The 98,428-nt window shown below is 70.8% G+C and carries 80 protein-coding genes, 1 pseudogene and 1 CRISPR repeat array (1 of these 82 cut by a window edge); of the genes and pseudogenes, 34 read left to right on the top strand and 47 right to left on the bottom strand.

What is annotated here, in order from left to right; genetic code table 11:
* Positions 1-442: 442 nt before the first annotated feature.
* Positions 443-868, bottom strand: coding sequence for an aspartate 1-decarboxylase (gene panD, locus ACWCSV_RS12190; RefSeq protein ID WP_451141165.1), 426 nt, complete (start codon positions 866-868; stop codon positions 443-445).
* Positions 869-1,536: 668 nt separating this feature from the next.
* Here panD and ACWCSV_RS12185 point away from each other — a divergent pair.
* Positions 1,537-2,064 (top strand): NUDIX hydrolase, encoded by a 528-nt coding sequence (locus tag ACWCSV_RS12185; RefSeq protein ID WP_451141163.1) that lies wholly within the window; start codon positions 1,537-1,539, stop codon positions 2,062-2,064.
* A gap of 474 nt (positions 2,065-2,538) precedes the next feature.
* Here ACWCSV_RS12185 and ACWCSV_RS12180 read toward each other — a convergent pair whose 3' ends face one another.
* From ACWCSV_RS12180 to ACWCSV_RS12165, 4 genes and pseudogenes are all read right to left on the bottom strand, one after another.
* Complete coding sequence (locus ACWCSV_RS12180; protein WP_451141183.1) at positions 2,539-2,859, bottom strand: RHS repeat domain-containing protein; 321 nt, start codon at positions 2,857-2,859, stop codon at positions 2,539-2,541.
* 307 nt (positions 2,860-3,166) lie between these two features.
* A pseudogene (locus ACWCSV_RS12175) lies at positions 3,167-3,301 on the bottom strand (DUF6531 domain-containing protein); the annotation flags it as partial.
* 1 nt (position 3,302) lies between these two features.
* Complete coding sequence (locus ACWCSV_RS12170) at positions 3,303-3,845, bottom strand: hypothetical protein (RefSeq protein ID WP_451141161.1); 543 nt, start codon at positions 3,843-3,845, stop codon at positions 3,303-3,305.
* Between the two features lie 322 nt (positions 3,846-4,167).
* Positions 4,168-5,637, bottom strand: a complete 1,470-nt coding sequence (locus ACWCSV_RS12165) for a non-reducing end alpha-L-arabinofuranosidase family hydrolase (protein WP_451141159.1) — start codon at positions 5,635-5,637, stop codon at positions 4,168-4,170.
* Positions 5,638-6,248: 611 nt separating this feature from the next.
* Here ACWCSV_RS12165 and ACWCSV_RS12160 point away from each other — a divergent pair.
* From ACWCSV_RS12160 to ACWCSV_RS12150, 3 genes are all read left to right on the top strand, one after another.
* Positions 6,249-7,706: an endo-1,4-beta-xylanase gene (locus ACWCSV_RS12160; RefSeq protein WP_451141157.1), complete on the top strand. Its 1,458-nt coding sequence runs from the start codon at positions 6,249-6,251 to the stop codon at positions 7,704-7,706.
* A gap of 228 nt (positions 7,707-7,934) precedes the next feature.
* Complete coding sequence (locus ACWCSV_RS12155) at positions 7,935-8,942, top strand: LacI family DNA-binding transcriptional regulator (protein ID WP_451141155.1); 1,008 nt, start codon at positions 7,935-7,937, stop codon at positions 8,940-8,942.
* 175 nt (positions 8,943-9,117) lie between these two features.
* A complete protein-coding gene (locus ACWCSV_RS12150; protein WP_451141153.1) occupies positions 9,118-9,258 on the top strand; it encodes a GH39 family glycosyl hydrolase in 141 nt (46 codons plus the stop codon).
* Positions 9,259-9,443: 185 nt separating this feature from the next.
* Here the strand turns inward: ACWCSV_RS12150 and ACWCSV_RS12145 are convergent, their stop codons facing one another.
* Positions 9,444-9,869: a hypothetical protein gene (locus ACWCSV_RS12145; RefSeq protein WP_451141151.1), complete on the bottom strand. Its 426-nt coding sequence runs from the start codon at positions 9,867-9,869 to the stop codon at positions 9,444-9,446.
* A 184-nt stretch (positions 9,870-10,053) separates the two neighbouring features.
* On the opposite strand from ACWCSV_RS12145, the gene ACWCSV_RS12140 reads away from it, so the two are divergent.
* Together ACWCSV_RS12140 and ACWCSV_RS12135 are read left to right on the top strand one after the other, a co-directional pair.
* Positions 10,054-10,632, top strand: coding sequence for a SigE family RNA polymerase sigma factor (locus ACWCSV_RS12140; protein ID WP_451141149.1), 579 nt, complete (start codon positions 10,054-10,056; stop codon positions 10,630-10,632).
* Complete coding sequence (locus tag ACWCSV_RS12135) at positions 10,629-11,363, top strand: hypothetical protein (protein ID WP_451141147.1); 735 nt, start codon at positions 10,629-10,631, stop codon at positions 11,361-11,363. The genes ACWCSV_RS12140 and ACWCSV_RS12135 overlap by 4 nt, the downstream gene beginning before the upstream one ends.
* Positions 11,364-11,449: 86 nt before the next feature.
* On the opposite strand, the gene ACWCSV_RS12130 is transcribed toward ACWCSV_RS12135, so the two are convergent.
* The 3 genes from ACWCSV_RS12130 to ACWCSV_RS12120 all read right to left on the bottom strand — a co-directional run bounded on the left by ACWCSV_RS12130 (position 11,450) and on the right by ACWCSV_RS12120 (position 13,952).
* Positions 11,450-12,169: a class I SAM-dependent methyltransferase gene (locus ACWCSV_RS12130; RefSeq protein ID WP_451141145.1), complete on the bottom strand. Its 720-nt coding sequence runs from the start codon at positions 12,167-12,169 to the stop codon at positions 11,450-11,452.
* 451 nt (positions 12,170-12,620) lie between these two features.
* The gene (locus ACWCSV_RS12125) at positions 12,621-13,550 is read right to left on the bottom strand and encodes a M56 family metallopeptidase (RefSeq protein ID WP_451141143.1); all 930 of its coding nucleotides are present in this window, start codon (positions 13,548-13,550) and stop codon (positions 12,621-12,623) included.
* A 15-nt stretch (positions 13,551-13,565) separates the two neighbouring features.
* Positions 13,566-13,952, bottom strand: coding sequence for a BlaI/MecI/CopY family transcriptional regulator (locus ACWCSV_RS12120; protein WP_451141141.1), 387 nt, complete (start codon positions 13,950-13,952; stop codon positions 13,566-13,568).
* Between the two features lie 121 nt (positions 13,953-14,073).
* Here ACWCSV_RS12120 and ACWCSV_RS12115 point away from each other — a divergent pair, with 121 nt between their 5' ends.
* The 3 genes from ACWCSV_RS12115 (at position 14,074) to ACWCSV_RS12105 (ending at position 16,387) form a co-directional block, all read left to right on the top strand.
* Complete coding sequence (locus ACWCSV_RS12115; RefSeq protein ID WP_451141139.1) at positions 14,074-14,784, top strand: phosphatase PAP2 family protein; 711 nt, start codon at positions 14,074-14,076, stop codon at positions 14,782-14,784.
* Positions 14,781-15,617, top strand: coding sequence for an undecaprenyl-diphosphate phosphatase (locus tag ACWCSV_RS12110; protein WP_451141137.1), 837 nt, complete (start codon positions 14,781-14,783; stop codon positions 15,615-15,617). The genes ACWCSV_RS12115 and ACWCSV_RS12110 overlap by 4 nt, the downstream gene beginning before the upstream one ends.
* Before the next feature lie 134 nt (positions 15,618-15,751).
* Positions 15,752-16,387 (top strand): DedA family protein, encoded by a 636-nt coding sequence (locus ACWCSV_RS12105; protein ID WP_451141135.1) that lies wholly within the window; start codon positions 15,752-15,754, stop codon positions 16,385-16,387.
* 31 nt (positions 16,388-16,418) lie between these two features.
* On the opposite strand, the gene ACWCSV_RS12100 is transcribed toward ACWCSV_RS12105, so the two are convergent.
* Complete coding sequence (locus tag ACWCSV_RS12100) at positions 16,419-17,354, bottom strand: M48 family metalloprotease (protein WP_451141133.1); 936 nt, start codon at positions 17,352-17,354, stop codon at positions 16,419-16,421.
* 412 nt (positions 17,355-17,766) lie between these two features.
* Between ACWCSV_RS12100 and ACWCSV_RS12095 the strand changes: the two genes are divergently transcribed.
* Positions 17,767-18,135, top strand: coding sequence for a BlaI/MecI/CopY family transcriptional regulator (locus ACWCSV_RS12095; RefSeq protein ID WP_451141131.1), 369 nt, complete (start codon positions 17,767-17,769; stop codon positions 18,133-18,135).
* Positions 18,136-18,231: 96 nt separating this feature from the next.
* Here ACWCSV_RS12095 and efeU read toward each other — a convergent pair whose 3' ends face one another.
* From efeU to ACWCSV_RS12075, 4 genes are all read right to left on the bottom strand, one after another.
* Entirely contained in the window at positions 18,232-19,092 is an 861-nt protein-coding gene (gene efeU / locus ACWCSV_RS12090; RefSeq protein ID WP_451141129.1) for an iron uptake transporter permease EfeU, read from the bottom strand.
* Positions 19,093-19,151: 59 nt separating this feature from the next.
* Positions 19,152-20,390 (bottom strand): iron uptake transporter deferrochelatase/peroxidase subunit, encoded by a 1,239-nt coding sequence (gene efeB, locus ACWCSV_RS12085; RefSeq protein WP_451141127.1) that lies wholly within the window; start codon positions 20,388-20,390, stop codon positions 19,152-19,154.
* Between the two features lie 96 nt (positions 20,391-20,486).
* Positions 20,487-21,629, bottom strand: coding sequence for an iron uptake system protein EfeO (gene efeO / locus ACWCSV_RS12080; RefSeq protein WP_451141125.1), 1,143 nt, complete (start codon positions 21,627-21,629; stop codon positions 20,487-20,489).
* Positions 21,630-22,282: 653 nt separating this feature from the next.
* A complete protein-coding gene (locus tag ACWCSV_RS12075) occupies positions 22,283-23,074 on the bottom strand; it encodes a TetR/AcrR family transcriptional regulator (protein ID WP_451141123.1) in 792 nt (263 codons plus the stop codon).
* A 616-nt stretch (positions 23,075-23,690) separates the two neighbouring features.
* Here ACWCSV_RS12075 and ACWCSV_RS12070 point away from each other — a divergent pair.
* The gene (locus ACWCSV_RS12070; RefSeq protein WP_451141121.1) at positions 23,691-25,403 is read left to right on the top strand and encodes an MFS transporter; all 1,713 of its coding nucleotides are present in this window, start codon (positions 23,691-23,693) and stop codon (positions 25,401-25,403) included.
* Positions 25,404-25,536: 133 nt separating this feature from the next.
* A CRISPR array of direct repeats spans positions 25,537-27,521; the repeat unit is 29 nt; unit sequence CGGTTCACCTCCGCTCGCGCGGAGAGGAC.
* A 335-nt stretch (positions 27,522-27,856) separates the two neighbouring features.
* Here ACWCSV_RS12070 and ACWCSV_RS12065 read toward each other — a convergent pair.
* The 8 genes from ACWCSV_RS12065 to ACWCSV_RS12030 all read right to left on the bottom strand — a co-directional run bounded on the left by ACWCSV_RS12065 (position 27,857) and on the right by ACWCSV_RS12030 (position 37,455).
* Positions 27,857-29,245, bottom strand: coding sequence for a phosphomannomutase/phosphoglucomutase (locus tag ACWCSV_RS12065; protein WP_451141119.1), 1,389 nt, complete (start codon positions 29,243-29,245; stop codon positions 27,857-27,859).
* The gene (locus ACWCSV_RS12060) at positions 29,229-30,851 is read right to left on the bottom strand and encodes a glycoside hydrolase family 13 protein (protein ID WP_451141117.1); all 1,623 of its coding nucleotides are present in this window, start codon (positions 30,849-30,851) and stop codon (positions 29,229-29,231) included. Before ACWCSV_RS12060 ends, ACWCSV_RS12065 begins: the two co-directional genes overlap by 17 nt.
* Complete coding sequence (locus ACWCSV_RS12055; protein ID WP_451141115.1) at positions 30,848-32,092, bottom strand: Gfo/Idh/MocA family protein; 1,245 nt, start codon at positions 32,090-32,092, stop codon at positions 30,848-30,850. Before ACWCSV_RS12055 ends, ACWCSV_RS12060 begins: the two co-directional genes overlap by 4 nt.
* The gene (locus ACWCSV_RS12050) at positions 32,089-33,165 is read right to left on the bottom strand and encodes a glycoside hydrolase family 130 protein (RefSeq protein ID WP_451141113.1); all 1,077 of its coding nucleotides are present in this window, start codon (positions 33,163-33,165) and stop codon (positions 32,089-32,091) included. The genes ACWCSV_RS12055 and ACWCSV_RS12050 overlap by 4 nt, the downstream gene beginning before the upstream one ends.
* 7 nt (positions 33,166-33,172) lie before the next feature.
* Entirely contained in the window at positions 33,173-34,093 is a 921-nt protein-coding gene (locus ACWCSV_RS12045; RefSeq protein ID WP_451141111.1) for a carbohydrate ABC transporter permease, read from the bottom strand.
* A 1-nt stretch (position 34,094) separates the two neighbouring features.
* Positions 34,095-35,057 (bottom strand): carbohydrate ABC transporter permease, encoded by a 963-nt coding sequence (locus tag ACWCSV_RS12040; protein WP_451141109.1) that lies wholly within the window; start codon positions 35,055-35,057, stop codon positions 34,095-34,097.
* Complete coding sequence (locus tag ACWCSV_RS12035) at positions 35,054-36,352, bottom strand: extracellular solute-binding protein (RefSeq protein WP_451141107.1); 1,299 nt, start codon at positions 36,350-36,352, stop codon at positions 35,054-35,056. The genes ACWCSV_RS12040 and ACWCSV_RS12035 overlap by 4 nt, the downstream gene beginning before the upstream one ends.
* Positions 36,353-36,435: 83 nt before the next feature.
* Positions 36,436-37,455: a LacI family DNA-binding transcriptional regulator gene (locus ACWCSV_RS12030; RefSeq protein WP_451141105.1), complete on the bottom strand. Its 1,020-nt coding sequence runs from the start codon at positions 37,453-37,455 to the stop codon at positions 36,436-36,438.
* A 612-nt stretch (positions 37,456-38,067) separates the two neighbouring features.
* Here ACWCSV_RS12030 and ACWCSV_RS12025 point away from each other — a divergent pair.
* Together ACWCSV_RS12025 and ACWCSV_RS12020 are read left to right on the top strand one after the other, a co-directional pair.
* The gene (locus ACWCSV_RS12025) at positions 38,068-39,093 is read left to right on the top strand and encodes an acetylxylan esterase (protein ID WP_451141103.1); all 1,026 of its coding nucleotides are present in this window, start codon (positions 38,068-38,070) and stop codon (positions 39,091-39,093) included.
* Positions 39,094-39,304: 211 nt separating this feature from the next.
* Positions 39,305-40,093 carry an IclR family transcriptional regulator gene (locus ACWCSV_RS12020; protein WP_451141101.1) on the top strand — a complete coding sequence of 263 codons (789 nt, stop codon included), beginning with the start codon at positions 39,305-39,307 and terminating at the stop codon, positions 40,091-40,093.
* Positions 40,094-40,162: 69 nt separating this feature from the next.
* On the opposite strand, the gene ACWCSV_RS12015 is transcribed toward ACWCSV_RS12020, so the two are convergent.
* Positions 40,163-42,451, bottom strand: coding sequence for an FAD-dependent oxidoreductase (locus ACWCSV_RS12015; protein WP_451141099.1), 2,289 nt, complete (start codon positions 42,449-42,451; stop codon positions 40,163-40,165).
* Positions 42,452-42,794: 343 nt separating this feature from the next.
* On the opposite strand from ACWCSV_RS12015, the gene ACWCSV_RS12010 reads away from it, so the two are divergent.
* The 4 genes from ACWCSV_RS12010 (at position 42,795) to ACWCSV_RS11995 (ending at position 47,484) form a co-directional block, all read left to right on the top strand.
* Positions 42,795-43,721 (top strand): carbohydrate ABC transporter permease, encoded by a 927-nt coding sequence (locus ACWCSV_RS12010; protein WP_451141097.1) that lies wholly within the window; start codon positions 42,795-42,797, stop codon positions 43,719-43,721.
* Positions 43,721-44,641 (top strand): carbohydrate ABC transporter permease, encoded by a 921-nt coding sequence (locus tag ACWCSV_RS12005; protein WP_451141095.1) that lies wholly within the window; start codon positions 43,721-43,723, stop codon positions 44,639-44,641. Before ACWCSV_RS12010 ends, ACWCSV_RS12005 begins: the two co-directional genes overlap by 1 nt.
* A 64-nt stretch (positions 44,642-44,705) precedes the next feature.
* On the top strand, positions 44,706-46,007 hold the full coding sequence (locus ACWCSV_RS12000; protein ID WP_451141093.1) for an ABC transporter substrate-binding protein: 1,302 nt from the start codon (positions 44,706-44,708) through the stop codon (positions 46,005-46,007).
* 172 nt (positions 46,008-46,179) lie between these two features.
* On the top strand, positions 46,180-47,484 hold the full coding sequence (locus tag ACWCSV_RS11995) for a BNR-4 repeat-containing protein (RefSeq protein ID WP_451141091.1): 1,305 nt from the start codon (positions 46,180-46,182) through the stop codon (positions 47,482-47,484).
* A 68-nt stretch (positions 47,485-47,552) separates the two neighbouring features.
* On the opposite strand, the gene ACWCSV_RS11990 is transcribed toward ACWCSV_RS11995, so the two are convergent.
* A complete protein-coding gene (locus ACWCSV_RS11990; RefSeq protein ID WP_451141089.1) occupies positions 47,553-48,362 on the bottom strand; it encodes an RraA family protein in 810 nt (269 codons plus the stop codon).
* 111 nt (positions 48,363-48,473) lie between these two features.
* Between ACWCSV_RS11990 and ACWCSV_RS11985 the strand changes: the two genes are divergently transcribed.
* The 5 genes from ACWCSV_RS11985 to ACWCSV_RS11965 all read left to right on the top strand — a co-directional run bounded on the left by ACWCSV_RS11985 (position 48,474) and on the right by ACWCSV_RS11965 (position 55,118).
* Complete coding sequence (locus ACWCSV_RS11985) at positions 48,474-49,733, top strand: alpha-L-fucosidase (RefSeq protein WP_451141087.1); 1,260 nt, start codon at positions 48,474-48,476, stop codon at positions 49,731-49,733.
* Between the two features lie 245 nt (positions 49,734-49,978).
* Positions 49,979-51,226: an ABC transporter substrate-binding protein gene (locus ACWCSV_RS11980; protein ID WP_451141085.1), complete on the top strand. Its 1,248-nt coding sequence runs from the start codon at positions 49,979-49,981 to the stop codon at positions 51,224-51,226.
* Positions 51,205-52,158: a carbohydrate ABC transporter permease gene (locus ACWCSV_RS11975; RefSeq protein ID WP_451141083.1), complete on the top strand. Its 954-nt coding sequence runs from the start codon at positions 51,205-51,207 to the stop codon at positions 52,156-52,158. The genes ACWCSV_RS11980 and ACWCSV_RS11975 overlap by 22 nt, the downstream gene beginning before the upstream one ends.
* 6 nt (positions 52,159-52,164) lie before the next feature.
* The gene (locus ACWCSV_RS11970) at positions 52,165-53,079 is read left to right on the top strand and encodes a carbohydrate ABC transporter permease (RefSeq protein ID WP_451141081.1); all 915 of its coding nucleotides are present in this window, start codon (positions 52,165-52,167) and stop codon (positions 53,077-53,079) included.
* 41 nt (positions 53,080-53,120) lie between these two features.
* Entirely contained in the window at positions 53,121-55,118 is a 1,998-nt protein-coding gene (locus ACWCSV_RS11965; RefSeq protein ID WP_451141079.1) for a right-handed parallel beta-helix repeat-containing protein, read from the top strand.
* Positions 55,119-55,198: 80 nt separating this feature from the next.
* Here the strand turns inward: ACWCSV_RS11965 and ACWCSV_RS11960 are convergent, their stop codons facing one another.
* From ACWCSV_RS11960 to ACWCSV_RS11950, 3 genes are all read right to left on the bottom strand, one after another.
* Positions 55,199-55,930: a GntR family transcriptional regulator gene (locus ACWCSV_RS11960; RefSeq protein ID WP_451141077.1), complete on the bottom strand. Its 732-nt coding sequence runs from the start codon at positions 55,928-55,930 to the stop codon at positions 55,199-55,201.
* Positions 55,931-56,034: 104 nt separating this feature from the next.
* Positions 56,035-57,021: an acetylxylan esterase gene (locus ACWCSV_RS11955; RefSeq protein ID WP_451141075.1), complete on the bottom strand. Its 987-nt coding sequence runs from the start codon at positions 57,019-57,021 to the stop codon at positions 56,035-56,037.
* A gap of 101 nt (positions 57,022-57,122) precedes the next feature.
* Complete coding sequence (locus ACWCSV_RS11950) at positions 57,123-57,953, bottom strand: amidohydrolase family protein (protein WP_451141073.1); 831 nt, start codon at positions 57,951-57,953, stop codon at positions 57,123-57,125.
* Between the two features lie 161 nt (positions 57,954-58,114).
* Between ACWCSV_RS11950 and ACWCSV_RS11945 the strand changes: the two genes are divergently transcribed.
* The 3 genes from ACWCSV_RS11945 to ACWCSV_RS11935 all read left to right on the top strand — a co-directional run bounded on the left by ACWCSV_RS11945 (position 58,115) and on the right by ACWCSV_RS11935 (position 61,661).
* A complete protein-coding gene (locus ACWCSV_RS11945) occupies positions 58,115-60,013 on the top strand; it encodes a hypothetical protein (protein ID WP_451141071.1) in 1,899 nt (632 codons plus the stop codon).
* Positions 60,010-60,948 (top strand): aldo/keto reductase, encoded by a 939-nt coding sequence (locus ACWCSV_RS11940; RefSeq protein ID WP_451141069.1) that lies wholly within the window; start codon positions 60,010-60,012, stop codon positions 60,946-60,948. Before ACWCSV_RS11945 ends, ACWCSV_RS11940 begins: the two co-directional genes overlap by 4 nt.
* 302 nt (positions 60,949-61,250) lie before the next feature.
* Positions 61,251-61,661 (top strand): ATP-binding protein, encoded by a 411-nt coding sequence (locus ACWCSV_RS11935; RefSeq protein ID WP_451141067.1) that lies wholly within the window; start codon positions 61,251-61,253, stop codon positions 61,659-61,661.
* 121 nt (positions 61,662-61,782) lie between these two features.
* Here the strand turns inward: ACWCSV_RS11935 and ACWCSV_RS11930 are convergent, their stop codons facing one another.
* The gene (locus tag ACWCSV_RS11930; RefSeq protein ID WP_451141065.1) at positions 61,783-62,070 is read right to left on the bottom strand and encodes a hypothetical protein; all 288 of its coding nucleotides are present in this window, start codon (positions 62,068-62,070) and stop codon (positions 61,783-61,785) included.
* A 590-nt stretch (positions 62,071-62,660) separates the two neighbouring features.
* Here ACWCSV_RS11930 and ACWCSV_RS11925 point away from each other — a divergent pair.
* The gene (locus tag ACWCSV_RS11925; RefSeq protein WP_451141063.1) at positions 62,661-63,614 is read left to right on the top strand and encodes a helix-turn-helix domain-containing protein; all 954 of its coding nucleotides are present in this window, start codon (positions 62,661-62,663) and stop codon (positions 63,612-63,614) included.
* A gap of 49 nt (positions 63,615-63,663) precedes the next feature.
* Here ACWCSV_RS11925 and ACWCSV_RS11920 read toward each other — a convergent pair whose 3' ends face one another.
* The 12 genes from ACWCSV_RS11920 to ACWCSV_RS11865 form a co-directional block, all read right to left on the bottom strand.
* A complete protein-coding gene (locus ACWCSV_RS11920) occupies positions 63,664-64,074 on the bottom strand; it encodes a hypothetical protein (protein ID WP_451141061.1) in 411 nt (136 codons plus the stop codon).
* 45 nt (positions 64,075-64,119) lie between these two features.
* The gene (locus tag ACWCSV_RS11915; RefSeq protein WP_451141059.1) at positions 64,120-64,641 is read right to left on the bottom strand and encodes a protease inhibitor I42 family protein; all 522 of its coding nucleotides are present in this window, start codon (positions 64,639-64,641) and stop codon (positions 64,120-64,122) included.
* Positions 64,613-66,196 (bottom strand): peptidoglycan-binding protein, encoded by a 1,584-nt coding sequence (locus ACWCSV_RS11910; RefSeq protein ID WP_451141057.1) that lies wholly within the window; start codon positions 66,194-66,196, stop codon positions 64,613-64,615. Before ACWCSV_RS11910 ends, ACWCSV_RS11915 begins: the two co-directional genes overlap by 29 nt.
* Positions 66,197-66,206: 10 nt before the next feature.
* The gene (locus ACWCSV_RS11905; protein WP_451141055.1) at positions 66,207-66,596 is read right to left on the bottom strand and encodes a hypothetical protein; all 390 of its coding nucleotides are present in this window, start codon (positions 66,594-66,596) and stop codon (positions 66,207-66,209) included.
* Between the two features lie 122 nt (positions 66,597-66,718).
* Complete coding sequence (locus ACWCSV_RS11900; protein WP_451141053.1) at positions 66,719-67,699, bottom strand: endo alpha-1,4 polygalactosaminidase; 981 nt, start codon at positions 67,697-67,699, stop codon at positions 66,719-66,721.
* Positions 67,696-68,358 carry a spherulation-specific family 4 protein gene (locus ACWCSV_RS11895; RefSeq protein ID WP_451141051.1) on the bottom strand — a complete coding sequence of 221 codons (663 nt, stop codon included), beginning with the start codon at positions 68,356-68,358 and terminating at the stop codon, positions 67,696-67,698. Before ACWCSV_RS11895 ends, ACWCSV_RS11900 begins: the two co-directional genes overlap by 4 nt.
* Positions 68,355-69,287, bottom strand: a complete 933-nt coding sequence (locus tag ACWCSV_RS11890) for an NAD-dependent epimerase/dehydratase family protein (protein WP_451141049.1) — start codon at positions 69,285-69,287, stop codon at positions 68,355-68,357. Before ACWCSV_RS11890 ends, ACWCSV_RS11895 begins: the two co-directional genes overlap by 4 nt.
* Before the next feature lie 8 nt (positions 69,288-69,295).
* A complete protein-coding gene (locus tag ACWCSV_RS11885) occupies positions 69,296-70,009 on the bottom strand; it encodes a nucleotidyltransferase family protein (protein WP_451141047.1) in 714 nt (237 codons plus the stop codon).
* Between the two features lie 44 nt (positions 70,010-70,053).
* A complete protein-coding gene (locus ACWCSV_RS11880) occupies positions 70,054-71,055 on the bottom strand; it encodes a GDP-mannose 4,6-dehydratase (RefSeq protein ID WP_450769140.1) in 1,002 nt (333 codons plus the stop codon).
* A gap of 175 nt (positions 71,056-71,230) precedes the next feature.
* Entirely contained in the window at positions 71,231-72,688 is a 1,458-nt protein-coding gene (locus tag ACWCSV_RS11875) for a hypothetical protein (RefSeq protein ID WP_451141045.1), read from the bottom strand.
* Positions 72,685-74,289, bottom strand: a complete 1,605-nt coding sequence (gene pelF / locus ACWCSV_RS11870) for a GT4 family glycosyltransferase PelF (protein WP_451141043.1) — start codon at positions 74,287-74,289, stop codon at positions 72,685-72,687. Before pelF ends, ACWCSV_RS11875 begins: the two co-directional genes overlap by 4 nt.
* A gap of 76 nt (positions 74,290-74,365) precedes the next feature.
* A complete protein-coding gene (locus ACWCSV_RS11865) occupies positions 74,366-76,477 on the bottom strand; it encodes a hypothetical protein (protein ID WP_451141041.1) in 2,112 nt (703 codons plus the stop codon).
* A gap of 850 nt (positions 76,478-77,327) precedes the next feature.
* Between ACWCSV_RS11865 and ACWCSV_RS11860 the strand changes: the two genes are divergently transcribed.
* Positions 77,328-80,609, top strand: a complete 3,282-nt coding sequence (locus tag ACWCSV_RS11860) for a GH92 family glycosyl hydrolase (protein WP_451141181.1) — start codon at positions 77,328-77,330, stop codon at positions 80,607-80,609.
* 164 nt (positions 80,610-80,773) lie between these two features.
* On the opposite strand, the gene ACWCSV_RS11855 is transcribed toward ACWCSV_RS11860, so the two are convergent.
* Positions 80,774-81,277: a DUF2690 domain-containing protein gene (locus tag ACWCSV_RS11855; protein ID WP_451141039.1), complete on the bottom strand. Its 504-nt coding sequence runs from the start codon at positions 81,275-81,277 to the stop codon at positions 80,774-80,776.
* 668 nt (positions 81,278-81,945) lie between these two features.
* Between ACWCSV_RS11855 and ACWCSV_RS11850 the strand changes: the two genes are divergently transcribed.
* The 4 genes from ACWCSV_RS11850 to ACWCSV_RS11835 all read left to right on the top strand — a co-directional run bounded on the left by ACWCSV_RS11850 (position 81,946) and on the right by ACWCSV_RS11835 (position 88,024).
* Positions 81,946-83,808 (top strand): ABC transporter ATP-binding protein, encoded by a 1,863-nt coding sequence (locus tag ACWCSV_RS11850; RefSeq protein WP_451141179.1) that lies wholly within the window; start codon positions 81,946-81,948, stop codon positions 83,806-83,808.
* A gap of 250 nt (positions 83,809-84,058) precedes the next feature.
* On the top strand, positions 84,059-84,841 hold the full coding sequence (locus tag ACWCSV_RS11845; protein ID WP_451141037.1) for a class I SAM-dependent methyltransferase: 783 nt from the start codon (positions 84,059-84,061) through the stop codon (positions 84,839-84,841).
* A 487-nt stretch (positions 84,842-85,328) separates the two neighbouring features.
* Positions 85,329-87,191 (top strand): ABC transporter ATP-binding protein, encoded by a 1,863-nt coding sequence (locus ACWCSV_RS11840; protein ID WP_451141035.1) that lies wholly within the window; start codon positions 85,329-85,331, stop codon positions 87,189-87,191.
* Between the two features lie 194 nt (positions 87,192-87,385).
* Entirely contained in the window at positions 87,386-88,024 is a 639-nt protein-coding gene (locus ACWCSV_RS11835) for a DUF998 domain-containing protein (protein WP_451141033.1), read from the top strand.
* Between the two features lie 200 nt (positions 88,025-88,224).
* Here ACWCSV_RS11835 and ACWCSV_RS11830 read toward each other — a convergent pair whose 3' ends face one another.
* From ACWCSV_RS11830 to ACWCSV_RS11805, 6 genes are all read right to left on the bottom strand, one after another.
* The gene (locus ACWCSV_RS11830; RefSeq protein ID WP_451141031.1) at positions 88,225-89,253 is read right to left on the bottom strand and encodes a LacI family DNA-binding transcriptional regulator; all 1,029 of its coding nucleotides are present in this window, start codon (positions 89,251-89,253) and stop codon (positions 88,225-88,227) included.
* Positions 89,254-89,324: 71 nt separating this feature from the next.
* A complete protein-coding gene (locus tag ACWCSV_RS11825) occupies positions 89,325-89,645 on the bottom strand; it encodes an L-rhamnose mutarotase (RefSeq protein WP_451141029.1) in 321 nt (106 codons plus the stop codon).
* Between the two features lie 88 nt (positions 89,646-89,733).
* Positions 89,734-90,822 carry a rhamnose ABC transporter substrate-binding protein gene (gene rhaS, locus ACWCSV_RS11820; RefSeq protein WP_451141027.1) on the bottom strand — a complete coding sequence of 363 codons (1,089 nt, stop codon included), beginning with the start codon at positions 90,820-90,822 and terminating at the stop codon, positions 89,734-89,736.
* Between the two features lie 127 nt (positions 90,823-90,949).
* A complete protein-coding gene (locus ACWCSV_RS11815) occupies positions 90,950-91,987 on the bottom strand; it encodes an ABC transporter permease (protein ID WP_451141025.1) in 1,038 nt (345 codons plus the stop codon).
* Positions 91,980-93,029, bottom strand: coding sequence for an ABC transporter permease (locus tag ACWCSV_RS11810; RefSeq protein WP_451141177.1), 1,050 nt, complete (start codon positions 93,027-93,029; stop codon positions 91,980-91,982). The genes ACWCSV_RS11815 and ACWCSV_RS11810 overlap by 8 nt, the downstream gene beginning before the upstream one ends.
* Before the next feature lie 2 nt (positions 93,030-93,031).
* Positions 93,032-94,561 (bottom strand): sugar ABC transporter ATP-binding protein, encoded by a 1,530-nt coding sequence (locus ACWCSV_RS11805; protein ID WP_451141023.1) that lies wholly within the window; start codon positions 94,559-94,561, stop codon positions 93,032-93,034.
* A 353-nt stretch (positions 94,562-94,914) separates the two neighbouring features.
* Here ACWCSV_RS11805 and rhaI point away from each other — a divergent pair, with 353 nt between their 5' ends.
* The 3 genes from rhaI to ACWCSV_RS11790 form a co-directional block, all read left to right on the top strand.
* The gene (rhaI, locus tag ACWCSV_RS11800; RefSeq protein ID WP_451141021.1) at positions 94,915-96,081 is read left to right on the top strand and encodes an L-rhamnose isomerase; all 1,167 of its coding nucleotides are present in this window, start codon (positions 94,915-94,917) and stop codon (positions 96,079-96,081) included.
* A gap of 74 nt (positions 96,082-96,155) precedes the next feature.
* Positions 96,156-98,201, top strand: coding sequence for a bifunctional aldolase/short-chain dehydrogenase (locus tag ACWCSV_RS11795; protein WP_451141019.1), 2,046 nt, complete (start codon positions 96,156-96,158; stop codon positions 98,199-98,201).
* Positions 98,202-98,398: 197 nt separating this feature from the next.
* On the top strand, positions 98,399-98,428 hold the 5' end (the start) of the coding sequence (locus tag ACWCSV_RS11790) for a rhamnulokinase (protein WP_451141017.1). The gene runs 1,467 nt beyond the window's last position; only the first 30 of its 1,497 coding nucleotides appear in the window; its start codon is at positions 98,399-98,401; its stop codon lies beyond the right edge, outside the window.

Raw genomic sequence — 98,428 nt, 5'->3', positions numbered from 1 at the left:
GGTTATACATGGGGTGCCAGAGCCTCACGCGCGAACGCGAGGGAGCACCGCCCCGGGCCCGCTGCCCGGGATCAGCCCGCGGGCTGCGGGGACGGCTCGGGGTCCGGTACTGGTTCGGGGCCCGGCGCCGGAGGCTGCGGAATCGGGTCCGGAGCCGGGCCGGGCGGTACGGGCCCGGGGCCCGGCGGCACCGGCGGCGGAGTGGGCACCGGCGTCGGCGGCCCGGGCACCGGCGGCGGGCTCGGCACGGGCGTCGGACGGACGGGATCGGGGTACGGCTGGGTCATCGCGGCCCTCCCATGGTGCGAACGGTACGAGTGGGGCTCATCCCCACCGTCTCCCGCTGCGGCTGCCCGCGCCTGCGGGGACCACACCTCCCACGCCCGGACCGCACCCGGTCGGCCCGGGGCCCGCCCGTACTGCCGCCGAACCCGCGTCGGCGTCAGCGGGCCGACGGGACCGCGTGCGGGCTGCGCTCGGTGGGGGTGCCAGGTACCGGCGCGGAGGCGTCGTTCCCCAGCGCGACGATCCGGTTCTCCGCGTCAACGTGCACCACACTGGGGACGAGCGTGCGCGCCTCCGCGTCGTCGACCTGCGCGTAGCTGATCAGGATGACCAGGTCTCCGGGGTGCACGAGGTGCGCGGCGGCACCGTTGATCCCGATCACGCCGGAACCCCGCTCGCCCTCTATGACGTACGTCTCCAGGCGGGCACCGTTGGTGATGTCGACGATATGCACCAGCTCGCCGGGGAGCAGGTCGGCGGCTTCCATCAGCCCCGCGTCGATCGTGACCGATCCCACGTAGTGCAGGTCGGCCTGGGTCACCGTGGCACGGTGGATCTTGGATTTGAACATGGTGCGGATCATCGGCGAACTCCTGAACTTAGGCTCCCTGCCTGCGTTTTTGCAGGTCAAGTGCTGTCCGCCTACCCTACAACGATTCGCATGTCCGGGCAGCATTCCCCAGGGTTTTCAGGACTCATGCCGACCACTTGCCGACCTGGCCGACACCCCGTCAGGGACGGCAGGCCTTCGTCCGCGCCCCGAGACCTCCCCGCGTGCCTTCGCAGCGCCTTCCCCTGGGCGTACGCAGTCGCTGCCGCCCCGAGGGCCTGGCGGCGACCCCACACCCCCCATGTGGTCGCGGGGGCTCGAAGGCGACGATTTCCGCGAATATGAGCTTCATTCATGCGGTCACTCTCTGTAGCGACACCGGGCGGGTGCAGAATCTTCCGGACCGGGTTCCATCGGCTTTGAGCGCGTCGACCTGGCAGAGGTCGACGCGGTTCCATGTGAGGACCGCCATGGTGCTGGGGACAGATACTTCTTGCGGGGGAACCCTGACAAGCACGATCGGCTCGCTCGGTCGGCGCGGGCTCGGTGGAATTGAAGAGGTGGATTCCGCCCAGGACCGCCCAGGCCCCTCGTTGGGGCTCGTACGAAGCATGGTTCACGGACTGCGTTCCCCTCGGGTTGGTTGGGCAGGATGAGGATGTCTGCGGTGCATGCGGCTGGGCACGCCTAAGGTGTGGCGGATGAGTCATCGTGAACCTGGTCAGCTGATCTTGAATGCAGCGGTCGAGGACGCCCGTTCGGCTGCACTGGAGTTCGACGGAGCCAGGACCTGGCTGGATGAAGCACGGCGGCTTCCGATGGAGCCGCTGGCGGCGGAGGTGTGGGTCACCGACCCCGCGCTGCGGTACATCGTTCTGGTCAAGCACCGTGTGCGCGGCTGGGTGCCACCGGGCGGCAAGGTCGAACCGCACGAGACACCCCGACGGGCTGCGGAACGCGAGCTGTTAGAGGAAACCGGACTGGGTGTACAGGTGCACGCTGAGCCTGCCGCTGTCGCGGTTCGCTCCTACCGGGCCGACTGGTCCCCGACATTGGGGCTGTCGTACGCCGCGACCGTTGAGGGCGACGTCCGACTCACGGGGGAGCCTGGCCAGCCTGCGGCGTGGGTCGACCTGGACGCCGACTGGGACAGCGTTTTTCCCGAGGACCGTGAGCGGATCCGTGCCCACGTCCGACTCCTGGCCGACCGGCGGGCCGGCACCTCTTGAGCGGGCCACCGAGCCGCCGTTCACAGGATCGCGTCAATCCGGTTCAGGTCCACGGCAGAGAGAACGATCAGCTCCAGTGAGTGCGGGAAGCGACACCACACCGATTCCAGCCCGAGGTTGAGCTCGACGTCCTCACGGCTCAAATGCGCTTCGGTGTACGCGGCAGTGCCCCGAGCACGCTGTTGCGGCTCGTCGGGGCGGGCCCACCTGGGCTCGCGGGTCTCCCGGGACAAGGAAGATCTGAACCGGTGACCCGGGCTTCGCAGATCCACCAATGGTGTCCGACTGGGCCGGTGGTTGTGCGGGCGGCAGCGGTTGGCCGCCACTGGTCCAGTGGGAGGTGGAGGCTCGTCACGGTGAGGCTGACCTCCGCTCGCGCGGAGAGCACCGTCCTCCTTGACGACCCGTGCCACCGTCGGTTCACCTCCGCTCGAGCGGAGGTGAACCGGCGGCGCGGGCCTTGCGGTAGCCGTACTAGGTGTCTTCTCCGCTCGAACGAAGGTGAGCCGAAAGCATCCCGTCCGGGCCCGTTGTCGTGGTCACACGGCCCGCGAGGTCGTACCCGTAGTGGAAGCTCGACCCGTTCCGGTCGGTCCAGGAGGTGATCCGCCCATCCGGGTCGCCACCGAAACGCAGGTGCAGGCCGGAGGAGTTGGTGACGGCGTCCCGGCTTCCGGCCGGCTCGTAGCCGCAGTCCAGGACGCTGACGTTCCCGCCTGCGGTGCGGAGGGCGAGTTCCGCCACACGGCCGTCCACGACATGGCACAGCACCTTGTAGCCACCGTGGTGGATCACCTGTGCCGGAGCACCGCTCGTGGTACGTCGGAAGGCGACCCATGGCCGTTCCGGTCCTCCACTTCCCTGAGCCAGAAGGCGGAGGACTGGTTGTACGGACTGCCGGTGAAGGTGCGCACCATCCCGTCGTGGCATCCACGACCAGGTAGGACGTCTCGCTGTTGTCCGTTCCACCGTGAGTCAGGGGCAATCGCGGCCCGGACACGGGCAGAACCCCCTCCGCGTCGCCAGGGGCCGGGAGATCGGGGTAGACGAGCACCGAGCCGTCCTCCCGTGCCCAGACCGCCATGCCTCCCCTGGGCTCCAGTTCGATGCGTTCGTCGAGCGTGGACGCCCAACTGCGCCCGAACCAGCGCCCGTAGCGGTATTCGGACAGATGGGTGCGGCGCAGCGGCAACGGCAGAACACCGGGAAGTACGAGATCGGACCGGGTGAGCGTCATTTCACCTGTCGCGATGTCGACCGGGTCGTTCTTGCACGTCTTCTTCTTCAGCGGGATGGAATGGCGTTGAGCGTCGTCCTTGGCGCTGTGGAGGGAGTCCGGCTGGATCCGGGTGCCGGAAGTTCCCGGCGCTCGTCGGAGACCGCCTGCCGTCCTGCGTGCGGCTTCGGTCGCCGTCGCCCCTTCCCGCCCCGGCGTCGATTTCCTTCACCCGGTCGTGAACGTCCTGGTCGGTGTCCTCGTGGATCTTGGAACTCCGGGAGAGGGCGTAGGGAACCCTCTTGCCGACGTGGTCGCCCATCTCGTCGAGCGCCTTGCCGAGCTTCTCCGTCACGCTCTCGACGGTGGGGTCCAGGACGGCGGTGAGAGAGTCCTTCCCCTTCGCCCGGCCATGGTGGTTCTTGGCCTTGACGAGCTTGCTGCCCGTGTTGTCGCGCATCCTCACCTGGACCCCGGCCAGCTGCGTCCGGACGGTTTCGTACGCCTCGTGGTCGATCCCCGAACCGTCGCGCGCCCCCGGGCCACTGCCGGAAACACCGTTCACCAGGAGAGCCCTTCACGGAGGACAGGGGGGACGGGGCGGGGCACTTCGCCTCCGAACGTGGGGAGAGCACGTAGCGGAGCGCCGCCTTCGCCCACCGGGGGGGGTCCCCTCCGCATGAGCGGACGCGGGACAGACGCTGCCGGCCCGGCCATGGACGGCCCGGCTACGGACGAGGCACCCGCACATCACGCTGGTGTGGGCCGACGACGGCCGCACCGGACGCATGGTCGACCTCGCCCGTGGCATCTTCGCCGTCGTGCCGGCCTCGTGCGGCACGGGGCACGGCCGGCCCGGTACGTGACCGGACCGGCCGTGGCACCCGTCAGTGCTGCAGCGTCAGCAGTCCCGGACGGTAGGGCAGGAGGCCGTAGTCACCCCCGGAGCTGGGACTGCGGCCCTGGTAGAGCAACTGCAGGTTGCAGGGATCGACGGTCATGGTCTGATCGGCGTTGGTGCGGATCAGTTCGCCGTGGCTGATGTCGTTGGTCCAGGTGGCGCCGCTGTTGGCCTTTCCGGCGAACGGATTGCTCTCGGTCGCGGCCTGGGGTGTCCACGACCCGTTCAGACTGGTGGCCGTGAACGAGCGGAAGTAGCGGCCCTGCGAGCCGATCGCCTCGACGATCATGAGGTACCGGTTCTGCCCCTGCAGCTTGTACACCTGCGGGGCTTCGAACAGGTTGTTCGTCGTGTCGCTCATGACCACGGTGGAGGACGTCCCGAAGCTGCCCGGGAAGTTCCCGATCGGCATGCCGGCCCGGTAGATCTTGCCGTTGTCACCGGCGAAGAACAGGTACATGTTCGTCCCGTCACCGATGAGCGTCTGGTCGATGGGTCCGGTTCCGGAGTCGCTGATGCTTCCGGAGAAGAGCACCTGCGGGGCGGACCAGCCGTTCGCGTTGGTGGGGTCGCTCGACGTCCGGTAGGAGAAGGCGGTCGCGCCCCACTGGTAGGTGAGCACCCATATGTTCTTCGGTGCGAAGTAGAAGAGCGTGGGCGCGACGGTCGCCGACGACATCGTGTTCTGGCCGGCCGATGCCATGTCCGACCAGTTGGTGAACAGGCCGAAGTTCATCGAACCCCAGCTCGTCCCGGTGTCGTGCGTCGTGGCGTAGACGAGTTGCTTGCCGTTGTACGGGACGACCGTGAAGTCCTTGAGCGAAGCCCAGCCCTGCTTGGGCTGCGCCAGCGCGCCCGTCGATGCCCAGCGGTAGGAAGACGGAAGGTCGCAGGTGCCGGTGCTTTCGCCGCCGCCGACCTTGACCAGCTTCCACTGCTGGTTGGTGCCGCCCCAGTCGTCGTACTGGACGACGTTCGCACTGTCGGCAGTGGAGGCGCCCTGCACTTCGAGAGCCTTGTTGGTGAGCCGTGAGATCAGCCTCACGTAGCCGTCCGGACTGTCGGCCAGCTTCCACTGCTGGTTGGTGGCGTTCAGGTCGGCCCACTGGACGATCGAGCCGCCGTTGGCGGTGGACCAGTTGTAGACGTCCAGCACTTTGCCCGAGTGGACGGACTTGATGCGGTAGTAGCCGTCCCCGGAGTCGGTGAACTGCCACTGCTGCTGCTTCTGGTCGTTCCGGGTCCACTGGGTGATGCGGGCGCCGTCCTCGGTCGCGAGGTTGTAGACGTCCAGAGCCTTGCCGCTGTTGCGGTTGACCAGAACGTACGAGGCGCCGGAATCGACGGTCGCCGCGGCGGCGGGCTGGGCCCCGAGGAAGCCGGCGACGAGCAACAAGGGTGCGAGGAGGGCGAGCAGGCGTTCCGGACGGGCCGGGAACGCGTGACGGAACCACATCAAAGGACCTCCTGGGAGGGGCGGGGTGAGGTGACCCGGCGGGCCGCGGTGCGGGGGTGCGGGAAGGCCGAAGCTTTTTCGAAAGATTGCGCAAAAGCTTCGCCCTCATGACGCCACAAGCTAGGAATGTGAGCGCTCGCAGTCAAGGTGTGCGACAGATCTGCCTGTAATGGAACTCGCCCCCGGGGGGCTCGACATGGCGTCGCTCCATGCGGATCAAGCAGGGTGGCGGGTCCGAGTCGACCATGGGTGGCCATGGCGAACATTCATGGGCAGGCTCACCCTCGTTGCGAAATGTTTCGAAGTGTTAGCGCGAACAATTCGCGTGCGAGGTATTGACGATCCACCGTCAAACCCTCAATCATCCCTGTCTGAGACGCCTGAAGCGGTCCGGGACGTCCCACCGTCGGTCTCGGGCGCTCCGTGCCGCCGGCAGATCCCCGCACAGCCGCACCACAGATCTCCGCTCAGCCGCACCACAGATCCGCGCACAGCCGCACGAGGATCCGCGCACGCGCCGGCCTGCCCGTCCGCCGACCGGATGAGGGCGGACGACGCGGCCCCGCCCCGCTTCGGCCCTTCCGCCGATTCCCCACTCTGGAGGCACAGCCATGGGCTCCTACGCCCTTCCGAGATCCGCACTCGGCCGGCCGCTCCGCGCTCTGCTGCCGGCGCTGCTCGTCGGCGTCCTGGGTGCGTCCGCCGCACTGGTCGCACCGTCGGACGCACACGCCGCCGAGACCACGCTCGGCGCCGCGGCGGCGCAGAGCGGCCGCTACTTCGGTACCGCCATCTCCTCGGGCAAGCTCGGGGACTCGGCGTACACCTCGATCGCGTCGCGTGAGTTCAACATGGTGACGGCCGAGAACGAGATGAAGATCGATGCCACCGAGCCGCAGCGGGGTCAGTTCAACTTCACCAACGCCGACCGCGTCTACAACTGGGCGGTGCAGAACGGCAAGCAGGTACGCGGTCACACCCTCGCCTGGTACTCCCAGCAGCCCAGCTGGATGCAGAGCCTGAGCGGCAGTTCGCTGCGCCAGGCGATGACCGACCACATCAACGGCGTGGTGGCCCACTACAAGGGCAAGATCGCCCAGTGGGACGTCGTGAACGAGGCTTTCGCCGACGGCAACTCCGGCGGCCGCCGCGACTCCAATCTGCAGCGCACCGGCGACGACTGGATCGAGGTCGCCTTCCGGACCGCACGCGCCGCCGACCCGTCCGCCAAGCTCTGCTACAACGACTACAACATCGAGAACTGGAACTGGGCCAAGACCCAGGGCGTGTACAACATGGTCCGGGACTTCAAGTCGCGCGGCGTGCCGATCGACTGCGTGGGCTTCCAGTCGCACTTCAACAGTGGCAGCCCCTACGACAGCAACTTCCGCACCACCCTGCAGAACTTCGCCGCTCTCGGCGTCGATGTGGCCATCACCGAACTCGACATCCAGGGCGCCTCGGCCACGACCTACGCCAATGTGGTCAACGACTGCCTGGCCGTCTCGCGTTGCCTCGGCATCACCGTATGGGGCGTGCGGGACTCCGACTCCTGGCGATCGGGAGACACGCCGCTGCTGTTCAACAACGACGGCAGCAAGAAGTCCGCCTACAGTGCCGTCCTCAACGCACTCAGCAGTGGCTCGTCCGGCGGTGGCGACGACGGTGGCGGCAATGGCGGCGGCCGGAGCGGACAGCTCAAGGGTGCCGGTTCGGGCCGTTGCGTGGACGTGCCCAACTCCGCCACGGCGGACGGCACCGCGGTCCAGCTGTACGACTGCCACAGCGCCGCCAATCAGCAGTGGGAGCTCACCTCCGCCGGTGAACTGCGGGTCTACGGCAACAAGTGCCTGGATGCCGCGGGCAGCGGAAACGGCGCCAGGATCCAGATCTACAGCTGCTGGGGTGCCGACAACCAGAAGTGGCGCCTCAGCTCCGACGGGTCCGTGGTCGGCGTCCAGTCCGGGCTCTGCCTCGACGCCGTGGGCGCCGGCACCGCCAACGGCACCCAGCTCCAGCTCTACACCTGTTCGAGCGGCACCAACCAGCGCTGGACCCTGTCGTCCTGACACGGTCTGCCGCCGCCCTCCTCTCCTGAGGAGAACATCGCCGACCGGCCCGGAGGGTCGCCGCCGTGACGGCGGCGACCCTCGTGGCGTGCACCGCCGCCCCACCCGCGGAGCTGCCCCCGGAGGGTGGCACGCGCTTCCCCGGCGTCCGGCAGGCCCTCTCGGCGGTTGGGCTAACCTTTCCCCATGCCGCCTCGACCAGCCGGATCGCGTCCCACACTGTCCCTGGTGGCCAAGACCGCCGGTACGAGCATCCCCACCGTGTCCAAGGTGCTGCGAGGCGGAACGGACATCTCGGCGGAGACCCGCGCGAAGGTCATGGAAGCCGTGCGGGCCGTCGGCTACACCCGCCCCGCCGGGGCCAGGAGCGAGAACGTACGGGACGAGAGCGGCCTCTCGCAGGCGCTCGACCTCGTGGTCACCCATTTCGAGGGATCGTGGGCGAACCTGCTGATAGCCGGGGTGGGGCGTGAAGCGGCGGCGGCGGGAATCGATGTTGTCCTGACCCTCGCGGAGCCGCACGGCGACTGGGTGTCACGGCTCCTGAGAAGGCGCACCATCGGCGTGATCGGAACCTTGATCGATCCCGCGTCGCGGCAGTTCGGCGCACTCTTCGCCGCGGGCGTCCCCGTGGTGCTCATCGACCCGATGACCACGCCCCCCTCGGGGGTGGCGAGCATAGGGGTGGCGAACTGGGAGGGCGGCCGCATGGCCTGCGACCACCTCCTGTCCCTCGGCCATACGCGAATGGGGGTGGTCGCAGGTCATGCGCGCCACCTCTTCAGCAGGGCACGCGTCGACGGTTTCCGCGCGGCGGCCGACACCACGACCGTCGGCAACGCCACGGTGTCGGTGACCCACGGCGGATGGAACCGTGCCAAGGCGGCGTCCGCAACCCACGCGCTGCTCGACGACGACCCGGAGATCACGGCCGTCTTCGCCTGCGCGGATTCCATGGCACTCGGCGTCTACGACGCAGTGGCGGCCCGGGGCCTGCGGATACCCGAAGACATCAGCGTCATCGGGTTCGACGACCTGCCCGAGGCGCAGTACGTCACCCCCGGCCTGACGACCGTGAGACAGCCCAGCACCGAGCTGGGCGCCGCGGCCGTCAAACGTCTGATCGAGCTCTCCCGGGGCGAGAACGCCGGTGTCCGGTCACCCGCCCGTATGGAGCTGGCCACGGAGTTGGTCCTCCGTGCCTCCACCGGACTTTCCTCCGCGTCCTCCCACTGACATGTGCCGGCGGGTCTCCGCCCGCGTCATCGCGGATCGTCGTCCGCCGGCAGCCCGGTTCTCCGGCGCGTGGCGCCGGTGTGTCGGCACGGGCCGCCTCGGCCTCGCGCTTCGGGGCGACTACCTGGAGTCGCTCGACCTCGTTCAGCGGGGTATCGCGGAACCGCCCGGGCACATGACCGGGTCCCACTCCTCGTACCGGCCGGACAACCCGGTCCACGACACCGCCTTCCACGCGGCGTATCCGGCGCCGGTGCTGGTGAACGGAGCTGATCTCGCGGACTCCTTCTCGTACTGGACCTTCAGTGACGTGTAGGAGGAGGTGCGTATCCATCCTCATCGCGTCGTTCCACGGTGGCTTGGGCCTGCTGACGCACCGGCGGATCGACGTCCGACGCCGCTTCGTGAGGCAGGAAGCCGACAACTCCTGGGCGGCCTGGTGTGAGATGAGGCGGCTGCATGCCGAACGAGGGAGGTGGCTCGGGGACTCGGCCCTGCCGGTCAGGAGAAGGTGACGACTCCGATTCCGAGGACGAGCCAGGTGACGAAGAAGGCGAGTGCCGGAGTCAGGACGAGCAGCACGCGGAAGCGCCCGGAGCGTGCGGATTCCAGGTGGTCCTCCAGCTCGACGACGCCGGGGGCCGCAGGGTCGTACACGACGGTGACGCTGTCGCGCGGTGCGACGCTCGTGAAGTTCGTGGCGCAGGAGTCCGCCTCGCGCGTGATTCCGTCGGACGGTGCGTAGGAGAACCGCACCGACACCTCGTCGCCGTGCCAGGAGAGCCCCTCACACACACCCACGGTGCGGATACCCGAGGCGATGAGCCGACGGGCGGTCCGGTGGCCGCGGAGGAAGTGGACGGCGAGGGCTCCGAACAGTGCGGAGAGGGCCGCCGGCAGGACCACGCAGAACAGGGCAACACCCATCGTGTGGTTCTCGCTTTCCGTCATGCCCGTTCGGCCGCGCTGAGGTGGAAGGCGAACTGCTGGTGGTCGCGGATCGCGAGCATGCCGGACAGGTCCGCCGCCTGTCCCACCTTCCGCGAGAACGCGAAAACCTCAGGCAACGGTTTCCGGTGCCCGCGGACTCTATGGTGCGAGGAGGTGAGCCATGAGAGACACAGTAGGAGCAGTCGCGGACATCGGTGAGCGTTCCGACGATTTCCAGGCGTTCGTCGTGGGGCGGTGGCCCCGGCTGATGCGGACCGCGTATCTCCTGACAGGAGAGCAGTACGCGGCGGAAGACCTCGTACAGGGCTGCCTGGAGCGGACCTTCGTCGCGTGGCGCAAGGTGGCGCAGGCCCGTGACCCGGACGCCTACGTGCGGCGCATCATGATCAACACACACGCGCGCAGGTACCGCAGAGGACTCAAGGAGTACCTGTCACGAGGTGATGCCCCCGGGCTCGGGCACGATCTGCCGGAGCGCGGCGACGACATGGCACAGGCCGTCGAGCGGTCTGACCTGGTCGCCGCGCTGGCCCGACTGCCGCTGCGGCAGAGAGAAGCCGTCGTGCTGCGTTACTGGGAAGACCTGAGCGAAACACAGACGGCCGCTGCGATGGGGTGCTCGGTGGGCACCGTGAAGAGCAACGCGGCCAAAGGGATCACCCGGCTCCGGTCGGCCATCGGGCCGACCCGCACCGGCACGGACACGACACATCTGGTGCACGAAGGGCGGATGTCATGACGGATACGGGCACCGATATCTCCAAGCTGCTCGCCGACGCCGCGCGAGGCGTACGGATCGAGCACGCGCCCGTCGACGCGATCGTCGTGGGCGGCAGGCGGCGCAGGAGCAGGCGCCGGGCCGCCGGAGCGGCCGCCGGAGCGCTGGCCGTGGTGTGCGCGGCCGGAATCCTGACGTCGGCCTCCCTGCGCGAGGACTCCGGGGTGGCGTCGGTCGCCGCCGTACCGGACTCGGTGCCCCGGCCCACCACGGAGGTCATCGCGAGTGGGCAGCTCGACGGGACGCCCTGGACCCTCAGCGTCGACATATGGAAGCGCGCCGACGACGCCGACGAGGCGAGCCGCGCGTGGAACGCGATGAAGGAGGCCGAATATCCGGACCCACTGCGTGCGGGCGGTGCGGGAGGGCCTCAACTCGTGCACACGGGATGGTTCTTCGCCAACCTGAAGGTCGGGGAGCGGCGCTCGTTCGTGGATGACGGAGCGCTGATCGGAGCCGGGGACCGCACGGTCGAGACCAGCTGGGGCAAGCTCGCCCCGACCGGTTCCGGTTGGTTTGTCTTCGGGCGGACCGCTCCCGGAGTCCGCGCCGTCATCTGCGTCTGGGACGACGGGCGCAAGGCCTCGCCCCAGCTGTGGACGGTCGCCGGAACCGACAGACGGTTCTTCGCGATCGAGGCCCCGGCCCCGGAACCGACTGCCGGACAGCCCCGGTGCACGGCGGTGGACTGACCGGTCCGTACGCGCGTGGCCCGGCACAGGGCCTGTCCGAGGGGCCAGGATTCTCCCGTCAGGGGATCCGCCGTACGGCATCCGGCTCAGGGGCGTCCGGCGACGAACCAGCGGGCGGGTAGCTGGACCGGGGAGCCGTCGGGGCGGGTCTCGCTCATGGCGAGGGCGGTAGCGCCTTCGCCGAGTACGGTGAGCCCCGCCGCCCGCAGAAGGGCCGCGACCTCGCCCTCGGCGACTTCGCCGGGGCGCAGGTCGTGTTCCTTGACTCGGCGCAGTTTGAGTGAAGGGCCGCCGGGCTGAGCCGCGACGGCGGCGATGACCGCCTTGGCCCGACCTGTCGGCTCCAGGACCAGGGCCCGGCCGCGCGCACCGACCAGTTGGGCGACGGCGGCGGCCACTGCCGGGCGGTCCTCGGGGTCGCTCTGGTGCAGGACGGCGCGCATGTAGACGTTGGTGTCGCCGAGGCGCTCGTGCAGCGCGCCGGTCTGCGACGGGTCGGCGAGGTTGAGCTGCTCGTACGTCGCGGCTCCGCCCGGATCGGTACGGCGGGCGTGGGCGACGGCCGCTGCGGAGAGGTCGACGCCGACGGCGCGGGTGAAGCGGGTGGCGAGGAAGCGGGTCTGTGTGCCGTTGCCGCACCCGAGGTCGGCGACCGGCAGGGCGGGGTCGGCGTACGGGGCGAGGTGATCGAGGTCGCGCCGCGCCGTCAGGGCCGGATCCGCGTCCCAGAAGGGTTCGCCCTGCTCTCCGGAACTCTGCTCCCAGAAGCCTTCCCACGCGGTGCGGTAACGGTCGGATACGGTCATGGAGTCTCCACGCGGTGTGCGGGCGGATCTGTGTGCCGGGGTCCGGGATTGCCCGATGGCGGTCCGGCGGACGCCTCACTCGGCCTCCGAGCCGTCCGGGAGGAGTGTCCCACCCCGGGCGCCGGTACCGGGGGACGACCACGGCCGGCAGCCCGGCATGCCCGGCCGCGAAGAAGTGGGCATCCAGTTCCCCAGGTGTCCCAAGGGCCGGCGCTCATCGCGGCCGATCCGCCTGGCACACCGTAAGGTACCGGCCGATCGGCCTGACACACCGTAAGGTGGCGGCCGATCCGCCTGACACACCGCCAGTTACCGGCGGGAGGGCCTCGCCCGCCTCCGGAACCCGCTGCGTCGCCCCTCCATGGCGGCCGAGCGGCCCCATGGGCCCACGCGGCACTCAACCGGAGCATCCGCGGGCGCCGTCCGACGGACTGGCGGCGCGTCCGCAGCCTCAGCGGATCTCCGCGAACTCAAGGAACGTGTGGAGGTCGTGGGTCGCGTCCAGGAGACCCAGGCCGCTCACGACGACGAGGGCCACCGCGGCCACCAGGAGGTGTACCGGGCTGCGTGGGGCGGGGTTCAGCAGGGCGGCGACCCGGCGCGGTACCAGGCCGGGGGCCTGGTGGTGTCCGAGGACGCCCAGTGCCGCCGCGGGCAGCCTGCGGGCGCGGCTGCGTTTCGTCGCCACCGCGGCCCGGGCGACGGTCTCGGCGACCGCGCGGCGGTCGCCGGTCTCCCGGGCTGCGCTCTCGTCCGCCCATCGTTCGACGGTGAACGCGACGGACGCGGCCAGGGGCCGCAACAGCGGGTTGGCGGCGGCCGAGATCTGGGCGAGGGCGACGAACGCGTAGTGGTGGTGTTCGAGGTGTGCCCGCTCGTGGGACAGGACGATGTCGTGGCCGGCCGGGTCGAGGGCGGCGAGCATGCCGTGGGAGATCACGATGCGGCCCGGGAAGCCAGGCATGGTGTACGCCTCGGCGTGCCGGCCGTCGGTGACGACGACGGGGTCCCGGCCGGGCAGGCAGGCCGCGTCCCGGGTGGCGGACCAGAGGGCCCGTACGCGCCGGACGGTGAAACGGAGGGTGGCCACCGCCGCGCCGGCGAGCAGCACGGCTCCCAACGCCGCCGCCGGCCAGGCCGCCGGGTCCTGGTGGGCGATCACCTGCGGTGAGTACCCCTTGAGCGTGGAGACGAGCGGGAGTCGCACCAGCCCGGCGAAGGCGAGCAGTCCGAGAGCGGCGGTGCTGGACGCGGCGAGCAGCAGCCCGGCCACGGTCAGCAGCCAGGTCGCCAGGCGGGGTTCCAGGCGCCGGGCCAACGGGCCCGCGCACACCCAGGCGAGTACGGGCAGCAGCAGCGGTACGTAGACGGCCAGGTGCATCGGTGCGCCGCCCCGCTACTCGTCGCCCGCGAGCAGACGGCGAAGCAGGTCTTCGTCGTCGTCGGACAGCTCGTCCACGAAGTGGGAGAGCACGGAGGCGCGGTCGGTGCCCGCCTCCAGGACCTTGTGCATGTGCCGGGCGGTCAGCCCCGACTCGTCGGTGACCGGCGCGTAGGCGTAGCTGCGTCCTCGCCGCGAGCGCTCCAGGACGCCCCGGCCGTGCAGCCGGGCGAGCGTGGTGGCGACCGTGGTGTGGGCGAGCGCGGTAGTCAGTCCGGTCACCACGTCACCGGGTGTCAGGGGGGACTCGGCGGAGTGCAGCAGCGCGAGGATCTCGGCCTCCAGCGCACCGTTCGCGCGGCGTCCGCCGCCCGCCCCGACCACCTCTTGCTGATCGCCCAACGCCGTCTTCCCGCCTCGATGGTCTACAGTCTCACTAACTTCTATTCGTGAATAGAAGTTAGACCCCGTCCGGCCTTCGCCGCTCGTTCTCCCCGAGCCAGGCCCGTCCCCAGGATGCCTCATGCCCCCTCCGTCTGCCCACCGCCTCCCCTTCCGGGGCCGGCGGCGGCGGCGGTCGGCGGCGATCGCCGCCGCGGTCTGCGCGGTCCTCCTGGCGGCTCTGGTCGTCGCGGTCGCCGTGCACCCCGCGCCCTTCGCCGTGGACGCCACCGTCCACGACTGGGCGCTGGAACACCGGCCTGCGTGGGTGCGACGGACGGCCCGCATGGTCACCGTGACCGGCAGCGGCGTACCGGCCTACGCGCTGGCGGCCCTGGCCGGAGCCTTCGCGCACCGCACCTCGGTGTGGCGCGGGGCCGCGGCGGGGCTGCTCGCCCTGACCTCGGCGCAGCTTCCGCGCATCGCTCTGGCCACGGCCGTGGCGAGGCCCCGGCCACCGGCCGGGGACTGGGCGGCCTCGGCGAGCGGCTGGTCCCTGCCCTCCGGGCACACCACGACATCCCTGGTGGTCGGGGTGCTGCTCGTTCTCGCCGTGGACCGCCGGGTGCGCGGCCGGGGACGCTCCGTCCTGCTCGCGGTTCCGCCGGTCTGGGCGGTCGCGGTGGGTCTCAGCCGTGTCTGGCTGGGCGTGCACTGGCCGACCGACGTCGTGGCGGGATGGCTGTTCGCGGCCTGCTGGACGGCATCGGCGGCACTCCTCGTACTCCTGCGACGGCACCGGGCAGCGGCCCCGGCCGTCCCCCTTCCCTCGGACGAAAGGTGGCTCACGTGAGCGCCATCGGCATCGGACAAGCTGCGATCCTCGGCGTGGTGGAAGGGGTGACCGAATTCCTGCCGGTCTCCTCGACCGGCCATCTGAAGATCACCGAGGGGCTGATGGGCATCCCCGTCGACGACGCCTCCGTCGTCGCCTTCACCGCCGTCATCCAGGTCGGGGCCATCGCCGCAGTCCTTCTCTACTTCTTCAAGGACATCGTCCGGATCGTCGGTGCCTGGGGACGCGGGCTGCGCCACCGTGACCAGCGTCATGACCACGACTACAAGTTCGCCTGGTGGGTGATCTACGCCACCATCCCGGTCGTCGTCGTCGGCCTTGCGGCGAAGCCGCTGATCGACGGCCCGCTCGCCTCGCTCTGGGTGGTGGCCGGTTCGCTGATCGCGGGCAGCGCACTGATGTGGGCGGCCGACCAGATGGGCCGGCACAAGCGCGGTGAGAGCGACGCCACGCTCAAGGACGCCATGCTCGTCGGCTCCTCACAGATCCTCGCGCTGCTCTTCCCCGGCTTCTCCCGCTCCGGCGCCACCATGTCCACCGGGCTCATCCTCGACCTGGACCGTGTGGCCGCCACCCGGCTCTCCTTCTTCCTCGGGATTCCCGCCCTCACCGGAGCCGGTCTGTACGAGCTGAAGGACGCCGTCGGCACGGGCACCGCCGTCGCGCCCCTCGTCGTGGGGACGGCGGTCTCCTTCGTCGTCGCCTACGCGTCCATCGCCTGGCTGCTGAAGTTCGTCGCCCGGCACAGCTTCAACGCCTTCGTCGTCTACCGGGTCGTCGTCGGCCTGCTCCTCTTCGCCCTGCTGGGCACGGGGGCCCTGAACGCCTGATCCGTCGGCCGGTCCGACGCCCGGTCCGACGCCTGCTGCGAACGCCCGATCCGTTTCGACACGTCCCCGCCCTTCAGCACCACTCAGCACCCCTCAGCACCCCTCAGCACCCCTCAGCACCCAGGAAAGTGACCATGGCACTGGCCCTCGGCCCGCACTGGATCGACCCCGACTACCTGATCTCGACCTTCGGACTCATCGGCATTCTCGCCGTCGTCTTCGCCGAATCCGGCCTGCTGATCGGCTTCTTCCTGCCGGGAGACTCCCTGCTGTTCACCACCGGGCTCCTGGTGGCCGGGAACGAGTACCTCACCCAGCCGCTCTGGCTCGTCTGCCTGCTCGTCGCGGTCGCCGCGGTCCTGGGCGACCAGGCCGGCTATCTCATCGGCCGCAAGGCCGGACCGGCGCTCTTCCGCCGCCCCGACTCACGGTTGTTCAAGCAGGAGAACGTCGAGAAGGCGAGCGCGTTCTTCCAGAAGTACGGGCCGCGCTCGATCGTGCTGGCGCGCTTCGTGCCCGTCGTACGCACCTTCACACCGGTCGTCGCCGGGGTCAGCTCCATGGACTACCGCACGTTCCTCACGTTCAACGCCGTCGGCGGCACGATCTGGGGAGTCGGCGTCACGGTGCTCGGCTACTTCCTCGGACAGGTCTCCTTCGTCGAGGCGCACATCGAACTCATCCTGATCGCCATCGTCCTGGTCTCGGTCCTGCCGATCGCCTTCGAGTACCTGCGCGCGCGGCGGACAGGACGGCCCGACGGCCGGTAGCACGCCTGGCGGGCCGTCGCTCGCGTCGGCGTCAGCGAGCGACCGTGCCCCGGGCCTCGCCCACCTCGTGGCTCATGTGGGCGATTCCCGTGATCGCGACACCCGTGGACAGTGTTACGGCCACGGCGACGACGAGCGCGAGCGACCTGGGCCTGAGCTCGGAGCGCGACGGCGGCGCGAGAAGAGCGGCGACCCGTCGCGGTACCGGACCTGACGTCACTCCGGGAGCCAGGTAAGGGCGTTGGGAGCCTCGGCCGTTCTGGCCGGCCAGAGCGGCACGGGCCACGGCACGGGCAGCCAGCTTGCGGTCCCCGACGGCCCGCGCCGCCGCCTCGTCGGCCGCACGCTCGGCGGAGAGCCGGATCGCCTTGCGCACGGCGCGCAGGGCGGGGTGGCAGTGGGCGGCGATCTCCGCGACGGCGAGGAAATAGTGGTGCCGCCCCGCGTTGTGGGCGCGTTCATGCGCGAAGAGGACCTCCCGCTCCGGGGCTTGCAGGGAGCGCAGCATCGAGGTCGTCACCACGATGCGGTTCGGGCGGCCGGGCAGCGCGTAGGCGTCGGGGTGGGGTGAGTGGACGACACAGAGGTCACCGGCCATCGGCAGGGAAGCGGCCTGCCGATGGGCCGCCCGAAGGGAGCGCCCGTGCCGGACGGCGGCCCGCCCGAGGGCGAGGGCGCCGACCGCGAGCGTCCCGGACGACACCACGGCCGCGCCGACGACCATGGGCAGCGAGGGCGTACAGAGCGGGTGGACGAGGTGTCCCATCCTGGCGAACACGGGTATGAGCAGCAGGCCGGTCAGGCTCAGGGCGCCGAGGGAGACCACACTCGCCACTGCGAGCGCCAGGGCACCAGCCGTGAGGATCCACAGTGCGGTGCCCGGGCGGGCCCACGCCATCACCCGGTTCGCGGCCGGCCCCAGCAGGAACGGCAGCAGGAGCGGCACAACGAACAGTGGAGTCAGCACCTGTCGTCCTTCGGTAGGGCAGGACCTCACGCGTGTGTCACGCGTGTGCCCGGATTGCTCGGGTGTCGTAGACCGTCCGGACAGAAACTGACCCGCCCGCTCCACCGGGGGGTGTCCGTACGGCCCTGCGATCGTCGCACCTCAAGTTACCTGCCTCGCCAAGTCGCCCACCCCGCGCAGTCGCCCCACCGAAAGCCGCATGCCCCGAGGTCGCTTCCCCGGGCGTTGCCCACTCTGCGCGCCGGCCGGGGCAGGGGCGGCGCCGGGACGGCCATGGGAGAAGATGGGAACATCGACGACTGCCGACCGATGCGGCCTGCAGGCCCGGCGGACGGCAGTTCGACGACGCGCCCTGAGGGGCGGCCGCGCCGGTCGCGGACCCAGCAGACCCTTTCGGGGAGAGGACAGTGCCATGGCGGACACCGAGGGCGAACGCCGGCCGGCGGGCGAGCTCGAAAGCAGCGTGCTCGCCGCGCTCTGGGCTTCGGAGAAGCCGCAGACCGCCGCCGAAGTCAGGACGGCCATGCCGCAACCGCTCGCGCGGACCACGGTGGCCACCCTGCTGGGCCGGCTCCACGACAAGGGCGTCATCGGGCGCACCTCGGCGGGCCGGGGGTACGCCTACTTCCCGCTGGAGGACTCGCACGGGCTGACGGCACGGCGTATGCACCGGGAACTCGACCAGGACGGCGACCGCAGCACGGTGCTCGCCCGGTTCGTCGACGGCCTCAGCGCGCAGGACGAGGCCGAGCTCAGACGCCTGCTGGACGAGGACGCCTGAGCCGTCCGCCCCAGGAAACGCGCCGGACGGCCTCCCCGTGCGGTGCACCTCGATGCCCGCCGCGGGGAAGCCGCCCGGCGTCGTGTTCCGTACGGTTCAGACCTGCGCGGCACGTTCCCGGCCGGCGTTCTCTTCCTTTTTCCTGCCGGGGCGCGGCGTGCGCGCGGGGGCGAAGAAGACCGCCAGGGTCGGGACGAGGTACAGGACCCAGACGACGACCTGCACGACGGTCGGGTCGGGCTGGAAGTTGAAAATGCCCTTGAGGAGCGATCCGTACCAGCTGTCCACCGGGACGGCGGTGTGGATGTCGAAGGCGAGGCTGTTCAGCCCGCCGATGAAGTCGGCCTCCTGGAGGTCGTGCACGCCGTAGGCGAGGACTCCGGCGGCAACGACGACGAGCATCCCGCCGGTCCAGGTGAAGAACTTGGCGAGGTTGATCCGCACCGCGCCGCGGTAGAACAGATAGCCGATGACGACGGCGGTGGCAAGCCCCAGGAGCACCCCGATCAGGGGGCGGTGGGTGCCGTCGCTGGACGCCTGGACGGAGGCCCAGACGAACAGCGCGGTCTCCAGCCCTTCCCTGCCGACCGCGAGGAAGGCGGTCACCACCAGGGTGAAGGTGCCCATCTGGAGGGCCGCGTCGAGCTTGCCGTGCAGTTCGGCCTTGAGGTGACGGGCGGTGCGCCGCATCCAGAACACCATCCAGGTCACCAGGCCCACCGCGACGATGGAGAGGGAACCGCCCAGGGCTTCCTGCGCCTGGAAGGTCATCTCCTGCGACCCGTAGGTGAGCGCGCAGCCGAAGCCGAACGCGATCAGCACGGCGACGAGGATGCCGGCCCACACGGGCCGCAGAGCGTCCCGCCGGCCCGTCTTCACCAGGTAGGCGATGAGTATGCAGACGATCAGACTGGCTTCCAGGCCCTCTCGCAGCCCGATCAGATAGTTGCCGAACATGCCGTCGTCACCTTCTTGTTCTCCGTGGTGTTCATGGGGGGGGTACGCGGACCGGGCGGTCAGGTGTCGAACAGCGAGCGGCCCCACCAGTCGTGGGTGTCGCGGACGCCGGGCGGGATCGCGAACAGGGCCGAACCGACGTGCTGGATGTACTCGTTGAGCGCGTCGTGGCGGGACAGCTCCCGCTGGAGGGGTACGAACCCCTTGCGCGGGTCCCGCTGGTAGGCGAGGAAGAAGAGGCCGGCGTCGAGCCTGCCGAGGCCGTCCGTACCGTCGGTGAAGGAGTAGCCCCGGCGCAGGATGCGGATGCCGCCGTTGCTGTCGGGGTGGGCGAGGCGGACGTGCGCGGTGGGCTTCATGCCCTTGAGGAACGGGGTCGCCCGCTCGGTGGCCTTGCCCGCGGGGGCGCCCACCTTCTTGTCGCGGCCGAAGACGTCCTCCTGCTCGCCGAGCGGGGTACGGTCCCAGGTCTCGATGTTCATCCGGATGCGCCGGGCCACGAGATAGGAGCCGCCCGCCATCCAGGGGGCGCCGTCCTTCCCGCTCGCCCAGACGTGCTCGTCCAGCGCCCCGGTGTCCGTACCGGGGATGTTGTTCGTGCCGTCCTTGAACCCGAAGAGGTTCCGCGGAGTCTGCGCGTCCGGCGTGGTCGACGAGGTCTTCCCGAAACCGAGTTGGGACCAGCGGATCGCGACCTTGCCGAAGCCGATCCTGGCCAGGTTGCGGATCGCGTGCACGGCCACCTGCGGATCGTCGGCGCACGCCTGCACGCACAGGTCGCCGCCGCTGCGCGCGGGGTCCAGCTGGTCCCCGACGAACTTGGGCAGGTCCGCCAGCGCGTCGGGCCGCTGACGGCCCAGATCGAACTTGGCGAACAGGGAAGCGCCGAACCCGATGGTGAGGGTGAGCTGGGACGGTTCCAGCCCGAGCGCCTCGCCGGTGTCGTCCGGGGGCGCCTCCGGTATGCCGCCGTACGCGCCCTCGCCGACGGTCCGGCCCTGCGTCATCCGGGCCGCCGCCAGCGTCCAGTCCTTGAGGAGCTGGACGAAGGCGGCGCGGTCCTCGGTGGTCACGTCGAACGCGGCGAAGTGGAGCCTGCCTTGGACCGGCGTCGCGATCCCGGCCTGATGCGCCCCGTGGAACGGCACGGCGTCGCTCCCGGCGTCGTCCGCCGGCCGGGAAGCGGCCAGCGCCGCCGCACCGCCCGCCGCGGCGGCGCCGACGACCAGGCCGGCGCCGCCCCAGCCGAGCAGCGCCCGCCGGGAGTGAGAGACGGACGTGCTCTCGTCCTCGGTCATGCCCAACCCTTTCGCGGGACCCGGGGGCCCGTGTCGCTTCGGTTCACGCTCCGTGGGCGACCGGCGCCCGGAGTGAGGTGGTGCGGGTGACGGCCCTTACTCGACGACGGCCGCGGCGAGCTTGGAAACGGGCTCGGCCAGGGCGTTCACGGCGTCCGAGAGCTTCTTGCGGTCGGCGGTGGAGACCTTGTCGTACGAGACGAACTCGTACGACGAGGAGTCCGGGCGGTACTGGTCGAGGAGCTTGTCCACACTCGCGAACTGGGTGTCCAGCTCGGCCGTGAGGGCCTGGTCGTTCTTGGCCGCGGTGGACTTGAGGAGGTCGTACGCCTTCTCGGCGCCTTCGATGTTGCCCTTGAAGTCGACGAGGTCCGTGTGCGAGTAGCGGTCCTCCTCGCCGGTCACCTTGCCGGTGGCGACCTCGGTGAGCAGGTCGTTGGCGCCGTTGGCCATCGAGGCGGGCGTGATCTCGGCGTTGCCGACGCGGTTGCGCCAGTCGGTGAGATCGCTCAGGAGCTGGGCGGCCAGCTTCTTGTCCTCGTCGGTGATCTTCTTGTCCTCCCAGAGGGACTTCTCCAGCTTGTGCCAGCCGGTCCACTTCTGCCCCTCCTCCAGCCCGTCGGCACGGGTGTCGACCAGCGGGTCGATGTCCCCGAACGACTCGGCCACCGGCTCGGTGCGCTCCCAGCCGAGGCGGGACGGCGCGTACGCCTTCTTCGCCGCTTCCAGGTCGCCGGCCTGCACGGCGTCGGTGAAGACCTTCACCTTCGGGAGGGTCTCGTCGGCCTGCTCCTGGGCGTAGGCACGGTAGGCGGCGACGGCCTTGTCCGCCTCGGGGTCGCGCTTCGCCGTGGAGGCGCCGGTGACCTTGAGCGGCTGCCGGAAGCCCTTGCCGGTCATGCCGGGGACACAGGCCACTTCGTAGGAGCCGGCCTTGAGTTCACCGGTGACCTTGTGGGAGGTGCTGGGCCCGATGTTCTCCCGCTCCGCCGCGATCCGCCCGTCGGGGTAGAGGATCTCCACCTCGGTGACCTTGGAGCCGGTGCTCTTGATGTCCAGCACCACCTTGCCCGCCGCCACGGATGTCGAGGAGGTCTCGCAAGCGCTGTCGCTCGCGGTCACCTTGACGGTCTGCCCGCCGTCGGCCTTGGCGTCACTCTTCTCCGTGCAGCCGGTGAGGGCGGCCAGGCCGACCACGGCGGCGGTCACGGTCATGGCGGAAAGGCGGGCGGTACGCATGTCGGGTCTCCTGGGTTCGGGGAAGGGTCGTTCGGTGCCCGCGTCCCGGATCCGATCGGTGATCCCGTGAGGTGAGGCTGACCTAACTTAGCCCCCGGAGCCGACCCCGATCGGCCCAATCTGCTGTGACATGCGCCTCATTGGAGCTCTCGACTCGTCAACGAACGCGCGATTTACCACGCTTCGCCCCAGGCGGAGTCAAGGAAGGGCAAAGCATCATGTGATATAAGGCCCGCGGAATTCCAACAGGGCATGCCTCGTACCGGAGTCGGCACCCCTCGAACCGTCACGGGCGGGCCCTCCCGGCTCGCACCGACCGGCCCCGGGGCAGCAATCGACACCGTTGGTCTACTGCACTGTAGACGATACGTGGGTGGGGCGTGTGGCGGGGCCACCGAGTCGGCGGAGCCTCGGGAGCGGAAGGGCGACGGGCTCCGCGCGGACACGGCGGGCAGCCCGGCCGCTTCCCGGTGAACGGGTGGGCCGGATCCGGTCGGGCCACTCCCCCGCACTCCTGCGTGCACGACCGCCCACGCCCGTCGCGCACGCCCCGCCCCCGACCCCGAGACGCATACGACCCCGGGCGGCCCGAAACGCCTGTGGCCCTGGGGCGGCCCGGCCCCGGCGTGCGGGCAGCACCACCACCCGCGGCACTACCCGTGAGAGCCCTGACGCCGTTTCGGGTCCGGCAGGTAGCTCGCGAGGCCCCTCAGGATGATCTCCAGGCCGACGTCGAACCTCTCCTCTGAGGAGTCCGTCACCAGCAGCCCGGACAGGGCCCGCAGATGAGGGAAGTCAGCCGCCGGCAGGGAAGCGAGGTAGGTCTGCATCTCCCCCGCCATCTCGCGCCGGTCGGACGGTTCCGGGGAGGGGTCGTCACCTTCGTGGCCCGCGCCCCGGTCCCGCCACATTCCTTCCTCAAGGACGAAGCCGTCGATGTAGGTGGAGATGATGTCGCCCGCCCTGGCCGCGATGCGGTCGGGCAGGCCCGCGACGCGGAAGACGGCCACCACGGCTTCGACGTGCGGCAGCAGTTCGGCGGTGAAGGGGGCGTGGGCCATCGAAATCCTGGCCATGTCCCGGTGGGCCAGGAGGCGTTGCCGTGCGGAGCGGGCGTAGTCGCGTACCTGCTCCCGCCACCGGGCGGGATCGGGCCGGGGAATCGAGAAACCATCGAAGAGGCGGGTGTACATCAGCTCCAGGAGGTCGTCCTTGGAGCTGACGTGGGCATAGAGGGCCGAGGCCGAGACCCCCAGTTCGGCCGCGACCTGGCGCATCGACAGGCCGTCGAGTCCCGCACGGTCGAGCACGGTGAAAGCGGCGTCGACGACCCGGTCGCGCGAAAGCGGCAGGCGCGCGGGGGTTCCTTGGGCGCGCGCGGGACGCGCGCGCGCCCAGGGAGAGGGCGGAGGAGGCGCGGGGGTACCGGTGGCCGGGTCGGTCATGGACACAGCCTAGGCATCGGGAGCGACGGAACGGGGGTACCCGCGGGTGGGACCCGCCCGGTCGCCCGACGCACGACGGTCGGGCCGGACGGTACGACGCCCTCGCCGAGGCCGCGCCGGGTCCACGTGCCGGAGAGGGCGGAACGCCGACGCGCCGACGGGACCACCGGGCTCGCCCGGCCGTGAGCGGGTGACATCGGGCCTTGTCGCGCGCGGCCATGACCGGATGCCGTCGAGCCCCTCGCGCCCTGTCACACAGCGCGATGACCGGGTGCCGCGCCGTCGGGCGCCGCGCCGTCGGGCGCCCTGCCGCGCAGCCAGGACCGGCTGTCATGCCGTCGAGCCCCGTGACCCAGCACTGCCCGGGTGGCGTCGGGGTCCTGTCACGCTGCCGCCGGGCGGCACACATCCTCGCTCACACCCCCACCACCCAATCCCGCAGGACGCGATATATCTTGTCCCGGCCGGACCATTGCGCTATATCTTGATGAACGCCGTTCTCTGACTGAACACCGTTCTCCCACGAGCGGTGTTCTCCGCTGCGGCATGCCATCAGTCCGACCATCAGGCGCCCCGTCCGAACGTGAGCGGCGCTGCCCTTCCACGAGGAGATCCGATGTCCACCACCGGTGTTGCGTCATCCCCGACGCCCACCGACTCCCCGGCGCCCTACCGGTGGCGCTGGGTCGCGCTCTTCGTGATCCTCGCCGCCGAGGTGATGGATCTCCTGGACGCCGTAGTCACCAACATCGCCGGTCCCTCCATGCGGGCCGACCTGGGCGGTGGCGCATCCACGCTGCAGTGGCTCGCCGCCGCGTACACCCTCTCGATGGCCGTCGGACTGGTCACCGGTGGTCGGCTCGGAGACATACACGGCCGCCGCCGGATGTTCCTGGTGGGCGCCGCCGGCTTCACCGCGGGTTCGCTGCTGTGCGCGATAGCCACCTCGCCCGGCATGCTGATCACGGCTCGCGTCGTCCAGGGACTGTTCGGCGCCGTGATGCTGCCTCAGGGCCTCGGCATGATCAAGGAGATGTTCCCGCCGAAGGAGTCGCAGAAGGCCTTCGGCCTCTTCGGCCCGGTCATGGGGCTGTCCGCGGTGTGCGGGCCGATCCTCGCGGGCTGGCTCGTGGACGCCGACTACTTCGGCACCGGATGGCGGATGATCTTTCTGATCAACCTGCCGCTCGGCGCCGCGGCCTTCCTCGGCGCTCTGCGCTACCTGCCCAGGACCCAGGCCGGCGACAAGCCTCGCCTGGACATCCCCGGCATGCTCCTGGTCTCGCTCGCGGCCCTGCTCGTCATCTTCCCGCTGGTGCAGGGCCGCGAGTACGACTGGCCCGCCTGGACGTTCGCGATGCTGGCCGCCTCGGTCGCCGTCTTCGTCGCCTTCGCCGTGTACGAGTCGCGCCGCAGCAGGGCGGGGCTGGACCCCCTGGTCGTCCCGAGCCTTTTCCGCAAGCGCGGGTTCAGCGGAGGCATGACCCTCGGGCTGGTCTTCTTCTCGGCCATGCAGGGCTTCATGCTCGTCTTCAATCTCTACACCCAGATCGGACTGGGCTACTCGCCGCTCAAGGCGGGCCTGGTGATGGTGCCCTGGTCCGGCGGCATGATCGTCGGCTTCGGACTGGCCCAGGCCGTGGCACGGTTCGGCCGGACCGTGTTGCAGGCGGGCGCGCTGGTCATGGGACTCGGCGTGTTCGGTGTCTGGCTGACGCTCGACACGGCGGGCGGCGGCGTCGGCCCGTGGCAGCTCCTGCCCGCCCTGCTCGTGACCGGCACCGGCATGGGCCTGCTGATGGCGCCGTTCTTCGACATGGTGCTCGCCAGCGTCGAGCAGCACGAGACGGGCTCGGCGTCCGGCACGATGACCGCCGTCCAGCAGCTCGGCGGCGCCTTCGGGGTGGCCATCCTCGGCACGGCGTTCTTCGGCCTGCTGGGCGGCTCGATCGCCAGTTCCGTCGACCACCACGCGGACGGTCTGCGCGACCGGCTCAGCGCCGTCCACGTCACGCCCGCGGCCCAGGACCGTGTCGTCGCGGACCTGCGCCGCTGCGCTGCGGACCGCGCCGTCGCCAAGGACCCCGCCGCGACCCCCTCCTCCTGCACCCGCCTGGAGAAGGACGCCCGCTCCGCCGCCACCTCACCCGAAGCCGCCACCAAGGTGCCCGCCGTGCTCCAGGACACCGCGTCCTCCGCTTTCCGCAGAGGCTTCGGCTCGGCGATGAAGACCGTGCTGTGGATTGTGGACGGCATGCTCGTCCTCACCTTCCTCCTCGCCTTCCTGCTCCCCCGCCACGCCCGTCCCGAGGAGACCCCCGCCCACTGAAACGGCCGCCTGGCCGATCCGCTGCTCCCGGGCTGTGGTCGGCCAGGCACGCCGCTCCCTCGGAATCGCTCCTGGGACGGGACGGGCGCGTTGGGGCAGCGGTGGCTCGCGCGCGAGTTGTACGGGAGCGCACTGGTTCACCTCCGCTCGCGCGGAGAGGACTCCGGTGACTACGTGGCCGCCGCCTGAGCCCGCGGTTCACCTCCGCTCGCGCGGAGAGGACCGCCCCATGACCTCGAAGGACTCACATGTTCGCGGTTCACCTCCGCTCGCGCGGAGAGGACCGCCCCATGACCTCGAAGGACTCACATGTTCGCGGTTCACCTCCGCTCGCGCGGAGAGGACCGTGGCGGGGGCCGGTGGCCGGTGCGGGGAGGCGGTTCACCTCCGCTCGCGCGGAGAGGACCGTCGGAACTCTCCCGCGAGTACGACCGGGTACGGTTCACCTCCGCTCGCGCGGAGAGGACCCGGAGAACGGATCTCCGCGTGGGTTATCGGCCGGTTCACCTCCGCTCGCGCGGAGAGGACGTGTCCGTCAGCGTGAGGTCCACCATCTCGCCCGGTTCACCTCCGCTCGCGCGGAGAGGACGGCTACTACTGGCTGCTCGGAGACCTGGTTTTCGGTTCACCTCCGCTCGCGCGGAGAGGACCGTGTGGCTCAGCGACCCGAAGGCGTTCCAGGACGGTTCACCTCCGCTCGCGCGGAGAGGACTCCTCGGCGCGGACGACCATGCGGCCGTGGGACGGTTCACCTCCGCTCGCGCGGAGAGGACCGGCGCACGGCCCGGAAGTACCGGCCGGACGGCGGTTCACCTCCGCTCGCGCGGAGAGGACATCGACGTCGTCATCATCGACTCGCTGACGCACGGTTCACCTCCGCTCGCGCGGAGAGGACGGGTGGGAGGCGGAGAAGCAGCCCTACACCAGCGGTTCACCTCCGCTCGCGCGGAGAGGACGCCAGCGTCGTGGTGTTCTCGACCAGGACGTCGGTTCACCTCCGCTCGCGCGGAGAGGACGTAGTCGGTGTTGCCGAGCGCCCGCCAGGCCACGGGTTCACCTCCGCTCGCGCGGAGAGGACGTAGTCGGTGTTGCCGAGCGCCCGCCAGGCCACGGGTTCACCTCCGCTCGCGCGGAGAGGACGTGTTGAATCCGGCGGAAACCTGCATCGTGGTCGGTTCACCTCCGCTCGCGCGGAGAGGACCGCGAGACCGGGTGGCGTGCGTGGGCGTAGTGCGGTTCACCTCCGCTCGCGCGGAGAGGACCTGACGACGGCCGCGCTGGTCCAGGTCGCCGACGGTTCACCTCCGCTCGCGCAGAGAGGACTCATCGTGGGAGTCCTCCGGGGATGTGTCGGGCGGTTCACCTCCGCTCGCGCGGAGAGGACTCCTCGGCGCGGACGACCATGCGGCCGTGGGACGGTTCACCTCCGCTCGCGCGGAGAGGACGGGAGGATCGGCCACGTGCTCTTGGCGTAGTGCGGTTCACCTCCGCTCGCGCGGAGAGGACCGCCACCAGGTGCTACAGCAAAGGCCCCGGGACGGTTCACCTCCGCTCGCGCGGAGAGGACTACTCGGCGTCATGGCGCAGGCGTCGCCACAACGGTTCACCTCCGCTCGCGCGGAGAGGACCCCGGAGATTTCGCCGAACCGGTCGCGCGCCCGCTGGTTCACCTCCGCTCGCGCGGAGAGGACCGTCTGGGACTCACCCCGGAACTCGAAACCGTGGGTTCACCTCCGCTCGCGCGGAGAGGACAGATGCGCATCATCGACCAGGTGCGCGAGGTGCGGTTCACCTCCGCTCGCGCGGAGAGGACAGCTGGGGCCCCTGCGCGGTCTGGGCGGCGGCCGGTTCACCTCCGCTCGCGCGGAGAGGACTTCCACAGCCACATGCCGACCGCAGCCAGGACCGGTTCACCTCCGCTCGCGCGGAGAGGACCCCCTCGCCGATCTGATCTGCCTCGGCCGCGACGGTTCACCTCCGCTCGCGCGGAGAGGACGCACGCGTCGGCCTTGAAGGGGCTGGTTGATCCGGTTCACCTCCGCTCGCGCGGAGAGGACGAACCACTCCGGTGGAAGAAGCCCCGCAAGGTCGGTTCACCTCCGCTCGCGCGGAGAGGACCCTTCGCGACCTGCCCATACTCGAGGGCTTTGCAGTCTCTTTGCCGAGCTTCGACGCGCATGCTCTCCGTCCCATCTCCCTCACGCAGAAGTGTAGATGTCGCTCTCCACACGATGCCGGTTGGGACTTCGGGGAACGTACCGCCGTGGCTCATGGCCGGTCGCTGCCGCGAAGCAGTATCCGCGCAGGAGCCTGTCGAGGAACAGGTACGACGCTTCGTCGAGCAAGATCACATCGCAGCCACCGGCCCCCGTGGGAGCGCAGAGGTTCTCTGACAGCGCCCCGGGGGCCTCGCTCATCAGGTGGCGTGGGTGGGAAGGGAAGTTCCGCCCACCTCAGCGACGGACGAGGGCCAGCACCTCGTCGCGCAGGGTCCGCATGGTGTGCGGGTCGCGGGCCTCGGCGTTGAGGCGGAGGAGGGGTTCGGTGTTGGAGGGGCGGAGGTTGAACCACCAGTCCGGGCCGCTCACGGTGAGGCCGTCGAGTTCGTCGAGGGTGACCCCGTCGCGGTCGCGCCAGGCGGTGCGGACGGCGGCGAGGCGCTCCGACTGGTCGGAGACGGTGGAGTTGATCTCGCCGGAGGCGGCGTACCGCTCGAAGGTGCGGGTGAGGGCGGACAGCGTGCCGTCCTGTCCGCCGAGGGCGGCGAGTACGTGGAGGGCGGCGAGCATGCCGGTGTCCGCGTTCCAGAAGTCGGCGAAGTAGTAGTGCGCGGAGTGCTCGCCGCCGAAGACGGCTCCGGTGCGGGCCATTTCGGCCTTGATGAAGGAGTGGCCGACGCGGGTGCGGACGGGGGTGCCGCCGTGCTCGCGGATGACCTCGGGGACGGACCACGAGGTGATCAGGTTGTGCAGCACGGTCGCGCCGGGCCTGCGGGCGAGTTCGCGGGAGGCCACGAGCGCGGTGATGGCGGACGGCGAGACCGGCTCTCCTCGTTCGTCCACGACGAAGCAGCGGTCCGCGTCCCCGTCGAAGGCGAGCCCGAGGTCGGCGCCCTCGGCGACCACGCGGGCCTGGAGGTCGACGATGTTGGCCGGGTCGAGGGGGTTCGCCTCGTGGTTCGGGAAGGTGCCGTCGAGCTCGAAGTACATCGGTACGACGTCGAGCGGCAGGCCCGCGAGGACGGTCGGCACGGTGTGGCCGCCCATGCCGTTGCCCGCGTCCACCACCACCTTGAGCGGCCGGATCGCGGTGAGGTCCACGAGGCCGAGCAGGTGGGCGGCGTACTCGCGCAGGGTGTCGTGGTGCGTGAGGGTGCCGGGTCCGGCGGGCGAAGGCGCGGGCGCGCCGTTGTCGGTCCACCGCTCCACCAGGGCGCGGATCTCGGCGAGGCCGCTGTCCTGGCCGACCGGCGCGGCACCGGCCCGGCACATCTTGATGCCGTTGTACCGCGCCGGGTTGTGGGAGGCCGTGAACATGGCACCGGGCAGACCGAACGCCCCGGAGGCGTAGTACAGCTGGTCGGTCGAGCAGAGGCCGGTCTCGGTGACGTCGGCACCCTGGGCCGTGGCTCCGCGTGCGAAGGCGCGCGCGAGGCCCGGCGAGGTGGCGCGCATGTCGTGGCCGGTCACGAGGGCGCCCGCCCCGGTGACCTGGACGAACGCGGCACCGAAGAGCTCGGCAGTGGTTTCGTCCCACTGGTCGGGTACGACGCCGCGCACGTCGTACGCCTTGACGAGTCCGGAGAGGTCGGTGCGGGGAGCGGGTTCAGTGGGCGCGGCCATGGCCGTCTCCTTCGGGGGACTGCGGATCGGGGGTGTCGAGGAGCCACAGGGCCGTGTCGGGCGGGATCGCGTCGCCGTCGAGCGGTCCGCTGGCCAGGACCGGGTGGCCGGTCACGCCGAGGGTGGTCCAGGTCAGGGGCCGGTCCGCGAGGTTGACGACGCAGGTCAGGCCGGAGCGGCGGAAGGCGAGGTACGGGTCGGGGGGCGCCGAGTACCAGTGCGGCGGGGCCGTCGGGTCGGACGCGGGGTGGGCGCGGCGCAGGCGCAGGGCCCTGCGGTACAGGGTGAGCGTGGAATCGGGGTCGTGTTCCTGGGCGGTGACGGTGTGGGGTCCCCAGTCGTCCGGCTGCGGCAGCCATGTGCGGTCGGGGTCCGCGGTGGTGAAGCCGTACGGGGCGCGGTCGCCGGACCACGGCAGCGGGACGCGGGAGCCGTCGCGGCCCCGGTCGGTGTGGCCGGAGCGCTCCCACAGCGGGTCGAGGATGCGGTCGTCGGGGATGTGGGCCTGCGGCAGGCCGAGTTCCTCGCCCTGGTAGAGGTAGGCGGAGCCGGGCAGGGCGAGCATGAGCAGGGCGGCGGCCCTCGCGCGGCCGGCGGAGCCGAGGCGGGTGACCGGGCGGACCGCGTCGTGGCTGGAGAGCAGCCAGGTGACGGCCCCGTCGCCGGGGGCACGGAACGAGGCGTCGATGACGCGGCGCAGCTCGCCCGGTTCCCAGGCGGCTTCCAGGAAGGCGAAGTTGAAGGCCTGGTGCATCTCGTCGGGCCGGGTGTAGCGGGCGAGCCTGGCCGGGTCGAAGACGGCGGACTCGGCGACCATGACCCGCTCGTGCGGGGGTACGGCGCCGGGCGGTGCCGGGTGGGTGTCGAGGAGGGTGCGCCACTCGCGGTAGAGCGGGTGCAGTTCCTCCTGGTCGTAGTAGGGCATGAGGTGGTTGCGCAGCGGGTCCTGGTGCTGTCCGGGTCCGGCGTCGGGAAAGCCCTCGGCCTTGAACAGGGCGTGGGCGACGTCGACGCGGAAGCCGTCCACGCCCCGGTCCAGCCAGTACGTCAGGATGCCGGTGAAGGCGTGACGCACCTCGGGAGAACGCCAGTTGAGGTCGGGCTGCTCGGGTGCGTGGAGGTGGCAGTACCACTGGCCGTCCGGTACGCGCGTCCAGGCGGGGCCGCCGAAGGCCGACTGCCAGTCGTTGGGCGGGAGTTCGCCGGCCGCACCGCGGCCCGGGCGGAAGAGGTAGCGGTCGCGCGCGGCGGAGCCGGGTCCTGCCGCCAGCGCCTCCTGGAACCAGGGGTGCCGGTCGGAGGTGTGGTTGGGCACGAGGTCGACGATGAGCTTCAGGCCCAGGTGGTGGGCGCGGGCGGTGAGTCCGTCGAAGTCCTCCGGGCTGCCGAGGTCGGCGGCGACGCCGGTGTGGTCGGCGATGTCGTATCCGCCGTCGGCGAGCGGCGAGGGGTAGAACGGCGTGATCCAGACGGCGTCGGCGCCGAGCTCCGCGATGTGGTCGAGCCGGGCCGTGGCTCCGGCGAGGTCGCCGATGCCGTCGCCGTCGGAGTCGGCGAAGGCGCGCGGGTACAACTCGTAGCAGACGGTGTCCTGCCACCAGCTCATGAGGACTCCTGGAGGTGCGGTGGTGCGGTGGGGTGCGGCGCGATGCCGGGGGCGGGTACGGGCTGTTCGGTGCCGGTGTCGGCGGCGAGGGTCGCCGCCTCGGCGACGGCGACGGCGGTGAGCCCGGCGAGCGCGTCGGCTACCGGGGTGCCGCCGTCGCGTGCGACGCGGACCAGGTCGGCGACGGCGGCGCGGACGCTCTCACGGTAGGCGTGCGGTTTACGGGCTTCGCCGCCGAGGTCGAGGACGGCGCGGACGTGGTGCGGCACGGTGCGGACCTCTCCACGTCCGCTCGCGGGGGCGGAGTTCCCGGCGTCACGTTCGACGGTGACGGTGACGCGTTCGCTTCCGTGGGGGCGGAAGCCGTCCACGTGCAGCAGGGCGGCGGCCCGGTCCGGCAGTTCCTCCCAGGCCCGGACGCCCGCCTCGTCGGTCCAGGCCGAGATCTCGGCGCGGACCGGGATCCAGCCCTCGACCCTGGTCTCGGCGAATCCGTGGTCCAGGCGCATCGTCTGGCGTTCGCAGCGGTGCGCGTGGGTGAAGGAGTGCAGGTGGGAGGCGAGGACGCCGCCGGGGTGGAGAACGTCGGCGCTGACCATGTCGACGGGTCCGCCGGGCCGTCGTACGGCGGTCGCGCGCACGCTGACCGGGTCGGAGCCCAGCAGGGCGCGCGCCGCGTCGAAGAAGTGGACGCCGTGCTCGACGAAGATGCCGCCGCTGTGCTCCCGGTCCCAGAACCAGTGGCCGGGGCCGAGGTCCTGGTCGGAGGCGTCGTTCTCGAACATGAACCGGCGCGGGGCGGCGAGCAGCCCCTCGGCCATGAGCCGTTCCAGGGCGCGCAGCAGCGGGTTGTAGCGCAGGACGTGGTCGACGACCAGGGCCCGTCCGGCGCGTTCGGCCTCGCGGGCCACGGCGCGGGCGTCCCGCGCCGTGGTGGCGAGCGGTTTCTCGCAGAACACGTGCCGGCCGGCGCGCAGCGCGGCGGTGGCCATCGCGGCGTGCGCGGCCGGCGGGGTGGCGATGGCGACGGCCGCCACGTCCGCGCGCTCCAGCAGCTCCTCCAGGGAGCCGAACGCGGGGACGCCGTGCCGCTCGCCGAGCGCCCTCGCCCGTACGGGGTCGGGGTCGGCGACAGCGGTCGGGCGCAGCCCGGGCAGGCCGGCCACGGCGTCCAGGACGTACGTCCCGAAGCCGCCGCAGCCGACCAGTCCGAGGCCGAGGGGGGCCGGCGCGGAGGTCATGCGGTGCGCTCCAGGAGGGCGACGCCGATGTGGGCGTCGGCCATGCCGTAGAAGACGTACAGCTCGCCGTCGATCTCCTCGATCGCGGTCGGGAAGACGACGTTCGGGACGGTTCCGGAGCGCTCCTCCTCGGTCTCGGGCGCCATCAGCGGCTCGTCGGAGCGGGCGAGGACCTTGGCGGGGTCGGCGGGGTCGAGGATCATCGCGCCGGCCGCGTAGGAGACCTTCTGGTTCTGGGCGAAGGGGTCCTCGATGTGGCCGGAGACGCCGTGGTGGATGAGGAGCCAGCCCTCGGGCACGCGGATCGGGGCGGGGCCGCCGCCGATCTTCAGGTCCTCCCAGGGGTATGCGGAGAGGGCGACGAGCCGGTGGTCGCGCGGGCGGGTCAGGGCGCGGATGTCGGCCTCGACCTCGGCGACGGGCACGTAGGAGATCCAGATGCCGGGCCGTTCGTCGGTGATCCCGGCCGGCAGGTGCACGCCCTCGCCGGGGCGGAACCAGCCGAGGTCCCACATCGGGCGGTGCAGCATCGCGTAGGCGGGCTCGCCGTCGGGGCCGGGTACGGGCTCCGGGAAGTGGACGACGTCCTTGTTCGGGAAGAGGTTGAGGTCGGTGTCGAGGTCCGGCTGGTAGGCGAACTGGATCGGGCCGAGGCGGGTCCACTCGGTCAGGTCCTCGGACACGGCGAGGGCCGGCTTGGGGCCGAGGGGGCCGTAGGCGACGTACGACATGACGTGCTTGCCGAGCGAGGGGACCCAGGTGACGCGCGGGTCCTCGACGCCGGCGTTGTTGGTGCCGCGCTCCCAGCCCTCGTCGGGCGCGAGGACGACCCCGCGCCGCTCGACGCCGCTGGGGACGCCGTCGGTGAAGGTGACCTCGGCGAGGCCGACGCGGGAGACGTTGCCCTCGGCGACCAGGCGGGGCAGCAGGTGCAGGCGGCCGTCGGGGGTGCGTCCCGACGCCGGGTTGAGGACGCCCTCCGCTTCGTTGGCCTCGCCGGGCAGCGGGGACATGACCAGGCCCTTGCGTACGAGGCGGTAGGGGATGGTCGAGGTGGTGCTGCTGGTGCTCATGCGGGGATCAGCCCTTTACTCCGGAGTCGATGTCGGTCGAGGTGAAGTGGCGCTGGAACAGGAGGAACAGGGCCACTGCGGGGGCGGCCAGCACACAGGCGCCGGCCAGCAGGGCACCGGTCGGGTTGGCGACCGTGCCCTGGAGGTTGGACAGGAAGCTGGCGAGGGAGACCGCCAGGGGTTGCATGTCGGCGTTCTTGGTGACCAGGAACGGCCAGAGGAACTCGTTCCACGGCCCGATGAAGGTCAGCAGCATCGCCGACAGCACGGCGGGCCGCGCCATCGGCAGGGCGATCCTCCACAGGATGCGCAGTTCTCCCGCGCCGTCGAGGCGGGCGGCCTCGAAGAGGGACTGCGGCAGCTGGAGGAAGAACTGGCGGAAGAGGAAGACGGCCGTCGAGTTGATCGCGAACGGGAGGATCATCCCGAGGTAGTTGTCGCCCAGCCCGTAGTCGCGGACCACGAGGACGTAGAGCGGCAGCGTGAGGAGCTGGAACGGGACCATCTGCACGAGCAGCAGCGAGGCGAAGACCGTGCCCCGGCCGCGGAAGTGCAGCTGGGCCAGTGCGTAGCCGGCGAGCACCCCGAAGACGAGGGTGCAGAGCAGGACGCCGATCGTCATGATCCCGGAGTTGAGCAGGGAACGGCCCAGCGAGATGGCTCCGTCGACCGCCGTGTAGCTGCTGCCGGTGAGCCCGGTGGGAGCGGCGGAGGACAGGTCACCGGTGGTCGTCTTCCGCAGGGAGCCGACGACCATGTAGTAGAAGGGGAAGAGGAAGGCGACCGCACCGAGCGAGAGAACGGTGTACTTGGCGGCCGTTCCCCAGGGGCGGTGCCTGCCGGTCTGTCCGGTGTGGTGCGGCAGGTCCGAGGAGGGCCGGTCCGTCCCCGGGGTGACCCGGGCGGTGGCGGGGTGGGAGGCGCTCATGTCAGTTGCCCCTCTCGGAGAGTTTGCGCGCGACCAGCGAGATGACGAGGACGAAGGCGACCAGGACCACGCCCAGCGCGGCGGCGAAGTCGGGGTGCCCCTGTTCGATGCCCTTCTGGTACATGAGCAGGACGGGCGAGGTGGAGGCGTGGTCGGGGCCGCCGCCGCCGGTCAGCAGGTAGGGCTCGCTGAACAGGTTGGCGCCGGTGATGATCGCGTAGATCAGCACGAGGGTCGTGGCGGGCCGTACTCCGGGCACGGTCACCGCGAAGAACTGCCGCACCCGGCCCGCTCCGTCGACGGAGGACGCCTCGTACAGCTCCTTGCCGACGTTCTGGAGTGCGGCGAGGTAGAGCATCACGAAGAAGCCGAGCTGCTTCCAGGTGACGAAGAAGGCGATCATCGGCATCGCGAGGTGCGAGTTGACCAGCCACGAGGGGTCCGGCGCGTGCGAGCCGAGGATGTGGTTGACGAAGCCGTCCGAGCCGAACAGGAACTGCCATACGGCGACCAGCGCGACGCTCGCCGTGATGTACGGCAGGTAGTAGGCGGCGCGGAAGAAGGCGCGGAAGCGGATCTTCGCGTTGAGCGCGGAGGCCAGGACGAGCGACAGGATCACCGTGAGCGGCACGTTGATCACGAGGAAGACGGCGATGTTGAGGAAGGCGCGGCCCACGACCGGGTCGGTGAAGACGTCCCGGTAGTTGGAGAGCCCGACCCACGGTGAGTCGACGTGTGTTCCGGGGGCGGTGAAGTAGAAGCGGTGGACGGAGATCCACAGGGTGTAGACCATCGGGACCGCGAAGACGAGCACCAGGAAGAGGACGTACGGCGTCACGAAGAGGGCGCCGGTCCTGGAGCGCGCCCGCCGGTGGCGGACTCCGGCCGCCTTGCCGGAGGCGCCGGCCGTGGCCGTGGCTGTGGCTGTGGCTGTGGCCGTGGCTGTGGGACGGAGCTTCGTCATGACGGGTCTCCGTACTCGTCGAGCAGCTTGGATATCTTGTCCGAGGCCTTGCGCAGTCCGGTTCCGGTGGATTCGTCACCGAAGACGACGGACTTCGTCCACTCGTCGCGGAACGCCTGCCAGATGTCGACGGAGCCCGGCACGTTGGGGACCTCGACGACGTGCTGGGCCTGCCGTGCGAACGCCGTGTACACGGGCTTCTTCGCGAAGAAGTCCGGGTAGCGGGAGGTCAGGTCCTCGCGCATCGGCATCTGTCCGGTCGCGTCGAGGAACTTTCCGTCCTGCTGGGCGGAGGTGGCGAACTTCAGCAGGTCCCAGGCGGTGGCCCGGTTGCGGCAGGCGCTGAACATGGCGGCGGACTTCTCGTCGCTGAAGGAGTACGTGTCGTCGGGCGACGTCCCCGCGGCGGTCGGTACGGGGACGACGCCGAGGTCCACGTTGTCCTTGTACGCGGCCACCGCCCAGGGCCCGACGGTGGCCATGGCGGCCTTCCCGTCGTTCACGGCGTCACCGGGGTATGCCTCCTGGGGCGCCAGCTTCTCGGCGTACATCGTGCGCCAGAAGGCCGCGGCCTGACGGCCGGCCGGTGAGTCGAACTGCGGCTTGCCGTCCTCGATCAGCTGTTTGCCGCCGCTCTGCGCGGCGAAGGCGGGGTAGAAGTCGTTCCAGGACTGGAAGAACTCGCTGCTGGGCGCGGGCCAGATCGCGGCCTTGGCCGCGCCGCTGTGCACGAGGGTGCGGCTGGTCTTCAGGAACTGGCTGTAGGTGGCCAGTCGGGGGTGTTCCGGGTCCAGGCCGGCCTTCGCGAAGATCTTCTTGTTGTAGAGGATCATGATCGGGTTGCTCTTCCACGGCAGTTGGTAGAACTTGCCGTCCTGCGACTTGTACTGGTCGGTGAGTGCGCCGCCGCGCCGCTGGATGTAGGCGTCGCCGTCCGGGAAGTCGCTGAGCGGTACGAGGCCGTTCTGCTTCTCGAAGGTCGGCACCGACGCCGGCGCGGTGTTGAAGACCAGGCAGGCACTGGTGCCCGCGATGATCGAGGCGCTGATCGCCTCCTCGGACGTCTTGCCCGCCGGGATCTGCTGGGCGGTGACGTGCTGGTCCGGGTGGCTCTTGTTCCAGGCGGCGACCATGCTCTCGCCCCAGGCCACTTCCTGGGCGTTGTTGGACAGCCAGACCGTGATGGGGCCGCGCGCGTTCGCCGCGGTCACCCCGTCCGGGGCCGACCGGCCGCAGGCGGTCACTGCACTCGCGAGGGCGAGTACGAGCAGCGAGTACGCCGTTCTCCTCAGCATGCAAACTCTCCGAACTGTTCACGCCCGGCCTCGTCGCCGGACGGACATTCCTTGCCGCGCCCCACTGGGCCGTCGGCCCGCCGTCAGGCGCGGGGCGCCGGGCCCATCGAGGCGCGGGGGACGAACTCGGCGGGCGGCAGCACGACGTGCGCCACCTCCTCGCCGGCCAGCACCCGGTCCAGGGCGCGGGCCGCCGCCTCGCCCCAGCCGCGCGCGTCGGCGCGGGCGGAGGAGAGCGGCGGGTGGGTGTAGCGGGTGAGGCTGGTGTCGTCGTAGCCGACGACGGAAAGGCGGTCCGGTACCGGAACGCCCAGCTCCTGGGCCACGGAGAGCCCGGCCATGGCGGCCAGGTCGTTCCCGTAGACGATCGCGGTGGGCGGTTCGGGGAGCGACAGCAGCTCGCGGGTGGCCCTCGCTCCGCCTTCCGCCGTGAAGCCGCCGGGCCGCACGGGCCCTTCGGGCAGGCCGAGGGAGTGCAGCGTCTCCTGCCAGGCCGCCCTGCGCCGGTGCGCGTGGCGGAACTCCTGGGGTCCTTCGACGTGCGCGATGCGCCGGTGCCCCAGCTCCGCCAGGCGTCGCACGGCTTCCACGTAGGCGGGCCGGTCGTCGAGGCTCACCGAGCTCAGGCCGTCGCTCCACTCGCTCTGTCCGACCACGACGGCCGGCAGTCCGAGCCGGTGCACGAGGCCGGGGCGGGGGTCGCCGTGGCGCAGGTCGGTGAGGAGCACACCGTCCACCCGGCGGTCGGCGGCCAGCCGTTCGTACACGGACCGCTCCCGCTCGGGGGTGGTGAGGTGCACCATGAGCCCGTCGCCGCGCTCCCCGAGGACCACCTCGACACCCGCGATGAACGCGGGGAAGAACAGGTCGGCGCCGATGAGGTCGGGCTCCCGGGCGAGAACGAGCCCGAAGGCTCCGGCCTTGCCCAGCGAGAGGGCCCGTGCCGGGCGGCTCGGCGTCCAGCCGAGTTCGGCCGCGGCGGCGAGGATGCGCGCCTTGGTCTCCTCGGCGATCCCGGGCCGGTCGTTCAGGGCGAAGGAGACGGAACTGCGCGAGACACCCGCACGCCGTGCGACGTCGTCGATGGTGGGCCTGCGGGCCATGGCGCGCCTTCCGCTCTCCGCCTTGCCGACAAGCGGGCAAAGGGGGTTGAAGTGGTTCTGATCGACCATCCGGCCTCTAAACCGGTTTAGGTGATCAACTGGCCATCACTAAACCGGTTTGAATCAGAGGCGTCAATGGCCCCAGGACAGTGATCTACGCCCTAGCGGGACGACGGGTTCATGGGGTAATCGCGCGAGGCGGCACACCGAAGGACGCTCCCGCACCGACACGTGCACGGCGGGCAGGCGGGACGTCGCGTCGAGCCGCACCGATGAGCACGGAGGGAGAAGTCCGGCCGGAAAACCGGGCCACAACCTGTTGCAGGGTGCTGGTGGGCCGCCGTATGGTCGCGCGGGCGATGATCATCGCAACGGGGATCGTGCCGACGGGCATCGTGAGGTCTCCCCCAGCGCCGCCACCCCGAATTGCCGCCCCGGGCCGACTCGCCGCCGTCGTCACCAGAACGACGGCCGTGAACAACCGCCCTGACCATCCGGCGGGCAGGCCGGTCCCGTACCGAGGACCCAGCGTCCACCGGCCAGGACGCGCCGCGCCGGGAGCTGTTCCACAACGGCGTGCCGGTCACCGCACACACCGAACGAGGAGAGAACGTGCCCACCCATCCGCTCACGTCGGACGACAGTGAACTCAGCCCGCTCCACCATGACTTCCCCTTCGATCCCACTCACGGCTACGACCTGCCGCACCTCCTCGCGGTGGGGGCTCCGCAAGGACCGGACGACTTCGCCGACTTCTGGCGGGAGCGCCACGCGCGTGCGCTGAGCACCGACCCGGAGCCCCGGATCGAGGGGCCCTGGACCACGGTGGACGGCGTGCGGGTCGCCGACGTCTCGTACACGTCGGCCGACGGCGTCCGCATCGGGGGCTGGCTGACCGTCCCGGCCGACGGGCACGTGACGCAGGGCTGCGTGTCGACGCACGGTTACGGAGGCCGGGAGGCCCCGGATTCCTGGCAGGCCCCACCGGAGACCGCGACCATCTGGCCCTGCCTGCGCGGGCTCGGAACGCGGAGCCTGCTGCCGGGCGTGCCCTCGCATTCGGCCGGGCACGTACTGCAGGGCATCGGCGCCCGGGAGTCGTACCTCATCGGCGGCTGCGTGGCGGACGTCTGGTGCGGGGCCACCGCACTGCGGCAACTGGTGCCCGAGGCTGCCGGCCGGCTGACCTACCTGGGCACCAGTTTCGGCGGTGGCATCGGGGCGTTGGCGCTTCCCTGGGACGACCGTTTCCATGCCGCCGGCCTGACGGTGCCGACCTTCGGGAACCATCCGCTGCGGGTGACACTGCCGTGCACGGGCAGCGGGGAGTCGGTCCGTACACGCCTCGCGGAGGACCCCTCGGTGCTGGACGTCCTCGCGTACTTCGACGCCGCGACGGCCGCCCGCCACCTTCGCATCCCGGTCCATGTGGCCGCCGCCCTCTTCGATCCGTCGGTACCCCCACCGGGGCAGTTCGCGATACACAACGCGCTGGCCGGACCGCGCGAACTCCTCGTTCTGCGGGCGGGCCACTTCGACCACCCGGGCGAGCCGGCCGAGACGGCGGCCGTGGAGGAGGCCCAGCGGCGCTTCCTGTCGACGGCGGGCCGTGCGGAGGAGTCGCACTCCCCCGCCTGACCCACCGCCACGCCTACGGGCTCCACCGGGCTCACCGGGTCCGGCGGCCCGGACATCTCCACCCTGTGACCTGGCGGTTCCGCGGCGCCGCCACTTCCTCCCCCGCCTGCCGTCGCGGAACCGCCCCGGTCGCCGGTTCCACGTACAGCCGTCGATCATGCGCGATATGCTGATGCAGATAGTGCAAGCCGTTTGCAAAATGAGGAGGGTCATGGCTACGCGGGGGACTGATGCCGGGACGAACCAGAGCGTCGAACGAGCGGTTTCGGTGCTGCGCGCACTCGACTCCGGCCGGCCCGAACTCCGTGTGTCCGACGTCGCCGAGCTGACCGGCCTGGGCTCGTCGACCACCTCTCGCCTGCTGTCCACCCTGGAGCGCCTCGACATGGTCGAACGTGATCCGGTCAGCAACCTCTACCGGCTCAGCCTCGGCCTCCTCCCCCTCGCCGCCACCGCCACCAACCGCCACCCCGTGCACCGGGCCGCCCGCATGGTGCTCCAGGGCCTCGCCACCAGCACCGGGCTCGGTGCCAACGTGGCCGTACGCCGCGGTGGCGAGCTGATGTTCCTCGGCAATTTCGAGGGCCCCCGCGCCCCCAAGTCCTACACGCAGGCGGGACACACCGCCCCGCTGCACGCCACGAGCATCGGCAAGTGCCTGCTCACCGGCCTCTCCCCCAGGGAGCGTCGCAAGCTGCTGGGCGATCCTCTCGACGCGCACACCGAGTACACGACCACCAGTCACGACCTCCTCGACGCCGAGATCGAGACCGTCCGGCGGACCGGGTACGCCGTCGAGGCCGAGGAGCGCGCCCTGGGCCGCGCGTCCCTGGCCGCGCCCGTCCGTGACGCGTCGGGGGACGTGGTCGCCGCCATCTCCCTGTGGGGTCCGGCCTCGCTGCTCGGGGAGCGTTCCGGCGCCGAGGGCCAGCGTGTCGCCCTCGTCCGCGAGGTCATCGAGGCCGCCGACGCCATCAGTCAGGCACTCGGCGCGCTCTGACGCGCACGGCGAAGGGGCCGGTGGAGGCTGATCGGCCTCCACCGGCCCCTTCGCGCGCCCGCTGTGCGGTTACGCGCCGTACGCCTTGAAGGCGCTCACGTGCGCGTGCCGTGCCCCGTGCGTCGCGTCGACCACGAGCCGGAGCGCCCGGGTGCGTACGGGGCCGCCGTCCGCGGTCTCCAGCGCGTGCACACGGTGGCGGCGCCGGTTGTCCGTCACCGTCAGGAGCGTGTGCCACCGGCCCTCGGCGTCCCGGCTCTGGACGCGGTAGTCGCGTACGAGCTCCGGCATGACCTCGTACGGCGTCCGGTGACGGTGCAGGTTGTTGAGGTACTCGTCGACGTCGTCGTCGAACACCAGGCGCGTCTCGGTGAGTTCCTGCTCGTCGTGCCAGTCGAGGCGGAGCCACTCCTCGGTGCCCTGCGGCGCGGAGGACCACATGTTCGGGCCGCCGTAGGGACGTTGGTATCCGCCCACGGCCCGTTCGGGGTGGAACGCCGTGGTGGCGGGGGCCGCCCGGAAGGCGAAGGTCTGCCGGCGCAGGCCGCGGGCCTGCCATTCCAGGACCAGTTGGCCCTCCTCCTCCGGGATGTCGTGGTCGACGGCCGCGTCTCCCTCGGCCTTCCGGCGCAGCGCGAGGACGCCGTCGGTGCGTTCGGGGAGCAGGACCAGGGCCGTGTCCGCGCAGGCCCGGACGATGAGGATCGCGTTCCGGGGGGTGTCCGGACGGTGGCCGAGGCGGGCCGTGACCCAGTGGGGGCCGCCGGACGGGACGGTGACCGTGGTCGTGAGGAGATGACCGGCGGGGACCGCGTTCTCGGGGTTGCCCGTGTCCCAGAGTTCCACGGTGAGTTCGCGTTCGTGGCCGTCCGGGGCTCCGTGGACGAGGAGGTCGACCGTGTCGAGTGCGGGGTCCACCGGCAGGAGGAGGGCGAGGTCGCGGGTGAGGGGGTACGGGGCGCCGGGCGAGGCCTCGGTGGGCTCGGCGGCCAGCCGGGCCAGGTGGGAGGAGGCGCTGACGCGGGCCGCGCGCGCCAGGTTGCCGGGGTCGTCGTCGGCGGCGCCGATGACCGAGGCGTCCTGGCGCAGCAGGGTGCGGCGCACCAGTTCCGGCCGTGCGGTGGCGAGTTCGCGCGGGGTGAGGCCCTCGGCGACGCACAGCGCCGCAGCGGTGCCCGCGGCCTCGCCGAGGGTCGCGCAGGTGGCCATGACGCGGGTGGCCCCGAAGGCGATGTGGGTGGCGGAGATGTTGCGCCCGGCGAAGTGAAGGTTGGTGACGTTCGCCGAGTACAGGGAGCGCAGCGGGATGTGGAAGATGCCGTCCGCGTACCGCTGGCGCGCGCCGGGCTCGTCGGCGTACATGCCCTGTACGGGGTGGAGGTCCACGGACCAGCCGCCGAAGGCGACCCCGTCGGCGAACTGGCGCTGCTGGAGGATGTCCTGCTGGGTGAGGACGTGGTCGCCGAGGAAGCGGCGGTATTCGCGCTTGCCGGGGAGGCTGCCGACCCATTCCAGGGTGAGGTTCGCCGCGTCCGGGAACTGGCCGGAGTTCTTGATGTGGTCCCAGATGCCCATGATCACGGCCTGGAGCTCGTCGCGGATGCGTTCGTTGTCGTGGACGGTGTCGAGTTCGCCGCCCCACTCGACCCACCAGTAGTCGCAGCCGTTGTCCCCGGTGCGCAGGATGCGGTTGCGCAGGATGGGTGTGGTCGACAGGTCCTTGGCGTAGGCGGGCGGTACGAACTTCGCCGGCGCTCCCGTGTCCCTGCTGTGGAAGAGGATCGTCGACCCGAGCAGCGAGCGGTCCGCCTCGGCCGGCGCCCAGGGCTCGTCGAACTCGGCCTGCGCCTCGCGGCCTATGCGGTAGTGGGCGCCGGCGAGGTGGCCGAGCAGGCCGTCTCCGGTGCAGTCGAGGAACTGGTCCGCGTGGAAGGTGATACGGCGCTCCGAGCCCATCATCCAGCCGGTGCAGGAGTGCACCCGGCGGCTGTCGTCGGGGCCGCTCGCGTCGACCTCGCGCACGTCGGTGTTGAGGTAGAGGTCGATGCCGGGTTCCGCGCGGACGGCGTCGAGGACGACCTGGTCCCAGTAGTAGGGGTTGCCCTCGGGGTTGCGGTACTGGTTCTCGGTGTACAACTCGCCCATGATTCCGGTCTCGCGGGCCCAGCGGTGCACGCCGTGTGCGCTGGCACCGCAGACCCAGACGCGGATCTCGCTGCTGGCGTTGCCGCCCAGGACGGGCCGGTTGTTGACCAGGGCGACGCGCCGGCCGAGCCGGGCCGCAGCGATGGCCGCGCAGGTCCCCGCCAGTCCGCCGCCGATCACGGCGATGTCGTAATGGACCTCTTCTTCCCGCACGGTGCGGCCTCCTCGGTGTGATGCTCGGATACTCCCCGCAGCAGCGGAGCGGCCTTGAACGTACATCACATCCATATTGTGCAACCACTGTTCAGCCAGTGGGATCCGTTGTAAGTTCCGTTGCGGCCACCGACCCGGCCGACGCGCGTCGAAGCACATGTTCGGCGCAGGTGGGGCGAGATCGCCGGTCCCGCACAGAACCGGCGATTCACCGACCAAAAGGGTTGACTCCATCGCACGATATGGAGAACGATCCCGCATGCTGCAACTTGTATTCACTGGAGCAGGGTTGGCGTTCCCACAGGGCCCCGGCGCTCCCGCCACCGTTTGAGAGGACAGACCCATGAGTACGGCCGCACCTCCCCAGAAGGCGCCCCCGCCCCGTCAGCGGACCAGTGGACGGCTCTCCGACGGTGCGTTCGCCCTGCTGCTGACCGCACCGGGACTCGCCCTCTTCGCGGCGATCATCTTCTATCCGCTGCTGTCGGCGCTGTTCACCGGCTTCTTCAAGCAGGATCTGCGGCTGCCGGGCCGGGAGTTCGTCGGCCTGGACAACTTCACCTACTGGCTGGACGGCGACTTCCTCACCATCCTCAAGCAGACGCTGGTCTTCACCGTCGGCGCGACGCTCGTCCCCTTCGTGCTCGGCCTGGCGCTCGCGCTCGCGCTGAACACGGGACTCAAGGGCAGCGGTTTCCTGCGGGGCCTGTTCCTGTTCCCCTGGGTGATCCCGGGCGTGGTGGTCTCCTTCCTCTGGATGTGGATCTTCAACGCGAACTACGGGGTGCTCAACGGCGTCCTCATGAAGGCCGGAATCATCGAGGAGTCCGTGGCCTGGCTCGGGCAGCCCGGTACCGCGATGCTCGCCGTCATCGTCACCAAGACCTGGGCCAGCTTCCCCTGGATGATGGTGATGCTCCTGGCCGGTCTGCAGACCGTGCCCAAGGAGCTGCACGAGGCGGCCTCGATGGACGGGGCGGGTTCGGTCCGGCGCTTCTTCTCCGTCACCTGGCCGCAGATCCGCGGTGTCGCCTCGATCGTGCTCCTGCTGGAGTTCATCTGGAACTTCCAGCACTTCGACACCATCTACGTGCTCACCGGTGGCGGACCGGCCGGCACCACCCAGACGTTCGCGACCGCCGTGTACCAGACCGCCTTCAAGGGCTTCGACATCGGCCGGGCCACCGCGCTGGGCGGACTGTGGATGCTGCTCCTGCTCCTCCTCGTCGTCGTCTACCTCAGGATCACCGAGCGGAAGGGCGACGCCTGATGACCTCCACCACCTCCACCCCGCTGTCCGCCGTCGACCGGCCGCGGCCGTCCGCCACGCGGGCGGGGCACGGCGCCCGGCGCCGTATGCGCAAGGACCTGCTGCGTTCGCGGATCGCCGCCTGGAGTGCGGTCGTCGTCATCGGCGCCTTCGGCCTGCTGCCGGTCTACTGGCTGCTCGCCACCGCGCTGAGCACCCCCGAGTCGACCTTCCAGTTCCCGCCGAAGCTGATACCCACCGACCTCACCCTCGACAACTTCACGGCCCTGGCCGACAACGACCAGTTGATCAAGTACATGATCAACTCGCTCATCGTGGCCTCGATCACCGCCGTGCTGAGCGTGGTCGTCGCCACGTACATGGGCTACTCGTTCTCCAAGTTCCGCTACCGGGGACGGCGGTCGCTGATGCACCTGGTGCTGGCCTCCCAGATGTTCCCCCAGGCGCTGCTGCTGGTGACCCTGTACACGGTCTTCTCCAGCTTCGGCATGCTCAACACGTACACCGCCCTGGTGCTCTCCTTCACCACGTTCACCATGCCGCTGTGCGTCTGGATGCTGAAGGGCATCTTCGACACCATCCCGGACGCCCTGCTGGAAGCGGCGTCCATCGACGGCGCCTCCCGGTGGCGGACGCTGCACTCCATCGTGGCGCCGCTGGCCGCACCCGGGATGGTCGCCGCCGGGCTCTTCGCCTTCGTCCGCGGCTGGAACGACTTCATCTTCGCGCTGACCCTGGCCGACAAGGAGAAGCAGACCCTGCCTCCCGGCCTGGTCTCCACCTACATCGGCGAATTCCAGACCTCCTGGCCCCAGCTGATGGCTGCGTCGCTCGTGGTCTCCATCCCGGTGGTCGTCGCCTTCATGTTCCTTCAGCGCTATCTCGTCGGCGGCATGACCGCCGGTTCGGTCAAGAGCTGACCCCGCGGGACCGTCCCGCGCCCGCACGTACCTCCCCTCCCGCACACTCCCCCATGGAGAGATCATGACCACCTCTGGCATCAGCCGCCGCGGCGCGCTGCGCATGTTCGGCATCGGCGCGCTCGGTCTGGCGGGCGCCGGTGTGCTCAGCGCCTGCGCGCCGTCCGGCGCGGGCTCCACCACCAACGGCGGCGACCCGAAGTCCAAGGACTTCGACTTCACCTCATGGTCGCTCAACGAGGAAGCCGCCAAGCCGTCGATCGAGAAGATCATCGCGGCGTGGGAGAAGGCCCAGAACTCCACGATCCGCGCGGTCTCGTACCCGTACAACGAGTACCTGAGCCAGCTCACCCTCAAGCTGGGCGGCGGGGAGACGACCGGCGCGGTGCACCTCGACATCGCCTGGCTCGCCGCGATGGCGCAGATGGGCAAGCTGGCCGACCTCGGCCCGGTGGCCGGCAAGGGCGGCTACACGGACGTGGCGCTGAGCAGCGGCACGTACGACGGAAAGCAGTACGGGCTGCCGTGGAACACCGGCTCGATCGGTGTGATCGCCAACTCCAAGCTCCTGGAGAAGGCCGGGATCAAGGAGCACCCCACCACCGTCGAGGAGTTCGAGGCGGCGCTGCGGGAGCTGAAGGGACTCGGCGGCGGTGTGGTGCCGTACGCGGCGGCCACCAAGGTCGCGCAGCTCAAGGACATCTTCCCGTGGATGCAGACCTTCGGCTGCAAGCTGCTCGACGGCGGGAAGGTCACCATAGGCGACGACGCCTCGATCGACGCGGTCACCTGGTACAAGAAGCTGCACGACGAGAAGCTGATCGCCGCCGACGTGGACCGCTTCGACGCGCGCGCCCTGTTCGGGCAGGGCAAGGCCGCGTTCTACGACGACGCGATCATCGGCAAGGGCGTGACCTCCGCCCAGTCGAAGGACAAGACGCTGGCCGACGCCATGCAGCCGATGGAACGACCGGTGCTCAAGGCCGGGGACACGCCGCAGGCACTGCTGTGGGGCGGTGTGATCGCGATCGTGAAGGGCAAGGGGCAGGACGCGGCGACCGAGTTCGCGCTGCACACCACCACGGACCTGGCCACCACCTCCCAGTACTTCGCCGAGCGCGCGCTGCCGCCGTCCACCACCGCGGGGCTCGCCGCTCCCGAGGTCGCCAAGGACACCTTCTCCACGGAGTGGACGAGCAGGATCACCAAGACGGCGACCGGCAGCCCCTTCTGGCAGTTCGCGCAGAACTCCCAGATCGAGGAGGCCGTCGCCAAGCAGGTGCAGGCCGTCCTCGTCGGCACGTCGAAGCCGAAGGACGCGATGAAGCGGGCCGGCGAGGAGATCGCCGCCTTCATCAAGCGCTGAGGCCCGGGCGGACACGGCCTCCAGCACCGCATCCCGGCCCGGCGAACGCGGCACGGCCCTCGCCGGGCCCCCGTACCCCACCCCGCACGACAGCCGCGGCCGGCGGGCCTTCGGGCCGCCGCCGTCCGCGTCATCTTCACGCCCGCACCCGCGAAGAGCAAAGGAGCTCATCATGCGACGTCCCACGGCACGCACGTACACCGCCTCGGCCACGGCCCTGGCCGCCCTTCTCCTGCCCGTACCGGCCGCCGGGGCCGATACCGCGCAGGGCACGGCAGCCGCGGCGACGGTGATCGAGAAGGTCCCGTACACGATGGACTCGTCGAACCAGGCCGCCTGGTGGACGCCGGTGGCCACGTACAAGGGCCGCGGCCAGTACACCTACTTCGCCTTCAACGAGCCGGGATCGACGGCCGCGACGCACCGGCCCGCCATCGCACGGCGCGACCCGGACGGAGTCTGGAGCAAGCTGCCGCTGCTGAACAGCGACGGGCAGCAGGCGGAGTTCGCCGACGACAACGGACACAACCAGCCGTCGGTCGCCCGTGACGGCAGCGGACGGCTGCACGTCTTCACCTCCATGCACGCCAACGCCTGGCGCTACTTCCGCACCGAGGCCCCCGGCGGCGACGTCACCGACCACGCGTCCGAACTGCCCGACCAGGGCGTGGGCATCACCTACCCGGTCATCACCACCGCGCCCAACGGCGACCTGTATCTGGCGGCCCGGGTCGGTGCGGGCTCCGACCAGCGCCCCGGCAAGCTGTACCGCTGGGACAACGCCAACTCCCGCTGGAGCACCGTCGCGACCTTCGCCGGCGCGCTGAACCGCTCCGTGTACCCCGACGACATCACGGTGGACGCCGCCGGCCGCGTGCACATCCTCTTCGAGTGGGCGAAGGCGCCGGCGACCGCGTTCCGCCACCAGCTCTCGTACCTGACCTACTCCCCGTCGACCGGCGCCTTCGCGGACAGTACGGGCGCGACCGTCACGACCCCGGTCACGCCCGCCACCTCCGACGTGATCCAGGACCTCACCGCGGGCGAGGAGTGGAGCATCGACAACGCCTACACCGGTCCGGCGGTGCAGAGCGCCAAGCTCACCCTCGACGGCTCCACCCCGAAGGTCGCCTACCGCTACCGCTCGGCCGACAGCGGCGGCGACTTCCGCGTGTACTACGCCTATCCGAGCGGCAGCGACTGGGTCGACAAAATCGTGTACTCCGGCGGACAGACCGCGGCCGCCCTCGGCATCACCTGGGACGAGGCGGACACCAAGCGGGTCTACTACGTGACCACTTCGGGCACCGACCGGGTCTACTCCGCGACGCAGTCGGCCGATGGGGCATGGACCGCGCAGTCCGCCGCGCCGGGCGTGAGCGCGGACCGGCTCGCGGTGCGACGGGACTCGGACGGTCACGATGTGCTCTACCTTCCGGACACCGCGCACAACTCCCTGTACTACGGCCTCCGCTGAGGGAGGAGCATGCCGTTCGCGCCGTCCGTACGGGGCAGGTCCGTCCCCCGTACGGACGGCGCGCTCCGTCAGGTCGCCGTCCTGCTCGCCAGGTACTCGTCCAGCCCCTCGCCCGTGAGCGGGTAGTAGTCGGAGAGCAGGCCCCCCTCGTCGAGGCGGCGGCGTGCGAACGCCTCGCGGTCCTGGTGCAGGAGCGAATCCTCGGCCAGCGGGACCGCCCGGTCCTGCGGTACGACCACGGCGCCGTCCTCGTCGGCCACGATCAGGTCCCCCGGTGTGACCAGAGTGCCGCCGACACCCACCGGCACGTTGAACGCGGAGGGGAAGAGCTCGGTCTGCGAGGCGTAGTGCGGAGTGACCCCGGTGCACCAGACCGGTACTCCGAGGGCCCGGATCCGGGCCGCGTCCCGCACCCGCCCGTCCACGACGATCCCGGCGCCGCCGCGCAGTTTGAAGTAGCGCACCAGCATGTCGCCGAGACAGCCGGTGAAGTGGCTCCCCTGCGCCGCGATCACCAGCACGTCGCCGGGGCGGATCGACTCCAGCACGCCCCACAGCGGGGTCCTGCGCTCGATGTCCTCCTGTTCGGCACCGTTGAAGACGTCCTCGCGCTGCGGAAGGAACTGAAGGGTCACCGCGCCTCCGGTGACCTTGACGTCCGGCTCCCGGTGCAGCGGAACGGGCCCGTCGATGAAGGTCCGGGTGATGCCCATCTGGTGCAGCTTCGCGCAGGCGGTCGCCGCGCTCACGTCCGCGAGCGCGTCCACCATCCGCCGTGTCGGTCTCCGGAAGGACGAGGTGTGGACCGGTGACCGCATCGACTCGTAGACCGGGGTCTCCCCCGCTGCGGACGTTCCTTGACTGCTGCTCGGGTTCATGTCCGTGCCTCTCCGCGCGCGTGCTCCGCGCGCAACACCAGTGACATCATCGCCTATCGATGGTAGATAACCTCCTATCGATTAGTGCTGTCAATCCGTCAGGAGACCTCCTTGCCCACTGCATCCGGCGGCTGGTTCCAGACCGCGCGCTTCGGCCTGTTCGTCCACTTCGGCCTGTACAGCCTCGCCGCACGGCACGAGTGGGTACGCAGCCGGGAGGCCATGTCGCAGGCCGGGTACGACCGTTACTTCGAGCGGTTCGACCCGGACCGCTTCGACGCCCGCGAACTCGCCCGGGAGGCAAGAAAGGCGGGGATGCGCTACGCCGTGCTCACCGCCAAGCACCACGACGGATTCTGCCTCTTCGACTCGTCGCTGACCGACTACACCTCGGTGCGCGCGGCCGGCCGGGACCTGGTGGCCGAGTTCGCGGAGGCGATGCGCGCCGAAGGTCTGCGCGTCGGCCTCTACTACTCGCTCCTCGACTGGCACCACCCCGGCTTCCCGGTCGACGAGCACCATCCGCTGCGCGGCCGGGCGGCCGGCCTGGAAACGGCGGACCTGGCGGGCTACCGCGCGTACATGCGGGGCCAGGTGCGCGAGTTGCTCACCAAATACGGCGATGTCGACCTGCTCTTCTTCGACTTCACGTACCCCGGCATGGGGCCGGAGCAGTGGGGTGCGAAGGAGCTCATGGAGACGGTCCGCGAACTGCGGCCCGGCATCCTCGTGAACGACCGGCTGGGCATACCCGGCGACTACGTGACGCCCGAGCAGTACCAGCCCGACCGACCGCTGGAGCGCGACGGAGTGCCGGTGGTGTGGGAGGCGTGCCACACCCTCAACGGGTCCTGGGGCTACGACCGCGACAACCACGACTACAAGGACCCGGCCCAGTTGGTCCGCATGCTGGTCCAGTCCGTCTCCTGCGGCGGCAATCTGATTCTCAACGTCGGCCCGGACGGCAGGGGTTCGCTCGACCGGCGGGCACGGGACACCCTGCGGGCCATCGCGGAGTGGAGCGCCCCGCACGCCCGCGCCGTGCACGGCGCCGGACCGTCCTCCTTCCGGCCGCCGGCGAACGCCCTGTACACGCAGGCGGGCCGTCGCCTCTATCTGCACCTGCTCGCCTGGCCGCTCAGGCACCTCCATCTCCCCGGTCTCGCCGGGCGGGTGCGCTACGCCCAACTGCTCCATGACGGCTCGGAGATCGCCTTCCACGAGATCGACGGCACCCGCCACGAACACAACAACCTGGCCCCGCCGAGCCAGCCGCCGGGCACCCTGACCCTGACCCTGCCCACGGCGCGGCCGGACGTACTGCTGCCGGTGATCGAACTCTTTCTGGAAAAAGAGGAGTTGGATGCATGACCGGGCGGAGGACGTGCGACCGGGCAGCAGGACGACGGAAGCAAGCGGTTTCGGCAGCACCCTTGAACATGCGGGACGCCACCCCTAGCATCAGCAATCGATAGGCGATTACTGCTACGCCTGCCGGGAGCCGCCCGCACCGTGCCGACGCGGCATCCCCCTCCCCTTCCTGCCGAATCCCGAACGAACGCCTGCGCCGCACTTCGGCTATCGATTATTCATGACTACGCAATGGAGCGTGTCCGATGAGAACCAAGTGGCACCGAGCCTCCGCACTCGCCGTGGCTCCGCTGGTGATGGCCTCCGCCGTCGCCTGCGGAGGAAGCGGGTCCGACGAGGCCGCGGGGGGCACCACTCTCCGCATCATCGTCAACATCTCGCCGAACCTGACGGAGCAGTACTGGAAGGGCCTCTTCGCGACGTACGAGAAGAGCCATCCCGGCGTGCACGTGAAGCTGGAGCTGACGGGCACCATCTCGGCCAACGCCAAGCTCACCCAGGACCTCGCGGCCGGCGACCCGCCCGACATCGCCCAGCAGATCGTCCCGGCCCCCGACACGGTCAAGCTCTTCGCCGACCTGTCCGACCAGGCCTGGACGAAGGACACTCCGCTGGTCGACCAGTACGCCGTCGACGGCAGGACGTACATGGTCGGCGTGGGCGAGCAGATCCAGTCGCTGGTCTTCTACGACAAGGCGGCCTTCGCGAAGGCCGGCGTGGACGCGACGGAGATCCGGACACTGGACCAGTTCACCGCCGCCATGGGCCGTCTGAAGTCGGCGGGCTACGCGCCGCTGCAGACCGCAGGTCAGTGGGTGACGGGCGGTCAGTTCTCGATGATGGCCGACGCCGGTGTGCTCACCGGGAACCCGCAGTGGATCAAGCAGCGCAACGACGGCGAGGTCTCCTTCGCCGACAGCGGCTATGTGCCGTACCTGAAGCGCTACGAGGAATGGATCGACAAGGGGTACCTCGGGAAGAGCGCGCTGGGGCTGACGTACACCGACGGGCAGACGTCCTTCCTCAACGGCAAATCGGCGATGTACATGATGGGTTCCTTCTTCGTGCCCGCGGCGGACGCGGCGAAGAAGAGCGACGGGATCGGTGTCTTCACCATGCCGACCGACGGCGCCTACCCGTCCGGCCAGTTCGGCAACGTCTCGAACCCCTACACGGTGGTCGACCAGTCGCACCACAAGGCCGAGGCGATCGAGTTCGTGAAGTGGCTGGTCACCGACAAGGAGGCGATCCGCAGCCAGCTGGCCGCGGACGGCAACCTGCGTCCGGGGTTCAGCTATCCGATGTCCAGCCTCGGGACCGCGGTGCAGAAGATCCTCGACGCGACGCCGTCGGTCCTGGTGAAGTCCGGTGAGAACCAGCCGGTCGCCGGGTTCAGCGACGAACTCAACAAGCAGATCCAGTCCTTGTACACGGGCACCTCCGCGAAGGATGCCGCGCGCGGATTGGACAAGTGGTGGAACTCGCAGAACTGACGCCGCGGGCACGGCGATCCGTCGCCGCCTCCCCGCGTGCGGACTCCGGCCGCAGACGGGCCCGCTTCCGCGAGGCCGCCGTCACGTTCGGCATGATGGGCCCGGCCGTGCTCCTGTACACGGTACTGACGATCGTGCCCGTGGGCGTGGCGGTCTACCTCAGCTTCACGGACTGGGACGGCTTCTCCACCGCGAAGCTCATCGGGTGGGAGAACTACAAGCACCTCTTCGATGACCCGAGTTCGACACAGGCCTGGTACGTGACCGCGCTGATCACCTCGATCGGCACCGCCCTGATGGTGGGCCTGGGCCTGGTGTACGCGTTGATCCTCAAGGACAAGTCCCGTACGAACTCCTTCTTCCGTGCCGTCGCCTACTTCCCGCACGTGATCAGCGCGTTGATCCTCGGCTATCTGTGGGCGGCGATCCTCGGCACGAACGGGGCGATCAACAACACCCTCGCCAAGTTCGGCATGGAGCCGGTCGGTTTCCTCTTCGACGAGAAGTTCGCGCTGTACACGCTGATCGGCGTCATCGTGTGGGCCGGATTCGGCTTCAACGTCGTCCTGTTCGTGGCCGCCCTGCAGACCGTTCCGGCCGAGCTCCTGGAGGCGGCGGCGATCGACGGCGCCAACAAGCGGCAGATCAATCTGCGCATCGTGGTCCCGATGATCGCGCCCGTCGTGACCGTGGCGACCGTACTGAACCTGGTCGGCCTGCTGAGGGCGTACGACATCGTGGTCAGCCTCACCGGCGGGGGTCCGGCCGGTTCGACGCAGACCTTCACCTATCTCATTCTCGCCCGGTCCTTCGAGGGCACCAAGGTCGGCTACGCGACGGCCCAGGCGGTCTTCCTGATGGTCGTCTCCGCCGCGCTCGCCCTCGTCGTGACCGCGCTGCGCAACCGCCAAGACCAAGCTGCGACCGGTTAGGAGCCGATGGTGGTCGTCACCGAACCAAGGGTCCACGACAGGCCGCGGACCGCACCGGTCTCCGCCGCCGAGGTCCATCCGACGGAACGGCGGGAGGCCAGTTCTCCCCTGCGCCGGGTACTCCTCGGCCTGCTGTTCGTCGTCATGATCGTGCCGGTGTACCTGCTCGTCGTGAACGCCTTCAAGTCCCAACAGGACATCCTCGAAAGCCCGTTCTCGATCCCACTGGGCGGTCTGACCTTCGAGCACATGTCCGCCGCCATCGGCAATCCGCAGTACAACGTCATCGGCGGCTACGGCTTCACGCTCTTCCTCGTCGTCGCCGTGGACGTCCTGTGCATCGCGCTGGCGGGACCGGCCGCGTACGCGATCGCGCGCAGCCTCAGGAAGCGGACGCAGCTGGTGCTGCTGTACTTCCTGGCCGGCACGTTCATCCCCGGTGCGGCCGTGATCATCCCGGTGATCTACGTACTGCGCGAGGTCGGCCTCGCCAACACCGTGACCGGCCTGGTCGCGCACGACGTGGCCTCGACGCTGCCCGTCAGCATCTTCCTCTTCGTGGGCTTCATCCGGGCGATCCCGGTGGACATCGACCACGCGGCGACGATCGACGGCGCGGGCCGCTACCGGACGTTCTGGACCATCATCTTCCCGCTGATGCGTCCGGCGGTCGTCACCGTCCTGATCCTCAACTCCATCGGGATCTGGAACGACTTCATCTCACCGCAGATCCTGCTCAGCCCGTCGTCCGGTCACTACACGGTGACGACGGCGATCTACGCGGGCATCAGCCAGTACTCCACCGATCTGACGAAGGTGTTCCCCAACCTTCTGCTCGCCGTCGCGCCCGTGATCATCTTCTTCATCTACATGCAGCGCCACATCATCAGCGGTCTGACGGTGGGCGCGGTGAAGGGATGAGCGGGCACGTCGTTTCCCTCCGGAGAAGAAAGGACCATTCAGTGTCGAGGAGATGGTGGCCACGCCCCCGTACGGGCTCGTGGTCCGCAGCCGCCCTGCTCGCTTCGCTCTCCGTGGTGACGGCCGCCGTTCCGGCCGCCGCGCACCCGCATCCGCACACGTCCCTGGCGGGCGTGGTCTACTACGTCGCCCCGTCGGGCCAGGACTCCGCCACGGGCACCACCACGGGTCAGGCGTTCCAGCACATCCAGCGGTGTGCCGACGTCATGGGGCCGGGGGACACCTGTCTGATCCAGTCCGGTACGTACGCGGAGACCGTGGTGCCGGCCCGGTCGGGCACCGCCGCACTGCCGATCACCTACCGGGCGGCGCCCGGGGCGGAGGTGACGCTGAGCGGAACCGCGCCGGTCCAGGGCTTCTCGCCCGTCACCGGCGCGGATGTCTCCGAGATCGCCGAGAGCGATCCGTACGCGCAGAACTCGGCGTTCAGCGCCGCGGTGGCGGCCGGACACGTCTACAGCGCCTCCGCCGACCTCGGCTCCGACGTGACGACCGTGCAGGTCTTCACCGACCGGAAGGCGGGCGTCGAGGCGCAGTGGCCCTACCCCGGGCTCGACCTGCTGGACCCCGCACTGCAGTACGCGGACACGGGCAGCGCGGACGCGACGATCGCGGACCCGGCCCTGACCCGGCCCGCCGGCTACTGGGACGGTGCGCGGGCCCTGACCGGCTACTGGTACATCTCGGCCACCGGCACGGTGAAGAGCTCGGCCGTCGGCTCGGTGACGCTCGACGTGGCGCCTCCGTGCGTGCACAAGGTCGTGCCGAAGGAGACGCGGTACGCCCTGTCCGGAAAGATCGGTGAACTCTCGCGCCCGGGCGAGTGGTTCTACGACCCCACCGCCAGGCGTCTGTACCTCTACAGCGAGGACGACCCGGCCGCGCACACCGTCGAGGCGAAGACCCGCACCCTGGCCTTCGACCTGACGGCCGTGAGTCACACGACGGTTGCGGGCGTCGGGCTGTTCGCCTCCACCATCAGGACGGGACCGACCAGCACGGATGTGACGCTGGACGCGATCGACGGTACCTACCTGTCGCACTACACCGACATCACGCGCGGCGCGACGGACTGCGGCAGCACGGTGACGCGCGGCGTCGGCGACACGGGCATCGTCCTCGACGGCACGTACAACAAGATCATCAACAGTGATCTGTCGCTGAGCGCGGGCAACGGCATCGCCCTGCGCGGACAGAACAACACCGCCACGAACAACGTGATCCACGACGTCGACTACATGGGGACGTACGCGGCGGGCATCGCCGTGCAGGGCAACAGCCAGACGGTCACCCACAACACGATCAGCCGGGTCGGCCGGAGCGGCATCAACCTCCAGTGGAACGCGGTGGAGGGCCTCACCCCGGACAAGGACCTGATCGCGTACAACGACATCTCGGGGTACGCCCGCCTCAGCCTGGACGTCGCCGCGATCTACACCTGCTGCAGCGCCTACATGATGGGGACGTCCATCGATCACAACGTGCTGCACGATCCGGAGCCGGCCACGACGCTCACCACCTTCGGGATCTCGGGCATCTACGCCGACAACGGGCAGAGCGACCTGGTGATCGCGAACAACGTGGGCTGGGGCAACCGGGAGGGCACGGTGATGCTCAACGGTCTGGGAACCGGCTCGCACGACAACGGGGTGTACAATAACACCGGCGGGATGACCCTGTTCTACGTCAAGGAGCCGGGGCAGTCGACCGGAACGAAGATCTACAACAACGTCGGCGCCATTCGCGGGCTGACCGGTGCCACCGACGGCGGGCTGGTGCTCTCGAACAATCTCCCCGCGGAGACCGATCCGCTCTTCGTCGACGCGGCCGGGCACGACTTCCGGCTGACCGCCGGCTCCCCCGCCCGGGGCCAGGCCATCGCGCTGCCGGGCATCAATGACGGCTCGACGGACGCCACGCCGAGTCTCGGCGCCTACCAGTACGGGGCGCCGAAGTGGGTGGCGGGGGCGATCCGTTGAGCGCGCTCCCGTAACACCCCCTGAAGCAGGAGGGCCCGGGCCGGATGTCCGGCTCGGGCCCTCGGCGCAGGGGGTGTCGCTCACTTCCTGGCCGCGGCCCTGCGTGGCTTGCTCTTCACCTCACGCGCGTCCGGGACCGGTCCGCGGCCGGCCGCGTGGTCGGCGAACGCTTCGGCCGCCAGCTCGGCGTCGCGGGACCGCAGCAGTCCGACGAGCCGGCCGTGCTCCTCCGCCATCGCGCTCCAGTCGCCCTCGAACAGGGGGTCGGAGATGGCCCTCAGGGTCCGCAGGCTCGGCTCGATGACCTCCCACATCCGGGCCAGGAACGGGTTGCCCGCTATCCGGCTGACCAGGGTGTGGAACTCGATGTCGGCGTCGCGGAAGAGGCTCACGTCGTTCGCGGCGACCGCGTCCCGCATCCGTTCGACCAGCGCGTCGAGTTCACGGAGGTGGTCGTCGGTGAGGTGTTCGGTGGCGAGCCGCGCGGCGAGCCGCTCCAGCGGTTCGCGCACCTGGCGGGCGTATTCGGCGTCCTGCGCGGAGATCTCGACGACGAAGTGGCCGCGGCGCGGGACGTGCATGAGCAGGCCTTCACGGGCCAGGCGCTTGACCGCCTCGCGCACCGGAGCCTGACTCACCCCGAGACGCCGGGCGATCTCCGACTCGACCACGCGCTCGTTCGGTCCGAGATCGCCGTCGACGACGGCCTGGCGGAGCAGCTCGTAGACCTGATCCGAGATCAGGGTCTTGCGGAACCGGTCCTTGTTCGTGGCCAGCGTGGAGACGAACCCAGCCGACGCGGTCGATGCCATGAATTCCCAATCCTGCGACGGGTGAACCAGTTGTGTCATGGTACGCGCTCATCGTCTATCGATGGAATCTAAGTGGAGAATGCACGAGAAGCGGCCCCCGGCCGTCAGGCCGGGCCGTCCAACTGCTCGGCCAGCCAGTCGAGTTTCACGATCTCGTGGGTGGGACCTCCGCCTTCGTGGTCGTTGAACGGATAGGCGCGTATCTGCTTGTCCGCCTGGTCGACCCCGCCTTCGGCACCGTAGTGGTTGAACGCCGCGTACCCCGTCGAGGGCGGGCAGATGTGGTCCATGAGCCCGACCGAGAACAGGGTCGGCGCGTTCGCCCTGCGGGCCAGGGTGACGCCGTCGAAGTACGCCAGCGTACGGGCGACCGTGCCCGCGTGCTCCCGGTGCAGCTTCACGAACTGGGTCACTTCGGCGAACGGCGGCTTGTCGGTGATCGTGGTGGCGCGCGGGAAGTGGCACAGGAACGGCACGTCCGGCATGACGGCCACGAGGTCCGGGACCAGGCCCGCCGCGGCCAGCGCTATACCGCCGCCCTGACTGGTTCCGGTGACCGTGACGCGCGTGGGGTCGACCGAGGGGTGCGTGCGTACGGCGGCCACCGCGCGGACGGCGTCGGTGTACACCCGTCGGTAGAAGTAGCGCCGCGGGTCGAGCACACCGCGGGTCAGGAAGCCGGGCGCGGCGATGTCGCCGGAGGCCGGGTCGGGGTCGGGCGTCTCGGCGCCCTGCCCCCGGGTGTCCATCACGAAGTGCGCGTAACCCGCGCAGGCCCACAGCCGCTTCTCGTGCGGGGCCCCGCGTCCACTGCCGTATCCCAGGTACTCCACGACGGCGGGCAGCGGTCCGGAGCGGGTGACGGGCAGGTGCAGCCAGCCGCGTACGGGGTGCCCGCCGTATCCGGCGAACGTCACGTCGTACGTGTCGATGGTGGCGAGCCCGTTGTGGACCGGTTCGAACGTCACGGTGGGAGCGAAGTCCCGCTGTTCGTCGAGGGTTTCGCACCAGAACGCGTCGAAGTCGTCGGGTTCGTCCAGGACCGGGCGGTACCGCTCCAGCTCGTCCAGGGGCAGGTCGAACAGGGCCATGTCGCGTCTCCGCATCGTCGAAGTCGGGGCCGGTCGGCCCGTGGATTTTTTCATCGTCTATCGATCATCGAGGGAATCGAATCAAGGTGGTCGGACGGGTGTCAATCACGCGGACCGAGTCCGTACACCCGGACGGCGTTGGTGTGCAGGATTCGCCGGCGCTCGTCGTGCGGGAGGCGGCCGAGTCCGAGGCAGGAGAGCTCCAGGGAGTCGGCGCGGCTGCCGCGGGGCAGGCACACCGGCCAGTCGGAGCCGACGAGGCACCGGTCGGGACCGAGTGCGCCCACCACGTGCCCGACCAGCTCCGCTGTGCGTTCGGGCGGCACACCGTGCTGCTGGGTGAGCAGGCCGGAGATCTTGACGACCACGTTCGGCGCCGAGGCGGCCCGCTCCAGGTCCCGGTACCAGTCCCCGGGGTCACCCGTCCGGAGATTCGGCGGGTTGCCGAGATGGTCGACGACCACGGTGAGTTCCGGGTGCCGGGCGGCCACCCCGGCCGCCGCCCGGAGCGCCCCCGAGCCCAGGTTGAGCTCCAGCACCACTCCCGCGGAGGCGAGTTCCGGCACCAGCGCGCGGGCGGACTCCGGGCAGTCCGCCCAGCTCGCACCGCCCAGGCGCATGCCGTTCGGGCGGGTGTCGCCCAGGTCGTGCAGCAGGGTGCGGAAGCGCCGGGGGCCGCCGTCGCCGTGGACGTGCAGGTTTCCCACGTACCCCGCGACGAGATCGGGGCGGCCGGTCCGCCAGGTGCGCAGGTCAAGCGTCTCGCCGGCGTCGCCGCGGGACCCCTCGACCAGGATCGCGCCGGTCAGGGCGGTGTCCTGCGCCGAAGCGTCCAGGTCTTCGATGCCGAACGCCCGGTGGTGGACGCTTCCCGGTCGGATCCACGGGAATCCCAGCGCCGGGTCCCACAGGTGCACATGGCAGTCGATCACGGTCCGGATCCTCCTGAGGTGCCGTTCCCGAGTATTGACAGAGCGACTCGCGCCGGTGAGTCTAACCATCGGCTATCGATGGTCGATTGTGAAGGGCGGATGTTCTTGATGTCCAGGGACCGGCGGACCAGTGGCGCGAACTCGGTCGAAGGGGTGGGGCGATGACGGGCGGCGTGGTGCCCGGTCCCCGTCTCCGGGCGACCCGCACCCTTGCCGAAGCACCCCGTTGGGCCGTCCTCCAGCGGGAGTTGTTCGCCCGTCAGGACCGGGCCTGGCGGCTCTTCTCCGACCGCTACACCGAGGGCGACGGGCGCCTCGTCTTCCGGGACACGCTCGGTGTGGGCCCGGACGGCCGCGACGGCGTGGACGACTTCTACGAGCCGTTCTTCAACTGGCCCACGCTGTACGCCCTCGGCGGCAGCGCGGATCTCCTGGCGGCGGCGCGGCGGCACTGGAGCGGCGTGTCCGCACAGCTCACCGAGATGGGCATGCTCCGGGGCGGGTTGGAGCGCGGCTACGACTGGTTCCACCAGGGCGAGGGCCTGCTGCTCTTCTACGGGCTGTGCCTGGCCGACCCCGATGACCCCGAATTGCGCGCGCTGGCGAGCAGTTTCGCCGACCTCTATCTGCCTGGAGGCCCCAACTACGACCCGGAGCACCGGGTCGTGCGCGCACCGCACAACGGATCGGCCGGTCCGCGCGAGGGATTCAGCGACGAGGAGCCGTACTTCCCGTGGAGCCTCGCGCTGCGCCCGTACGGGCTGCCGCTCGACGCGATGGACGACGTCACGTCCTTCGACCGGCTCGCTGCCGACCCCGAGCGCGCCCGCTCCTACGGGCGTGCGATGTGGGACCGGATGGGCCGCGGTGACACGATCGTCAATCTCGCCGCGACGGGGCTGGCCACGAACGCCTTCCTCCTCAGCGGCGAGCAGCGCTACGCGGACTGGGTGGCCGAGTACGTCGGCGCCTGGCACGAGCGGCTCGACGGGCACGAGGTCGTTCCCGACAACGCGGGCCTCAGCGGCAGGGTCGGCGAGTACCTGGGCGGCCGGTGGTACGGCGCGCACTACGGCTGGTCCTGGCCGCACGGCCTTTCCCCCGTGGGCAGTGCCACCCTGGTCGGAGCCTCCAACGCGGCCCTGCTGACCGGGGATACGGCCTACCTCGACCTGGCGCGCAACCCGCTCGACGCCGTACTGCGCCAGGGCGAGCAGCGCGGTGCCGACGGCCGGGGCACCCTCGGCGAACGCTGGAATCCGCATCTGCGTGGGATGAACGCCGGCCGGACGCTGATGGTCCCGCAGCGGCACAACGACTCCGGCTGGTTCGACTTCACCGTGATGCCGGGCCAACTTCCCCTCTCCCTGTGGCACTTCAGTCGAGAGGACCAGGATCGGGAACGGATCGAGCGGCTGCGTGCGGGCGCCGGCTGGGACTGGACGACGGTGCACACCCAGCGCATCAAGGACGAGGCGGGCCACGAGGAGCCGTGGTACGAGTTCCTCCAGGGCCGCAACCCCGGCTTCCCCGAGCGCATGCTGCGCAGCGCCCTCGACTCCTGCGCGGAGCGCGTCGAGGCCATCGAGAACGACACGGTGGACCCTGCGGTGGGCCCCGGCATCCTCGACATCCACCACTGGCAGAACCTCAACCCCGTGGTCACGGAGGCACTGCTGCAGCTGACCACCGGCTCCCCCCAGGTGCTCTACAACGGGGGCCTCACCCACATGCATGTGCGTTACTTCGACGCGGCCGGGCAGCGGCCGGGGCTGCCCGCGGACGTCGCGGCACTCGTCTCCGACATCCGCCCCGAGCGCACCGTCGTGGAACTGGTCAACCTCGGTGGCACCGCGCGCACGCTGGTGGTGCAGGCGGGCTCGTTCGCCGAACACGCCGTGCACACCGCGCAGGTCGACGACGGACCCGTCGAGGACGTGGGCAGCCCCTACTGCCGCGTGGAACTGCCCGGAGGCACCCAGGTGCGGCTGACCTTGACGATGACCCTGCGCGGCACCCGGCCCACCTGCGGCACCCCGTTCCGGAAAGAGGCGCGATGACCGGCCGGCTGCCCTTCAACCTGCCCCGCCTGGGCATCGGGACCGCCCCGCTGGGCGGACTGTTCGAGGAGGTGACCGAGGCGGACGCGGCGGCCACGCTGGAGGCCGCGGCCGCCGAGGGGATCACGTACTTCGACACGGCTCCGCGCTACGGGCACGGTCAGGCCGAGGACAGGCTCGGCCGCCTGCTGGCTCCGGCCGGCGTCACGGCGCCGCTGATCTCCACGAAGACGGGCTGGCTGCTGCGGCCGAAGCCCGACGGTTCGCCGGGCGAGGTCGTCACGGACTGGACGGAGTCCGGCATCCGCGCGTCCCTGGAGTCGAGCCTGGACCGCCTGGACCGGCCGTCGGTCGACATCCTCTACCTGCACGACGCGGACGCCTTCCCGGAGGAGGTCAGGCGCACGGCCTACCCGGCGCTGCGCCGCCTGCGGGACGAGGGGCTGGTGCGGGCGATCGGGTTCGGCATGAACAACAGTGCGCCGCTCGCCGCGTACGTGGCGGAATTCGACGTGGACGTCGTCCTCATCGCGGGCCGGTTCTCGCTCCTGGACCACGACGCGCTGGGAGCGCTGTTGCCGCTGTGCGCGAGGACCGGCACCTCGGTCGTCGTCGGCGGGGTCTTCAACACCGGTCTTCTCGCCGACCCCTCCCCCGGCGCGATGTTCAACTACCGTCCCGTTCCCGAGCGGGCCCTGGCCCGCGCGCGGCGATGCCGCGACCTGTGCGCGGAGTACGGGGTGCCGCTCGCCGCGGCGGCGATCCAGTTCCCCTCCCTGCATCCGGCCGTCGCGTCGGTCGTCGTCGGCTGCCGGTCGGCCGCCGAGGTCACGGCGAACGCGGCGGCCTCGCGGTTCCCCGTCCCGGACGCGTTGTGGCGGCGGCTGGGCGAGTCGGGTTTCGTTCCGCAGGAGTTGGTGCCCGGCCTCGCGTGATGCCGCCGAGCACGCAAGGGCAGCACTGCGGGACGGTGGCGTGATTCCCGCGAGTGGGGGCCCGGCCGCCGGGCCCCACGTCGAGTGATTCCGGCGGCCCCGGGGCCGGACGGCGGGACGGCCCGTCGTCCGGCAAACAGCGGCGGCGCCATCTGTCGCTCCGCGCTGCCCCCTGGGGTACCCGGCAGGGGGCACCGCTCGGGAAGTCGCGGTCACGAGATGGCCGGCGGCCTGCGTACTTCCGGGCTCGGCGGGCATATGGGAGCGGCGAGACGTTACAGACAGACAGTGGAGGAGGCGGTGTGACCGAAGAACTCGGAAGCGTCCTCGTTACCGTCGCCGCCCTCCCGGCGAGCGCGGCTGACGCCCGCGAACAGGTCGAGGCGCTGCTCGGTGAGCGGTTCGTCTCCGGCGACGACCGCCGGGACGGTGCCGTGCGGGCCGATGCCCTCCTGGTGACCTCGGAGCTGGTCACCAACGCATACCTGCACGGTGGAGGGCTCACCGCGTTCTCCGCGCGGATTGCGGGCGACGAACTGTTCCTGTCGGTCGGCGACGGAAGTACCGAGCTTCCCGTCACCCGCTCACGCACCCCCGGCCGGTACACCGTGGGCGGTTACGGCTGGCCCATGGCCGTCCGCCTGACGAAGAGCCTGTCGGTGACCCCGACCGGCACCGGAAAGACCATCGAGGCCGTCGTTCCTCTCTCCTGAGGCTTTCTGCCGCGGATCCGGCGGCTCGAAGAGCCGCCGAATCGCATCCGTCCGGCCTCTCCCCCCCGGCGGGAGGAATCCGACGTCGTCCTTCTGGCACGGTCCCCGGAGTGTCAGGCGTTCAGTTCGCCGGTGCGCACGGTGTCCGCGCCGGAGCACTCCATGACACTGAACGGGAATGTCCCGCCGCGAGGAAGCGGCTGGTGGTTGCCGTGGCGTCGAGGAGGCGGCGTACGGCCAGGGACGGTGCGACCACGTCTATGCGCATGTCCTGGGACTCCTGGGATCCGCTGCCGGACAGCGCGCGCAGAAAGGCGAGATCGGCGAAGGTGACGGCGGAACAATCGATCACGATGTGGGGAACCCGCGCCCGTCCCATCGCCTCATCGAGGACCCCGGTGGTGGCCATGTCGAAAACTCCCCGCGCGTACAGCACGCATCGACCATCGTGGACATCCTGGTACGCCGTGACCTCGGCCCGCCCACTGCTGTGCCGGGCGGTGTGAGCTGTGAGCACTGCAAACCTCTCTCGGTGCGTGGATGGCACGGCCGGCCCTGCCGCGGTGGGCCGCCCGCCCCGACGAGTGCCCTCGCCCTGCCGCCGCACACCCACGCGCCCGCTTCTGGTGACCGGTGCTTCGCGGCAGAGGCTCCGGCACTTCGTTTTCCGACCTTGAGGGCCCTCCCCGTGATTCCTGACGGGCCGGTGTGCGGCATCGACGCGGTGCTTCGCAGGGCGGAGGGGCGTTCGCACACTGGATGTACGCGGACGTTCCGGCGGTGCGGCGGTGCGGCGGTGCGGCGAGGTGCCGTAGCTGTTGTCCCGCACCCGTCGCGACCACGGGACGGCCGGTGGAGGAGATCGCCGCTCACGGGCCGATGTTCCCGAGCGGTCACCGGTGGGCCCAGCGCCGGCCCGGCAGCGCCCACGAACCGCGTGCGGCGGCGTCGTACGCTGAGGCGGGAATGCCGCGCCGGAGCGCGCATGGAGAGGCACGGATGAACACGGAGCGTTTCGACAGCGGAAGCCTGGAAGCGACGGAGGAGTTCCTGTCGCGCGCCTACACGCCGATGCGGATCGGCGGCCGGCCCAGCGACACGCGGACGCGCATCGTACGGACCGCTGCCGAAGGCCTGACCGTCGACCGCCTCACCTTCGGTTACACCATGTCCTACACCGCCAACCCGCTGGGCCAGGTCTGTCTGATCACCGTGCACAGCGGCACCATGGTGGACACCACCGAGGGACGTCACGAGGTCTACGGCGCAGGCGAAACCTTCCTCATCGCCCCTCCCGACCGCCCCTACACCGGCGCCCTGCACTCCGCGCGCTACACCACCTCCATGTTCGATCCTGCGGTGCTCGACCAGGTGGCCGCCGCAGGCGCTCACTCCGCCCCGGGACCGGTCCGTCTCACCGGTCAGCGTGCGCACGACGTCGATGCCAACCGTCGGCTGGGCAGTACCGTGGCCTTCCTCCGCGACCAGGTTCTGACAGGGCCCAACCCGCCGGACCCACTCGTCGTCGCCACCGCCACCCAGCATCTGGCCGCGGTCGCCCTGGCCGCGCTCTCCGGCCCCGCGTACCGGGACGAGTGCCATCGCATCGACAGCCGTGACGCCCACACCGACACCCTGCGCCGGGCCAGGACGTTCATCGAGGAGAACGCCCATCGCGCCATCGGCCTGGCCGACATCGCCGCCGCCGCGTTCGTCACCCCGCGCGCCGTGCAGTACGCCTTCAGCCGGCACTCCGGCATGAGCCCGCTCGGCTACCTGCGCCAGGTGCGCGTCACCCGCGCGCACCACGAGCTGAAGAGCGCCGAGCCCGGCACGGCCACGGTGACTCGGATAGCCGCGCGTTGGGGATTCCCGCACGTCGGTCGCTTCGCGGCTGCGTACCGCGGGCTCTACGGCACGACTCCAGCGGAGACCCTGCGCACCCGAGACTGAGAAAGCGGATGGCGCGGCGCGCGCCCGCACCTGTGCGCGGGGCGGGTGCTCAGGTGTTCTGCCCGCGCGCCCGGGTCAGCTGCTTCAGCTCGATGATGGTCGCGACGGCGTGCAGCCAGGTTGCCGCGGTGTCGTCGGCGGCGATCCCGCCCACGAGTTCGGCGCCGGTGCGCAGCCACGCGTGTACGAGGACGGCCGCCTCCCGGCCGGGCACGGGCTCGGGCAGTTCCACGGCGCGGGCGAGTCCGCCGGCGCGCACGGTGTCGGCGAGGAAGGCGACCGAGCGCGGCTCGGTGCCCAGGCGGTCCAGGACGACGGCCGCGGCCGCGGCGCCGTCGCCGATCAGGGCGGTGCGCCGGGGGCCGGGTCCGGCGGTGAGGCCGTAACGCAGCAGGACGGTGATGTCGAGCCGGGCCAGCTCGTCGTCGTCGAGGTTCGGCGGGTACGGGGCTTCGTTCATGGCGGGGCCTCGGCTATCTCGTCCCAGCTGGCTGGTCCGCTGCGGTCAGTTGACGGTGACGGTGTAGGTGATGCGCTCGGGAGCCGGCGAGGGGGACGGGGAGGAGGAGGCCGTCCCCGCGGCCGGGGTGGCGGAGGGGCCGGTCGAGTCGGGGGGCCGCGTGGAGGTGTTGCCCTGGCACGTGGTGAAGGTGCAGTGCAGCAGCGTGAACCGGGTGGTCCCCTTGCCCTTGGCCTCGAAGGTGAAGGTGAGCTTGCCCGCGGCACCGGGTGTCGGCTCGTCGCCGGAGTCCGACGCGTACTCCTTCCCGCGGTCGGCCAGCACCGCGCCGTCGGGCCCGGGGTCGACCAGGTACCAGTACTCGCGGGTGGAGGCGTTCTGGTCGACGGTGAGCGAGAAGCGCTCGCCCGGTTCGGCCGTGATGCTGGTGTCCTTCACCGAATGGCTGGTGACACCGGCCGGTCCGTCGCCGCCCGAGCCGCACCCCGTGGCGGCGAGGGCGAGGAGCGCGACGGCCGCGACCGCGGCACCGCCCCGGTCACCGCGGAAGATAGACGCTGTACGCATTGGGGAGATCACTGTTGGAAGCCTTGCCCATGTGGCCGTTGATGAAGTCGTCCTCGCTGACCCAAGTGGTCTCGCCCCAAGGGTTGTACACCTGGAGCATGTCACCTTCCTGGGCGATGATGGTCATCGCGTGGGCGCCCTCCTTGCCCGAGACGTCGACCGGCACCGGCCGCCCCTGCGCCACCGACTTCTCGACTTCGGTGAGGACCGCCCTGCGGTCGGTGGCGTTGTCCAGGTCCTGGCGCTGGTAATCGCTGCCGGTGGCCCGGCCGACGGTCGAGTCGTTGATCCGTTCCTGCCCCTCGGGCCCCATGCCGCCCCAGTTCTCGCCACCGTCGCCCTCGGTGTGCAGCCGGTGCTGTTCGTCCACCAGCCGCTGCCGGAAGGCGTCGGGGTCGTCCTGCTGCCCGTCGGGGCCGCCGGTGAGTTCGAGCGCGTACAGGGGGTCGACCATGGCGCGGGACGTGACGGTGGACGAGGCCACGCAGGTGCCCTCGGAGCCGTCGCCGCCCTGGATCCACCGCTGGCCGTCGAACGTGACGAAGTCCTTGTTGTTGTTCGAACCGTCCGATGCCAGGCCCTCGTCGTCCATGCTGTCCCCGGCGGTGACCACCGGAGTGAGGTGCCGGCGCATCCAGTCGGGGTCCTTGCCGTGGATCTTGTCCTGGAACCTCTCGATCTCGTCGACGCTGTGGCCCGCGGCCAGCGCCTTCATCAGATAGGCGCGTTCCTGGGGGCTGTCCGAGTTCGCCAGCATCCTTTCCATGGCGGTCTCGTCGTCGAGGCTGAGCTGGTCCATGCGTGTCGACGCGCGCTCGAGATCGCCAGCCGTGAGGATCTCGTTCAGCTCGGTGTTCGCGCCCGCGACACCGGTGTCGGCGAGCATCAGCTTGTCGACGGCGGTGAGTTCGCTGGTGCCCATCTTCCCGGCCCGTGCCTCGGCGGCCCACTTGTTCAGGTCCCGGGCCGCGACGCGGGTGGCCTCCTGCGCCTCGGAGACGGCGGCGTGCATCAGATCGACCGCGTAGGAGCCGAAGTGGGCGGCGTTCTTGCGGTCCCACTCCTCGTTGTCGTTCTCGTGCAGGTTGTCGAAGAATCCGTCCTTGCCGCCGAGCATCTGCTTCTGCTCCAGCAGCTGCCCGCGGCCCTGCTCGTCCTTGCGCCGCGCGGCGCCGATCGCGTCGGCCAGCGTGAGCAGCACCGTCGCGCAGCCGTGGAACGCCTCGCTCATCTGGGTGACGGACCGCCCGGCGGCCTTCACCACGTCGGAGGCGAGGACGCTCGTGTCGCCGACCCATGCCTCCGGAATTCCTTTGCGGCCCACCCGGTCGACTCGGTCGAAAACACTGCTGAGGGGCCCCACTTGGCCGCGGTAGAGGTCCGCCAGACTCTCCAGCGTGCCCGGGTCGCCGCCCGGTTCGGGCACCGACAGGGCCTGGCCGATCAGGTCGAGGACCTCGTTCTTGCTCCCGGCGCCGAGCAGCTTCTCGGAGAGCGCGGCGAGCGTCGCGAGGCGGACCGAAGGGGAATCGAACGGAGAGGGGAAGAGAGACACCGGCCCGACCTCAGTAACTCGACAGGGACGAGGCGGGACCGCCCTGCGCCGACCTGCCGGTGGAGCCGCTCGTCCCGCCGGCCGGGACGCTGTCCATACGCGTCTTCACCAGGCCTTCGGCGCCGTTGTAGGCCCCCTTGGCCAACTGCACCTTGCCACCGAGCTCGTGCAGCGCCGACGCGAGGTTCTTGGACTCCGCCTCCCACGCCTTGACGAACGCGTTGATCGCCGACGCGGCGTCATTGCCGCCCGCGTCGTCGTACGCGTACGTGGTGCGGGCCTTGACGGCCGAGCTGACGCCGTCCATGTCCGTTCCGGCTTCGTCGAGTTGCTGCGCCTGGCCGGTCAACCCCGCTTTGACTTGGTAGCCGTCGAACCCCACCGCGTCTCCCCCGTACATGTTCGATTATGACCGCAGGCAGGCTAACACCCGCCACGCAGGAGAAGGCCACCTCCATCCCGCGCGCACAGCTCCTCGACATCACCCACTCCACACCGTGCCGAGGGCGGCCGGGACAGCCCTCAGCAGGCCTTCCGCCATACCCCCAGTTCGAGCTTCTTCTCCATGGAGGACAGGCCCAGTCGGCGTGAGTCGGCGCAGAACTCCGCCGCGGGCACCTCGTACTCGACGTGGAGGACCGCCTTGCCCGCCCGGACGAACGGAGTCAGTTCGCCGCACTCGTCGTACGCGGCGCACTCCTCGTTGACCGCGAAGTCGAAGTCCTTCAGCAGCGCGGGGATCTGGGGCAGATCGTTCTTCAGGCCCACGGCCATGCCGCGTTCGTGTGCCAGCTTCGCGATCATCCTGTTGTACGCGAGCTGGTCCCCGGCGGTGAGGTCGAAACCGCTGTCGTTGCTGTACGCCTCGACGAGGTCCGGTTCCACCGCGTCGAACCCCTTGGCGCGGCACATGTCGAACCGCTTGGCCATGATCGGCCGCAACACCGCGATCTGCCGGATGTCCAGCCAGCGTTCGCCGTCCCAGTCGTCGCCGGAACCCAGCACCGACGCGGGGAAGGCGGCCTCGTCCGGCCGGAAGTCCTCCCAGGCGCCGACGTTGATGTAGCAGATCACCTTCCGCCCTGCCCGGTGCAGGCGGGCCACGTCGGCGGCGGAGTTCTCGAAGCCGTCGATGTCGTAGACGGCGACGTCCACCGACTGGTCGGCGCGGCCGTCGAGTTGCCACTGCCAGTCCAGTCCCGGCTTCGGCCGCCACCAGCCGGCGGGCCGGGTGGAGCCGCCCTTCGCCGATGCCGAAGGGGCGGGCCGGCCGGTCACCGGGGAGGCCGGGGACTCCGAAGCGGGTGGGGGGCGGGTCCCGGACGCCGCGGGTGTCCGGGAGGTCTGCGGGTCTCGCGCGGACGCGTCCGTGCTCGCGGAGCCGGGCCGGTCGCCCTCCGCTCCGGTCCGGCCCCCGTCCTCCGCCCCGGCGCAGGCCGTGAGCGCCGCCGCCGTCAGCAGCGCGACGAAGGCCGCCCGCCAGGTCGCCATGGTGTTCCTCATCGTTCCTTTCCGGTCAACGCGGGCGACAACGCGGCCCAAGGATTGGGCAGTTCGCCCGTTACGGGTCCGCACACGGCGGCCCCCCGCTCGGTGGCGGTGCGCACCGCGAGGGGCACCAGTGCCTCCGGCACCCCGTACACCAGATGGCAGAGCCGGTCCGCGAGCCCCTTGCCCACCCTGGGCGGCCGGGTGAAGGCCGAGACGTACGTCGACCAGGGCCCCTCGAAGGTGACGGTGAGGTCGGCGAGCCGGGTGTAGCCGGAGGCCGGCTGGACCCCCGGGTTCAGCACCACCGTCCGCGCCCCGGCCCGCCTGACCCGGCGCACCAGCCGGCGGCACGCCGGCAGGTCCTGCGAGGTCGAGGTCACCTGGTCCAGGAAGCAGCCGTCGACCCCGTACCACTCGCGGTGGAGGCCGAAGTCGGCGAGGACCAGGTCCGGTTCGCGGATGCCGTAGTCGGTGTCGACGTACCCGAGCAGCAGTGCGCCCGCCGCGCGCAGCGCTTCGGCGGCGGAGACGAACGCGGGGTCCGGTTCGGTCCCGGGTCCGCTCGCCGGGTTGAGCACCACGCCGTAGGTCCGGTCGGCGGCCGTGATCAGCCGGTGCCAGGCGCCGGGGTCCTCGGCGGGGTGCACGTACAGGGGGATGAGGAGGCTCACGGCGTACGGTCGCCTCCCCCGCCCGGCGTGTCCTCGCCGTGCGGCGCGGTGGCCGCCCACAGCTCGGCCAGCGACGCGCCGAGCGAATGGCGGGGCCGCCAGTCCAGTGCCGAGTCGGCCAGGGTGATGTCGGAGCACTGCCAGGACACCGCGGCCGAGCGCGCGGAACCGCCGGAGTTCTCCTCGATCCGCCCCTGGAAGGCGGCCACTTCGGCGAGCCGGTGCACCAGGGAACGTACCGGCACGGCCTGTCCGCCGCCGATGTTCAGCACCGGTGGCAGCGGCCCCTCGGCGGTCACCGCGAGGGCGGCGGCCCGTGCCACGTCCCGGGCGTCCACGAAGTCGCGGTACGCCGACAGGTCGCCCAGCGGCAGTACCGCGTCCCGGTCGTCGGCGGCCGTCCGCAGCAGGGCGGCGATCCGGCCGGGGAGTCCGGTCAGCGGGGCGCGGGCGCCCACCGGGTTGCCCACCCGGAGCACGACCGCGTCGAGGCCCGAGGTGGTCACGGTGACGGTGGCCGCGAGTTTGGTGGCGCCGTACGGGGCGAGCGGGCGGGTGGGGGCGGCTTCGGTGACGGGGGTACCGGGAGTACCGGGCCCGTACTCCGCGGCCGACCCGAACTGGACCAACCGGGCGGTGGGCGCGGCGAGTTGCATGGCCGCGCACAGGGCGGCGGTGCCGCGGGAGTTGACTTCCGCCAGGGTGACGGCGTCGCCGCCGGTGGCGCCCGCGCAGTTGATCACCGCGTCGGGCGTGGCCGCCTCCAGGGTCTTCGCCAACCGCTTGACGCTGTCGTCGGCCAGGTCGAGATCGAACTCCGCGTCCTCGGAGCGGCCCGCGCCGAGGACCCGCACACCCGGGAGGGTGCGCAGGTGCTCGACGACGTGGCCGCCCAGGAAGCCGGTGAAGCCCAGGACGAGAATGCGCATGGCGGGGGTCAGGCTCCCTTGAGCAGAAGCGACTTGCGGCTGGTGAACTCGGCGTTGGCCCGGTCGTAGTCGTCCGGACGGCCGATGTCCAGCCAGTATCCGTCGAACGCGTAGGCGTGCGGCGGGTTCCCGGCCTTGAGCAGGTCGAGGACGAGCTCGTCGAAGCCGAGCGGCAGGCCGGCGGTGTAGTTGTCGAGCGTGGACCGGGACAGACCGTACACGCCCATCGAGACCCGGTAGTCCATGCTGGGCTTCTCCGTGAAGGCGACGACCCTGCTGTCGTCCGTGGTCAGCACCCCGAAGTCGATGTTCACCTTGCGGGCGTAGGTGGCGATGGTCAGCGGGGCGTCGACGGAACGGTGGGCGGCGAGCACTTCCCCGAAGTCCAGGTCGGTCAGGACGTCGCCGTTCATCACCAGGAACGTCTCGGGCAGCCGGTCGCGCATGTTGAGCAGCGGGCCCATGGTGCCCAGCGGGCTTTCCTCGGTCGCGTAGTCGATCCGCAGTCCCCACTGCGAGCCGTCCCCGACATAGGCGCGGATGATCTCACCGAGATGGCCGATGGCCAGCGTGCAGGAGGTGAAGCCCGCGCCGGCGAGCTGGCGCAGCACGATCTCCAGGATCGTGTGCTGGTCGCCTATGGGTACCAGCGGTTTGGGCAGCGCGGTCGTGTACGGCCGCAGCCGGACGCCCTTGCCACCGGCCAGGATCACGACGTGCATGGTATTCCCCCTCGTTGTCGGACGTTCCAGTACGTGACGGACGATCAGATGTTGTAGATGCCGGTCTTGTAGCGGGCCAGGTTGGCCGGTTCGCGGAAGAACTCGACGGTCTGCGCGATCCCTTCCTCCAGGGTGTGCGCGGGCCTCCACCCGGTGGCCTCGCCCAGCCGGCTCGCGTCGGCGACCAGGCGCATCACCTCGGAGTTGGCCGGCCGGATACGGGCGGCGTCCTCGCGGACGTCGAGCGGGACGTCCATCACCTTGCCGATCAGGCCGACCAGGTCGCCGACCGAGATCTCCCCGCCGGTACCGGCGTTCAGGGTGCGGCCGACGACCTTCTCGGCGGGTGCGGTGCCCACCGCCAGGAACGCCTGCGCGGTGTCCTTGACGAAGGTGAAGTCGCGGGTGGGGCGCAGGTCGCCCAGGGTGATGGTGGTCTCGCCGGCGGCGACCTGGCCGATCACGGTGGGGATGACCGCGCGCATCGACTGGCGCGGGCCGAAGGTGTTGAACGGGCGCAGTGTCACCACGGGGGTGTCGAAGCTCGCGTAGTAGCTGTCGGCGAGACGGTCGCCGCCCGCCTTCGAAGCGGCGTACGGGGACTGGGTGTTGATCGGGTGGTCCTCGGTGATCGGCACGGTCTGCGCGGTGCCGTACGTCTCGCTGGTGGAGGTGTGCACCAGACGGGGCGTGCCGAGTGCGCGGACGGCCTCCAGCACGTTGAGCGTGCCGGTGACGTTGGTGTCCACGTAACTGTGCGGCGCCCGGTAGGAGTACGGGATCGCGATGAGCGCCGCGAGGTGGAAGGCGAGGTCGGCGCCCTCCAGGAGGCCGCGGACCGAACCGGGGTCGCGGACGTCGCCGAGGACGATCTCGACCTGGTCGAGCACGTCGGCCGGGAGGGTCTCCAGCCAGCCGTACGAGGAGAAGGAGTTGTACTGCGCCATGGCTCGCACCCGGTACCCCCGGGCGACCAGCGCCTCGGTGAGGTGGGAGCCGATGAATCCTTCGGCGCCGGTGACGGCGGCGAGTGGTGCGGAGGTCAACTGGGTGTTCCTTCCGGTGTGTCGGGTCAAAGTGGTGCGCTTGTGCTGGTGCGTGGTGGTGCGCTCGTCGGTGGTGCGCCGCGACGGTGCCGTGCGCGGCGGCGGCACGGGGCCGTACGGCCGTGACGGACCGGCCGGCGGCCGGGGCCCCGGCGGCGGTGCGGTGAGTGGGCCGTCAGGCGTGGGGCGAGGGGCGGCCGAGCATGCGCAGGACGCACACGATCAGCAGGAACGCGGCCGCGGAACAGCTCAGCGGCAGGATCGTCGCGCCCGGGGACAGTTCGAGCCAGGTGGCGAACGCCGCGGTGGCGGCCGCGAGGACGCAGATCGTCGCGGCCGGCCAGGCCGCGCCGAACGCCTGCAGCAGCAGGGCCGTCCACAGCGTGGCGGCGAGCGTGAGCAGGGTGGCCGGATCCGCGTGGCTGAGGAGCGCGGCCGGGTACAGCGGGCCCAGGTAGACGAGCAGGCACACGGCGAGTACGCCGGCGGAGCGGAGCAGGAATCCGGTAGGCGTCGCCGTGGCGCGCAGCGCGTTCACCGACATGCCCCGGTAGCGGTACAGCAGCCACTCCGCCGGGCCCATGCTGACGGTCAGCACGATCACGGCGTACGCGTTGACCGTGCCCTCCAGCAGCACCAGCGTGCCCGCCGCCAGGCCGAACAGGCCGTAGGGCAGCGACCACACCAGCTTCGCACGGCGCCCGGCGGCCTGCGACGGTGTGCGCAGGCAGCCCCGCAGCGCCACCCCGCACACGATCAGCGTGGCCATCAGCGCCAGCAGCGGCAGTCCGGCCCGCAGTTCCCTCCCCGGTTCCCACCAGGGCAGGGCGGCCGCGCCAGCGATCAGCGGGCTCAGTGCGGCCAGCAGCAGCCGCTCCCGGCCCAGTACCAGCAGTACGCCGGCGGCGGCGAGGTACACCGACTGCGCCCCCGCCACCAGCGTCACCGGGCCGAAGCCGTCAGCGGCACCGGCCGCGGCCGTGGCCAGTACGGCCCCCAGGGGCGCGCCGAGCAGCAGGGTCCGGCCGGCCTCGCGGCGGCCGGTCGCCATCCGCAGGTGCGCCCGGTGGCCCAGCGCCTGTCCCCAGGCCCAGGAGAGCAGACCCGCGACGACCAGGACCGCGGTGTGCCCGCCCGCGTCCCACAGCGGCGCCGTCAGCCAGAACGCCAAGCCGGGCAGCGCGAAGAGTGCGCCGCGCAGCAGACACCGCAGGGTGTCGGGCCGCCAGGGGTCGGCCGGCAGGGCCGGCTGCGGGAACGTCCGCGGCACCCGTTCGAACAACGCGGTGGCCAGCGAGAAGAGGTTGGGGTGGCCGTAGCGCTCGTGGATCAGCGAGGCGGTCAGGCCCTCGGACTCCAGCAGCGCGGCGACCTCGTAGGGGTGCACCGCGGGTCCGACCCGGTCCGCGAGGTCGGCCGCGAGCATGCTGACGGCCTCCTCGTCGGGCTCGAAGCGGAGGATCCGAAGGGCCATCGTGCGATCGTGCGAGACGCGCCGGGCGATCCGGCGGGTGTCGAGGAGCACCGTATGGTCGTCCGACACCTTGCGGACGCTCCGGCGGGTGTCGGCCAGCCGCAGGGCGAGGGTCTCCTGCTCGGGGCCGCCCGGTTCGAGGGATATCGGCCCGCTCATCCGGCCATGCTCCTCGGTCCGGCGGGGACGGCGGCGTGGCTGCCCGTCGCGGTGCGGCGGTGTGCGCCCCGCGCGCCCTTCGGCCGGGGCCCGGCGGCTCCGCCGGCGGCACTCCCGGCGGCACGACCGGCGTCCCGCGGGTCGGCCCGGTGGTGCCGGCCGAGGGTCGGCAGCTCCAGGTAGATCGCGCGGAAGGTGTCGACGGTCTGCCGGAGGGTGAACTGCTCGACGACCCTGAGGCGGGCCGCCTCGCCCATCGCGCGGCGCCGGCCGGGGTCGCCCAGCAGTTGCAGCGCGGCGGCGGCCATCGCGGCGGGGTCGCGCGGAGGCACCACGAGTCCGGTGTCGCCGACCGCCTCCCGTACGCCGCCCACGTCCGTGGAGACGGTCGCCCGCCCGCAGGACATGGCTTCGATCAGAGTGAAGGGGAATCCCTCGCTGATGCTGGAGAGCATGACGACGTTCCCGGCCGCGTAGGCGTCCTTGATGTCGTCGACGCGGCCCTCGAACACCACCGCGTCGCCGTGGCCGAGTTCGGCGGCGAGCGCCTCGCACCGTTCCCGGTACGCCTCGCCGCCGCGCGGGGTGCCGCCGAACAGCCGCAGCCGGGCGTCCGGCATCTTCTCGCGGACCAGGGCGAACGCGCGGATCAGCGTCTCCAGGTCCTTGATCGGGTCGACGCGTCCGGCCCAGCTCAGTGTGGGCTGCAGGGGTTCCGGTCCGGCCATCGGGAACGCGGCCGGGTCGACCCCGTTGTAGACGGTACGGATGGACTCGGGGGCCGCGCCGCCCTGTTCCTCCCAGAGGCGGTTGTACCGGTTGCCGGGCGTCACGAGGGAGGCACGCCGGTAGGTCTCCTCCGCGAGCAGCCGGAAGAAGCCCAGCACGACGGCCTTCACCGGCCAGCGGTAGGGGGCGGTGCGGTAGCCGAGGTAGCGCTCGCGCAGGTAGACGCCGTGCTCGGTCAGCAGCAGCGGGACACCGTGCCGGTCGAGGGCGGAGAGTCCGGGCAGGACCGCCACTCCGCCGCTGACCGCGTGGGACACCCCGTGCTCGGGGGGCTTCGCGGACAGCGGGCGCAGCGCGTGTTCCAGGAGCGACACGGCGGTCAGGGCGTCGTGCAGGCTCGGGTCGGATTCCCGGATGGTGAGCCCCGGCCGGTTCCACACCGACGTCAGGACGCCGATGGCGGTGTCGCCGCGCAGGAACGGGCTGAGCATGCCGGCCGAGGCGGCCCGCGCCATGGTGTAGAGGGCGGGCGCGAACCCGCTCTCGGCGGAGGGGTCGACGAGCGCGGTCAGAAACCGTTCCCATGCCTCGGAGAGCCGGTTCCGGGCCCGGCCGCGCGGGGCCTGCCCCTGCGGGGGTTCTCCCCACATCGGGACGGAGTCGACCCGCGCCACCTGGGCGGGCAGGTCCCACACCAGCGGTTCGCGTCCGGTGCCGGTGACGGCGATGACGTCGAAGTCGATGTCGGGCATTCCTTGGACGAGTTGGTCGCACCAGACACTGACACCGCCGTGACTGTGCGGGTAGGTGCCTTCGGTGAGCAGGGTGACGTGCGTGGCGCCGGTGCGGCGCCTGCCCTGTTGTACGTGCATCGCTGGGGCTCCACGGCCGAAGAGTGGGGTGGGACCGGTGCCGGATCGCACCGGTCCCACCGGGGACGTACGCGATCTACTCGGTGACACCCGGGGGGACCGTCGTGCCGGGGGCGGTGGACGTGGTGTCCGCCGGACCGGCCGGGGTGGGTGTCGCGTTCGCCGGGACGGCCGTGGAGGGCAGCGTCAGGGCGAGGGCGGCGCCCGTCGACGCCGTCCAGCCGGAGCGCTCGCCGGCGTAGGCCGTCCCGTACGCGGAGCCGTCGAGGGTGGTGCCGGCCGGCACGGTCACGGGGACCCGGGTGCCCGAGGGCGCCTCGACGGTCACGTCGTCACCGATGCGGAAGGCGGTCACCGTGCCGGCGGACAGGGCGCTCTTCCAGGCGGCGCGGCGCTGGAGCTCGGCGCCGATGTCCTTCTGGCGCAGGTTCACGACCGGTGCGCTGTCCGCGTAGAGCGCCCGGTACTGGGAGAGCACGGAGGTCAGGACGGGGTAGAGCAGCCGGTCCTCGGTGAGGTTGGACTGGTGCACGTAGTGCGGCCGGGGGTCGTTGCCCAGGACGTGGCCGAGGGCCTGGCGGCTCTCCAGCGGCACGATGTAGTCGTCGAAGCCGGTGGTGGTGGAGAGCGGGGAGGCGAGGCAGGTGGTGGTGGCGGGGTTGTCCTCGCAGATGCCGCTGCCGCCCTGGGACCGGCTGCCGTAGATGTAGTTGTACTCGTCGACCTCGTCGGCCTTGGTGCCCGCGTTGTAGTAGATGTTCAGCGGGTAGCGGGGCACGGTGAGCGCGGAGCCGACCTGGCGCTGCTGCGGGTCGCGGGAGTTGTCGGAGCCGGCCCACTGGATGCCGTTGGCCGTGAAGGCCGGGCCGAGGTTCGGGTTGTCGACCGGCTGCTGCGGGGTGACGAAGAAGCCGGAGTGCTCACCGGTGATCAGCTCGGTGCTGTCGATGGGCAGGCCCTTCGCCTGGCCCCAGGTGGCGTTGTCCGAGATCTCGCTGGAGATCTGTGCCTGGGAGACCCACTTGGTGGAGCCGTCCGCGTTGGTCGCGCACACCCAGGGGACGACGGTGGTGTTCTGCACGCAGCCGAGGAACTCGTGGGAGTAGGTGTGGTTGACCCACCGGAAGTCGTCCTTGCCGGCGACCAGGGAGGTGAGCAGCGGGTCCGAGCCCTCGTGCTCCTCCTTGTAGTCCTCGCTGCCGAGGGCGTTGTAGGCGAGGTCGAGGGTGAGGCCGTTCGTCTCCTGCCAGGACGTGGCGTAGGCCACGTCCGCGGGGGTCATGCGGATCGTCGACCCGGTGGCGCCGGGGACGGTGCAGTCGACGTCGCCGGGCGTGCAGTCGTACGTGCTGTTCCAGCGGTCGTCGGAGGCGAAGACGTCGTCGACGTGGACCGCGAGGTAGTTGTGGGACGCGCCGAGGTGGACGCCGTCCGTCATCCAGTCCACGATGCCGCGGGCCAGCAGCTTGAACTGCTGCTGGTACTGGTTGTAGACGAAGCCGACGACCAGTTCGCGCCGTCCGTCGTGCCGGTACTCGCCCACCAGGGAGGCCCGGCCGGTCGATCCGGGCACGGGGGCGTCCACGTACGTGGTGAAGTCGGCGCCCACGACGGGAACCGCGAGGTAGCCGTAACTCTCGCTCACCGAGGCGTCGTTGTCCTCGAACGGGACCGATCCGTCGAGGTAGCCGAACGGGCCCGCGCTGCCCGCGCCGGTCACCCCGGCGGTGACACCGTCGAGGCTGCCGGCGTAACCGCCGTAGACGTAGTACTGCAGACCGACCTCGGGTCGCGCGTAGGTGTAGGCGTCCACCTGGGGAATCGCGTAGGTCTGCTCGTACGCGGCCAGTGCGGCCATCTCGGCCGAGCCCGTCGCGAACGGGTTGTCGTTGGGCAGCACGACTGCCTGGAACTTGGCCCGCGGCCGGCCGTCCACCGTGTCCGAGAGGAACGCGGCATCGATGACCGGCCGGGACGCGGAGTTCAGGTCGACCTCGGTGTACGGCGTCCCCTCGCCGTCGAGTTCGGCCTCGATGGCCTGGGCCGCCGGGCCGCCGTCGGTGACCACGAGCACCCTCAGGTCCACGCGGGGTGCGGCCGTGTCGGCCTGCGCGACTCCGGCCGGCAGGCCGAGCGCAGCGATGAGCGCACAGGCTGTGAAGGCGGCCGTGCGTATGGTCCGCTTCATGCGGTTGTGTTTCCCCTCCCCGGGCAGGGGTGGATACGGCTCCGGGCACAGCTGTGGAGCGGACGCACCCCCTGCCGTGACGCCGCATCCCCCTGAGAAGCCGGTCGTCACGCATCCGTCGCACTAATAGTGAGGGATGTGTGTAGCTTCCGTGGTCACGCTCCGGCAGTTGGCGGAAAAATGCCGACACTTGCCCGCCGGCGGTCGCATCCTTCATCCCCTTCGGCGGCCGCCATGGAGGCCGCTCCGACCACCCGGGAAAGCGCTGTCAGCCATGTGCGGCAAGGACCGGCCGTCATGCGGACGACACCGGTCCGTCCGCGCCGCCGCCAGTGGACTAGACCTGCACGGGATGAAGCACCAGCGATTTCCAGACAGCCTCAAATGCGGCCCCAGAAACGGAAGTTACCAATCCGCGCCTGGCGGGGGCTCAACAGGGGTACGAAATCGCACGCCCGAGGGGCACACCCCCCGGCATGGCAGGAGGCGGCCACCGGGACGGCCGAAATCTTTCAGCCACCTGTGCGAGGACGCGGCCCGCCCCATCGGCGACACATCGGGGCGACACCCCGGGACGCGGTCCGTATACGCCGGAAACGGACCCCCGGGCATCCTTGCCGGGCGGAATGATCAAAGGCACCGCGGGACCTTGACACCCTGGCGCGGCAGGAGGAGCATCCTCCCGTCGTTGACAACGTTGTCGGGACTGGTTCGCCCGTGCAGGCAACGGTGCTTCCGTTCCCGCCCGTTGACCGTCCGTCACACACGAAGGGCAGGACCGGTGTCAGACACGCACAACCGTCGGACCCACCCCGGGCTCAGAGCTGTCAGCTGCGTCGCGGTGACCGCCATGGCCGCTCTGGGGCTGGCCGCCACAGCCGCCCCCGCATCCGCGGCGTCCTCGTACGACACCGTCAAGGACCCGGTGTCGTACGTCCACCCGCTGATCGGCACCGCGAACGCCGGCAACACCTACCCGGGCGCCGTGCAGCCGTTCGGCATGCTGGCCTGGAGCCCCCAGAACTCGCGCGGCAAGCAGGTGTCGACGCCCGCGCCCGGCGGCTACCAGTACGACGCGACGAAGATCCGCGGCTTCAGCCTGACCCATCTGAACGGCGTGGGGTGCTCCGGGGCGAACGGCGACATCCCGATCATGCCGTACGTGGGTGACGTCGACACCTCCCCCACCTCGGACGCGACCGACGCGAAGTACGCGAGCGACTTCTCGCACGCGGACGAGACGTCCACCCCCGGCTACTACAAGGTGGCTCTGGCCGGCGGCGCTTCGGCGGCGCTGACCACGACCGCCCGTACCGGCACAGGGCAGTTCGGCTTCCCGGCGGACAAGCCCGCCACCATGCTCTTCCGCACGTCGAACTCGGAGAGCGGCAGCACCGCCGCCACGGTGAAGATCGACAAGGCCGAGCGGACGGTGACGGGCTCCGTCACCGCGGGCAACTTCTGCGGTCCGCAGAGCGCGAACAACCGCAAGGACCTCTACACGCTCTACTTCACCGCCCACTTCGACAAGGACTTCGCGAAGGTCGGCACCTGGACGGACGACACCATCCAGCCCGGGTCCACCTCGGCGTCCGGCGGTACGGGGTACAGCTCCTCGGGCAACCCGGTGGCGGGCAAGGGCTCCGGCGCGTACGTCACCTTCGCCGACGGGACCACCGCGGCGCAGGCCAAGGTCGCCGTCTCCTACGTCAGTCCGCAGAACGCGGAGGACAACCTCCGCACGGAGAACGGGCGTCACGAGACGTTCGACTCCGTGCGGAAGCAGGCCGCCAGGAACTGGAACAAGGCGCTGAAGACGATCGAGGTGGGCGGCGGCACCGACGCCCAGCGGTCCACCTTCTACACCGCGCTCTACCACTCGATGCTGGAACCCACCCTGACGAGCGACGTGGACGGCCGCTACCTCGGCGCCGACCTCGAGCCGCACAAGCTCGCCAAGGGGCAGAAGGCGCAGTACGGCACCTTCTCGGGATGGGACCAGTACCGCGCGCAGGTCCAGTTGATGACGCTCATCAACCCGCGGGCGGGCAGCGACTACGCGCAGTCCCTCTACAACTACGCGAGCCAGCGCGGCGGTGAGTGGGACCGCTGGCTGCTGGAGAACGGCAAGACCAGCGTGATGTCGGGCGACCCCTCCGCCGCGGCGGTCGCCGGGATCTACGCCTTCGGCGGCCACGACTTCGACGTCAAGGGCGCGCTGAAGTCGCTGGTGACGGCGGCCACCGTACCGACGGCGAACGACTCCGACAGCGCGGGCTGCAACGTCGAGTGCGTCGGCCAGCGGCCCGCGCTCGACAAGTACCTGGAGCTCGGTTACGTACCGGCGGACGGCTGCCACTGCTGGGGCGGCGCCGCCGAGACGCTGGAGGACGCGGCGGCCGACTACGGCCTGTCCGAGCTGTCCCGGCAGACCGGGAAGACCGCCGAAGCGAAGAAGTTCCTTGCTCGCTCGGGCAGTTGGTCGTACGTCTTCGACGCCAACGCCACCCCCCAGGGCGGCTACATCCGCGACCGCAAGGCCGACGGCACCTGGGCCGGCACCTTCACCCCGGGCACCGGCACCGGCTTCGTCGAGGGTTCCAGCGCGCGGTACACCTGGATGGTCTACTCGGACATCGCGGGGCTCTCCGCCGCGATGGGCGGAGACGACACGACGGTGAAGCGGCTGGACGCCTTCTTCCGCACGCCGGACGGGAAGTTCGACTTCACGGCGAAGGACGCCACCCGGTACGACCCGACCAACGAGCCCGACATCAACGCCCCGTACCTGTACGACTACCTCGGCGCTCCGTACAAGACGCAGGAGACGGTCCGCGCCGAGGTGGACCAGCTGTGGACCGACACCCCGGGCGGCATCCCCGGCAACGACGACGCCGGCACGATGTCGTCCTGGTACGTGTTCTCGGCGCTGGGCATGTACCCGCAGAACCCGAGCCGCGCCGACCTGGTCCTCACCGCTCCGCTGTTCCCGCACGCGGTGGTGCACACCGGCCACGGGAAGAGCATCACGATCGAGGCGCCGGCCGCCTCGTCGGCCAACACCTACATCCACGGCCTGAAGGTCGACGGCAGGAAGACCGGGAAGACCTGGGTCCCGGCCTCGTTCGTCACCCGTGGCGGCACGCTGGACTACACGCTCGGCGCCACGCCGGACACCTCCTGGGGCAGCGCGGCGGCCGACGCCCCGCCGTCCTTCCCCGGCGGTGGCGTGAAGTACTTCGCCGGCGCGACTCCTGAGCAGGTGAAGACCGAGCCCGGCTCGGGCGGCGCGGAGACGACCGTCAAGGTGCAGACCCTGGAGACCAAGGCCACCTCGGTCCACTGGACGGCGACGGCTCCGGCCGGTGTCACCGTCACCCCCGCGGAAGGCGACTTCACCGTCCCGGCGGGCGGCTCGGTGAGCGCGAAGCTCACCGTGTCGGCCGCGGCGGACACGGCCGAGGGCCACTACACGGTCCCGGTGACGCTGAAGTCCTCCGACGGCACCGCCCTCCCGAAGACTTCGGTCGCGGTGACCGTCGCCGAGAAGAACGGCATGCTGTGGAACCGCAACAGCACCGGCATCTCCACCGACGACACGAACCCGCAGGCCAACTTCGACGGTGAGGGCTGGAGTTACTCGGCCACCGCACTCGCCGCGGCGGGCACTAAGCCGGGGGGCACGGTCTCGTCCAACGGCTTCGACTTCACCTGGCCCGCGGCGGGTGCCGGCGACCCCGACAACATCGAGGTCACCGGAACCACCCCGCAGGTGCTGAACGTCCCCTCCGCCGAGGGCGACACGAAGCTGAGCCTGCTGGGCAGTGCGGCCGAAGGTGCGGCCACCGGCAAGCTGACGCTGACCTACACCGACGGCACCACGCAGCAGGCCGACATCGGCTTCAGCGACTGGACGCTGGGCGGCGGCTCACAGCAGCCGTCGTACGGCAACACGGTCGCGGTCCACACCACGTACCGCGACGTCCAGGGCGGCGGCAAGGACCCGGTGGGCACGGAGGTCTTCTCCTCGGCGCCGATCGCGCTCCAGGCGGGCAAGCGGCTGGCGAGCGTGACACTGCCCTCCACCACGAACGGCGGCATCATCCACGTGTTCGCGGTGGCCACCGCCTAGGTGGTGGCCGCCGGCCCCTCCGTCCCGCAGGACCGACAGACCCCCGGGGCCGGGACCGCCGCTCGTGCGGCGGGACCGGCCCCGGGGTGCGTCGGAAGGCGAGCGGCCGGGACCGCCGGCCCGGCCGCTCGCGGGCGTTCGCCGGGCCTCCGCGCGGCGGTGGTTCAGCAGAACACCTCCCAGGCGTTGTTCGCGTCCGTCCCCGTGGAGGCGAGAGGTTGTCCCGTGGCGTCGCGGACGACGGCCATCACCGTGATGCAGGTGGCTCCCGGAGCGAAGACCTGCATGCCGAACGAGCTTCCGGCGGCCGGGTCGTACTCGTAGTTCTCGTAGAACCCGAGCCAGCCGCCCTGCCCGTCCGGCTGGCTGGAGAAGCGCCGGATCCCCTTGGTAACCGTGTTCGAGCTGGTCGCGGCGTTCATCACGGCGCGCACCCAGTTGGTCCGGCAGCTCGGCGAGTAGCGCACCTCCATCGTGCCGAAGACGGCTGCGGGGCTGCGTATCTGGCGTGTGCCGATGGTGATCGCGTCCGCCGCGCAGCCGGTGGCGTACGGATTCGACCCGGTGTAGGGGTCGTACGGCGCCGCGGTGGCCTGCGTGGCCGTCAGCATGGCGGCGCTCATCACGAGCGCGGATACGAGCAGTGTGCGCTGTCCGGATCTTCCCATGAAGCCTCGGTTCGGTAGACGGTGCCCGTTTCGGTCCGGGCCAGACAACAGCGGACGCCACACGGAAGGAAAGGGCTTTTCAGGCCGTATGCCAAAAGTGGGGTGAACGGGTCCTCCGGGTTGACGCGTCGGACTCCGTGCGCCCTCTCCGGCCACATGCGGCCGGCCCGCCGGCCCGCACCTGGACACGCTTCGCCGGTCGTCGGCGTTTCGGCCAACTCCGTTCTGTGCGTGGCTCCTTGCGGCGCAAGGGTCGATGTAACCGGCATGCTCGTACGACCCCGGTACCCCCGGAGCCGGGCACGACCGAAACACACGCGTTCGACGTTCCACCCCTGTCGTTAGGCCTCACGAACCCGGCCGGAACGACCACCAAAGGGGACTCTCATGACCACCGCACGGCATCGCCACCCACTGCCCCCGGACTTCGAGCACGTCCCGCCCCCCGCACCGGCACGCGGGCCCGCCGGTTCCGGAGCGTGTCCCGGCGCGGGCACGTACCGCACCACCGCCTCCGGTTCCGTACGCGTGGACGCGAGGTGGGCCGCATGAGCGAGCCGGCCGACACGTCCGAGAAGGGCGTCCCGGGGCCTCGTACCGGCCCCGCGACGCCTTCCGCACCGCAGGAAGCGCCGGCCGGCGGGCCCGGAGCCGCCGAGGAGCCGCAGATGCGGTACGTCGACCTCACCGGCAGCCGGGAGGCAGCCGGGCGCTCCATCCGGATGCGCGACATGGCCCGGCGCCTGCCCCAACTGGTGCGCCGCTCGCTGGCCCTCGCGTGGCGGGTGGACCGGCGGGCGACCACCGGCCTCCTGCTCTGCCAGGCCGCAGCCGGAGTGCTGCAGGCCCTCGGCCTGGTCGCCATCAGCGGTACCCTCACCGCGCTGCTCACCGGCGGCGACGTCTACGACCGGCTCATCGAGGCCTGGCCTTCCGTCGTCCTTCTGGCCGGCACCGCGGGGGCCCGCGCCCTCCTGGGGATCACCGTCGCCTGGCTCTCCTCCCGCCTCGGCCCGCTCATGTCGCGCGAGGCCGAGCAGATGCTGCTCACCGGCTGTGCCGAGGTGGAGCTCCGCGCCTACGACGAACCCGACTTCAACCGCGACCGCGAGGCCGCCGACCGGGGGGCGCAGGTCACCGGCGACCTGATCGACGAGGGCCAGGACCTCATCGCCTCGGCCGCCAGCTTCCTCGCCGGGGCGGTCGTCCTGGCCGGGGTGCACTGGATCCTCCTGCCGCTTCTCGTCGCGGCGAGCCTCCCCCAGGCCCTGGCCCAGGTCAGCGCCGCCCGCGTGCGCTACCTCGCCAACCTCCGCAGCAACGGCGACCAGCGGATGCTGTCGGTGCTGCGCTGGCACATCTACACCAAGGACGCCGCCGATCAGATCCGGGCCGGCACCATGGGCGGTTTCCTGTCGGGCCGGTACCGCCACACGGTCGCCCGGATCAACCGCGAGGACCGGGCGGCGGCCGACCAGGGCGCCCGCACGTCCCTGGTCGGCGCGGTGTGCGGCGGGCTCGGATCGGCGGTCGTGTGGGCCGCGGTCGCCTGGCTGCTGACCGCGGGCCACATCACCGTCGGGCACGCCGGGACGGCCGTCTTCGCCCTGCAGACCGTGGGCCAGTCGGTACGCGGCCTGGTGGCCGTCGGCGCGCGTGCCGTGCGCACCGGCCTGTACATGGACGACTGGAGCGGCTTCCTGGACAAGGCCGGCGGCTACCGCATGCGCCGAGGCTCCCACCGCCCCGAGCCGCCGAAGGCGATCGAGATCGCGTCGGTCACCCACCGCTACGCCGGGAAGGACCGCGACGCCCTGTCGGACGTCTCCCTCACCCTGCGGCGCGGTGAGGTCACGGCCCTGGTCGGGTTCAACGGATCGGGGAAGTCGACGCTGTCGAAGCTGGTCAGCGGGCTGTACCTGCCGACCGACGGGCAGGTGCTGTGGGACGGCACCCCCACCGACGAGGCCGATCCCCAGGCGCTGTGGCAGCAGGTCGCCCTGGTGCCGCAGGACTACGCGCACTGGCCGCTGACCGTGCGGGAGAACGTGAACCAGGGGCAGCCCACCGCGCGGGGCGACGCCGCTGTGCACGAGGCGTGCGAGGCCGCCGGCGCCGACGAGGTCGTCGACAGACTCGGCTCGGGCCTGGACACCCTCCTCGCCCGGGAGTGGCTCAACGGGGAGGAGCTGAGCGGCGGCCAGTGGCAGCGCATCGCCCTCGCCCGGGCCTTCTTCCGCGAGGCCGGGCTGCTGGTCCTCGACGAGCCGACCGCGAACCTCGATCCCCGTGCCGAATACCGGATCTTCCAGCGGCTGCGGGACCTCGCCCGGGACCGGGTGGTGCTGCTGGTCACCCACCGCATCACCAACGTGGCCGTGGCGGACCGGATCGTGGTGCTCGACGAGGGACGGATCGTCCAGGAGGGGACCTACTCCGAACTCGCCCGACAGCCCGGCCTGTTCCAGCAGCTGCTCTCCTATCAGGTCACCTCGGAGGCGGACGGCGAGAAGGACGGGACAGCCGCGTGAGGTGATGTCACCCGAGCGGACCGGCAGATGACGGAGCTGCTCGGCCGATGACGGCGGGTGCGACGCCGGACCGGGCCCCGCATCGGGACCGGTCCGGCCTGCACGGCGTCCGGAGGGCCGGGTCCGGCCTGCACGGCGTCCGGAGGGCCGGGTCTGGTCCCGGTTCGCGTGCGCGGGGTACTTTCCCCTGCGTGGGCCAATTCCATTCCACATACATCTGTTTGGTAGGCGACAGAAAGCGGAGGGCCGCGTGTCCACTGAACTGAACCCGGACTTCGGACTGACGGCCGAGGACTACACCCGCCACCGCGCCGGCTTCCCGCCGGAGATCATCGAGCGGCTCGGCCGCCTCGGAGCACAGGTGCGGGACCGGGACGTGCTGGACCTCGGTACCGGCACCGGCAGTCTCGCCCGGCTCTTCGCCCGGGCCGGGGCACGGGTCACCGGTATCGACCCCGCCGCCGCACTGCTCGAACAGGCAAGGGGACTCGACCGTCAGGCGGGTGTCGAGATCGCGTACGAGGTGGCCACGGCCGAGGACACCGGACTCGCGGACTCCTCGTTCGACGTGGTGTCGGCGGGCCAGTGCTGGCACTGGTTCGACGCGCCCGAGGCCGCGGCCGAGGTGGGGCGGCTGCTCCGCCCGGGCGGGCGCGCCGTCATCGCGCACTTCGACTGGCTGCCGCTCCCCGGCAACGTCGTCGCGGCGACCGAGGAGTTGATCACCGCGTACAACCCGGCGTGGAACCTGGGGGGCGGCACCGGGCTGTACCCTCGCTGGCTGACCGATCTGGCCACCGCCGGCTTCGGCGCCATCGAGACGTTCTCCTTCGACCTCGACGTGCCGTACACCCCACAGGCATGGACCGGGCGGATCCGGGCCAGCGCCGGCGTGGGCGCGAGCCTCACCCCCGAGCGGGTCGAGACGTTCTCGGCCGATCTGGACCGCATCCTGCGCGACCGCTTCCCCGGTGACGTCCTCCACGTCCCGCACCGCACCTGGGCCGTGGTCGCGGTCAAGCCGGCCGAGTAGGAGGAGGCACGGGCCGGCCCGCCCCTTCGCCGGCCCCGGCCCCGTCCGGCCCGGACAGCCCTTCCCCCCTGCCCCGTCACTCGTTCGTGTGACGGGGCAGTGCTGTGCGCCGTCCGCGCTCCGCACCGGTCCGCCGCGACCGACGTGCCGGAGCGGTGCGCCGCCGACCGACCACCTTTCGGCCACAAACGGGCTCCGGCCAAACGGAGTCCGCGCCACCGGCCGGCGATCCCGGTGCCGGTCGTACCACCCGGCGCTCCTCGTTGGCCGAGAGGCGCCCCACCCTGGGCCACACACCGGACGGCCGCTGTCGTCGACCCGGTGGGCGGGCGTCACAGCTGGTGCGGAAAGCCGCCCTCGTGGTCTCCGTAAGTCGCTCCGCGGAGCCGTTCCAGGCGACAGAACTGGACAAAAACCCTTGGACCCTGCGCCGACGGCTACGGGAGACTCCGCTCTGCTCACTCACCACAGGACGAAACGGGTCGCGATGGGATCAATCGAATCGGGCGAAGGCCTGCCGAGCAAGGGCTCGGTACTCCTCGCCCTCCGCTACTACACCCGGGAACTCACCCGGCTGCGACGGGTGGCCGCGCCCGCTCTGCTGCTGCCGGCCCTGGGCAACATCGGCCTCTACTACATCGCCCCGCTGATCGTCGCCAAGCTCGTGGGCCACGTGGCGGGGAAGGACGGGGGCGACGTCGGCGTCGGCCCGATGCTGCCGTACGTCCTCGGGTTCGCCGGGGTCCTGCTGTTCTCGGAGACGCTGTGGCGGATCGGACTCCACTGCCTGAACCGCGTCGAAGGCCGGGGCATCGCGCGCCTCTACGTCACCGGTATGGACGAGATCTTCGTCAAGGACTCCGCGTTCTTCCACGACAACTTCGCCGGATCGCTGACCAAGCGGGTCCTGAGTTTCGCCTCCCGCTTCGAGGAGTTCGTCGACACGCTGACGTTCTCCATCATGGGCAACCTCGTGCCGCTGGCGTTCGCCTCGGTGGTGCTGTGGAGTTACGACCCGCTGCTGGTGGTCGGGCTCCTGACGCTCATCGCGCTCACCGCGCTGATCGTGACGCCCCTGATCCGGCGCCGTCAGGCGATCGTCGCCAAGCGCGAGCAGGCGATCGCCCGGGTGTCTGGCCACGTCGCCGACAGCCTGACGAACATGGAGACGGTCCAGTCCTTCGCCGCAGAGGACCGCGAGGCCGCGGAACACCGTTCCCGGGTAGGCGAGTTGCGCCGTCTCATGGTGCGTTCGTGGGACTACGGCAACCTGCGCATCGACACCCTGGTGGCGCCGCTCTCCGTACTGACCAATGTGGTGGGCCTGATGCTCGCCATCACTCTCGCGGGCGGGGACCTCGGGGTGGAGGCGATCATCGTCGCCTTCACCTACTACGCCAACGCCACCCGGATCATGTTCGAGTTCAACCAGATCTACCGCCGTCTGGAGAGCTCGATGACGGAGGCCGCACAATTCACCGAACTGCTGATGCAACCACCGACCGTCCTCGACCCCGCGTCCCCCGAACCGCTGCGGAACGAGGGATCGGACGTCCGCTTCGAGAAGGTGACCTTCGCGCACACGGGCGGGAGGCCGCTCTTCGACGGCCTCGACCTGGACGTCGCCGGAGGAACGAAGATCGGTCTCGTCGGCCGGTCCGGCGGTGGCAAGACCACGCTCACCCGGCTCCTGCTGCGGATGGCGGACATCGAAGGGGGCCGCATCCTGATCGGCGGTCAGGACATCAGCAAGCTGCGCCGGGCCGACCTGCGCAGCAGGATCGCGTACGTCCCGCAGGACCCCGCGATGTTCCACCGCACCCTGCGGGAGAACATCGCCTTCGCCCGTCCCGGCGCCACCGACGCCGAGATCCGCCGGGCGGCCGAGGCGGCGCACGTCACCGAGTTCGCGGACGCGCTCCCGGACGGTTTCGACACCATGGTGGGCGAGCGCGGGGTGAAGCTCTCGGGCGGCCAGCGCCAGCGGGTCGCTCTCGCCCGGGCGATCCTCCGTGACGCGCCGATCCTGCTGCTCGACGAGGCGACCAGCGCCCTGGACTCGGAGAGCGAGATCCTGGTCCAGGACGCCCTGTGGCGGCTCATGGAGGGACGGACGGCTCTCGTGGTGGCGCACCGCCTGAGCACCGTCGCCACCATGGACCGGCTGGTGGTCCTCGACCGGGGCCGGATCGTCGAACAGGGCACGCACCAGCAGCTGCTGACCGCGGAGGGCGCCTACGCCAAGCTGTGGCAGCACCAGTCCGGTGGGTTCCTCGACGAGTCCGCCACCACGGAACCGGGCGCGGGAGCGGCCGGGGAATCCCTCGCCGGAGCAGCCTTGGAGGCGTAGCCGGACACCGCCCGAGCGGTGTCCGGATCGGGCCGGATCACCTGAGACCGGGGGCGGCACCCGGCCGCCGCCCCCGGACCGTGCCGGATGCGCCCGGGAAGCGGTACGGCCGCCGGACCTCCGCCAGGCTGATCAGCGCCGCCGCCTGCGTGTACAGCGGGAACCGGGGGCCGTGCACGTTCTACCGTTCACCGATGCGATATGTCCCCTGGTGGGTCCTCTTCTCCTCGGTGTGCGCTCCGATCCTGCTCGTCGGCGGCTGGTCGGTCTCGGCGGAGCTCGAGGGACCCCGTTACGACCCCGCCTCGACCACCATCAGCATCCTCGCCGCCGACGGGACGCGCGGGTACTGGGTGATGACGACGGCCCTGGTGGCGCTGGGCCTCTGTCATGTGGTCACCGCCTGCGGGCTGCGTCCCGCCGCGCCGTTCGGCCGGCTGGCCCTGGCGGGCGGCGGGCTCTCCGCGATGCTGCTGGCGTTCTTCCCGGCACCGGTGAGCGGCGGATCGTTCGCGCACGGGGTCGTCGTGACGGTGGGGTTCTCACTGCTGGCGCTGTGGCCGGTACTGGCGGCGCGGCGGGAGGCGCAGCGCCCGCCGGGCCGGCTGGTCCCGGTCTCGGGGGGAACCGTGCCGTGGGGCCTGCGGCCCGGTCCCTCCGTCGGTGCGACCACCTTGATGTGGCTGGGCGGGGCGTGGTTCCTGCTCGCCCTCTTCGTGCTCGACATCGCGGGGGCGGCCGAGCGTGTCATCACGTTCGTCCAGTCGTTCTGGCCCCTGGTCGTGGTCCTCTCCTGCGCCCGGAGGATCGGCGGTCAGGAGCCCGGCCGCTGACCGGGGGACGCGACGGGGCACCGCCGTGACGCCCGCTGCCGTGCCCCGTCGCAGGGCGCCCGGGGTGCGGCCGGAGGCCGTATGACGGGCGGGGCGGGCGGGGCGGTGGATCGCCGTGGGCCGGTGGATCGCCGTGGGCCGGTGGATCGCCGTGGGCCGGTGGATCGTTTCAACACGCGTCGGCGGGCACGCCGGCGGAATCACCGCGGGATGAGGGTGGACTGACGTACGACCAGCTCGGGCTGGAGGACGACGCGTTCGTGGCGGTGGGCGAACGCGTCCTCGGCCGCCTCCAGGAGCAGCAGCTCGGTCGCCCGCGCACCGATGGTGAGCGCGGGCTGGCGCACCGAGGTGAGGGGGACCGTCGCCGCCGCGGCGAACTCGATGTCGTCGTACCCGACGATCGCCATGTCTTCGGGGACCCGCACCCCGGCCGCGTACAGGGACTGCAACACCCCCAGTGCCAGAAGGTCGTTGGCGCAGAAGACACCGGTGGGGCGCTGGGCGAGTCCCAGCAGCCGGGCTCCGGCGTCGCGTCCCGCCGCGACGTCGAGACGCGCGGCAGGAACCTCCCGCATCGCCTCGGGAGGGAGGCCGGCCTCGGCGAGCGCGGTGAGGGCGCCGGTGCGCCGGTCCCGCACCTGGTTCAGGTGGCCCGGTCCGCTGACGTAGGCGAGGGACCGGTGTCCCGCCGCCGTCAGATGACGGACCGCCAGGGCGCCGCCGGCGACGTCGTCGACGGAGACGGAGCAGCCGTCGCCGTCCCCGGCCACGCGGTCCACGAGGACGAAGGGGATGCCGTGGCGCCGGAACTCCCGGAGGCTGCTTCCGTCGGAGTCGGCAGGGGTCACCAGCACTCCGCGGACGCGCTGTTCGGCGAAGAGGCCGAGGTACTCCGCCTCGTCCTGGGGGTTCTGGTCGCTGTTGCAGACCATGACTCCCAGGCCGGCGGCCCGGGCCGCGCGTTCGGCTCCCCTGGCGATGTCGACGAAGAAGGGGTTGCCCATGTCGAGGACGAGCAGCGCCATGATGCGGCTGCGTCCCGCCCGGAGTTGACGGGCGTGCTCGCTGCGTACGTATCCCAGGGCCGCGATGACCCTTTTCACGTGCCGCCGGGTCTCCTCGGACACGTGTTCCGGCTTGTTGATCACGTTGGAGACGGTGCCCACCGAGACGCCTGCCTCGCGTGCCACGTCCTTGATGCTCACCGCTCTTGCGCCTGCCGCCACCGGTCCCACCCGATCCTTCGTGTCGCGTTCTCCCCTCCTGGCGGTGCCCCGCCGGGAGGGCCACACGGTCCTCAGACGAGGTGGAAGACCTCGGTGAGCGGTCGCATGGCCGCGTCGGGTGCCTGTCCGTCGAGTGCCTCGAAGAAGTCCGCCATCTCCGCCTGCCAGCGGGCATTCACGTCGGTGGCGTCCATGGCGGCGCGGGCCTTCTCGAAGTCGGGGGTCTCCAGGTAGCCGACCAGCAGGCCGTCCTCGCGCAGGAAGAGCGAGTAGTTGTGCCAGCCCGCTTCGGTGAGAGCGGCCCGCATCTCGGCCCAGACGGGCTGGTGCCGTCGGCGGTACTCCTCGATCCGTTCGGCCCGGACCTTCAGCAGGAAGCAGACACGCTGCACGGTGACGCCTTTCTCGAACGGGGGTGGGGCCGCCCCGACGGCCGGTCGCGGCCCCACGGCTTCTCCTGGACCGGAGGGAGAGCGGGGATCAGAACTGGAACTGGTCGATGTTGTCCTGGGTGAAGACGGTCGGCGCGCCGAGCGAGACGACGCCGTCCTTGCCGATGGTGAACGACCCGAGGTCGCCGGCCTTGAAGGTCTCGCCCTCCGCGCCGGTGATCTGCCCCGACTGCAGGGCGACGGCCGTGTGGGCGGCGAGCGCACCGAGCTTGGCCGGGTCCCACAGCTCGAAGCCCTCGACGGTGCCGTTCTTGACGTACGCGCGCATGTCGTTGGGCGTGCCGAGGCCGGTCAGCTTGACCTTGCCCTTGTACTTGGAGCCGGACAGGTACTGGGCGGCGGCCTTGATGCCGACGGTGGTGGGCGAGACGATGCCCTTCAGGTCCGGGTGCTCCTGGAGGAGGCCCTGGGTCTGCTGGAAGGACTTCTGGGCGTCGTCGTCGCCGTACGCGGTCTTGACGAGCTTGATGTCCTTGTACTCCGGCTTCTTCAGCTCGTCCTTCATGAAGTCGATCCAGGTGTTCTGGTTGGTGGCCGTCTGGGCCGCCGAGAGGATCGCGATCTCGCCCTTGCCACCGATCTGCTTCGCCAGCAGCTGGATCTGGGTGCGGCCGAGGTCCTCGGCGCTGGCCTGGGAGACGAAGACCTGGCGGCAGTCGGTCTGGGTGTCGGAGTCGTACGTGACGACGCTGACGCCGTTCTTCATGGCCTGCTTGAGCGAGGTGCACAGGGCGCCCGGGTCCTGGGCGGACACGGCGATGGCGTTGACCTGCTGCTGGGTCAGGGTGTTGACGTAGCTCACCTGGCCGGAGGTGTCGGTGCCGCTGCTGGTGCCGACCTCCTTGTACGTGGAGCCGAGCTCGGCCAGGGCCTTCTTGCCGCCGTTGTCCGAGGTGGTGAAGTAGGGGTTGTTGACCTGCTTGGGCAGGAAGGCGACCGTGAGACCCTTCTTGGTGGCGCTGTTCGGGTCCGCCTTGCCGGTGGCGGCGGCCGGGCCGGCCTCCTTGCCGGCGGAGTCCTTGGTGGTGCCCGAGCAGGCGGTGGCGCCGAGGGCGAGGGCGGCGGCGGTGGCGAGGGCGGCGGTCAGCCGGACGCTTCTGGCGGTGGCGGAGAACATGGCGGTTTCCTTTCGCTGCCGCGAGCGGCAGGGGCTGCCGGGCGGTTGCCCGAACGGTGACGGGGGTGCGCAGGGCTCGGTACGCCCGGGGTGGTGCGGGCGTGTGGAGGTGCGAGGTACGGGAGGGTCAGGAGCTGCCGGGCGAGGGCACGGTGGACGTCTTCCTGCGGGCCCGCGCCTGGACGGCCTGGCGGCCGACCCGGGGAGCCAGGACGGAGATCACCAGCAGGACGCCGGTGACCACGATCTGGGACTGGGCGGAGACGTTGACCAGGCTCATGACGTTCTGCAGGGTGCCGAGCAGCAGCACACCGGCGATGGCGCCGCCGAGCGTGCCCTTGCCGCCGTCGAAGTCGATGCCGCCGAGCAGCACGGCGGCGATGACGGAGAGTTCGAGCCCGGTGGCGTTGTCGTAGCGGGCGCTGGCGTAGTGCAGGGCCCAGAACACGCCGGTGAGCGAGGAGATCACGCCGGTGGTCACGAACATCGAGAGCTTGAGGCGCTTGACGCGGATGCCGGAGAACCGGGCGGCGTCCTCGCCGGCGCCGGTGGCGAAGAGCGAGCGGCCGACCGGGGTGGCGTGCAGGACGAGTACGGCCACGACGAGGAGGACGACGAAGGGGATGGCGGCGTACGGGATGAAGGTGGAGCCGATCCGGCCGGCGCCGAAGTCGAGGTACTGGGTGGGGAAGTCGGTGACCGAGTCGGAGCCGAGGATGATCTGTGCGATGCCCCGGTAGGCCGCCATGGTGCCGATGGTCACGGCGAGCGAGGGCAGTCCGAGCCGGGTGACGAGCAGTCCGTTGACCAGACCGCAGACCACGCCGAGGACCAGGCAGAGCGGGATGATCGTCTCGATCGCCATGCCGTTGTTCCAGAGCGCCCCCATGACGGCACCCGAGAGGCCTGCGGTGGAGCCGACGGAGAGGTCGACCTCGCCGGAGACCACCAGCATGGTCATGGGCAGGGCGATGAGCGCGATCGGCAGGGTGTTGCCGATGAGGAACGACAGGTTCAGCGCGTTGCCGAAGTTGTCGACGAACGAGAACGAGCAGATCAGCAGGGTCAGCAGCAGCGCGCCGACCGCGGTGTCCCAGCGGACCGCCTGGCCGAGTCGGGCGAGGGCCGGGGGCTGGGCGGACGCGTTTTTGGTGGTGTCAGACATGGCGGGCGCTCCTCATCTGTGCGGCCTTCTTGCGCAGCCCGGCGGCTACCCGCAGGGCCAGGATCCGGTCTGCGGCGATCGCGAGCAGCAGCAGGATGCCGTTGATCGCGGTGACCCAGACGGAGCTGACGCCGATGGCCGGGAGCACGCTGTTGATCGAGGTGAGCAGGAGGGCGCCGAGGGCGGCTCCGTAGACGGTGCCGGAGCCTCCGGTGAAGGCGACGCCGCCGACGACGACGGCGCTGACGACGGTGAGTTCGTATCCGTTGCCGGTGGCGGAGTCGACGTTGCCGAAGCGGGCGAGGTAGAGCGCGCCGGCGAGTCCGGCGAGCGCGCCGCAGAGCACGTACGCCGTCATGATCCGGGCCCGTACGGGGATGCCGGCGAGCCGGGCGGCCTCGGGGCTGGAACCGAGCGCGTAGAGATCGCGTCCGCTGTGGTAGCTGCGCAGGTAGTAGGCGACCGCGACCAGCACGACGACGGCGAGCAGGGCGAGGTAGGGCAGCACCCAGATCCCGTCGTGCCCGAAGTCGACGAAGCCGTCGGGCAGGGCGTCGGCGGTGATCTGGCGGGATCCGACCCAGATGGAGTCGATGCCGCGGACGATGTACAGGGTGCCGAGGGTGACGACGAGTGCGGGCACCTTGCCGAGGCTGACCAGGGCGCCGTTGAGGACGCCGAAGAGCACGCCGAGGGCGACCGCGATCACGACCGCGACCAGGGGGCTTCCGCCGTCCTGGAGGTAGACGCCCGCGCCGAAGGCGGAGATGCCGAGGACCGAACCGACGGAGAGGTCCACGTTGCGGGTGATGACCACCACCGCCTGGCCGACCGCGACCAGGACCAGGATGGTCGCGTTCAGCATCAGGTCCTTGATGCCCTGTTCGGACAGGAACTCGGTGTTGGAGAGCTGGGTGACGCCGAGCATCACGACGAGGACGAGGGCGACGGCCAGTTCGCGGGCCTTGAACACCTTGTCGACAAGTCGTCGCGAGGCGACGGACTCGGGTGCGGGTTCGTGCCGCACCGGCTCTGCAGCCATGGTCATGCCGCGTTCCTTCCTCGGGCGGCACGGCCGGTCGCCGCCGCCATCACGGTCTCCTCGGTCGCCTCGGACCGGGGGATCTCGGCGGTCAGCCGTCCTTCGTGCATCACCAGCACCCGGTCGGCCATGCCGAGAATCTCCGGGAGGTCGGAGGAGATCATCAGCACCGCCACGCCCTCGGCCGCCAGGGAGGAGAGCAGCCGGTGCACCTCGGCCTTGGTGCCGACGTCGATGCCGCGGGTGGGCTCGTCCACGATGAGCACCTGCGGGCGGGTCGCCAGCCACTTGGCGAGCACGACCTTCTGCTGGTTGCCGCCGGAGAGGGTCCCGACGACATCGGCGAGGCGGGCGTACTTGACCTGGAGCTTGACCGCCCAGTCGACCGCCCGGTCGCGCTCGGCGCCGCGGTTCATCAGTCCGGCCCGGGTGGTCTCGGCGAAGCCGGTGAGGCCGATGTTCCGTTCGATGGACATGTCCATCACCAGGCCCTGCGCCCGGCGGTCCTCGGGTACGAGGGCGAGTCCGGCGGCCATCGCCAGGCTCGGGGCTCCGGGGTTCAGCTTCTTGCCGAGGACCTCGACCTCGCCGCCGTCGAAGCGGTCGACGCCGAACACGGCGCGGGCCACCTCGCTGCGTCCGGCGCCGACCAGGCCGGCGAGGCCGACGATCTCGCCGCGGCGGACCTCGAAGGAGATGTCGGTGAAGACGCCCTCACGGGTCAGCCGGCGCACACTGAGGGCGACTTCGCCGGTCTCGGTGACCTGCTTCGGGTAGAGCTCGTCCAGATCACGGCCGACCATGCGGCGGACCAGGTCGTCCTCACCCAGACCGTCGAGCGGCTCGCTGGAGATCCAGGCGCCGTCGCGAAGGGTCGTGACGCGCTGGCAGAGCGCGAAGATCTCTTCGAGGCGGTGCGAGATGAACAGCACAGCCGCGCCCTGCGCGCGGAGCGCCGCTACGACGCCGAACAGCCGGGCGACCTCGCCGCCGGTGAGCGCGGCGGTCGGTTCGTCCATGATCAGCACACGGGCGTCGAAGGACAACGCCTTGGCTATCTCGACCAGTTGCTGGTCGGCGATGGAGAGGCCGCGGGCCGGCTGATCGGGGTCGAGGTCGACGCCGAGGCGCGCGAAGAGGTCGGACGCCGCCTGCTTGACCGCACGGTGGTCGACCCGGCCGAGGGAGCGGCGGGGCTGGCGGCCCACGAAGATGTTCTCCGCGACGGACAGGTCCGGGAAGAGAGTCGGCTCCTGGTAGATCACCGCGACTCCCGCGTCGCGGGCGTCGGCCGGGCCGTGGAAAACGACGGGCTTTCCGTCCAGCAGCACGGTGCCCGCGTCGGGGCGGTGCACGCCGGCGAGTGCCTTGATCAGGGTCGACTTCCCGGCGCCGTTCTCGCCGGCGAGGGCGTGCGCCTCTCCGGCGTACAGCCGCAGCGACACGCCACGCAGGGCCCGTACGGCACCGAAGGACTTGCTCACCCCCTCCAGCGCGAGCACCGGAGTCGTCTCCGGTTCGGGGTGCGTCATGGATCTCTCCCGTGCTTGTGTCGGACGGAAGGCCCGACATGAAATGTTTCAGTGGAGTTGCCGGGAAGCTAGCCCCGCCTTGTCGAACACGTCAAGGGGTGTTCCGCACCGAACACCGCGAAACATCCGGCACATCCGGCGGATCCACCAACCCTCGGCCCTGAACTGCGCATGCGGGGGCAGCGAGGCAGTTGTGGCCGGAGCGAAGACACGATCCGGTAACGCGCCGGCTACCTCGCCGGAACTCTTGACGGCCCTCACGCGGGCGACTAACTTCTCCCACGCAATGAATCGATTCATTACATTCCTCCCGGCGGCTGCTGCTCGGGCCGCCCGCACATCCCGAGGTGGACATGCCTGACATCGCCGCAGTGAAGGCCGCACTCACCAGCCAGCGGATCGAGACACCGTCCTGGGGCTACGGCAACTCAGGTACACGCTTCAAGGTGTTCGCGCAGGCCGGCGTGCCCCGGAACCCGTACGAGAAGCTCGACGACGCGGCGAAGGTCCACGAGTTCACCGGGATCGCACCCGTGGTGTCCCTGCACATCCCGTGGGACCGGGTCGACGACTTCGGCGCGCTGGCCGCGTACGCCGAGGAGCGCGGCCTGGAACTGGGTGCGATCAACACCAACACCTTCCAGGACGACGACTACAAGCTCGGCAGCGTCTGTCACCCGGACGCGAAGGTCCGCACCAAGGCCCTGGGTCATCTGCTGGAGTGCGTCGACATCATGGACGCGACCGGCTCGAAGGACCTGAAGCTCTGGTTCGCGGACGGCACCAACTACCCCGGCCAGGACGACATCGCGGACCGTCAGAACCGGCTGGCCGAAGCGCTGACCGCGGTGTACGAACGCCTCGGCGACGACCAGCGGCTGCTGCTGGAGTACAAGCTCTTCGAGCCCGCCTTCTACACGACGGACGTTCCGGACTGGGGCACCGCGTACGCGCACTGCCTCAAGCTGGGGCCGAAGGCGCAGGTCGTCGTGGACACCGGGCACCACGCCCCGGGCACCAACATCGAGTTCATCGTCGCGACGCTGCTGCGCGAGAAGAAGCTCGGCGCCTTCGACTTCAACTCCCGCTTCTACGCCGACGACGACCTGATGGTCGGCTCGGCGGACCCCTTCCAGCTCTTCCGGATCATGCACGAGGTGGTCAAGAACGGCGGGCTCGCCTCCGAGACGAACGTCAACTTCATGCTCGACCAGTGCCACAACATCGAGGCGAAGATCCCGGCCGTCATCCGCTCGGTCACGAACGTCCAGGAGGCGACGGCCAAGGCCCTGCTCGTCGACACGGACGCGCTGACCGCCGCCCAGCGCGCCGGGGACGTACTCGGCTCCAACGAGGTACTGATGGACGCCTACAACACCGATGTACGCCCCCTGCTGCGCGAACTCCGTGAGGAGCGGGGCCTCGCACCCGACCCGGTCGCCGCCTACCGCACGTCCGGCTGGCAGGAGAAGATCGCGGCCGACCGCGTCGGCGGCGACCAGGCCGGCTGGGGAGCCTGACACACGCCGCCAGGCCGTGTCCGACCACACCCCTCCCGCTGTCCCGCACCCCCAGATCCCGAAGGACTCCTGCCATGGCCTCCGCCATCCACACCACGGCCGCCGCGCTGATCGCACGTTCCCGCCGTCTCGGCTCCGACCCGCGCAACACCAACTACGCGGGCGGCAACACCTCCGCGAAGGGCACCGGGACCGACCCGGCGACCGGCGGCGACGTCGAACTCCTCTGGGTCAAGGGATCCGGCGGCGACCTCGGCACCCTCACCGAATCCGGCCTCGCCGCGCTCCGGCTGGACCGGCTGCTCGCCCTCAAGAACGTCTACCCGGGGGTGGAGCGCGAGGACGAGATGGTCGCCGCCTTCGACTACTGCCTGCACGGCAGGGGCGGTGCGGCCCCCTCCATCGACACCGCGATGCACGGCCTGGTCGGCGCCGCACACGTGGACCACCTCCACCCGGACTCGGGCATCGCGCTGGCCTGCGCCTCGGACGGCGAGAAGCTGACCGCCGACTGCTTCGGCGACAAGGTCCTCTGGGTGCCCTGGCGCCGCCCCGGTTTCCAGCTCGGCCTGGACATCGCGGCGGTCAGGGAGGCGAACCCGCAGGCCGCCGGCTGCATCCTCGGCGGCCACGGCATCACCGCGTGGGGCGACACCTCCGAGGAGTGCGAGGCGAACTCGCTCTTCATCATCCGTACCGCCGAGGAGTACCTCGCGCGGAAGGGCAAGGCCGAGCCCTTCGGCCCGGTGCTCGCCGGGTACGAGCCACTGGCCGAGGCCGAGCGCCGGGAGCGCGCCGCCGCCCTGGCCCCCGTGATCCGCGGGCTGGCGTCCCAGGACCGCCCGCAGGTCGGCCACTTCGACGACACCGAGGCCGTCCTGGACTTCCTGTCCCGGACCGGACACCCCCGGCTCGCCGCCCTCGGCACGTCCTGCCCGGACCACTTCCTCCGTACCAAGGTGCGCCCGCTGGTCCTGGACCTGCCGGCCGGCGCCCCGCTCGACGAGGCGGTCGCACGGCTGAAGGAGCTGCACCAGGAGTACCGGGCGGAGTACCGCGCCTACTACGACCGGCACGCCATCCCCGGCTCCCCCGCCCTGCGCGGGGCCGACCCGGCGATCGTGCTGGTGCCGGGCGTCGGCATGTTCTCCTTCGGGAAGGACAAGCAGACCGCCCGGGTGGCCGGGGAGTTCTACCTCAACGCCATCAACGTGATGCGCGGCGCCGAGGCGGTCTCCGCCTACGCGCCCATCGAGGAGTCGGAGAAGTTCCGCATCGAGTACTGGGCACTGGAGGAGGCCAAGCTCCAGCGGATGCCGAAGCCGAAGCCGCTCGCCACCCGGGTCGCGCTCGTCACGGGCGCCGGCAGCGGCATCGGCAAGGCCATCGCGCACCGTCTCGTCGCCGAGGGCGCCTGCGTCGTCGTCGCCGACCTGAACGCGGAGACCGCCGCGGCCGTCGCCGAGGAACTGGGCGGCCCCGACAAGGCCGTCGCCGTCACGGTGAACGTCACCTCCGAGGAGGAGATCACCGAGGCGTTCAAGGCCGCCGCCCTCGCCTTCGGCGGTGTGGACCTGGTCGTCAACAACGCCGGGATCTCCATCTCCAAGCCGCTCCTGGAGACCACGGCCAAGGACTGGGACCTCCAGCACGACATCATGGCCCGCGGCTCGTTCCTCGTCTCGCGCGAGGCCGCCCGGGTGATGACCGCGCAGGGTCTCGGCGGCGACATCGTCTACATCGCCTCCAAGAACGCCGTCTTCGCCGGACCGAACAACATCGCCTACTCCGCCACCAAGGCCGACCAGGCCCACCAGGTCAGGCTGCTCGCCGCCGAACTCGGCGAACACGGCATCCGTGTCAACGGCGTCAACCCCGACGGGGTCGTCCGGGGCTCCGGCATCTTCGCCGCGGGCTGGGGCGCCCAGCGTGCCGCGACCTACGGCATCGAGGAGGAGAAGCTCGGCGAGTTCTACGCCCAGCGCACCATCCTCAAGCGGGAGGTGCTCCCCGAGCACGTCGCCAACGCGGTCTTCGCGCTCACCGGCGGCGACCTCACCCACACCACCGGGCTTCACGTCCCGGTCGACGCGGGAGTGGCGGCGGCCTTCCTGCGCTGACGCTCCGTCCGGGGGTGCCCGGGTGCCGGTCGGGCACCCGGACACCCCCGGCCCGCCTCTCCTCTCCTCTCCTCTCCTCTCCTCTCCTCTCCTCTCCTCTCCTCTCCTCTCCTCTCCTCTCCTCTCCTCTCCTACTGACCTCTCCTGATCACCGATCCCCGGACCTCGATCAGCCGTTCGCCGCGGAGGCGATTCCCGTGACCACGACACCGCCCTCCTCGGCATTC

Source organism: Streptomyces sp. NPDC001770 (assembly GCF_053596135.1).
The sequence above is the reverse complement of the archived record's forward strand: the minus strand, read 5'-3'. Positions and strand labels throughout refer to the sequence as shown.

Excerpts from the sequence above, each read along its gene's own strand:
- ACWCSV_RS11795 (WP_451141019.1), top strand. The coding sequence starts at position 96,156 with ATGGCCTCCGCCATCCACACCACGGCCGCCGCGCTGATCGCACGTTCC.
- ACWCSV_RS11890 (WP_451141049.1), bottom strand. The coding sequence starts at position 69,287 with ATGCGCATTCTCGTCCTGGGCTTCACCGGCTTCCTGGGCGGCCACGTC.
- ACWCSV_RS12165 (WP_451141159.1), bottom strand. The coding sequence starts at position 5,637 with ATGTGGTTCCGTCACGCGTTCCCGGCCCGTCCGGAACGCCTGCTCGCC.
- ACWCSV_RS11905 (WP_451141055.1), bottom strand. The coding sequence starts at position 66,596 with ATGTACGGGGGAGACGCGGTGGGGTTCGACGGCTACCAAGTCAAAGCG.
- rhaI (WP_451141021.1), top strand. The coding sequence starts at position 94,915 with ATGCCTGACATCGCCGCAGTGAAGGCCGCACTCACCAGCCAGCGGATC.
- ACWCSV_RS11860 (WP_451141181.1), top strand. The coding sequence starts at position 77,328 with ATGGCCGCTCTGGGGCTGGCCGCCACAGCCGCCCCCGCATCCGCGGCG.
- ACWCSV_RS12140 (WP_451141149.1), top strand. The coding sequence starts at position 10,054 with ATGAGAGACACAGTAGGAGCAGTCGCGGACATCGGTGAGCGTTCCGAC.
- ACWCSV_RS12150 (WP_451141153.1), top strand. The coding sequence starts at position 9,118 with ATGACCGGGTCCCACTCCTCGTACCGGCCGGACAACCCGGTCCACGAC.
- ACWCSV_RS12075 (WP_451141123.1), bottom strand. The coding sequence starts at position 23,074 with ATGACCGACCCGGCCACCGGTACCCCCGCGCCTCCTCCGCCCTCTCCC.
- ACWCSV_RS12035 (WP_451141107.1), bottom strand. The coding sequence starts at position 36,352 with ATGCTGAGGAGAACGGCGTACTCGCTGCTCGTACTCGCCCTCGCGAGT.
- ACWCSV_RS11930 (WP_451141065.1), bottom strand. The coding sequence starts at position 62,070 with ATGGCCACCACCGGGGTCCTCGATGAGGCGATGGGACGGGCGCGGGTT.
- ACWCSV_RS12145 (WP_451141151.1), bottom strand. The coding sequence starts at position 9,869 with ATGGGTGTTGCCCTGTTCTGCGTGGTCCTGCCGGCGGCCCTCTCCGCA.
- ACWCSV_RS11940 (WP_451141069.1), top strand. The coding sequence starts at position 60,010 with ATGACCGGCCGGCTGCCCTTCAACCTGCCCCGCCTGGGCATCGGGACC.
- ACWCSV_RS11945 (WP_451141071.1), top strand. The coding sequence starts at position 58,115 with ATGACGGGCGGCGTGGTGCCCGGTCCCCGTCTCCGGGCGACCCGCACC.
- ACWCSV_RS12060 (WP_451141117.1), bottom strand. The coding sequence starts at position 30,851 with ATGAGCTGGTGGCAGGACACCGTCTGCTACGAGTTGTACCCGCGCGCC.
- panD (WP_451141165.1), bottom strand. The coding sequence starts at position 868 with ATGATCCGCACCATGTTCAAATCCAAGATCCACCGTGCCACGGTGACC.
- ACWCSV_RS11855 (WP_451141039.1), bottom strand. The coding sequence starts at position 81,277 with ATGGGAAGATCCGGACAGCGCACACTGCTCGTATCCGCGCTCGTGATG.
- ACWCSV_RS11840 (WP_451141035.1), top strand. The coding sequence starts at position 85,329 with ATGGGATCAATCGAATCGGGCGAAGGCCTGCCGAGCAAGGGCTCGGTA.
- ACWCSV_RS11915 (WP_451141059.1), bottom strand. The coding sequence starts at position 64,641 with ATGCGTACAGCGTCTATCTTCCGCGGTGACCGGGGCGGTGCCGCGGTC.
- ACWCSV_RS11810 (WP_451141177.1), bottom strand. The coding sequence starts at position 93,029 with ATGGCTGCAGAGCCGGTGCGGCACGAACCCGCACCCGAGTCCGTCGCC.
- ACWCSV_RS12065 (WP_451141119.1), bottom strand. The coding sequence starts at position 29,245 with ATGGCCGCGCCCACTGAACCCGCTCCCCGCACCGACCTCTCCGGACTC.
- ACWCSV_RS11865 (WP_451141041.1), bottom strand. The coding sequence starts at position 76,477 with ATGAAGCGGACCATACGCACGGCCGCCTTCACAGCCTGTGCGCTCATC.
- ACWCSV_RS12105 (WP_451141135.1), top strand. The coding sequence starts at position 15,752 with ATGGCACTGGCCCTCGGCCCGCACTGGATCGACCCCGACTACCTGATC.
- ACWCSV_RS12130 (WP_451141145.1), bottom strand. The coding sequence starts at position 12,169 with ATGACCGTATCCGACCGTTACCGCACCGCGTGGGAAGGCTTCTGGGAG.
- ACWCSV_RS12030 (WP_451141105.1), bottom strand. The coding sequence starts at position 37,455 with ATGGCCCGCAGGCCCACCATCGACGACGTCGCACGGCGTGCGGGTGTC.
- ACWCSV_RS11835 (WP_451141033.1), top strand. The coding sequence starts at position 87,386 with ATGCGATATGTCCCCTGGTGGGTCCTCTTCTCCTCGGTGTGCGCTCCG.
- efeB (WP_451141127.1), bottom strand. The coding sequence starts at position 20,390 with ATGACCGAGGACGAGAGCACGTCCGTCTCTCACTCCCGGCGGGCGCTG.
- ACWCSV_RS12095 (WP_451141131.1), top strand. The coding sequence starts at position 17,767 with ATGGCGGACACCGAGGGCGAACGCCGGCCGGCGGGCGAGCTCGAAAGC.
- ACWCSV_RS12040 (WP_451141109.1), bottom strand. The coding sequence starts at position 35,057 with ATGACGAAGCTCCGTCCCACAGCCACGGCCACAGCCACAGCCACAGCC.
- ACWCSV_RS11815 (WP_451141025.1), bottom strand. The coding sequence starts at position 91,987 with ATGTCTGACACCACCAAAAACGCGTCCGCCCAGCCCCCGGCCCTCGCC.
- rhaS (WP_451141027.1), bottom strand. The coding sequence starts at position 90,822 with ATGTTCTCCGCCACCGCCAGAAGCGTCCGGCTGACCGCCGCCCTCGCC.
- ACWCSV_RS11955 (WP_451141075.1), bottom strand. The coding sequence starts at position 57,021 with ATGGCCCTGTTCGACCTGCCCCTGGACGAGCTGGAGCGGTACCGCCCG.
- ACWCSV_RS12185 (WP_451141163.1), top strand. The coding sequence starts at position 1,537 with ATGAGTCATCGTGAACCTGGTCAGCTGATCTTGAATGCAGCGGTCGAG.
- ACWCSV_RS12070 (WP_451141121.1), top strand. The coding sequence starts at position 23,691 with ATGTCCACCACCGGTGTTGCGTCATCCCCGACGCCCACCGACTCCCCG.
- ACWCSV_RS12045 (WP_451141111.1), bottom strand. The coding sequence starts at position 34,093 with ATGAGCGCCTCCCACCCCGCCACCGCCCGGGTCACCCCGGGGACGGAC.
- ACWCSV_RS11990 (WP_451141089.1), bottom strand. The coding sequence starts at position 48,362 with ATGAACCCGAGCAGCAGTCAAGGAACGTCCGCAGCGGGGGAGACCCCG.
- ACWCSV_RS12020 (WP_451141101.1), top strand. The coding sequence starts at position 39,305 with ATGGCTACGCGGGGGACTGATGCCGGGACGAACCAGAGCGTCGAACGA.
- ACWCSV_RS12005 (WP_451141095.1), top strand. The coding sequence starts at position 43,721 with ATGACCTCCACCACCTCCACCCCGCTGTCCGCCGTCGACCGGCCGCGG.
- ACWCSV_RS12000 (WP_451141093.1), top strand. The coding sequence starts at position 44,706 with ATGACCACCTCTGGCATCAGCCGCCGCGGCGCGCTGCGCATGTTCGGC.
- efeU (WP_451141129.1), bottom strand. The coding sequence starts at position 19,092 with ATGTTCGGCAACTATCTGATCGGGCTGCGAGAGGGCCTGGAAGCCAGT.
- ACWCSV_RS11850 (WP_451141179.1), top strand. The coding sequence starts at position 81,946 with ATGCGGTACGTCGACCTCACCGGCAGCCGGGAGGCAGCCGGGCGCTCC.
- ACWCSV_RS11960 (WP_451141077.1), bottom strand. The coding sequence starts at position 55,930 with ATGGCATCGACCGCGTCGGCTGGGTTCGTCTCCACGCTGGCCACGAAC.
- ACWCSV_RS11875 (WP_451141045.1), bottom strand. The coding sequence starts at position 72,688 with ATGAGCGGGCCGATATCCCTCGAACCGGGCGGCCCCGAGCAGGAGACC.
- ACWCSV_RS11925 (WP_451141063.1), top strand. The coding sequence starts at position 62,661 with ATGAACACGGAGCGTTTCGACAGCGGAAGCCTGGAAGCGACGGAGGAG.
- ACWCSV_RS12010 (WP_451141097.1), top strand. The coding sequence starts at position 42,795 with ATGAGTACGGCCGCACCTCCCCAGAAGGCGCCCCCGCCCCGTCAGCGG.
- ACWCSV_RS12125 (WP_451141143.1), bottom strand. The coding sequence starts at position 13,550 with ATGCACCTGGCCGTCTACGTACCGCTGCTGCTGCCCGTACTCGCCTGG.
- ACWCSV_RS12115 (WP_451141139.1), top strand. The coding sequence starts at position 14,074 with ATGCCCCCTCCGTCTGCCCACCGCCTCCCCTTCCGGGGCCGGCGGCGG.
- ACWCSV_RS11995 (WP_451141091.1), top strand. The coding sequence starts at position 46,180 with ATGCGACGTCCCACGGCACGCACGTACACCGCCTCGGCCACGGCCCTG.
- ACWCSV_RS11885 (WP_451141047.1), bottom strand. The coding sequence starts at position 70,009 with ATGCACGTCGTGATCCTGGCCGGTGGCAAGGGCGTCCGGCTGCGGCCG.
- ACWCSV_RS12050 (WP_451141113.1), bottom strand. The coding sequence starts at position 33,165 with ATGAGCACCAGCAGCACCACCTCGACCATCCCCTACCGCCTCGTACGC.
- ACWCSV_RS12055 (WP_451141115.1), bottom strand. The coding sequence starts at position 32,092 with ATGACCTCCGCGCCGGCCCCCCTCGGCCTCGGACTGGTCGGCTGCGGC.
- ACWCSV_RS11805 (WP_451141023.1), bottom strand. The coding sequence starts at position 94,561 with ATGACGCACCCCGAACCGGAGACGACTCCGGTGCTCGCGCTGGAGGGG.
- pelF (WP_451141043.1), bottom strand. The coding sequence starts at position 74,289 with ATGCACGTACAACAGGGCAGGCGCCGCACCGGCGCCACGCACGTCACC.
- ACWCSV_RS12160 (WP_451141157.1), top strand. The coding sequence starts at position 6,249 with ATGGGCTCCTACGCCCTTCCGAGATCCGCACTCGGCCGGCCGCTCCGC.
- ACWCSV_RS11970 (WP_451141081.1), top strand. The coding sequence starts at position 52,165 with ATGGTGGTCGTCACCGAACCAAGGGTCCACGACAGGCCGCGGACCGCA.
- ACWCSV_RS11980 (WP_451141085.1), top strand. The coding sequence starts at position 49,979 with ATGAGAACCAAGTGGCACCGAGCCTCCGCACTCGCCGTGGCTCCGCTG.
- efeO (WP_451141125.1), bottom strand. The coding sequence starts at position 21,629 with ATGCGTACCGCCCGCCTTTCCGCCATGACCGTGACCGCCGCCGTGGTC.
- ACWCSV_RS11920 (WP_451141061.1), bottom strand. The coding sequence starts at position 64,074 with ATGAACGAAGCCCCGTACCCGCCGAACCTCGACGACGACGAGCTGGCC.
- ACWCSV_RS12135 (WP_451141147.1), top strand. The coding sequence starts at position 10,629 with ATGACGGATACGGGCACCGATATCTCCAAGCTGCTCGCCGACGCCGCG.
- ACWCSV_RS11900 (WP_451141053.1), bottom strand. The coding sequence starts at position 67,699 with ATGAGGAACACCATGGCGACCTGGCGGGCGGCCTTCGTCGCGCTGCTG.